This window comes from Lysinibacillus sp. NPDC097214, assembly GCF_050277945.1.
Taxonomy (GTDB): Bacteria; Bacillota; Bacilli; order Bacillales_A; family Planococcaceae; genus Lysinibacillus; species Lysinibacillus xylanilyticus_B.
In genome coordinates this window covers 434,753-550,095 of record NZ_JBNNSS010000003.1, presented here as the reverse complement: position 1 = coordinate 550,095, position 115,343 = coordinate 434,753, and the positions used below count along the sequence as shown (strand labels likewise).

The 115,343-nt window shown below is 37.5% G+C and carries 125 protein-coding genes and 3 riboswitches (1 of these 128 cut by a window edge); of the genes, 36 read left to right on the top strand and 89 right to left on the bottom strand.

Translation table 11 applies throughout. The features are described from left to right. Window positions 1–133: 133 nt before the first annotated feature. Entirely contained in the window at window positions 134–448 is a 315-nt protein-coding gene (locus tag ACQKMI_RS09895; RefSeq protein ID WP_427488389.1) for a DMT family transporter, read from the bottom strand. Continuing rightward, complete coding sequence (locus ACQKMI_RS09890; RefSeq protein WP_427488387.1) at window positions 448–789, bottom strand: DMT family transporter; 342 nt, start codon at window positions 787–789, stop codon at window positions 448–450. The genes ACQKMI_RS09895 and ACQKMI_RS09890 overlap by 1 nt, the downstream gene beginning before the upstream one ends. 232 nt (window positions 790–1,021) lie before the next feature. Continuing rightward, a riboswitch (guanidine-I (ykkC/yxkD leader) is annotated at window positions 1,022–1,119 on the bottom strand. 404 nt (window positions 1,120–1,523) lie between these two features. Between ACQKMI_RS09890 and ACQKMI_RS09885 the strand changes: the two genes are divergently transcribed. Then, on the top strand, window positions 1,524–1,997 hold the full coding sequence (locus tag ACQKMI_RS09885; protein WP_427488385.1) for a YbaK/EbsC family protein: 474 nt from the start codon (window positions 1,524–1,526) through the stop codon (window positions 1,995–1,997). A 112-nt stretch (window positions 1,998–2,109) separates the two neighbouring features. On the opposite strand, the gene ACQKMI_RS09880 is transcribed toward ACQKMI_RS09885, so the two are convergent. Next, a complete protein-coding gene (locus ACQKMI_RS09880) occupies window positions 2,110–2,382 on the bottom strand; it encodes a glutathionylspermidine synthase family protein (protein ID WP_427488383.1) in 273 nt (90 codons plus the stop codon). After that, on the bottom strand, window positions 2,354–3,400 hold the full coding sequence (locus tag ACQKMI_RS09875) for a DUF418 domain-containing protein (RefSeq protein WP_427488381.1): 1,047 nt from the start codon (window positions 3,398–3,400) through the stop codon (window positions 2,354–2,356). The genes ACQKMI_RS09880 and ACQKMI_RS09875 overlap by 29 nt, the downstream gene beginning before the upstream one ends. Before the next feature lie 222 nt (window positions 3,401–3,622). Between ACQKMI_RS09875 and ACQKMI_RS09870 the strand changes: the two genes are divergently transcribed. Then, complete coding sequence (locus ACQKMI_RS09870) at window positions 3,623–3,886, top strand: Parvovirus coat protein VP1-like protein (RefSeq protein ID WP_427488379.1); 264 nt, start codon at window positions 3,623–3,625, stop codon at window positions 3,884–3,886. 28 nt (window positions 3,887–3,914) lie between these two features. On the opposite strand, the gene ACQKMI_RS09865 is transcribed toward ACQKMI_RS09870, so the two are convergent. Further along, window positions 3,915–4,706, bottom strand: a complete 792-nt coding sequence (locus tag ACQKMI_RS09865; protein WP_427488375.1) for a GNAT family N-acetyltransferase — start codon at window positions 4,704–4,706, stop codon at window positions 3,915–3,917. 357 nt (window positions 4,707–5,063) lie between these two features. On the opposite strand from ACQKMI_RS09865, the gene ACQKMI_RS09860 reads away from it, so the two are divergent. After that, the gene (locus tag ACQKMI_RS09860) at window positions 5,064–5,588 is read left to right on the top strand and encodes a GNAT family N-acetyltransferase (RefSeq protein ID WP_427488373.1); all 525 of its coding nucleotides are present in this window, start codon (window positions 5,064–5,066) and stop codon (window positions 5,586–5,588) included. 64 nt (window positions 5,589–5,652) lie between these two features. Here the strand turns inward: ACQKMI_RS09860 and ACQKMI_RS09855 are convergent, their stop codons facing one another. Next, complete coding sequence (locus ACQKMI_RS09855; protein ID WP_427488371.1) at window positions 5,653–6,516, bottom strand: AraC family transcriptional regulator; 864 nt, start codon at window positions 6,514–6,516, stop codon at window positions 5,653–5,655. A gap of 626 nt (window positions 6,517–7,142) precedes the next feature. On the opposite strand from ACQKMI_RS09855, the gene ACQKMI_RS09850 reads away from it, so the two are divergent. Beyond that, a complete protein-coding gene (locus ACQKMI_RS09850) occupies window positions 7,143–7,472 on the top strand; it encodes an NUDIX hydrolase (RefSeq protein WP_427488439.1) in 330 nt (109 codons plus the stop codon). Window positions 7,473–7,612: 140 nt separating this feature from the next. On the opposite strand, the gene ACQKMI_RS09845 is transcribed toward ACQKMI_RS09850, so the two are convergent. Then, window positions 7,613–7,822 (bottom strand): hypothetical protein, encoded by a 210-nt coding sequence (locus tag ACQKMI_RS09845; protein ID WP_427488369.1) that lies wholly within the window; start codon window positions 7,820–7,822, stop codon window positions 7,613–7,615. A gap of 22 nt (window positions 7,823–7,844) precedes the next feature. Further along, window positions 7,845–8,021 (bottom strand): sporulation protein Cse60, encoded by a 177-nt coding sequence (locus ACQKMI_RS09840; RefSeq protein WP_268635783.1) that lies wholly within the window; start codon window positions 8,019–8,021, stop codon window positions 7,845–7,847. A 347-nt stretch (window positions 8,022–8,368) separates the two neighbouring features. On the opposite strand from ACQKMI_RS09840, the gene ACQKMI_RS09835 reads away from it, so the two are divergent. After that, the gene (locus tag ACQKMI_RS09835; protein ID WP_427488367.1) at window positions 8,369–9,187 is read left to right on the top strand and encodes an MBL fold metallo-hydrolase; all 819 of its coding nucleotides are present in this window, start codon (window positions 8,369–8,371) and stop codon (window positions 9,185–9,187) included. 47 nt (window positions 9,188–9,234) lie between these two features. On the opposite strand, the gene glnA (ACQKMI_RS09830) is transcribed toward ACQKMI_RS09835, so the two are convergent. After that, complete coding sequence (glnA, locus tag ACQKMI_RS09830) at window positions 9,235–10,569, bottom strand: type I glutamate--ammonia ligase (RefSeq protein WP_427488366.1); 1,335 nt, start codon at window positions 10,567–10,569, stop codon at window positions 9,235–9,237. Between the two features lie 414 nt (window positions 10,570–10,983). Between glnA (ACQKMI_RS09830) and ACQKMI_RS09825 the strand changes: the two genes are divergently transcribed. The 4 genes from ACQKMI_RS09825 to ACQKMI_RS09810 all read left to right on the top strand — a co-directional run bounded on the left by ACQKMI_RS09825 (window position 10,984) and on the right by ACQKMI_RS09810 (window position 13,235). After that, entirely contained in the window at window positions 10,984–11,373 is a 390-nt protein-coding gene (locus ACQKMI_RS09825) for a topoisomerase (protein ID WP_427488364.1), read from the top strand. Between the two features lie 370 nt (window positions 11,374–11,743). Then, on the top strand, window positions 11,744–12,073 hold the full coding sequence (locus tag ACQKMI_RS09820) for a hypothetical protein (protein ID WP_427488362.1): 330 nt from the start codon (window positions 11,744–11,746) through the stop codon (window positions 12,071–12,073). Between the two features lie 219 nt (window positions 12,074–12,292). Continuing rightward, window positions 12,293–12,718 (top strand): DUF4279 domain-containing protein, encoded by a 426-nt coding sequence (locus ACQKMI_RS09815; RefSeq protein WP_427488360.1) that lies wholly within the window; start codon window positions 12,293–12,295, stop codon window positions 12,716–12,718. 166 nt (window positions 12,719–12,884) lie between these two features. Beyond that, window positions 12,885–13,235 carry a 3-deoxy-8-phosphooctulonate synthase gene (locus ACQKMI_RS09810; protein WP_427488358.1) on the top strand — a complete coding sequence of 117 codons (351 nt, stop codon included), beginning with the start codon at window positions 12,885–12,887 and terminating at the stop codon, window positions 13,233–13,235. Between the two features lie 417 nt (window positions 13,236–13,652). Here ACQKMI_RS09810 and ACQKMI_RS09805 read toward each other — a convergent pair whose 3' ends face one another. From ACQKMI_RS09805 to ACQKMI_RS09740, 14 genes are all read right to left on the bottom strand, one after another. Further along, complete coding sequence (locus ACQKMI_RS09805) at window positions 13,653–14,999, bottom strand: sodium-dependent transporter (RefSeq protein WP_427488356.1); 1,347 nt, start codon at window positions 14,997–14,999, stop codon at window positions 13,653–13,655. A gap of 173 nt (window positions 15,000–15,172) precedes the next feature. Then, the gene (locus ACQKMI_RS09800; protein ID WP_323651239.1) at window positions 15,173–15,760 is read right to left on the bottom strand and encodes an ECF transporter S component; all 588 of its coding nucleotides are present in this window, start codon (window positions 15,758–15,760) and stop codon (window positions 15,173–15,175) included. A gap of 223 nt (window positions 15,761–15,983) precedes the next feature. Continuing rightward, a riboswitch (FMN riboswitch) is annotated at window positions 15,984–16,172 on the bottom strand. Between the two features lie 336 nt (window positions 16,173–16,508). Continuing rightward, entirely contained in the window at window positions 16,509–17,804 is a 1,296-nt protein-coding gene (locus tag ACQKMI_RS09795) for an RNA polymerase subunit sigma (RefSeq protein ID WP_427488354.1), read from the bottom strand. After that, window positions 17,801–18,334: an RNA polymerase sigma factor SigX gene (sigX, locus tag ACQKMI_RS09790; RefSeq protein ID WP_427488352.1), complete on the bottom strand. Its 534-nt coding sequence runs from the start codon at window positions 18,332–18,334 to the stop codon at window positions 17,801–17,803. Before sigX ends, ACQKMI_RS09795 begins: the two co-directional genes overlap by 4 nt. 113 nt (window positions 18,335–18,447) lie before the next feature. Continuing rightward, window positions 18,448–20,223 carry an ATP-binding protein gene (locus ACQKMI_RS09785; RefSeq protein WP_427488350.1) on the bottom strand — a complete coding sequence of 592 codons (1,776 nt, stop codon included), beginning with the start codon at window positions 20,221–20,223 and terminating at the stop codon, window positions 18,448–18,450. Next, entirely contained in the window at window positions 20,216–20,932 is a 717-nt protein-coding gene (locus ACQKMI_RS09780) for a response regulator transcription factor (protein WP_427416739.1), read from the bottom strand. The genes ACQKMI_RS09785 and ACQKMI_RS09780 overlap by 8 nt, the downstream gene beginning before the upstream one ends. A gap of 508 nt (window positions 20,933–21,440) precedes the next feature. Beyond that, window positions 21,441–22,628: a c-type cytochrome biogenesis protein CcsB gene (ccsB, locus tag ACQKMI_RS09775; protein ID WP_427488348.1), complete on the bottom strand. Its 1,188-nt coding sequence runs from the start codon at window positions 22,626–22,628 to the stop codon at window positions 21,441–21,443. Continuing rightward, a complete protein-coding gene (resB, locus tag ACQKMI_RS09770) occupies window positions 22,625–24,289 on the bottom strand; it encodes a cytochrome c biogenesis protein ResB (RefSeq protein WP_427488346.1) in 1,665 nt (554 codons plus the stop codon). The genes ccsB and resB overlap by 4 nt, the downstream gene beginning before the upstream one ends. Before the next feature lie 13 nt (window positions 24,290–24,302). Continuing rightward, a complete protein-coding gene (gene resA, locus ACQKMI_RS09765; RefSeq protein WP_427488344.1) occupies window positions 24,303–24,836 on the bottom strand; it encodes a thiol-disulfide oxidoreductase ResA in 534 nt (177 codons plus the stop codon). A gap of 342 nt (window positions 24,837–25,178) precedes the next feature. Beyond that, entirely contained in the window at window positions 25,179–25,910 is a 732-nt protein-coding gene (locus tag ACQKMI_RS09760) for a pseudouridine synthase (RefSeq protein ID WP_427416743.1), read from the bottom strand. Between the two features lie 607 nt (window positions 25,911–26,517). Next, a complete protein-coding gene (locus ACQKMI_RS09755; protein ID WP_427488342.1) occupies window positions 26,518–27,105 on the bottom strand; it encodes a hypothetical protein in 588 nt (195 codons plus the stop codon). Between the two features lie 188 nt (window positions 27,106–27,293). Further along, complete coding sequence (locus tag ACQKMI_RS09750; RefSeq protein WP_427488341.1) at window positions 27,294–28,364, bottom strand: D-alanyl-D-alanine carboxypeptidase family protein; 1,071 nt, start codon at window positions 28,362–28,364, stop codon at window positions 27,294–27,296. A 91-nt stretch (window positions 28,365–28,455) separates the two neighbouring features. After that, window positions 28,456–29,049: an SMC-Scp complex subunit ScpB gene (gene scpB, locus ACQKMI_RS09745; protein ID WP_427488339.1), complete on the bottom strand. Its 594-nt coding sequence runs from the start codon at window positions 29,047–29,049 to the stop codon at window positions 28,456–28,458. Beyond that, complete coding sequence (locus tag ACQKMI_RS09740; RefSeq protein ID WP_427488337.1) at window positions 29,021–29,800, bottom strand: segregation/condensation protein A; 780 nt, start codon at window positions 29,798–29,800, stop codon at window positions 29,021–29,023. Before ACQKMI_RS09740 ends, scpB begins: the two co-directional genes overlap by 29 nt. 55 nt (window positions 29,801–29,855) lie before the next feature. Here ACQKMI_RS09740 and ACQKMI_RS09735 point away from each other — a divergent pair, with 55 nt between their 5' ends. Then, complete coding sequence (locus ACQKMI_RS09735) at window positions 29,856–30,362, top strand: DUF309 domain-containing protein (RefSeq protein WP_427488335.1); 507 nt, start codon at window positions 29,856–29,858, stop codon at window positions 30,360–30,362. Here the strand turns inward: ACQKMI_RS09735 and ACQKMI_RS09730 are convergent. The 6 genes from ACQKMI_RS09730 to spoIIAA form a co-directional block, all read right to left on the bottom strand. Beyond that, window positions 30,356–30,730: a GNAT family N-acetyltransferase gene (locus tag ACQKMI_RS09730; RefSeq protein WP_427488333.1), complete on the bottom strand. Its 375-nt coding sequence runs from the start codon at window positions 30,728–30,730 to the stop codon at window positions 30,356–30,358. The genes ACQKMI_RS09735 and ACQKMI_RS09730 overlap by 7 nt on opposite strands. A gap of 199 nt (window positions 30,731–30,929) precedes the next feature. Then, window positions 30,930–32,249: a diaminopimelate decarboxylase gene (gene lysA / locus ACQKMI_RS09725; RefSeq protein WP_427488332.1), complete on the bottom strand. Its 1,320-nt coding sequence runs from the start codon at window positions 32,247–32,249 to the stop codon at window positions 30,930–30,932. 262 nt (window positions 32,250–32,511) lie between these two features. Then, window positions 32,512–33,960, bottom strand: a complete 1,449-nt coding sequence (locus tag ACQKMI_RS09720) for a spore germination protein (protein WP_427488331.1) — start codon at window positions 33,958–33,960, stop codon at window positions 32,512–32,514. Between the two features lie 16 nt (window positions 33,961–33,976). After that, the gene (gene sigF / locus ACQKMI_RS09715; protein WP_427488330.1) at window positions 33,977–34,768 is read right to left on the bottom strand and encodes an RNA polymerase sporulation sigma factor SigF; all 792 of its coding nucleotides are present in this window, start codon (window positions 34,766–34,768) and stop codon (window positions 33,977–33,979) included. Between the two features lie 10 nt (window positions 34,769–34,778). After that, window positions 34,779–35,219, bottom strand: a complete 441-nt coding sequence (gene spoIIAB, locus ACQKMI_RS09710; RefSeq protein WP_427488329.1) for an anti-sigma F factor — start codon at window positions 35,217–35,219, stop codon at window positions 34,779–34,781. Further along, on the bottom strand, window positions 35,212–35,565 hold the full coding sequence (gene spoIIAA, locus ACQKMI_RS09705) for an anti-sigma F factor antagonist (RefSeq protein ID WP_249075721.1): 354 nt from the start codon (window positions 35,563–35,565) through the stop codon (window positions 35,212–35,214). The genes spoIIAB and spoIIAA overlap by 8 nt, the downstream gene beginning before the upstream one ends. A 122-nt stretch (window positions 35,566–35,687) precedes the next feature. Between spoIIAA and ACQKMI_RS09700 the strand changes: the two genes are divergently transcribed. Beyond that, window positions 35,688–36,347, top strand: a complete 660-nt coding sequence (locus ACQKMI_RS09700) for a hypothetical protein (protein WP_427488328.1) — start codon at window positions 35,688–35,690, stop codon at window positions 36,345–36,347. A gap of 92 nt (window positions 36,348–36,439) precedes the next feature. Here ACQKMI_RS09700 and ACQKMI_RS09695 read toward each other — a convergent pair whose 3' ends face one another. From ACQKMI_RS09695 to xerD, 4 genes are all read right to left on the bottom strand, one after another. Beyond that, on the bottom strand, window positions 36,440–36,628 hold the full coding sequence (locus tag ACQKMI_RS09695; RefSeq protein WP_427488327.1) for a hypothetical protein: 189 nt from the start codon (window positions 36,626–36,628) through the stop codon (window positions 36,440–36,442). Window positions 36,629–36,769: 141 nt separating this feature from the next. Next, window positions 36,770–38,020 carry a thymidine phosphorylase gene (locus tag ACQKMI_RS09690; protein WP_427488326.1) on the bottom strand — a complete coding sequence of 417 codons (1,251 nt, stop codon included), beginning with the start codon at window positions 38,018–38,020 and terminating at the stop codon, window positions 36,770–36,772. A gap of 14 nt (window positions 38,021–38,034) precedes the next feature. Next, window positions 38,035–39,216, bottom strand: coding sequence for a phosphopentomutase (gene deoB / locus ACQKMI_RS09685; protein WP_427488325.1), 1,182 nt, complete (start codon window positions 39,214–39,216; stop codon window positions 38,035–38,037). An 83-nt stretch (window positions 39,217–39,299) separates the two neighbouring features. Beyond that, window positions 39,300–40,202: a site-specific tyrosine recombinase XerD gene (xerD, locus tag ACQKMI_RS09680; RefSeq protein WP_427488324.1), complete on the bottom strand. Its 903-nt coding sequence runs from the start codon at window positions 40,200–40,202 to the stop codon at window positions 39,300–39,302. A 263-nt stretch (window positions 40,203–40,465) separates the two neighbouring features. Here xerD and ACQKMI_RS09675 point away from each other — a divergent pair, with 263 nt between their 5' ends. After that, window positions 40,466–40,612, top strand: a complete 147-nt coding sequence (locus ACQKMI_RS09675) for a hypothetical protein (RefSeq protein WP_427488323.1) — start codon at window positions 40,466–40,468, stop codon at window positions 40,610–40,612. A gap of 75 nt (window positions 40,613–40,687) precedes the next feature. Here ACQKMI_RS09675 and ACQKMI_RS09670 read toward each other — a convergent pair whose 3' ends face one another. From ACQKMI_RS09670 to ACQKMI_RS09660, 3 genes are all read right to left on the bottom strand, one after another. After that, complete coding sequence (locus ACQKMI_RS09670; RefSeq protein ID WP_323651268.1) at window positions 40,688–41,152, bottom strand: Fur family transcriptional regulator; 465 nt, start codon at window positions 41,150–41,152, stop codon at window positions 40,688–40,690. Window positions 41,153–41,277: 125 nt separating this feature from the next. After that, the gene (locus tag ACQKMI_RS09665; protein WP_427488322.1) at window positions 41,278–41,790 is read right to left on the bottom strand and encodes a hypothetical protein; all 513 of its coding nucleotides are present in this window, start codon (window positions 41,788–41,790) and stop codon (window positions 41,278–41,280) included. Window positions 41,791–41,863: 73 nt separating this feature from the next. After that, window positions 41,864–42,400 carry an NUDIX domain-containing protein gene (locus ACQKMI_RS09660; protein ID WP_427488321.1) on the bottom strand — a complete coding sequence of 179 codons (537 nt, stop codon included), beginning with the start codon at window positions 42,398–42,400 and terminating at the stop codon, window positions 41,864–41,866. Window positions 42,401–42,476: 76 nt separating this feature from the next. Here ACQKMI_RS09660 and ACQKMI_RS09655 point away from each other — a divergent pair, with 76 nt between their 5' ends. The 3 genes from ACQKMI_RS09655 (at window position 42,477) to ACQKMI_RS09645 (ending at window position 44,936) form a co-directional block, all read left to right on the top strand. After that, window positions 42,477–43,376 (top strand): aldo/keto reductase, encoded by a 900-nt coding sequence (locus ACQKMI_RS09655; protein ID WP_427488320.1) that lies wholly within the window; start codon window positions 42,477–42,479, stop codon window positions 43,374–43,376. Beyond that, window positions 43,373–43,843: a VanZ family protein gene (locus ACQKMI_RS09650; protein ID WP_427488319.1), complete on the top strand. Its 471-nt coding sequence runs from the start codon at window positions 43,373–43,375 to the stop codon at window positions 43,841–43,843. Before ACQKMI_RS09655 ends, ACQKMI_RS09650 begins: the two co-directional genes overlap by 4 nt. A gap of 781 nt (window positions 43,844–44,624) precedes the next feature. Continuing rightward, window positions 44,625–44,936 (top strand): hypothetical protein, encoded by a 312-nt coding sequence (locus ACQKMI_RS09645; protein ID WP_427488318.1) that lies wholly within the window; start codon window positions 44,625–44,627, stop codon window positions 44,934–44,936. On the opposite strand, the gene ACQKMI_RS09640 is transcribed toward ACQKMI_RS09645, so the two are convergent. The 5 genes from ACQKMI_RS09640 to ACQKMI_RS09620 all read right to left on the bottom strand — a co-directional run bounded on the left by ACQKMI_RS09640 (window position 44,908) and on the right by ACQKMI_RS09620 (window position 49,054). Next, window positions 44,908–45,621, bottom strand: a complete 714-nt coding sequence (locus ACQKMI_RS09640; protein WP_427488317.1) for a hypothetical protein — start codon at window positions 45,619–45,621, stop codon at window positions 44,908–44,910. The genes ACQKMI_RS09645 and ACQKMI_RS09640 overlap by 29 nt on opposite strands. Window positions 45,622–45,733: 112 nt before the next feature. Next, window positions 45,734–46,207 carry a GNAT family N-acetyltransferase gene (locus ACQKMI_RS09635; protein ID WP_427488316.1) on the bottom strand — a complete coding sequence of 158 codons (474 nt, stop codon included), beginning with the start codon at window positions 46,205–46,207 and terminating at the stop codon, window positions 45,734–45,736. A gap of 266 nt (window positions 46,208–46,473) precedes the next feature. Further along, window positions 46,474–46,977, bottom strand: a complete 504-nt coding sequence (locus tag ACQKMI_RS09630; RefSeq protein WP_427488315.1) for a GNAT family N-acetyltransferase — start codon at window positions 46,975–46,977, stop codon at window positions 46,474–46,476. A gap of 603 nt (window positions 46,978–47,580) precedes the next feature. Continuing rightward, window positions 47,581–47,847: a YqkE family protein gene (locus tag ACQKMI_RS09625; RefSeq protein WP_427488314.1), complete on the bottom strand. Its 267-nt coding sequence runs from the start codon at window positions 47,845–47,847 to the stop codon at window positions 47,581–47,583. 22 nt (window positions 47,848–47,869) lie between these two features. After that, window positions 47,870–49,054 carry an acetyl-CoA C-acetyltransferase gene (locus tag ACQKMI_RS09620; RefSeq protein WP_427488313.1) on the bottom strand — a complete coding sequence of 395 codons (1,185 nt, stop codon included), beginning with the start codon at window positions 49,052–49,054 and terminating at the stop codon, window positions 47,870–47,872. 256 nt (window positions 49,055–49,310) lie between these two features. Between ACQKMI_RS09620 and ACQKMI_RS09615 the strand changes: the two genes are divergently transcribed. Further along, complete coding sequence (locus tag ACQKMI_RS09615) at window positions 49,311–50,282, top strand: alpha/beta hydrolase (protein ID WP_427488312.1); 972 nt, start codon at window positions 49,311–49,313, stop codon at window positions 50,280–50,282. Between the two features lie 383 nt (window positions 50,283–50,665). Here the strand turns inward: ACQKMI_RS09615 and ACQKMI_RS09610 are convergent, their stop codons facing one another. From ACQKMI_RS09610 to sirA, 4 genes are all read right to left on the bottom strand, one after another. Next, window positions 50,666–51,136, bottom strand: a complete 471-nt coding sequence (locus ACQKMI_RS09610) for an S-ribosylhomocysteine lyase (RefSeq protein WP_427488311.1) — start codon at window positions 51,134–51,136, stop codon at window positions 50,666–50,668. A 472-nt stretch (window positions 51,137–51,608) separates the two neighbouring features. Further along, window positions 51,609–51,983, bottom strand: a complete 375-nt coding sequence (locus tag ACQKMI_RS09605) for a DUF1761 domain-containing protein (RefSeq protein ID WP_427488310.1) — start codon at window positions 51,981–51,983, stop codon at window positions 51,609–51,611. A 243-nt stretch (window positions 51,984–52,226) separates the two neighbouring features. Next, window positions 52,227–52,445: a YneF family protein gene (locus ACQKMI_RS09600; protein WP_049668607.1), complete on the bottom strand. Its 219-nt coding sequence runs from the start codon at window positions 52,443–52,445 to the stop codon at window positions 52,227–52,229. Window positions 52,446–52,547: 102 nt separating this feature from the next. After that, window positions 52,548–52,973 (bottom strand): sporulation inhibitor of replication protein SirA, encoded by a 426-nt coding sequence (sirA, locus tag ACQKMI_RS09595; RefSeq protein ID WP_053483154.1) that lies wholly within the window; start codon window positions 52,971–52,973, stop codon window positions 52,548–52,550. A 283-nt stretch (window positions 52,974–53,256) separates the two neighbouring features. Between sirA and ACQKMI_RS09590 the strand changes: the two genes are divergently transcribed. Next, on the top strand, window positions 53,257–53,610 hold the full coding sequence (locus ACQKMI_RS09590; protein WP_323651285.1) for an ABC transporter permease: 354 nt from the start codon (window positions 53,257–53,259) through the stop codon (window positions 53,608–53,610). 15 nt (window positions 53,611–53,625) lie between these two features. Next, complete coding sequence (locus tag ACQKMI_RS09585) at window positions 53,626–54,264, top strand: PspA/IM30 family protein (protein WP_427488309.1); 639 nt, start codon at window positions 53,626–53,628, stop codon at window positions 54,262–54,264. 219 nt (window positions 54,265–54,483) lie between these two features. On the opposite strand, the gene ACQKMI_RS09580 is transcribed toward ACQKMI_RS09585, so the two are convergent. Next, window positions 54,484–54,804: a hypothetical protein gene (locus ACQKMI_RS09580; RefSeq protein ID WP_427488308.1), complete on the bottom strand. Its 321-nt coding sequence runs from the start codon at window positions 54,802–54,804 to the stop codon at window positions 54,484–54,486. A gap of 385 nt (window positions 54,805–55,189) precedes the next feature. Here ACQKMI_RS09580 and ACQKMI_RS09575 point away from each other — a divergent pair, with 385 nt between their 5' ends. From ACQKMI_RS09575 to ACQKMI_RS09555, 5 genes are all read left to right on the top strand, one after another. Further along, the gene (locus tag ACQKMI_RS09575) at window positions 55,190–55,543 is read left to right on the top strand and encodes an ABC transporter permease (protein ID WP_427488307.1); all 354 of its coding nucleotides are present in this window, start codon (window positions 55,190–55,192) and stop codon (window positions 55,541–55,543) included. A 15-nt stretch (window positions 55,544–55,558) separates the two neighbouring features. After that, a complete protein-coding gene (locus ACQKMI_RS09570; protein WP_427488306.1) occupies window positions 55,559–56,197 on the top strand; it encodes a PspA/IM30 family protein in 639 nt (212 codons plus the stop codon). A gap of 111 nt (window positions 56,198–56,308) precedes the next feature. Then, window positions 56,309–56,992, top strand: a complete 684-nt coding sequence (gene liaF, locus ACQKMI_RS09565; protein WP_427488305.1) for a cell wall-active antibiotics response protein LiaF — start codon at window positions 56,309–56,311, stop codon at window positions 56,990–56,992. Continuing rightward, complete coding sequence (locus ACQKMI_RS09560; protein WP_427488304.1) at window positions 56,989–58,026, top strand: sensor histidine kinase; 1,038 nt, start codon at window positions 56,989–56,991, stop codon at window positions 58,024–58,026. Before liaF ends, ACQKMI_RS09560 begins: the two co-directional genes overlap by 4 nt. Next, window positions 58,001–58,633: a response regulator gene (locus ACQKMI_RS09555; RefSeq protein WP_427488303.1), complete on the top strand. Its 633-nt coding sequence runs from the start codon at window positions 58,001–58,003 to the stop codon at window positions 58,631–58,633. The genes ACQKMI_RS09560 and ACQKMI_RS09555 overlap by 26 nt, the downstream gene beginning before the upstream one ends. Window positions 58,634–58,687: 54 nt before the next feature. Here ACQKMI_RS09555 and ACQKMI_RS09550 read toward each other — a convergent pair whose 3' ends face one another. The 4 genes from ACQKMI_RS09550 to ACQKMI_RS09535 all read right to left on the bottom strand — a co-directional run bounded on the left by ACQKMI_RS09550 (window position 58,688) and on the right by ACQKMI_RS09535 (window position 62,882). Next, complete coding sequence (locus ACQKMI_RS09550; protein WP_427488302.1) at window positions 58,688–59,347, bottom strand: HAD family hydrolase; 660 nt, start codon at window positions 59,345–59,347, stop codon at window positions 58,688–58,690. A gap of 13 nt (window positions 59,348–59,360) precedes the next feature. Further along, window positions 59,361–60,347: a serine hydrolase domain-containing protein gene (locus ACQKMI_RS09545; protein WP_427488301.1), complete on the bottom strand. Its 987-nt coding sequence runs from the start codon at window positions 60,345–60,347 to the stop codon at window positions 59,361–59,363. Between the two features lie 180 nt (window positions 60,348–60,527). Continuing rightward, a complete protein-coding gene (gene tkt, locus ACQKMI_RS09540; RefSeq protein WP_427488300.1) occupies window positions 60,528–62,522 on the bottom strand; it encodes a transketolase in 1,995 nt (664 codons plus the stop codon). A 126-nt stretch (window positions 62,523–62,648) separates the two neighbouring features. Beyond that, window positions 62,649–62,882, bottom strand: a complete 234-nt coding sequence (locus ACQKMI_RS09535; RefSeq protein WP_079560654.1) for a DUF896 domain-containing protein — start codon at window positions 62,880–62,882, stop codon at window positions 62,649–62,651. A gap of 209 nt (window positions 62,883–63,091) precedes the next feature. Here ACQKMI_RS09535 and ACQKMI_RS09530 point away from each other — a divergent pair, with 209 nt between their 5' ends. Together ACQKMI_RS09530 and ACQKMI_RS09525 are read left to right on the top strand one after the other, a co-directional pair. Continuing rightward, window positions 63,092–63,604, top strand: coding sequence for a GNAT family N-acetyltransferase (locus tag ACQKMI_RS09530; protein WP_427488299.1), 513 nt, complete (start codon window positions 63,092–63,094; stop codon window positions 63,602–63,604). Between the two features lie 52 nt (window positions 63,605–63,656). Next, a complete protein-coding gene (locus ACQKMI_RS09525) occupies window positions 63,657–64,196 on the top strand; it encodes a DJ-1/PfpI family protein (RefSeq protein ID WP_427488298.1) in 540 nt (179 codons plus the stop codon). Between the two features lie 64 nt (window positions 64,197–64,260). Here the strand turns inward: ACQKMI_RS09525 and ACQKMI_RS09520 are convergent, their stop codons facing one another. From ACQKMI_RS09520 to yneA, 3 genes are all read right to left on the bottom strand, one after another. Continuing rightward, window positions 64,261–64,821: a hypothetical protein gene (locus tag ACQKMI_RS09520; RefSeq protein ID WP_427488297.1), complete on the bottom strand. Its 561-nt coding sequence runs from the start codon at window positions 64,819–64,821 to the stop codon at window positions 64,261–64,263. A gap of 119 nt (window positions 64,822–64,940) precedes the next feature. Then, window positions 64,941–65,606, bottom strand: coding sequence for a YneB family resolvase-like protein (locus tag ACQKMI_RS09515; protein ID WP_427488296.1), 666 nt, complete (start codon window positions 65,604–65,606; stop codon window positions 64,941–64,943). Then, a complete protein-coding gene (gene yneA / locus ACQKMI_RS09510; protein ID WP_427488295.1) occupies window positions 65,603–65,920 on the bottom strand; it encodes a cell division suppressor protein YneA in 318 nt (105 codons plus the stop codon). Before yneA ends, ACQKMI_RS09515 begins: the two co-directional genes overlap by 4 nt. A 163-nt stretch (window positions 65,921–66,083) precedes the next feature. Here yneA and lexA point away from each other — a divergent pair, with 163 nt between their 5' ends. Beyond that, a complete protein-coding gene (gene lexA, locus ACQKMI_RS09505; protein ID WP_049668590.1) occupies window positions 66,084–66,701 on the top strand; it encodes a transcriptional repressor LexA in 618 nt (205 codons plus the stop codon). Between the two features lie 181 nt (window positions 66,702–66,882). On the opposite strand, the gene ACQKMI_RS09500 is transcribed toward lexA, so the two are convergent. From ACQKMI_RS09500 to ACQKMI_RS09455, 10 genes are all read right to left on the bottom strand, one after another. Beyond that, on the bottom strand, window positions 66,883–67,605 hold the full coding sequence (locus tag ACQKMI_RS09500; RefSeq protein ID WP_427488294.1) for a gamma-glutamyl-gamma-aminobutyrate hydrolase family protein: 723 nt from the start codon (window positions 67,603–67,605) through the stop codon (window positions 66,883–66,885). An 87-nt stretch (window positions 67,606–67,692) separates the two neighbouring features. Continuing rightward, a complete protein-coding gene (locus ACQKMI_RS09495) occupies window positions 67,693–68,445 on the bottom strand; it encodes a prepilin peptidase (protein ID WP_427488293.1) in 753 nt (250 codons plus the stop codon). Window positions 68,446–68,505: 60 nt separating this feature from the next. Then, the gene (locus tag ACQKMI_RS09490) at window positions 68,506–69,198 is read right to left on the bottom strand and encodes a hypothetical protein (RefSeq protein ID WP_427488292.1); all 693 of its coding nucleotides are present in this window, start codon (window positions 69,196–69,198) and stop codon (window positions 68,506–68,508) included. Further along, window positions 69,195–69,788 (bottom strand): PilN domain-containing protein, encoded by a 594-nt coding sequence (locus ACQKMI_RS09485; protein ID WP_427488291.1) that lies wholly within the window; start codon window positions 69,786–69,788, stop codon window positions 69,195–69,197. The genes ACQKMI_RS09490 and ACQKMI_RS09485 overlap by 4 nt, the downstream gene beginning before the upstream one ends. Continuing rightward, entirely contained in the window at window positions 69,788–70,762 is a 975-nt protein-coding gene (gene pilM, locus ACQKMI_RS09480; RefSeq protein ID WP_427488290.1) for a type IV pilus biogenesis protein PilM, read from the bottom strand. Before pilM ends, ACQKMI_RS09485 begins: the two co-directional genes overlap by 1 nt. Before the next feature lie 102 nt (window positions 70,763–70,864). After that, window positions 70,865–71,320 (bottom strand): prepilin-type N-terminal cleavage/methylation domain-containing protein, encoded by a 456-nt coding sequence (locus ACQKMI_RS09475; RefSeq protein WP_427488289.1) that lies wholly within the window; start codon window positions 71,318–71,320, stop codon window positions 70,865–70,867. Between the two features lie 88 nt (window positions 71,321–71,408). After that, window positions 71,409–72,614 (bottom strand): type II secretion system F family protein, encoded by a 1,206-nt coding sequence (locus tag ACQKMI_RS09470; protein ID WP_427488288.1) that lies wholly within the window; start codon window positions 72,612–72,614, stop codon window positions 71,409–71,411. Beyond that, entirely contained in the window at window positions 72,611–73,657 is a 1,047-nt protein-coding gene (locus tag ACQKMI_RS09465) for a type IV pilus twitching motility protein PilT (protein WP_427488287.1), read from the bottom strand. The genes ACQKMI_RS09470 and ACQKMI_RS09465 overlap by 4 nt, the downstream gene beginning before the upstream one ends. A gap of 12 nt (window positions 73,658–73,669) precedes the next feature. Next, a complete protein-coding gene (locus ACQKMI_RS09460; RefSeq protein WP_427488286.1) occupies window positions 73,670–75,340 on the bottom strand; it encodes a GspE/PulE family protein in 1,671 nt (556 codons plus the stop codon). Between the two features lie 18 nt (window positions 75,341–75,358). Next, window positions 75,359–76,684, bottom strand: coding sequence for a G5 domain-containing protein (locus ACQKMI_RS09455; protein WP_427488285.1), 1,326 nt, complete (start codon window positions 76,682–76,684; stop codon window positions 75,359–75,361). 414 nt (window positions 76,685–77,098) lie between these two features. On the opposite strand from ACQKMI_RS09455, the gene ACQKMI_RS09450 reads away from it, so the two are divergent. The 3 genes from ACQKMI_RS09450 to ACQKMI_RS09440 are packed head-to-tail and all read left to right on the top strand — an operon-like array spanning window position 77,099 to window position 79,936. Beyond that, window positions 77,099–77,569 carry a type IV pilus modification PilV family protein gene (locus tag ACQKMI_RS09450; RefSeq protein WP_427488284.1) on the top strand — a complete coding sequence of 157 codons (471 nt, stop codon included), beginning with the start codon at window positions 77,099–77,101 and terminating at the stop codon, window positions 77,567–77,569. Beyond that, entirely contained in the window at window positions 77,556–77,996 is a 441-nt protein-coding gene (locus ACQKMI_RS09445) for a PilW family protein (RefSeq protein ID WP_427488283.1), read from the top strand. Before ACQKMI_RS09450 ends, ACQKMI_RS09445 begins: the two co-directional genes overlap by 14 nt. Then, window positions 77,993–79,936 carry a hypothetical protein gene (locus ACQKMI_RS09440; RefSeq protein WP_427488282.1) on the top strand — a complete coding sequence of 648 codons (1,944 nt, stop codon included), beginning with the start codon at window positions 77,993–77,995 and terminating at the stop codon, window positions 79,934–79,936. Before ACQKMI_RS09445 ends, ACQKMI_RS09440 begins: the two co-directional genes overlap by 4 nt. 103 nt (window positions 79,937–80,039) lie before the next feature. Here ACQKMI_RS09440 and ACQKMI_RS09435 read toward each other — a convergent pair whose 3' ends face one another. The 4 genes from ACQKMI_RS09435 to queF all read right to left on the bottom strand — a co-directional run bounded on the left by ACQKMI_RS09435 (window position 80,040) and on the right by queF (window position 83,906). Continuing rightward, complete coding sequence (locus tag ACQKMI_RS09435; RefSeq protein WP_427488281.1) at window positions 80,040–82,145, bottom strand: DUF2339 domain-containing protein; 2,106 nt, start codon at window positions 82,143–82,145, stop codon at window positions 80,040–80,042. Window positions 82,146–82,239: 94 nt separating this feature from the next. Next, window positions 82,240–82,491 carry a phage holin gene (locus ACQKMI_RS09430; protein ID WP_427488280.1) on the bottom strand — a complete coding sequence of 84 codons (252 nt, stop codon included), beginning with the start codon at window positions 82,489–82,491 and terminating at the stop codon, window positions 82,240–82,242. Between the two features lie 279 nt (window positions 82,492–82,770). Then, window positions 82,771–83,406 carry a queuosine precursor transporter gene (locus ACQKMI_RS09425; RefSeq protein WP_427488279.1) on the bottom strand — a complete coding sequence of 212 codons (636 nt, stop codon included), beginning with the start codon at window positions 83,404–83,406 and terminating at the stop codon, window positions 82,771–82,773. Continuing rightward, window positions 83,406–83,906 (bottom strand): preQ(1) synthase, encoded by a 501-nt coding sequence (queF, locus tag ACQKMI_RS09420; RefSeq protein WP_427488278.1) that lies wholly within the window; start codon window positions 83,904–83,906, stop codon window positions 83,406–83,408. Before queF ends, ACQKMI_RS09425 begins: the two co-directional genes overlap by 1 nt. 276 nt (window positions 83,907–84,182) lie before the next feature. On the opposite strand from queF, the gene ACQKMI_RS09415 reads away from it, so the two are divergent. From ACQKMI_RS09415 to ACQKMI_RS09405, 3 genes are read left to right on the top strand one after another with little or no spacing between them, the layout of a single operon-like run. Further along, window positions 84,183–84,542: a GntR family transcriptional regulator gene (locus tag ACQKMI_RS09415; protein WP_427488277.1), complete on the top strand. Its 360-nt coding sequence runs from the start codon at window positions 84,183–84,185 to the stop codon at window positions 84,540–84,542. 3 nt (window positions 84,543–84,545) lie between these two features. After that, window positions 84,546–85,412: an ABC transporter ATP-binding protein gene (locus ACQKMI_RS09410; protein ID WP_427488276.1), complete on the top strand. Its 867-nt coding sequence runs from the start codon at window positions 84,546–84,548 to the stop codon at window positions 85,410–85,412. Continuing rightward, window positions 85,409–86,089, top strand: a complete 681-nt coding sequence (locus ACQKMI_RS09405; RefSeq protein WP_427488275.1) for a hypothetical protein — start codon at window positions 85,409–85,411, stop codon at window positions 86,087–86,089. Before ACQKMI_RS09410 ends, ACQKMI_RS09405 begins: the two co-directional genes overlap by 4 nt. 79 nt (window positions 86,090–86,168) lie before the next feature. On the opposite strand, the gene ACQKMI_RS09400 is transcribed toward ACQKMI_RS09405, so the two are convergent. Continuing rightward, a complete protein-coding gene (locus ACQKMI_RS09400; RefSeq protein WP_427488274.1) occupies window positions 86,169–86,726 on the bottom strand; it encodes a hypothetical protein in 558 nt (185 codons plus the stop codon). A 181-nt stretch (window positions 86,727–86,907) separates the two neighbouring features. After that, window positions 86,908–88,263, bottom strand: coding sequence for a YjiH family protein (locus ACQKMI_RS09395; protein ID WP_427488437.1), 1,356 nt, complete (start codon window positions 88,261–88,263; stop codon window positions 86,908–86,910). 597 nt (window positions 88,264–88,860) lie between these two features. Here ACQKMI_RS09395 and ACQKMI_RS09390 point away from each other — a divergent pair. After that, window positions 88,861–89,310 (top strand): CotD family spore coat protein, encoded by a 450-nt coding sequence (locus ACQKMI_RS09390; RefSeq protein WP_427488273.1) that lies wholly within the window; start codon window positions 88,861–88,863, stop codon window positions 89,308–89,310. A gap of 652 nt (window positions 89,311–89,962) precedes the next feature. Here ACQKMI_RS09390 and ACQKMI_RS09385 read toward each other — a convergent pair. From ACQKMI_RS09385 to ACQKMI_RS09370, 4 genes are all read right to left on the bottom strand, one after another. Next, window positions 89,963–91,084, bottom strand: a complete 1,122-nt coding sequence (locus tag ACQKMI_RS09385; protein ID WP_427488272.1) for an S-layer homology domain-containing protein — start codon at window positions 91,082–91,084, stop codon at window positions 89,963–89,965. 312 nt (window positions 91,085–91,396) lie between these two features. Continuing rightward, on the bottom strand, window positions 91,397–92,731 hold the full coding sequence (gene glnA, locus ACQKMI_RS09380) for a type I glutamate--ammonia ligase (protein ID WP_427488271.1): 1,335 nt from the start codon (window positions 92,729–92,731) through the stop codon (window positions 91,397–91,399). An 83-nt stretch (window positions 92,732–92,814) separates the two neighbouring features. After that, a complete protein-coding gene (locus tag ACQKMI_RS09375; RefSeq protein WP_079560583.1) occupies window positions 92,815–93,189 on the bottom strand; it encodes a MerR family transcriptional regulator in 375 nt (124 codons plus the stop codon). A 444-nt stretch (window positions 93,190–93,633) separates the two neighbouring features. Further along, a complete protein-coding gene (locus ACQKMI_RS09370) occupies window positions 93,634–94,884 on the bottom strand; it encodes an aminotransferase class I/II-fold pyridoxal phosphate-dependent enzyme (RefSeq protein ID WP_427488435.1) in 1,251 nt (416 codons plus the stop codon). 239 nt (window positions 94,885–95,123) lie between these two features. Between ACQKMI_RS09370 and ACQKMI_RS09365 the strand changes: the two genes are divergently transcribed. Then, on the top strand, window positions 95,124–95,729 hold the full coding sequence (locus tag ACQKMI_RS09365; protein WP_427488270.1) for a trimeric intracellular cation channel family protein: 606 nt from the start codon (window positions 95,124–95,126) through the stop codon (window positions 95,727–95,729). A 213-nt stretch (window positions 95,730–95,942) separates the two neighbouring features. On the opposite strand, the gene cobT is transcribed toward ACQKMI_RS09365, so the two are convergent. Together cobT and ACQKMI_RS09355 are read right to left on the bottom strand one after the other, a co-directional pair. Continuing rightward, the gene (gene cobT / locus ACQKMI_RS09360; RefSeq protein WP_427488269.1) at window positions 95,943–96,998 is read right to left on the bottom strand and encodes a nicotinate-nucleotide--dimethylbenzimidazole phosphoribosyltransferase; all 1,056 of its coding nucleotides are present in this window, start codon (window positions 96,996–96,998) and stop codon (window positions 95,943–95,945) included. A gap of 115 nt (window positions 96,999–97,113) precedes the next feature. Next, window positions 97,114–97,290, bottom strand: a riboswitch (cobalamin riboswitch). Window positions 97,291–97,450: 160 nt separating this feature from the next. Further along, a complete protein-coding gene (locus ACQKMI_RS09355; protein WP_427488268.1) occupies window positions 97,451–98,320 on the bottom strand; it encodes a DMT family transporter in 870 nt (289 codons plus the stop codon). Between the two features lie 328 nt (window positions 98,321–98,648). Between ACQKMI_RS09355 and ACQKMI_RS09350 the strand changes: the two genes are divergently transcribed. Continuing rightward, complete coding sequence (locus tag ACQKMI_RS09350) at window positions 98,649–99,044, top strand: hypothetical protein (RefSeq protein WP_427488267.1); 396 nt, start codon at window positions 98,649–98,651, stop codon at window positions 99,042–99,044. 58 nt (window positions 99,045–99,102) lie between these two features. On the opposite strand, the gene ACQKMI_RS09345 is transcribed toward ACQKMI_RS09350, so the two are convergent. The 11 genes from ACQKMI_RS09345 to ACQKMI_RS09295 all read right to left on the bottom strand — a co-directional run bounded on the left by ACQKMI_RS09345 (window position 99,103) and on the right by ACQKMI_RS09295 (window position 112,552). Continuing rightward, window positions 99,103–99,405: a rhodanese-like domain-containing protein gene (locus ACQKMI_RS09345; protein ID WP_427488266.1), complete on the bottom strand. Its 303-nt coding sequence runs from the start codon at window positions 99,403–99,405 to the stop codon at window positions 99,103–99,105. Between the two features lie 90 nt (window positions 99,406–99,495). Next, window positions 99,496–99,726 carry an RNA chaperone Hfq gene (gene hfq, locus ACQKMI_RS09340; protein WP_323651423.1) on the bottom strand — a complete coding sequence of 77 codons (231 nt, stop codon included), beginning with the start codon at window positions 99,724–99,726 and terminating at the stop codon, window positions 99,496–99,498. 91 nt (window positions 99,727–99,817) lie between these two features. Beyond that, window positions 99,818–100,720, bottom strand: a complete 903-nt coding sequence (gene miaA, locus ACQKMI_RS09335) for a tRNA (adenosine(37)-N6)-dimethylallyltransferase MiaA (RefSeq protein ID WP_427488265.1) — start codon at window positions 100,718–100,720, stop codon at window positions 99,818–99,820. Further along, window positions 100,707–101,624 (bottom strand): alpha/beta hydrolase, encoded by a 918-nt coding sequence (locus ACQKMI_RS09330; protein WP_427488264.1) that lies wholly within the window; start codon window positions 101,622–101,624, stop codon window positions 100,707–100,709. Before ACQKMI_RS09330 ends, miaA begins: the two co-directional genes overlap by 14 nt. Before the next feature lie 3 nt (window positions 101,625–101,627). Beyond that, window positions 101,628–103,274, bottom strand: a complete 1,647-nt coding sequence (locus ACQKMI_RS09325) for a glycerol-3-phosphate dehydrogenase/oxidase (RefSeq protein WP_427488263.1) — start codon at window positions 103,272–103,274, stop codon at window positions 101,628–101,630. 596 nt (window positions 103,275–103,870) lie between these two features. Further along, the gene (gene mutL, locus ACQKMI_RS09320) at window positions 103,871–105,742 is read right to left on the bottom strand and encodes a DNA mismatch repair endonuclease MutL (protein WP_427488262.1); all 1,872 of its coding nucleotides are present in this window, start codon (window positions 105,740–105,742) and stop codon (window positions 103,871–103,873) included. 14 nt (window positions 105,743–105,756) lie between these two features. Then, window positions 105,757–108,402, bottom strand: coding sequence for a DNA mismatch repair protein MutS (gene mutS, locus ACQKMI_RS09315; protein ID WP_427488261.1), 2,646 nt, complete (start codon window positions 108,400–108,402; stop codon window positions 105,757–105,759). A gap of 129 nt (window positions 108,403–108,531) precedes the next feature. Next, window positions 108,532–109,164, bottom strand: a complete 633-nt coding sequence (cotE, locus tag ACQKMI_RS09310; RefSeq protein WP_427488260.1) for an outer spore coat protein CotE — start codon at window positions 109,162–109,164, stop codon at window positions 108,532–108,534. A 751-nt stretch (window positions 109,165–109,915) separates the two neighbouring features. Further along, window positions 109,916–110,353: a RicAFT regulatory complex protein RicA family protein gene (locus ACQKMI_RS09305; protein WP_427488259.1), complete on the bottom strand. Its 438-nt coding sequence runs from the start codon at window positions 110,351–110,353 to the stop codon at window positions 109,916–109,918. Continuing rightward, window positions 110,354–111,898 carry a tRNA (N6-isopentenyl adenosine(37)-C2)-methylthiotransferase MiaB gene (gene miaB / locus ACQKMI_RS09300; protein WP_427488258.1) on the bottom strand — a complete coding sequence of 515 codons (1,545 nt, stop codon included), beginning with the start codon at window positions 111,896–111,898 and terminating at the stop codon, window positions 110,354–110,356. A 207-nt stretch (window positions 111,899–112,105) separates the two neighbouring features. Then, a complete protein-coding gene (locus ACQKMI_RS09295; RefSeq protein ID WP_427488257.1) occupies window positions 112,106–112,552 on the bottom strand; it encodes a hypothetical protein in 447 nt (148 codons plus the stop codon). A 1-nt stretch (window position 112,553) separates the two neighbouring features. On the opposite strand from ACQKMI_RS09295, the gene ACQKMI_RS09290 reads away from it, so the two are divergent. Continuing rightward, window positions 112,554–113,009, top strand: a complete 456-nt coding sequence (locus tag ACQKMI_RS09290) for a hypothetical protein (protein ID WP_427488256.1) — start codon at window positions 112,554–112,556, stop codon at window positions 113,007–113,009. On the opposite strand, the gene ACQKMI_RS09285 is transcribed toward ACQKMI_RS09290, so the two are convergent. The 3 genes in view from ACQKMI_RS09285 to ACQKMI_RS09275 are tightly spaced (each overlapping or abutting the next) and all read right to left on the bottom strand, a layout consistent with a single transcriptional unit that may run on beyond the window. Continuing rightward, window positions 112,979–113,986, bottom strand: a complete 1,008-nt coding sequence (locus ACQKMI_RS09285; RefSeq protein ID WP_427488255.1) for a histidinol phosphate phosphatase domain-containing protein — start codon at window positions 113,984–113,986, stop codon at window positions 112,979–112,981. The two genes, ACQKMI_RS09290 and ACQKMI_RS09285, sit on opposite strands and share 31 nt — an antisense overlap. Next, a complete protein-coding gene (locus ACQKMI_RS09280) occupies window positions 113,983–114,768 on the bottom strand; it encodes a DeoR/GlpR family DNA-binding transcription regulator (RefSeq protein WP_427488254.1) in 786 nt (261 codons plus the stop codon). Before ACQKMI_RS09280 ends, ACQKMI_RS09285 begins: the two co-directional genes overlap by 4 nt. Beyond that, window positions 114,765–115,343 carry the 3' portion of an ABC transporter ATP-binding protein gene (locus ACQKMI_RS09275; RefSeq protein WP_427488253.1) on the bottom strand. Its footprint extends 423 nt past the window's final position, so the window shows 579 of its 1,002 coding nt (coding positions 424–1,002); its start codon lies off the right edge, out of view; it ends in the stop codon at window positions 114,765–114,767. The genes ACQKMI_RS09280 and ACQKMI_RS09275 overlap by 4 nt, the downstream gene beginning before the upstream one ends.

Here is a 115,343-nt window from a genome sequence, read left to right as displayed (position 1 = left end):
ACCACAAAAAAATCAAATATTTGAATATATTAAACAGCTTTTTTTAAAGCAACAGCGAATTTTTGCCGTTGAGTAGGATAAAAAAACACCCGCAGCGATTAGACCGCTGCGGGGTGACTATTAATAGTATTAACTAAGATAATAATTTCAAAGATATCGCTGCACCTAAAACAAGAGTAATGCAAACAATACGTCTCCAATCCTTGGATTCATTGAAAAACACCATACCGAGTAATGCACCACCTGCCGCTCCAATTCCTGTCCAAATGGCATATGCTGTCCCCATTGGCAATGTTTCCATGGCATATGCAAGACCAGCAAAGCTCAAGGTAAATACGAAAATCAATAACATCAAATTTTTAATACTTTTAGTATCATTATATTTACTAATCATATAAACACCCATCATCTCACATAGCCCCGCAACTACTAATGCAACCCATGCCATTATTCATTCACCTCTTTCTCTTTAGGCTCCCCGGTCACAAGCTTTAATCCGACGACCCCTGCAAGTAAAACGACGATACATAAAATTTTAGCTAATTTCCATGGCTCTCCGAACAGTAAGCTATCCGCACACACTGTACCCGCTGTCCCCAAGCCTACGAACACTGCATAAACAGTGCCGACCGGTAAGCTTTCTCCAGCCTTAATTAGTAAATAAAAGCTAATAAAAATTGCAATAGCAGTACCAAGCCATTCAACTACACTTCCTGCATGCTTTAAACCTATAACCCAACCAACTTCAAAAAAAGCAGCAATTACGACACTTACCCATTGTTTGTTCATTGCGAATTCCTCCATTTTATTGTTAAACACGGATATTGAGCGGTTTTCTGACCTACCTGATCACTTCTCTGAGCTACCCGATCACTATCGCTGCATACCTGATCACTTCTTCGGCAAACCCAATCAGTTCTCTGACCTACCCGAGCACTTCACTCTGTCTACCCCTGAACTATGAAACTCCCTTCCCTCAGTAGCCAAATAAAAAAAGCCTAAGAAACACTGCGTAAACAGTATCTCCCAGGCTTTTATCCTTCCGTGTCACAAAATCAATTTTGTGGTTTTCTCTCGGACCAGACTAGCATTTGCTACGGAACCCTAGAAAACTATCCTATTTGTTTATGCTATTAGTATAGCAAATTATTCAGTCATTTTCTAGTCGTACGTAACCAACTTTTTCAACTAGCGCTTGCCCCTCATCTGATAGAATCCATTGTCAACCAATTAAAAATCAAACAAACAAATAGTATGAATAAACATATTGGAACGGTTAATAATAATCCCTTAAAATGTAGCCCTCCACTTAAAATTAAAGACAGCCCAACTACCCCTGTGAAAAATAGTAACCCTATGAGTATAAACAGTGACTGTAACACCTTCATAATCATTCGGCTCGACCTCCAAAAGTGGGATTTTACACCAGTATATTTATAATAGATTATTCTCAGAAGATAAACAATAATGTATTCAGAAAATTATGTTAAAATAAAACATAGTATTGTAAGGAGGTATTACATATGGCAATTGATAAAGTACGTAAGCATTTAGCGCAATGGAATGCGGAACACAAAATACAGGAGCTCAACGAAAGCTCGGCGACCGTGGAACTAGCAGCACAGGCACTCGGGTGCGAGCCTGAACGCATTGCGAAATCCTTATCATTTCTCGTAAACGATGGAGCGATATTAATTGTCGCAGCAGGCGATGCCAAAGTCGACAATGCAAAATATAAAACTGTCTTTGGTACAAAGGCCAAGATGCTTGGAAAAGATGAAGTACTCGAAAAGATCGGGCACGATGTAGGTGGTGTTTGTCCTTTTAGCGTGAATGAGGGCGTTGCTATTTATTTAGATGAATCACTCAAACGCTTCACAACAGTATTCCCTGCATGTGGTAGCAGTAACTCCGCCATTGAGCTTACTATTTCTGAACTAGAAACCTATACACCATATCAGGAATGGATTGATGTATGCAAAGGCTGGAACGAGTAACAGGGCAAAAAATCGGCGAAACTTGATAGAAAGTCTCGCCGATTTTTATCTTTAGTAATGGTTATTGTTGCTAACGAATCTTCAGCTATGATTACGCTCAGGCGGAATTGCTTTAGCTTTCTTCCCTATATCCAACGGCTAAACAGTGAGAATCCCATTCTGTAATTTGATTGCCTACTCTACAAGATAAACCACACGCACGATTATCAGCGATAAATGAGCCGATTAACCATTTCTTTGTTTGTAAACCTTCCTTTAGCTTTATCGGTATAGAGGGCATTTCTACATATTGCTGATAAATAAACAAATTATCATCATAATGGGTGTACGCAGAGGCATTCGTTTTCGTACCATCCTTATTTATTCGGCACTGCTTTTCTTCCATATGTCATAAAGCGCCATACCTTTTCAAATGGTCCCATTTTAAAGAATTTGAACCAGATGACACTAAAGATAATTTGAATGACAAAAGTGAGGGTTGCAATGATTACTACATCAGAAGGAGAAACAACTTCAAGCCCCATTGAAGAAATAATAGCTAAGCCAATAAAGCTTTGAGCTAAATAGTTTGTAAATGCCATTTGCCCAACTCGTCCAATTGGCTTAAGCAGCTTTGCAATTTTCTTATTCTCTAACAAAACAAATAGACAAGCTAAGTAAAAATACGTTGTCGGAATTACACCTAAACCAATAATTAATTGTAGATTTTGATCATCTCCTTTAGAGGCAAACCAAATCCAAAACGAAATACCTACAAAGAATGGCAAGGTCACAAATTGTATCCACTTTATTTGTTTAGAATATTCACTTACATGACTAATCCAATCAGCTTTTGCAACTAAAAAACCAGTTAAAAACATGATGAAAATAGTAATTGCATCATTTCCTAATAAACCAAAAACAGTAGAAAAGGCTTCTTGATTTGGCATCAATATTTGTCCAAGAATGCACAGGATATGAACAGTAATAATCGCAAATAGCCATTTACTAATCGTTGAAATCTTTGCATGATAAAAAGGTATTAGTAAAAAACCTATTACTGCATAAATAGCTAGGATTGATCCCCAGAAAACAAATATATGAACAATGCCAATTAATAATAAAGCTAGTAAGCGTCTTGCAAAACGCCATCTTGGCTTATCCCCACGCGCTTCAGCACGTGAAGCAAAAATATAAAAACCTACACCAAATAGGAATGAAAAAATCGAAAAGAATTTCTTCTCAATAAAAATATCTATGAGCGTATTAATAATGCCATTAACTCCACTATAGTCAGGCATCGGTCCTCCCTCCACTATTACCTGGTAGGCTGCCACATTTATAAACAAAATGCCAAATAACGCCAGCCCACGAATAATGTCTAAGGAAACGATTCTTTCTTTTTGAGGTACGGATGAATTCATTTTTTAAAACTCCTTATCTTTCAAACTTTACTGCGTTATGACTATCATAGCTTTCCATCCTTACAGTAGTTTTTTTAAAAGCTTACAGGAACCTTACATTTATAGATTTTTCTCATAAGTTAATGTCTTTTTTCACTTACATTAGTTTTTAATCCCCTTCTAAAAGCAAAAATTTCATATTTTATAGTAACAATTATTTCTTTTTAAAAAGGAGAATAGACGATGTACAGACAACGCAGATTTGGTTTTTGCTACCCTGGTTATAAATACTGCGGACCAGGATGCTCAGGACCAGGTAGACCTATCAATGCCGTAGATTCATGCTGCAAATTACACGACGAATGTTATGATCGATATGGTAGAACTAGATATTGCGATGAAATGTTCCAAAATTGCTTACGACCTCAAATGAATGCTAATAATAAAATGGCTAGAGATGCTAGATTATTTTACAATATCTTCGATATGCGCAATCGGTTCTTTTAAGCCATATAGAAAGCTCACGATGTCATTTCTACACCGTGAGCTTATCTATTGTGCTTTTATAAAAAACTGTATATTTTACTGGATTAGTAAAGCCTAACTTAACGCCTAAATGATACGATCCATTGTTATGAATATCACAATCCCAACAAGGCTGTAAATCATTTAGAAGGCAATAATCAACAAATTTTTCTGCAATGAAGCTCGCTAATCCTTTTCCTCTATAATTCGAATCAGTTATTATATCAATCTCTGCAAATTCATGTGATATAAAAATAGAGACGGCTTCACTAATAGTCTTGCCTCCATGCTGCAAGCAGAAACCAAAACCATTTTCAAGGAAATTACTAGTAGAACCCCAGTATTCCTCATAATATTGATCGTCAAATTCTAAACAATGATCAATTTGTTGTTGCTTGATTTTAATGCATTCGTAGTCTAGCGACTCGCGTTTCTCTCTATTGTTATAAGTACTTCTATCAAAGCTAAAAGTGTATCTTTCTAATTTATTCACATAATCGTTTAATCGTTGCTCAATTTTAACGCTCCATTCATCTGAATAAGAGAATAATGTGAAACGTTTACTTTCCTCAATAGATTCTTGTAGTAAAGCCGCGAGTTTACTTATAACTTGCTCGCTGGATGAATCACCATATACATAGTATATTCCTGATTTGGTTTGAAATAGTAGTGAGTGAAAGCTTTCATCGTCGGCATAGACAGCACCTTCTATTACTTGACCTAGAATACTGTAGACAAATGTTGGTGCCCTTTCTATTGTTTCTTTGATAATCGAATAATTCTCGGTCGTTACCTTGAACATTATCATTCCCCTATTCTTTTGTATCTCTTCATAAAGCATAACATTTTAGCAATTACTAGTTTTATTGTATAATAAATACACGAAATTTGAAGGGACTGAATTATGCGCAGATAGCAATATTTTTCATCCAATCTTAAATCAATTATGCCTCGGCATAATTGCGTCCGGAGGCTTTGGGCCAACATGATGTTGGTCACTCAGTCGTTGCCACAGGACGTGGCGATCTTAGACTGAGTTCCTCTATTTCAGCGGGTGTTTGGACACCCTCTGAAAAGTAGCTTTAATCCGCATACATCTCACACCTATAGAGGTGGGAGACTTCTGCTGAAAGAAGTTAAACAATTGGAGGTAAAAGTATTGATAGAACAAATTCACACAAAAAGATTATATTTACGAAAAATGAAGATGGCGGATACACATAGTTTATTTAAAATTTGGTCAGACCCAGAAGTTACAAAATTTATGAATATCACCAATTTTACTCACGAAGAACAGACGAAGGAAATGATTGAGCTTTTTGATCAATTGGCTGAGGAGCATAAAGCTATTCGCTTAACCATTATTGAGAAGGAATCAAATGAGATTATCGGCTCTTGTGGATTCAATTCATTTGACGTAGAAAGAGCTACTGCAGAAATAGGCTATGACCTTGCTAAAGCTTATTGGGGAAAGGGCTATGCACCAGAAAGCATTTCGGCCCTGATTGAATTTGCTTTCACCACTTTAAACATAAATAGAATTGAAGCAAAAGTAGAGCCTGGTAATAGTAATTCTATAAAAGTAGTAGAGAAATTGAATTTTACTTTTGAAGGAACATTTCAAGAATATGATGAATCAAAAGAATCTTTTTATGACGTAAATGTTTATTCTTTCTGTAAATAGATAAATGTAAAAAATAAAAGCCAAGAATGTTATCTATGAACATTCTTGGCTGCTTGCATTTCTGTTACTTAATCGGAATCCAAATTTCTGAATAAAGGTCAGGACTAAATGGATCTTCGTCCGAGTACACTTCCAGCTCAGCTGTGCCAGTAGGCTCATACGGATTAGATGGGAACCATTCAGAGTAAATTTGTTTCCACGTTTTTTGCATAGCATCCGGCATAGGACCATGTACTTCAAACACAACCCATTTTGATGCTGGTACTTCCATAGCCATCAGATTTTCTGGGACATTCCCGATATGATCCGTTGCAATCCAATAATCCATAAAACCATTTTTTTGTTCACTAGCATTTGGTACACAGACACCAAGTACCCCTTTAATATCTCCATTATTTAATGAAAATAATTGTTGATCCATCCCTTCACCGTTAATTTCATCCCAAAATTTAGGGATTTCTATCGTATTCTCACCATTTTGATGATTATACGTTCTTTTTACCCCTACCACTTGAAACTTTTCTTTTTCTACGATTTTATACTTCATTGGTTCTGCTCCCTTCAGGCTTACCTGGATAACCAGGCGATTGTATGATTGTAGTTGTCCTTGCTTCTTTCTTGCTTCACTAGGCGTTATGTGATGCTGCTTACGAAATGCCTTTGTGAAAGCTTCAGGAGAGTCGTAGCCATATTTGTAGGCGAGATCGATTACTTTTTGCTCTGTATTTATTAATTCCTGTGCAGCTAATGTTAACCTTCTCCGTCTTATATAATCTGCAATAGACATATCCGTTAAAATCGAGAATGTCCGTTGAAAATGAAAGACCGAAGAATTTACCTCTCGTGCGATTTGCTCCATTGTGATGTCATCTAATAAATGTTCCTCGATGTAATTAATTGCTTTTTGAATCGACTCAATCCAACTCATTGCTCTCACTCCTTGCTTATAGCTTAAAACATCAGAATTAGTTATTCCTGTCTTTTTATGCTAACTTTGGACTGGTAAAAATGAAAGCTTTATTTTTATTGGCTCATCTCCCAAAGTCAGGGATGACATTTGTTAATACGTATGCCATGCAAATAGGTTTATTGGAGTGTAGACTGGGCGACTCCTCGGGGATCAGCGATAGAGGAACGAAGGCTAAAACCATCACATCCTGTGATAACGCCTTCGTGACCAACATCGTGTTGGCCCGAGACCCTGCAGCGAAGCGGGAGGGGAACGAAGGCTAAAAGCATCACGTCCTGTGATAACGCCTTCGTGACCAACATCCTGTTGCCCCGACGCCCCCAGGAAGCTTTGCTCTGTGCGAAAGCGTAGTGCTAACGTAGCGACAGCAACAAATGTTTTCTGTAGCGAAAGCAAAGCGGCAGCTACAAAGCGCCCAGTCGGAACGGAAATCAACCCCACGTTATGATGAGCCATTTAATTTACAAAATCGGTATCATTTGATAAAAATAGAAGTAAAAGGTGGAATCGGATTGGAGGTTTTGATATTGGTTAAATGGCAAGGGGCTGCAGGAATATGCTTCAATGAGGACAATCAAATATTGATGGTTTTACAGGGGACTAAAGAAGAAGTAAAAACATGGGCAGTACCATCGGGAGGAAAAGAAACTGCTGAAAGTTTTGAGAGGTGTTGTATTCGTGAACTGTATGAAGAAACAGGATATGTAGTAGACATCATCCGAGAAGTGTTACATAAAAATAATGATGCAGTGGAAGTTCGATATTTTGAGACGATCATTACTGGTGGACAAATGATGATACATGATCCCGATGAATTAATTTATGAAATTGCATGGAAATCAAAAGATGAATTACTCGATTTAACATTATCCTTCCCTGAAGATAGGCAATTTCTTTTATCATTATTTCAATAATTGAATCGTCATGCATTATGATCAATAGTAGCAGGGAGATACCTATGGACAACAAAGATTAGAAAAGTATACTTAGTGTTTGGCATTACCTCTCAAGGGTATTTCCCTTTCACCCACGGGTAACCACTTACTTATATCGATTATTTAATTTTTACTTTTTCAACGACCGCTTCGTATATCGATCCATCATCGATTTTAATATATTGATTTTTCGCTTCCTTACAATAGCCTTCTTTTTCTAGAAAATCCTTTAGCTCAGATTTCTTAGCAAATATTTTTTCAATGACATTCTGCTTCACTTCAAATTCATCTGTTCTTTTAGCAATGGTTACCCAATATATTTTTGACAAGGTGTGTCCCCCTTTTAATCAATTATTTATAAATAATTAAAGCTGAATGTATAACTGTATGCTCCCCTATATATAACGTATTATATTTAATATCCACTATTAAATAATCGCTCAAATCCAGTAATGCGTTATTAATATCATGTTCAAATTGCACAATATCATTGTTTTGGATCGTTACAACTTGAGTAGCTTGCGTCATACATTTTCCCCCGTTTCTTCTAATCATAGGTCAAAAGGAAGTAATTGTCACAACAAAATGTTTTCGTTGTAAAACACCTTAGTCCCCTTTAAATTAAAGTAGTTCATCTCTTTCTCTAGTTAATAAGAAATCAAATAACCCTAGAGATAATAATTCACAAGGCTATATTCCCTCCCTTTTCCCATTGATAAGAAAAGCAAATAACCATTTATATGGTAAAATAGAATGTAAGAGTTTGGGATATTCCCTATTTAGAATACAAACATTAAATTAAAGAGTTACAACAATATACTAAATTAATATGTCTAGCATTCATGATTAATCTTCATTAGAAAGTAGGTTTTTTTTTGAAAATTACTGTTATCCTCGAAAATACGAAGTTCGATAAAAAATTAACAGCAAAGCATGGTTTATCATTGTATATAGAGACCGAACAACTGAACATTATTTTTGACTTAGGTCCCGATCACTCTTATATAAAAAATGCACAAGCATTAGGTATCGATTTAAACAAAGCGAATGCAGTAATTATTTCACACGGGCATTCTGATCATATTGGAGGATTAAGTTATTTGGATGAAGTAAATAAACATGCTCCCATTTATTTGTCTTCGAATGCATTAGAATCACATTGGTTAAAAATTGGACCTTATTATCATAATGTAGGTGCAAAGGATACAATAAAAAATTTCGATCATCGTTTGAAGTTTATTTACGATGATATAGAACTTACAAAGGGAATTCATATTATTCATTTAGAGCCCACAAATGAATATACGAACAATCTTTATAAAGGGGATAAGAAGGAATTAGATGATTTTAATCACGAAATCGTGTTAGTGATTGAAAACGAAAACGAGTTAGTATTATTTAGCGGTTGTAGTCATCATGGAATTGTAAACATAACTAAAACGATAACTAAAAAATTTCCAAATAAGAATATCAACGCTATTATTGGGGGATTCCATTTAATTGATCTCCCCATAGTTAACACTTTAGGAAAGTCAAGAGAAGAAGTAATCTCAATTGGTAATACATTAAACGAAATGGAGATTGACTGTATTTATTCTTGCCATTGTACTGGAACAAAAGGATTTAATATTCTCAAAACCGTTTTAAAAGAAAAATTACAATCCTTTAAAACAGGACAAGTTATTGAGCTTTAGGATCAAAAAAAGAAGTGTCGGAGCCCCAAAGCTCCAACACTCCTCGTCTAATACATTCTTAAATATTCTTCCCGCTCCCAGTTATGGACACGTGTGCGGTATTTATTCCATTCTATTTCTTTAGCAGCAGTGAATTTTTCAAAGATATGGTCTCCAAGTGCTTCACGTATGATATGATCCATTTCGAGTTCAAGGAGTGCGTATTCCAATGACGACGGGAGACTATCGATACCATCCAATTCACGTTCAGCTCGTGACATTTTATAAATATTTCGATTTACGGCATCCGGTGGTGTGAGATTTTTGCGAATTCCATCGAGCCCAGCTGCTAAAATAACAGCCATTGCTAAATAAGGATTTGCTGCCGGATCGACAGAACGAAGCTCGATACGTGTTGATAATCCTCGCGCAGCTGGAATTCGAATAAGTGGTGAACGGTTTTGTGCAGACCATGCTACATAGCAAGGAGCCTCATAGCCCGGCACTAATCGTTTATAGGAATTAACAAGTGGGTTTGTGACAGCTGTAAAACCATGTACATGTTCTAGTATTCCTGCCATAAAGCTACGCGCCGTTTCGCTTAATTGCAATTCTGCATTTTCATCATAAAATGCATTTTTATCCCCTTCAAATAACGATAAGTTGAAGTGCATTCCAGAACCGTTAACACCAAATAGCGGCTTTGGCATAAACGTTGCGTGCAGTCCATGCTGTGCAGCTATCGTTTTTACAACAAGCTTAAACGTTTGAATATTATCACATGCTTCGATAGCATTGGCATATTTAAAGTCGATTTCATGTTGACCAGGTGCAACCTCATGATGAGATGCCTCAATTTCAAAGCCCATTTCTTCTAGCTCTAATACAATATCACGTCGACAGTTCTCCCCTAAGTCAGTTGGGGCTAAGTCGAAGTATCCACCACTATCATTTAACTCGAGCGTTGGATGCCCTTTTTCATCTAGCTTAAATAAGAAAAACTCTGGCTCTGGCCCTAAATTAAATGAGCTAAAACCTAACTCCTCCATCTCCTCTAAAACCCTCTTCAGATTGGAACGGGGGTCGCCTTCAAACGGTGTACTATCTGGTCTAACAATATCACAAATAAAACGGGCCACTTTGCCTTTCTCCGCAGTCCATGGGAAAATGACGAATGTATCACGGTCAGGACACAAGTACATATCTGATTCTTCAATGCGTACAAATCCTTCAATCGATGAGCCATCAAACATAATTTTATTGTCCAACGCTTTGTCTAATTGACTAACTGGTACTTCAACGTTTTTTATTGTTCCTAATATATCAGTAAATTGTAGGCGAATGAATTTCACATTTTCTTCCTTAACACGACATTTAATATCTTCTTTTGTATAATGTTTCATTTCCCACCACTCCAATGTAATTTTAGTTTACACAATTCTTTTACAACTGCTTTTAAAATACATCACAAGGATGAAAAACACAATATCTATGTAAGGTTTTCTTACATACATTTTATCGAATATACTCATCTTTTTATCAGATAAATAGAGTTATCCTATCTTTCTGCATAAAGTCTTTAGACTCACCCTGATATTGCTTTGTAAAAAAGGTTGATTATTTATAATAAAGGTTGATAAAGATCACCTTTTCAGTATTTTTCGAAGTTTAGCTTGTAAAAAATTTTACTTAAGCTAACAGGACAGTATAGTCGAATAAGAAGAAGTATTATTTCGGACATTTGTTATTTTTTTACGCCAAACTTACGAATGGCGAATTGTTGCTGAATCTGCATTTTTTTGAAAGGGGAAGTAGAAGTGTTTAAAAAAGCTATAATTTCAGGAATTGTATTTAGTTCAATTTTGTTAGTTGGGTGTAATGGAGAGCCCGAAGTGAAAGTAATAGATGCTCCGAATGATGCAAATTTATTTCCAGAGTCAGAATCAAATTTATTATCAGAATTACATAATGAAATAATAGAATCTATTACAGAACAAACGGAATTTGATAGTGAGTCAATAGCAATAATGATAGGTGGTAATCCTGTTAAAGGAATTATTGATGTATCAGTAGGTTTCCCGAAGAATGTGAAAGTTGATGATACGTTGATTAAACAAATAGTTGAAGATTCTATAAAGAAAATTTCCGAAACAGAAAACGTAACAATTAGTGAAGAAAATATAACAATAAAAATTGAGAAATACTAACGGAGAAGTTCTTAAAGGATACAAACAACCTTTAAGATTGTGAAAAAATGTACTTAAAGTAACGGGTGCTTTCCTCGAAGATCAAAGAGCTGTTTTAGACAGCTCTTTTTTCTTATTATACTAACGGGGCAGTTTAGTGGAAAAAGTTACATATATGAAATAAGGCAATATATTGTTAAGATTTTATAGATCAAACATTCTATGTGAGAATTTCCATAACAAAGAGATTCTGTTTAAATATTTTATTTAGGAAGGATAAAAATGAAGTGTTATATTAAAAACTATACAAAATGCGAATTCATTATTTAAGTTAGCCTACACACACTTGACTTCGTGCATTATTATTTTTTTTGAAAAAGAGGTGAATTAAATGTCAATGGTCGTAACGTTTGCAGAAATATGTATACCAATTTTTTATCTTTATCAAATTATCTTTTTTCTCTTTTTCAGAAAAAAAGAACCTAAAGAATCTTCTTTAAAGCATTATAAATTTACTTGTGTAACCAATTTCTTGATTTTTTGTGCGACTTGTCCATTAGGGTTTTTTATCGGCGTTATGGCAACAGATAGCCCAGATTCGAATTTTGGATTTATTTTAGGGTTTTTATTCATTACTGGTTTACCATTACTATTCTTCACTTGGTCACTAATAGATGTTCTGATTTTACAAAAAGAAGCAACAAATAGATACATAAACTGATGAATTCTAAAAGCAAGTCGAAAAGATTTTGATTATTGGCGTTCAAACAAATTGTTAAAATCGTAAAACCTCTTATTTAACTATAGAGGGGCTTTACTTAAGATCATTGAGTTGCATATGCAGCTCTTTTTTCTTTATTGAACTAACGAAGCAGGTTAGTTGAAGAAGGAAGGATATTATAATTATTAAAAAGAGGCTTAATGGGAGGCGAAATTACACTTGAATAAGACACAAGTAAAGATTTATTTCAGTTTGTTTGGAGATGACTTTCCAATAGATGATGTAACAGAAAAGTTAGAAGTTACACCAACCGACACCTATAAAAAAGGCGATTTAATTCCAAACCGTTCGACTATTATTAGAAAAGAGACAAGTTGGGATTTAGGAACAGGCTACCAATTTTCACTTGATGTAAATGACCAACTAAAACAAATTATAGGTATGCTACAAAATAAGTCATCAATAATTAACGAAATAAAAGAGGCTTATTCCTTGGAGTGTAAATTCTTTATTGTAATTAAAATAGAAAAGGGAAATACCCCTGCTTTATATCTGGATAAAGACATCATAAAATTTGCTTCAAGTATTGAAGCTGAATTTGATGTAGATTTGTATGCTAATCCTTATGATGATTTTGGCGGATAAGAGTATTAACTTTATTGAACTAACGGGGCAGATTAGTTGAATAAGAACTTTGGTTTTCCTTCTTCTGTAAAGTATGTCTTTAATTAAAACCATTTTTATCCAATGAATTGATTATATGCTTTTTGTTAGTATTGTTTATGTAATTATTCATAGGAGTGATAAATATATGGAGCCACTTGTTTACAGAGGTTTTTCAGTTATTCCAGAAACGGAAGCTGATGGTTTTATTTATGGTGATATTACTGACCATTTTTATTTTGACACTGAGGAAGCCGATGGTTGCATATCAGGGGACGGGTTTGTTCAAGCTCCTGATGGGAGTAGAGCAGGAATTGTATGGGAGTTAAATAATGAGCCCTCTGTATCAGTTATTTTTGAACCAGAAGAAGATAGATGGGGAGTTTACAATGTAGGCTTTGTTAAACCAATAAAAACAATGGATGATTTAATATTCAATTTTGGAACAGTAATACCATTGTTAAAAGAGGCGTACTATGATGCTCAATTTAGAAAATAAATAGTAAGTTCTAAAATAAAGGGAACCCTGTATAGGTGTTTCCTTTTAATATAATCAAAAATCAACATTAAAATTTACACAGCCAATATTAAAATCTATGAGGTGAGTTATGGAAAAAATACTGTTGGGCAATTTAACGATTTTCTAGTTCAACTAACGGGGTGCTTTAGTTGAAGAAGGCTCATTTAATTGATCAAACTTTTTTATAAAAATCCCATACTTAGTTAGAAAGATTAACTACATGTTGAGCAATCTTTTTTCAAAATGGAGCTTTTGCATTCGCTGATAAATAAAGGTTGATGGGAATTTTTTAATCAATCTTTATTCTATAGCTACACCTGACAGCATCAAACGTTTACCTGTTGCCCCATAAAAAAAGTAGGTTGCATTCCTTAAATGGAACGCAACCTACTACCTTTAGTATTGCAATAGCATATTTACAAACACAACGATAATTACCGTGGGTACTACTATTAACATCAAAAGACGATACGTTGAATAGAACCCCTGCCCCATGTTACTTCCTATTAACAATTCCTTCTTCACAAATTCTTTATCAACTACATACGCAATAAAGATAGCAATCAATAAATTACCCAAGGGAAGCATTAAGTTAGACACTAAAAAGTCAGTTGCATCAAAAATTGTTTTTCCAAAGATTGATACGTCCGCTAATGTACTTGATGAAAGAGCTGCAGGAATAGCCGCAATAAAGACTACTACGCCTAGTAGCATTGTCAATGCAGAACGAGACATACGCCCTTTCTCAATAAATGCCGCTACGATAATTTCATATAAACTGAAGGAAGAAGTTAGCGTTGCGAATAAAAATAATAATAAAAACATCGCCAAGAATATTTCACCAAATGGCATTTGACTAAACGCTGTTGGCAGAACCATAAATAATAAGCCTGGTCCAGATGCTGGTTCCAAATCAAAAGCAAATACAACAGGGAAAATAGCTAATCCTGCTAAAAACGATACAAGCACAGTGAGAAGAACAACAGAGCCCGCAGAATTCGGTAAGCTTACATCCTTCTTTAAATATGAGCTGTACGTCACAAGACAAGAAAACCCTACCGCTAAGCCAAAGAAGGACTGCCCTAACGCTTCTAATATAGCCTTACCAGTTATATTGGAAAAGTCAGGAAACAAGAAGAATTTAACCCCCTCCATTGCTCCATCTAATGTTAAAGCCCGCACAACAAGCACAATAAACATAATAAATAATAGAGGCATCATCCACTTATTGGCCTTCTCAATACCATTTTGCACGCCAAGTGAAATGACTAGAACATTTACTAGCGTAAACAATCCTAAACCTAGTAATGTAATCCAAGGTGTCCCTACAATTTTACCAAATAGTTCACTAGGGTCATTGGCAGGATCAATAACAGCCCCAGTCACACCAAGGCCACTATATATAAAAATCCAACCTCCCACAACACTGTAAAAAGTTAATAATAAAAAACAGCCGAGCACACCCATACGACCAACCCAAGCCCAGCCTGTTTTCGTCGGTGCAATTTTTTTATATGCAGTCACAGCCTCGGACTGAGTACCACGACCTAAAATATATTCTGATAATAACATCGGTAAACCAATCAACAATGTAAATAGAACAAAAATTAGGAAGAACGCTCCCCCACCACTTTGTCCAGTAACATATGGCAGCTTCCATATTGCCCCTAGCCCGATTGCAGCTCCTGCCGATGCTAAAACAAAGCCTAGTTTACTAGACCACTGACTCTTTTTTTCGCTCATCTCTTCAAACTCCTCTAACATTCTAAACTCTTCCTTATTCTACATGAAAATAATAAACTAGACTAGATTAATTCTAGCTGTTACTTTTGCACAATAATATCCAATTTTCCCATCATTCAATGCATCTTATATAAAAAACCTCGAGCTTTTAACAGCTCGAGGTTTCATCTAAATTATTTTGTTATATACATCGAACGCTGATGATGAATCCATTTACGCATTGTTGTGAATAGTAATGCCATGATGATCGTTATTAAAATACCCTTCACAATGTTAAACGGCAAGATACCAGCTATGATCATTTTATATAGTGAGTCACCTACAACAGGTTCCATACCTAAAAAGTAAGTGTACATAGGTAAAAATACTGCATAGTTTAGAATGCTCATTCCTACTGCCATGATGATTGTTCCAGCAGCTAAACCTCCGACAAGACCTTTAACTGTTTTGACGCGATTAAAAACAAAGCTAACTGGTAAAATAAATAAAATACCTGTTACAAAGTTCGCGATATGTCCTACCGGTACTCCCGTTGGCGTACCTGAGAAAATCCAGTCCAACACATTTTTAAAGAATTCTACTAAAATACCGGCTACAGGTCCCATTGTGATCGCTGCAAGTAATGCTGGCATATCACTGAAGTCCACTTCCAAAAACGCCGGAAATGGCGGAATAGGGAAATTAAAAAGCATTAACAAAAACGAAATACTGCTCAGCATGCCAATCGTAATAAACGATTGAAGTTTAACATTTTTCTTCATAGAAAACTCTCTCCTCTTTGCTGATTCAATCCCGCAAGAAGAAAGGTTACGACCTCAACAATTATTATTATGAAAAAACCCTTATGCAAAAAGAGCATAAGGGAGAATAGGCATGATTAAAGAACGCCACTAATCAACTATTTTTCGAGCTTCCACTGTGGAAATCCACAACGAAAAAACGCTCGTACATAGCTAAATTCATAACAATAAATGACGATCGTACCTCCATCTTCTCCCATCCAGACTTTAACTGTCGGCCTTGGAATCGCACCAAGTCAGCCATGCAAAAAGTTATTTGCACAGGTCGCGGGCTGAAGAGTTTTTAGTAAATCATTCGAGCTAATGAAAGACATTAGCGATTTACAACTCTATTACCGCCGGTCGGGATTTTCACCCTGCCCCGAAGATGAATCAATATTTTTTTGTTTCATAGCCTTACTATAATGAATTATGAAGGAAAAGTAAATAGCTTTGCTTAAAAAAATCCGATTAAACTTGTATGTTTTACAGACACTCGCTAATAGCCTCATAAAGTAAAACTTTAATCGGCAAGGGTTTTCTTTCATCCTCTTTGATCAGCAATCTACACCAATTGAGCTTTTACCGGCCATTTATCTCCCACCTAACGTTGTCTTACTGCCCGTTAAAGTAAGATAAACTAACAAGAGCATTCACGCACATGCAGTGGCGAGAATGCTCCAAAAAATTAACTTATAAAATGACGTTCATTTATTTGTTGTTATGCTATTTATGGCATATATCGTTTATTGGCTCCTACAGGCTTTGGCAAGAAATTTTTCAAATCAAATCCTTCCCAACTCTCCTGCACAATATTGTCTAGCCGTACTTGTTGATCAAAGCTCGCAGCAGTAAGCATCATTGCTTCAATTAATTGGGTTGCACGAGTCACGTCCATTGTCGTTAAATCGAGCGGTTCGTCAAATGTAACAATAACACCTTCCGCTACCTCTTTCACAGTGTATGTTATATTTTCCGGTATGACTGGAACATATGCATCATCATTTTTAACTCGCATATCGGTAAGAGCTTCTGTTACAGTGGAAAAGGTTTTACGAGAATCAGGTGATAAATATTCAGCGCCATTTTCATCTTTATATAAATAATAATTAAAATGATTTGAGCTTGTTAATGCCATTTGCTTACTTGTCTCTTCTTCTTTGGAAAGCGCGTTTGCTGTACCGTCAGGTTTTTCAAATTCAATACTTTTATACTCTGAGTCTGAGAATGTATCTTGTAAAGTCCCTACATATTCTCCAGCATCTTTAGAAGCGACATCATATTCATTTTTCTCCGGCAATACATGAACCAGTTGATCGCCCTTCTCCTTCAATTCTCCTTTATATGGATGATAATCAGTAAAACCATTTGCTTCCTCATCAATTTGCGGCGCATACTTTTCATACATTTGTAATGTTGTAGGATCTTTTTTTCCAAAATCAGTAGCTACTCGTTCATTTGGAATAATATACGTCATCGGTACGCTTTCCTTATCACGATTTGCTAAACCAATATGGAATGCTACTGCATCAGTTAAATCATCTTCATAAACAGATGATCGTAGAGACAGGATCCGTGAATGTTCTGCTACTATGTTAGACTCCATAATATGGTCATGGATAGAGTTATTTGCCGCACGATTATCCTGCATTGTTGAATATTGAGAAGTTTCAGGAGCATTAGCCTGATCCATTTTTACATCATTATTATTCATAAACATTGAGCCTGTAAGTACTGTTAAAGCGAAGACAGCTGCAACACTCATAAAGATTGGCCATTTACGGCCTTCCTTCTTTATTGTCGCACCCTCAGCACCTTTTTGTTGCGTATGAATACCGTGTTGTTCTTGCGATGTTATTTCATCATCATTTGGTTGTTGTAAAGCTTGAAGATGGACATGATCCTGCAAACGAGCATCTGCCAATAATCGATTTAATATTTCTTCTTTCGAACGGCGGTCAGAAAGCTTAGGGGCATTATTCAATATATGTTCCAGTTGGTCATCATCGAATTGATTATGCGTCATTGCCATTTCGCCTCCTGTTCTCTAACCTGTTGTAGCTGTTGCCTTAAAAATTTAATGGCACGATGCTGAGTAGTTTTCACCTTCGCTTCTGTCCAATCTAGTATTTGTGCTGTTTCTGCAATCGATAAATCTTGAAAGTAACGCATAATAATGACCATTTTTTGGTCACCTGTACACTGTTCAAGCACTGATTGAACCTGCATAAATTCATCATTTGCCTGCAGCACGTCTTCGGGTAATGGTGTGGTTGAATGTAGCTGTTCCGTTTCCCAATCAAAATAATCAAGTGAATGTTTTTGGCGTACAGCCTGCTTTCTAAAATGATCAATAGCGACATTTTTAGCAATAGCAAAAAGCCATGTCTTTTCGCTGCTATTACCTGCGAATTTATCATATGAGCGCAATACGCGAACATAAACCTCATGCGCTAAATCCTCAGCAAGTATACGGTTTTTTACTAAATAAATAAGAAACTGGAACACGTCTTGATGATATGCATCGTATAATCGATGGAACACGGAGTCATTCAAAGCACTCCACCCCCGTTCTATTTATATTTGTCGTCTAAATGATCACAGAAGTTACATCCAATTAACACCACTTTATCCGCCGGAGGCTTTGGGCCAACGTGATGTTGGCACTTTTATTCGAATGGTAAATAAAACGTGAAGGTAGTTCCCTCTTTCAGCACACTATCCACCATAATATTGCCCGAATGTGCCTTGACAATATTTCTAGCAATAGCTAAACCTAGGCCAGTTCCGCCTTTAGAACGCGTACGTGCTTTATCTGCTTTATAGAAACGTTCAAAGACATATGGCAGGTCCTCTTGTGGAATACCATGTCCTGTATCCTGGACAGATATTTTGGCAAAGGTCGGCTCTTGCTCAACCTTCACTGTTACTGATCCTTCAGTAGTATGACGAAGAGCATTATCAACTAAATTCGTTAGTACTTGTTCAATCCGATCCTCATCTATACTAATCATAGCTTCATCATTAAACTCACTGTCAAATATCAAACGAACATGCTTCTCTTTTGCAACCTGTGCAAATTTTTGCGTAATACGTTCAAATGTTGAATTTATCGGAAGTTCATCCTTGTAAAGCGTCATATGCCCCGATTCCATACGGGCAAGGTCTAATAAATCTGTTACTAGGCGTCCCATACGCTTCGATTCATCATAAATAATTTTAGTAATCTCATTACGTTCTTCTTGATCTTGAATAAAATCATCATCCATTAATGCCTCTGAATAACCTTGGAGCATCGAAATCGGTGTCCGTAGCTCATGAGACACATTGGCAATAAAGTCTGAACGCAGTTTTTCTAAGCGATGCTGCTCAGTCATATCACGAATAACTGCAACCGCTCCACGGATTGATTCCTCACTATAAAGTGGGCTAATCGTAAACGTATAGTAATTTCCATCCATTTCAATTTCTTCTTCAAGCTTATCTTCAAACATCAGTACATGATCAAGCATATGATAAAGCTCTGGCGGAATTGGCTTCGCACTTTGTGAGCCTTTATTGACGAACCATTTTTGCATTAAACGGTCCGCTGGCGGATTACTTAATAATATTGTACGATCACGATTAAACGTAATAACTGCATCTGTCATCGATGTTAAAATATTGGAAAGCTGTTCATTTTCTTGATTGATCACTTCTAGATTGTGTTTCAATTGACGACCCATTTGATTAAAGGCAACTGCAAGCTGGCCGATTTCATCATTTTGTGTAGTCGGCATCTTCGCTTCAAAATTCCCTCTAGAAATTTCAAACGCCAACTCACGCATTTTACGTAATGGTGACGTAATACGTGACGAAAGGAAAAACGCAAAAAATGTCGTCAACACAAAGGCAATGAAAGCAGATAAAAAGACAATTTTCGTCGTCTCTCTCGATGTTTTATGCAATGCATCTGGACTTTGATAAATAAAGACCGCTCCGTGCACTGTATTTTCCACATTTAGCGGGAAACCTAGCACAACATACGATTCCATTTTTTCTGCATCTGTAGAAGACGGCATCATCATTTCCTTAATAATCGGTTTATCTGATTGAAAAACTTCTTGGAACGATTTATTGGCTAAAATCATATCCTGAATTTCTATTTTATTGACACCTTCCTGCATTGCAAAAGAGACTCTATCATGGTTTATAGCAATAAGTGCATTCGTACTTTCAGGTAAAATATCTTTTAATAATTCAGAAGTCGACTCCGCTGTTTCATTATCATCTACTATACTTGCAACCGTTGCAGCAGTTTGACGCAAGGAGCTTTCTGCTTGTTGCATATGGTAATTTTGAAGAAACTCAAGCATTAAAACCGTGAAAACAAATAATACAAATGAAACGAGAAGCAATATGGTTACCCATAGCTTCCCGACAACACTATTCCATATTCTATTCATTAACAACCTCAAATTTGTAGCCAACGCCCCATACAGTAACAATCATCTTTGCAGCGTTTTCAGAGACACGGTTAAGCTTTTCGCGTAAACGTTTTACATGTGTGTCAACTGTACGTAAGTCGCCAAAGAAATCATAATGCCAAACTTCTTTTAGTAATTGTTCACGGTCAAATACTTTGTCTGGTGATTTTGCTAAAAAATAAAGTAGTTCATATTCTTTAGGTGTTAAATTTACTTCAATTCCCTCTGCTGTTACGCGGTGTGCATCATGATCAATCATTAAGTGTTGAAACACAACTAAATCTTTTGAAGAAGAAGCACTTGTCGAAGGTGAGAATGCTTGTGAACGACGTAATATAGCCTTCACACGTAACACAACTTCACGAGGACTAAACGGTTTTACAATATAATCATCTGCTCCAAGCTCAAAGCCTTGTACACGGTTTGCTTCCTCGCCTTTTGCAGTTAATAAAATAATTGGTGTTGCTGCTCGTTCACGGATTTCCGCACAAACTTCAAGCCCGTCTTTTTCAGGCATCATAATATCAAGTAAAATACAGTGATACTCTTTTTCTAAAGATTTTTCGATCGCTTGTTCACCATTTTCTGCTTCGTCAACAAGGTATCCTTCTCGCTCTAAATACATTTTTAATAAGCGACGAATACGGTCCTCGTCATCTACTACTAATACTGAAATATTTTCTGACACTTTCACGATCCCTCTCTTCTAATCTTTCTCTACCTTCTATTGTACATGGTATAGCACTTATTGAAAAGAAAAGAAAGCCTTCTTGCCACAGCAAGAAGGCTCTTCTTTCTAATACTAGCGACGTAAGAAATCTCATATGTGCTCAAAATCAATTATGCCTCGGCATAATTGCGTCCGGTATCGGCTTTGTGCTTAGGCCTGCATGATGCAGGTCAGTTAGCCGTTATCGCACGGATGCGATGATTTTAGGCTAACATCCCCTAAGAATTCCTTTCCGATTCTGTGACATCCGCCGGAGGCTTTGGGCCAACACGACGTTGGTCACTCAGTCGTTGCCACAGGTCGTGGCGTTCTTAGACTGAGTTCCACTATTTCAGCGGGTGTTTGGATACCCACTGAAAAGTAACTTAAATTCGCATTCATCTCACCACCTATAGAGGTGGGAGACTTCTGTAGCTGACGTTGCGCTTTCGCTACAAAAGACATTTGCTGAAAGAAGTTAATCAGTTTAAGATGAAGCGTATGAGTGTAAACCTGCAAGAATCAAGTTAACAGCAATTAAGTTAAATAATATTATTCCAAAACCAATTAATGCTAACCATGCAGATTTTTCACCTTCCCAGCCTTTTGATAAACGTAAGTGTAGGAACGCTGCATAGAATAGCCACGTAATAAGTGCCCACACTTCCTTCGGATCCCATCCCCAGAAACGACTCCACGAAAGTTGTGCCCAAATCATTGCAAAGATTAAAGCACCTAACGTAAATACTGGGAAGCCAATTATTACTGAACGATAACCAATTTCATCAACTAATTGTAGATTTACTCGTTTGACAAAAGGTTGGAAAATCGCACTAATTCGACGTCGTGCAATTAATCGAATTAATAAGTATAAAACAGATCCTACTAATAATGACCACACAACTGATGTTAATTTCTTTGCATTAATGAGTGCTGGCATTTCTACCAATGGAGACATACCATGTTCTTCCACTACCTTATATTCATTCATACCAAATAGTGGTGGCATGTTGTAGGTAATATCACGTTCATTTCCTTCTTTATCTAAATAAGAATATGTTGAATCGTAGTCCATCATATTAAATACTGATGTAGCAACTACGAAACCAACGACTACCACAAGGAAGAACATTACCGCTTCTAACCAGAAACGTTGTTTAGAAGGCTTCGTTAAATCAACTACTTTTAATAAATAAATTAGTCCTGCTACCGCACTAATTGCTAAAATTGATTGACCTAAAGCCGCTGTAATAACATGAATTGTTAGCCAATAACTTTGTAAAGACGGCATTAAAGGAGTAACCTCGGTCGGGAACATCGCCGCATAGGCAATTATTAATAGCGCCACAGGTAATGCCACTAAGCCTAGAGCCGTCACACGATAAATAAAATAAATTAAAACGAATGCCCCAACAATGAACATTCCGAACGCAGTCGTAAATTCAAACATATTACTAACAGGTGCATGCCCTGCATAAATCCAACGAGTGACAAAATAACCAAGCTGCGAAAGTAGACCTATAATTGTTACAACAATTGCTACCTTGCCCCATTTCTCGGTATTTTTTCCTGTTGCATTCGATTGCTTTATTGAACCACCAAACAATAGAGTTGCAACTAGGTAGGAAATGAATGCTACAAATAATAGGTTTCCACTTATGTCAATCAAACTCATAAGGTGTTGTCACCTTCCTTTTCCTTTGCGGATTTCTTGACATCTTCTGACTTTTCTAACTGATCTTCATATGGCGGTAGACCAGCAAATGTAGTGACTGTATCTAAATCCTTTTTCATACTGAACATATTTTTATTCACATGGGCAGCCATCAACACTCGACCATCCGGCTCCACCTGTAACCATAAACGGCGGTGGTTCCAATACGAGCCAATTACGACACCAATCATAAAAATAATACCGCCGACAAATAAAATTGGTATTGTACTATCCTTACGAATTGTAAAGTTTGATGAATTACGCATCTCTGCTCCTGCGAATTTCATTCTATATTTGTTTTCACCAAGCGGTTCAAGTGGTGGCTTCCTGATTTCTACAAAGCTTACTTCACCTTTTGGAGTTTCTGGTGTTGTCATTCTAAATAAAAATGCTGGATTATTTGGTATTGATGTTTTTGTCTGTGGTTCACCATCTTTAAAACCATCAAAATCCGGTGTATAAATAAGAATTTGTACCGAAGAACCATTACCTAAATCATATTCTTTTTTAGGATTCGTTAAATCAATTTCAATTTGACCTAGTGAATCTTCTTCTGTTGCTTTATTCACTAAATTAAAATTCATCTGTCTTAATTCGTTTAGACGATAATTCATTTGATACAGTGCAAAACTGTTTTCTTTTAACGGATGATTGACACGAATAGAGTAATCTCTCAATTTTTCAAGATTGTCTATATCTCCTGGGAGAGCTCCGTCAGGTTGTTTGTATAATGTGATGTCTGTTTGATAGTTCTTTGCCATCGCATTTACACCTTGGTTCATTTGCTCGTCCTGCGGCTTATTACCATGGGTTTCCAAAATAAATTTATTATTTTTAATAAAATAGCCGTCCATACCTGGTATAGCTCGTGTCTCACCTTCGCGTATCCAAATCGTCTCATCCACATAAAAACCAGGTACTAAGCGCAACATAACACCTGCTAAAAAGATAATGAGACCGACATGATTTATGTATGGGCCATATCGAGCAAAACGGCCGCGCTCTGCTAGCAGTGCACTTCCATCACGACGAACATGATATTTTAATTCAGTCATTTTTTGCTCAACTTTATCTAGCGTTTCATCAGGGTTTGACGCTTGCCCTTCTGCAACGATACGTTGACGCTTCATGAAACTTTCATGACGTTTAACGCGTTGATTTTTTAGAGACTTATGCAACGGTAAACCACGGTCTAAACTCGCAACAATTATAGATATCGCAAGCATGCCCACCAAAATTTGGAACCACCAAGTGTTGTACAAATTTGAAAGTCCTAAATTATTATAAAGTTTGCCCAAAACACCATATACTTTCTCATAATACTCTGCTTTGCTAGGCTCTGGGGCATTAACATATATCGCTTGCGGTAGTATTGTTCCGATTGATGCTGCGACCAACGTAATAATAATGAGGGCAATCCCCACTTTTACATTCGAGAAAAAATTCCAAATTTTGTCTACAATTGTTGTGTTATACGTTTTGGAACGAATTGCCGTTCCATCGTAGCGCATATCAACAACTTTTGTCTGTTTACCTTCCTCAGTTAAAGGACGACCACATTTCTCACAAAGCTTCGTGCCATATGGGTTACTATGACCACAAGCACAAATGATGTTTTCCATAGTCATTTACTCCTTATTTAGGCTTCACTAATTCCATGTACGCAGCAATTTTTTCCTCCGTCATTTCACCAGTAATAATTTTGGCTACTTTGCCATCTGGATCAATAAGTAGAGTTGCAGGTAAATTACCTACATTGTAGGTAGTCTGAACGCTTTTCGTTTTGTCAATTACCACAGGGAACGTTAACTCATATCTATCAACAAAACTCTGTACTTCAAAATCTGTTTGCGCAATATTGACCGCCAATGTTTGTACACCCTGATCTTTAAAAACTTTATACTGACGATCCATTGCAGGCATTTCCTTTTCACAAGGCTTACACCAAGTTCCCCAGAAGTTCAAAAATACGCCCTGTCCCTTATAATCAGACAGCTTATGTTTCTCACCGTTTAAATCTACTAACGTGAAGTCTGGTGCTTTAGAGCCCACTGCTAATAACTCTACTTTATCCTTTGTTGCTGTTCCGTATACCGTGTAACCAATTGCTAAGACTAAAACTGCCAAAATAATGGTACGAATGACGAGACGTTTTTTCTTTTTCTCCAAGTTAATAAACCTCCTATCAATTACGGCTTAGAGCAAGACGCTAAGCTTTTCATACAAACATTCATATGTATAGATTTTACCGTCTAATTTACACCATTTATGTTTGTCAAATTTAATATTTGTCAATCACTTGTGCGTCAAACAACACCTGATTAATTTGTGGAACCGATTTCATCTGGATGAAAACTAATTAGGTGAACTATTCTCACCTATTATAGCAAAAGGAAACACAAACGCTTAGCTAATAATTATGAATGATTTATGAACGATTTCACTAATAAGAAAGTGAATACGTTACTATTACACATAGAAGTATTTCACTTTCTCTTAGTAATTACTCATTTATCCGATCTTTCCTGTCTCCGCTAACACTCGCAATTGCTTCACTTCATGCTTTGATAGTTCACGATATTCCCCTGGAGTTAGTCCGAATAAATCTAAAAACGCAAAGCGTTCACGTTTTAGTTTAACAACAGGAGTACCGATCGCCTCGAACATGCGACGTACTTGACGATTTCGCCCTTCGTGGATCGTAATTTCACAGATTGCTTTACCTGCATTCTCATCAAATGAAGTCATACTAACCATTGCTGGGGCTGTTTTACCATCTTCTAGCTTAATTCCTCGTTGAAGCTTTTTTAAACCTTCAATCGTCGGAACACCTTTAACACGAGCAATATATGTTTTGTCGATTTTAAACTTCGGATGTGTCAGCATATAAGAAAATTCACCATCATTTGTCAATAACAATAAGCCAGATGTATCATAATCGAGACGGCCAACTGGGAAAATTCGTTGTGGGATATGCTTAAATAAGTCTGTGACAGTTTTACGTCCTTTGTCGTCTGTTACAGCTGATATCGTTCCACGTGGTTTATATAGCAAGTAATAAACCTTATCCTCTTTCTCAAGCTTCACGCCTTCTACTTCTATCGTATCTGAGTTGGAAACCTTTGTACCTAACTCACGTACTACGACTCCGTTCACCTTTACTTTACCTTCTACAATTAATTGTTCTGCCTTGCGCCTAGACGCCACACCAGCATACGCAATAACCTTCTGTAATCTTTCCATTCTTTCACCTCTAATTTTCATTCACCTTGGTTTTAGACACCAAAATACAAACCTCATTCGACATTATGAATAAGGTTATTTTTCCCGCTAATCTGTGAAAATTATGTCATACTTTTATACATTATTAAAGAAAAACTAATTATGTGTAAGTAATCAGATTATTTGAAATAATTTTCATCAACTAGTTTCTGGATAATTTGCACTTTAATTTTAAGGGTCCTCACCATAACGTGGGTTGATTTCCGTTCCGACTGGGCGCTTACTGGGATACTTCCAGATTTCGAATTGTGCCCAGTCCTACATGACGTCCGACACGATGTCGGTCATTTTTGTAATACCACAGGACACGGTGTTCTTAGACTGAGTTCCTCTATTTCTGTAGATGTCTGAACACCCATTAAAAGGAAAACATATCCACTTACAGCTCACTACCTTCATAGGTGGAAGTATTCTACTGAATGAAATAAATGGCAATACGTTTTAACAAATGTCATTCCTAACTTTTGGCGTATTCTAATTTTTATCAAACGTTCTCATTCAATTTGCTATCGGTTTTGAAATTCTTTATAAAACATAAAAGCCACCCAATTTGGGCAGCTTTTCATCATTACTTTGTTTCACTATATTTATTTTCAATTTCAAGCCCATAGTTACTTAATTCTTGATTAATATATTGCTTCGCGCTTCCTAGCTTTCCTGATAAAGATTGTTCGATTGTTGAACCATCTTGTAATGTAAAAATCAATTGATCTGGTACACTCACACCATTCTTTTCTACAATAGTCTGTTCAACTTTCACGATTTCTTCCCAGCTTGTATACTCTTCTCGCAAACTAAAAAAATGATTCATATGAAGTCCTTTTGTATCAATATATTGATAGTTATTAATGCATAAAAATATCAATGCGAAAGCAATTACAAACGATGTTCCCACGAGGCCCCATTGAATATTCTTCCTTTTTTTTGTTTTAGGATTCACTAAAAAATTGACTAATAACGTAACTGCTAACATGATGAATACTAGCATCAATATTATATAGGCTGTAAAAAAAGGATCAAAAAAGTAGGAATCGTTAGGTCGATAGAGCAACTCTTGAACAGGATATAAGAAAATAATGGGTGCGATAAAGCTTGACAAGAATAAAATTATTATTATCCCTATTTGATATTGCTTACTCTTTGATTCAGTGGTCATAAATACTACCCCCTCTAAAAAATATTAGAAAATTCAATCAAATATCACTCTAATTAATTTTACCAAATTATACATCACTTGTTAACTAATTCTAAATTCATTTACACACTATCATAATATGCTCGAAAGGTACTGGCTTCACCCATCCTGAATGTGTGTCAAAAAAAAAAAAAATCAGCGTATCGCTTTTAACGATCCGCTGATTCAACTTTTACTGGCACTGCATAAATACGCTCTTCATCGATAAAGATGGATAGTACACCTTCCATACGCTTTCTAGAAACATGTAATACTTGCCTTACACTTTCTTTTTCTTCTTTATTTAACTGCAAACGAATTGGTTGCTCTAAGCGAATAGATAGGTTTTTATTGACTTTATATTTACCTTTTTTCACTACTGTCTCAAGGCTGTAATCTCCCCAAACCTTGTTGGCTAAACTCCGATGCACATTCCAGTCATCGGATTCGTTCAAAGTGACAACAATACACGTTCGCCCGTCCTTTTGGAAGGCGGTTGCAAGGGTCCGACCAGCTACTTTTGTAAAGCCTGTTTTTCCGGCAAATGCTGAACCTTTTGCTGTTTTTAATGCACTAACAGGCTGTTGTGTCTCATCGTCTATATCGATGGCAACCCCAGACCCTTCTCGTATTAAACGGTGCTTATTTTCCCATAACATCCCGTTTTCAGTATTGGCACGATATAGCACTGTGGAGGCAATTTTCTTGAAAGTTTTATTTTGAAGAGCAATTCTCAACATTTCAGCAGTATCTCTCGCTGACGATAAATGCTCATCATGGTGCAAGCCAGACGGGTTCATAAATACTGTATTTGAAAGGCCAGAAACAACAGCCCGTTCATTCATTAACTTTACAAACCCTTCTACCGATCCTCCAACATGCTCTGCTAAAGCTGTTGCAGCGTCATTTCCAGAACGTAGCATCAAACCATATAACAGCGTTTCTACCGTTACTTTTTCCCCAGCCTGCAAGTAAATGGACGAACCCTCAGCCATTGCAGCCCTCGGTGAAATAACCACTTCATCTTGTAGATTGCTATTTTCAATAGCAACGAGTGCTGTCCACATTTTTGTTAAGCTAGCAATTGGTAACCGTGCATCACTATTTGATTCAAATAAAACACGACCCGTATCGCCATCTAAAACAGCATATCCGCTACCACCTCGAGCCAAACTAGTTTGTGGGAGCATTAACATTACCACGACTATCATGAACAATATTAAACGTACTAACCGATGCAACGAGCCACTCCTTATTAAATGTAATAGGAAAATATAGATTATATTTATGTTTCTAGCAAAGCATTATACCTTTAACTCACTCCGTGTTTATTTACTTTACTCCACTAAAGGTTTCTTGGAATTTAGTCATAAATAAATCTGTTTCTTGCTCTGCTTCAACTAGCTCATCTTCAGGTAAAGACGGCATTTCTTCTATACTATTTAAACCAAAGTAGTTTAAAAATTCTTTAGTTGTACCATATAAGATTGCACGTCCTGTCCCTTCTGAGCGACCAACTTCTTTAATTAACCCTCTAGAAGCGAGAGTCTGTATAGGTCTTTCACATTTCACACCACGCAAATCTTCAATGGTAACACGTGTAATTGGCTGTTTGTATGCCACGATCGCCAATACCTCAAGTGAAGCTTGAGATAATGATTGGGCAGTTGGATTTTCTACTAATCTTTGTATCGTATCTGCTAGTTCAGGTTTTGTTATAAGCTGATAAACTCCAGCTATTTCTTTTACCGTAATGCCTCTAGCTAAATCTTCTTCATATGTCGTTTTCAACACTTCCATTGTCTCTACGACTAACTCTTCCGGTTCGCTTAAAAGTTGTGACAATTGTTTAATGGTTAAGCCATCGTCTCCAACAACAAATAATAAGGATTCTATTCTACTCTGTAGCATCATTGTTTTCTTCATCATCCCATTCCTCCTTCTGTAATGTAACCGTTAATTCTTCAAAGTTACCATTTTGCTCTACGATGATGACCTGACGTTTCATCAGTTCAAGAATGGATAAAAACGTCAAAATAAGCGTTGGCTTATCTTCATAAGGAAAAAGCTCAAAAAATGATGCACGTCCACCTGTAAATCGTAATGAATCGACAACCGAACGCATTTGATCTTTTACGGAGCGTTCCTGTCTCGCTACAGTTGTTTTTAAAGGTTTTTTTAATTTTTTTCGACGCATTAGTTTTTGAAAGGCTCCAAGCATGTCATAGATGTTGACGTTCAAATCAAATAACGCCATTTGCTCATCTGATGCTAACCCAGATAAATCTGCTGGTGGCCGTGTAAATACCTGTGCCCGATCTGTTTCAAGCTCTTGCAGGCTACCCGCCGCTTCTTTATATTTCTTATACTCTATTAAACGATGCACCAGTTCTTCACGAGGGTCCGGGCCGTCGACTTCTAATTCAGCTTCATCAAGCTCACCTTCATGGATTGGCAAAAGCATACGACTTTTAATAGCCAATAATGTTGCTGCCATCACTAAATATTCACTAGCCTCATTTAACTCCAGTACCTGCATAGCATGTATATGGTCAATATATTGTTGAGTAATTTCAGCCATTGGAATATCATAAATATCAATTTCCAATCTGTTAATTAAATGTAATAATAAATCAAGAGGCCCTGAAAAGGCTTCTAATTTCACTTCATAAGACATTGTTTTACCACCCTGAGATTATATGTTCTTTTAGTATAGTAGAAAGGAGTTCAAAATGCATCCACAGCACCATACTTTATTTATCGACTACTGTTCTTTTTTCAATGGTAATCACGATTTTTTTGAATGCCATGAAGTCCTTGAGGAATACTGGAAAGATATTGCTCCAGGTGATAAAAAGCACCCTCTCGTTGGATACGTACAGCTCGCAACAGGTTTATATCATTGGCGACGTGACAATTATATTGGCGCTGCGCGAATCTTAGAAAAAGCACTCAAAAATTTCCAATATAATATGGGACATCTATTTTTTGATGAAATCGACTACGAAATACTACTAACCCAACTAACAGATGCACTTTCTGCTATCCAGATGGGCAAGTCCTTTCAAGCATTTCAGCTTCCTCTTTCACCTACATTGGAGGAATTAGTATTTGCTCGCATTCAGCTTTTACCATCCAGTAGCTCTAACTATCTTCTTCATAAACATATGCTTCGAGATCGCTCACATATTCTTGCAGAGCGTCAAGAAAGCAAACAAAGAAAAAGCAGACGTCAATGATCGTCTGCTTCTTCATCGATACAATTTATACATTTTTGAACAAATTTACGTGTTTCCTCCGTTGCACGTACACTTTCGTACTGACCAAGTTCTGCCACTTCCTGTAGCATTTCCTTCGCAACACCTTCACCTCTGTAAGAAGGGACAACGGAAACATGTTGAATCGTAGCTATATGATCACTGTGTGTTACAAGTCCAACAATACCAACATACTCATCGTTCTTTTTCCATAAATATAAAACCCAATCATTATCATTTTCATAGGAGTGGATTGTCTCTTTGAGCTTTTTTATGTCTTTTTCGTTAGGCATAAACGAGAGAAGCCCCATTGCTATTTTCTCGAAAGCTTTCTTATATCGAATTAACATATTTGTCTATTCCCTCTTTTTCTAGCTGTACATAATCTTTGACTATCCTACACGATTTGTACTTTTACCGCAAGTCAATTTCTGTCTTACGAACCAGGTCCGAGAATACCTTTAGACGCCAATAGCCAATAGACAACGCCCCACAACAAAATAAAAGTTGAAATGGACGCTAGTAATACCCATTTGTTTTTTCTCATATTTACTCACCCTTTTTTAACGTTAGCGGGAGATCGTTTTGTACAATATCTTCATAACTTTCGCGTCGGATTGCTAATTGATGCTTACCATCTTCTACAAATACAACTGCTGGTCTGGGCACACGATTGTAGTTACTCGCCATAGAATATCCATACGCACCAGTACAGAAGATTGCAAGCACATCACCAGAAGCTGCTTCCTGAAGCTTAGCATCAATAATTAATTTATCACCTGATTCACAAAGTTTACCAGCCACTGTATAAGTTTCACTTTTCGATTCATCTGCTTTACTCGCAATGACCGCCTCGTACTTCGCATCATATAATGCCGGACGGATATTATCACTCATTCCACCATCGACAGCAATATATTTACGAACATTAGGTACTGTTTTTTGTGAACCAATTGTATAAAGAGATGTTCCTGCATCCCCTACAAGTGATCGCCCTGGTTCAATCCAAATTTCCGGCATCGTTAGACCAAGTACAGTCGCTTTAGTCTTTACAACTGTAATCATATCCTCTACATACACTTGTGGTTCAAGCGGTGCATCTTCCTCAGTATAACGAATTCCGAAGCCCCCTCCTAAGTTTAACACAGTACATGTAAAATCGTGAGTCTTGTTCCAATCCGAAATTTTATCAATTAGTTTTTCTCCCGCTAAGCCAAAGCCCGCTGTGTCAAAAATTTGAGAGCCGATATGGCAGTGTAATCCTAGAAGCTCTAGATATTCATGCTTAAAAGTTTGTTGGAAAGCTTCATCTGCTTGACCATTATTTAAGTCGAAGCCAAATTTAGAATCCGCTTGACCTGTCGTAATGAAATCATGCGTATGTGCCTCAACACCCGGTGTGACACGTAGTAAAATACGCATTTTTTGCTGACGGCGCTCTGATATTTCTTGCAAAAGTTGAATTTCATAGAAGTTATCCACGACAATACAACCGATTTTCGAGTCAAAGGCTAATTCTAGTTCAGCAATGCTTTTGTTATTACCGTGGAAATGAATGCGCTCTGCAGGGAATCCAGCTTTTAAAGCTGTAAATAATTCTCCACCAGAGACAACATCTAAAGATAGATTTTCTTCTGCCGCTAATTGGTACACAGCTACACATGCAAATGCTTTTGAAGCATAAGCCACTTCAGCTTTTACACCTAGTTTTTTAAACGTATCTATAAAGCCGCGTGCACGCTTACGAATAAGCGCTGTATCATACACAAATAAAGGTGTACTATACTCTTTTGCAAGCTCTAATGTATCTACCTGTCCAATCGTTAAATGACCATCTTCAGAAATCGCTTGTGTTCCATATAAATGCATGTGCATCTCTCCCTTTTCACATCGTTCCGTCTTGTGATAAATTGCCCCTCATTTTAGAAAGATTTCGGACAATTTAGCCTAAAATCCTAATTTAGAGGGAAATTATAGTGCTTCATTCAACAAGTTGGATAGTCCATAAAGATAAATATCACATGTATTTCAACATGTGGTAAACCATTTGGTGAATGAAGCTAATTTTCGCAAAAATCACAAAATACTATATGTGAACTTTATCACATGAAAAAAACGAGTGCAACGGCTTCTATGATCTTTTTCGCTGTTGGGAATCGACAACATATGGCCTCAATGCGTCTGCTGTCATCGGGAAACGAACAAGGACGCGAAGCATCGCATTTGGGAAGAACGGAATAAGTGGCCATAAATAAGGCGCTTGCATCGGACGTAATGAACATAAATACGTAAACAATATAAATATCCCAATAAATAAACCATTAACTCCCCAAATTCCAGTCATTATTAACAGCAATATTCTAAAGAGTTTAATGGAGATACCCAGCTCATAAGACGGAATAATAAATGTCAGAATAGCTGAAACCGCTGTATATAACACAACTTCCGGCGAGAATACCCCAACATCTATAGCAATTTGACCAATAGTTATACCCGCAACCAACCCCATCGCAGTGGATAATGGTGATGGGGTATGAATGGCGGCCATCCTCAAAAATTCTATCCCAATATCGCCAATAAGTACTTGTAGCAAAAGTGGGATATGTGATTTTTCCTTAGCACCTAAAAATGATAGCTCATCTGGTAAATGTATCCCGTGTGTTGCAAATAAATACCACACAGGCAATAATAAAAATCCCATAATCGCTCCGAAATAGCGCATAAAACGGACAAAGGTTCCGACTGATGGTGCTTGTCTATACTCCTCAGCATGCTGCAGTAAGTGAAAAACCGTTGCAGGCACAAGAATGACAGAAGGAGACGTATCGACAATAATGGCTATATGGCCTTCAAGTAAATGGGCTGCTGTAATATCTGGTCGTTCCGTATAACGTACAAAAGGAACTGGATGAAACTTCTGTTTAAACAGCCATTCTTCTAGTGATTTATCCGTCATAGTCAAACCATCATGATGAATTTGTGTAATGCGCTGTCGCAATTTATCGAGCGTTTCATCATTCGCAATACCTTTTATAAACGCTAGAGCGACATCGGTTTGACCGATTTCGGATATTTTATGTAGCTCGAAACGTAAATTACTATTGCGAATTCGTCGACGAATCAAAGCAGTATTTTGAGAAATACCTTCAACAAAGCCATCCCTAGATCCACGAATAACCTTTTCATTGTCAGGCTCCTCAGGGGAACGACCTGGATAGCTTCGTATCTCTGCAACATAGCCGTAACCACTTTTAGTTATAAAGACTACCTGTCCACTTAATATGGCTAATAAAATGGCTTCACGTTTGGTTTCCTCTGAACGACCTTGGTAATTGAAATAGGCTTCAAAATACTCCTTTTCATCCTCAATATCAACGTCCTCATCAGGTAACATATTAGAGAGTAGTTGTGTTAACACAACTCCATCCACAAGTCCAGTTACATATGCGCAAAGAACCGGCAAATCTTTGACAAATAGATGCTTTATACTAATGTCAAATGATTCGCCGTCTCCAAACTGTTCTTTAAGAAAATCTTCGGCTTCTTCTAAGCTGTTAAATAGTTTATCTTTATCTGTCATGCTGTCACCATTTTTCTTAAATGTCTTTTTTTACTTCGTCCTCTTCAACTGTGGCGCTTGTGGCCATCCAAGTTTTCAATTGGGCAAGAATTTTTTTCTCTAACCGTGATACTTGAACTTGCGATATGCCAAGCCTGTTGGCAATTTCAGTTTGGGTACAATCTGAGAAATATCGCAAATAAATAATTGATTGCTCTCTAGGCTCAAGCCTTGTGAGCACCTCTTTTAGTGGAATATAGTCAAATGGCTGCTCAGATTTTTCGTCCTTCATCTGATCCATTAATGTAATAGAATCCCCTTCACTCTCATACAATTGTTCATGCAAGGAAGCTGGATCTCTTAATGCATCTGAAGCTGTTACAATTTCCTCAGTTGTAACACCAAGAACCTGCGCTAATTCATGAATGGTTGGTGGATGCTCATTATTTTTAATGAATTCATCAGTTGCATGACGAATTTTAAAATTAAGCTCACGAATAGATCGGCTAACCTTCACCATTCCATCATCCCTTAGAAAGCGCTGAATTTCCCCAATGATCATTGGTACAGCATATGTCGAAAATTTAACATCATACGTTAGATCGAATTTATCTACAGACTTCATAAGCCCGATGCAGCCAATTTGAAATAAATCCTCGAGCTCCACGCCCCTGCTTGTAAAGCGTTGGACGATAGACCACACAAGCCTCGTATTCCCTTCAATCATTCGTTTACGAGCCTCATGATCGCCCTGTTGTGCACGTGCAATTAAATCTCGCATTTCTCCCTGTGACAATAGCTTATCGGACGACTGTTCTGGCGGCTTCACAGTGGCAGCCTCACATTACCGGTGTGCGAACCGAGTAAAATTTCTTCGTAAATGTAACAGTTGTACCTTCTTGCCACTTGGACATTACTGTCAACTGATCTGAAAAACTATCCATAATAGTAAAGCCCATACCTGAACGTTCCATCGCACTTTTCGTCGTAAATAACGGCTCCATTGCCCGACTTACATCCTCTATACCCAACCCTTTATCCATAACAGACACCGTTACAATATCATCCTCACGTTTCGCATGAACTGTAACAACGCCCTTACCATCCTCTTCATAACCGTGAATAATGGCATTAGAAACAGCCTCTGAAACAACCGTTTTAAATTCGGATAGCTCATCAATGGTTGGATCTAATTGTGCGATAAAGCCTGTCACAGCTACACGCGCTAAGGCTTCATTTTCACTAATTGCTAAAAAAGTTAATGTCATTTCGTTATCCATTTACAATCCCCCTAACTCGATCAATCGCTTCTTCTTCTGTTGCATCCATCATCCACGGCCCTAAACCTGAAAATTGAAATACTTTTCGCATTGTCGGCGATGGATTCAATAATATTGTCCGTCCAGCGACCGCCTCTAATTCACGCATCCGCCCAAGCACTAAACCTACACCTGAGCTATCCATAAAGGAGAGCCCCTCTAAATTCCAAATAATAGTCGTTACAGTACCTTGAAAAATTGCTGTAGAAATTTTAGCTCGAATTTGCTCTACTGCATGATGATCGAGCTCCCCAAATAAACGTATAACCACTGTCTCTCTTGTTACCATTTCTAACTGAAAATGCATGAACATCGCCTCCTCCTCGTGCAATTCCACATTCAATGTGGTGATTCCTTGCGGCTGACAGAACTAGTGCAAAGTCTTCCGAAATAGTGGCAAATCGACATACTTATAGCTTTTTAGGTTAATTGCAGTATGGGATAAATCAACATTTTCTAAACATAGCTGACACTTTTCATAAGAATTATTATTATGTTAGAGGTGAGCAGAGCTTTGGCGGGGCTATTTATGACTTTTGCGGGGGTATCCTTGGGTTTGGCGGAGCTATCGGTCATTTTGTCGGTTCTATCCATGACTTTGGTGGGGCTATCCACGACTTTGGCTGTTCTATCCACGATTTTGGCGGGGCTATCCATCACTTTGGCTGTTCTATCCACGACTTTGGCGGTTCTATCCATGACTTTGGCTATTCTATCCACGTCTTTAGCTATTCTATCCATCATTTTGTCGGTTCTTTCCACGATTTTGGTGGTTCTATCCATCATTTTGTCGGTTTTATCCACGACTTTATCTATTCTATCCATCATTTTGTCGCTTCGTCCTTTCTTTCCGTCACTCTGACTCTTCTTCCCATCGCTTCGGCCCTTCTATCCGTCACTTTGACTCTTCTTTCCGTCGCTCTGGCTTCATTCCGTCGCTTCGGCCTTTCTTTCCGTCACTCTGACACTTCTTTCCGTCGCTTTGACTCTTCTTTCCGTCGCTCTGGCTTCATTCCGTCGCTTCGGCCCTTCATTCCGTCGCTTCGGCCTTTCTTTCCGTCGCTTCGACACTTCTTTCCGTCGCTTTGACTCTTCTTTCCGTCGCTCTGGCTTCATTCCGTCGCTTCGGCCCTTCTTTCCGTCGCTTCGGCCTTTCTTTCCGTCGCTCTGGCTTAGTTCCGTCACCTTAGCTCTTCTTTCCGTCGCTCTACCCTTCTTTCTGTCGCACGGACTCTTCTTTCCGTCGCTTTGACGGTTCTATCCATCACTTTGGCTGTTCTATCCATCACTTTGGCCGTTCTATCCATCACTTTGGCTGTTCTATCCACGACTTTGGCTGTTCTATCCACGACTTTGGCTGTTCTATCCACGACTTTGGCTTGTCTTTCCGTCGCTCTGACTTCCTTCCGCCGCTCTGACTTTTCTCTCCGTCGCTCTATCTCTTCGCTTTTCAGAACAAAAAAAAAGCGAGAATCCCCTTTATTAAAAAGAGAATTCTCGCTACATATTAATTATGCAATTGTATAAGCTTTCTGTACTTTGTCGATTGTTTCTTCATCTATTTGACTATTTGAATATAAATAAGCAATCGTCTCGCCAGCACGAACTTGGTCGCCTTTTTTGGCAATCAATTGAATACCAGCATCATAATCAAGCGCTGATTCCTTCGTTAATCGACCTGCGCCAAGACCAACGCTAGCTTCTCCGATTAATAGTGCATTAATCGTCCCTACAGTACCTTCAGCAGATGCTTTAACAGCTACTTTATTTGCTGTGTCTTTTTGTACGATATCTGTTAAATCGCCGCCCTGTGCTACGATAAATTCCTCGAATTTCGCAGCGGCTGAACCATCCTCTAATACTCGTTTAACAGCTGCTGTTGCTTCAGCCTCAGTCACTCCAGCTGCAACTTGGTACATTAGCGAAGAGATAATAATACATTCATCCAGCAGATCCTCATGCGTTTCGTCCATACGTCCACTTAATAAAGCAACTGCTTCTACTACTTCAAGCTTATTGCCAATCATTTTACCTAGTGGATTATCCATATCACTAATATGCGCTACTACTTTACGTCCTAGCTTTTCACCGATTGCAGTCATCGTTTCAGCTAAAACTTGTGCTTCTTCTTCTGTTTTCATAAATGCACCTGAGCCACATTTAACATCTAGTACAATGCCGTCTGCACCACTTGCTATTTTCTTACTCATGATAGACGCGGCAATAAGTGGAGTGGAATCGACAGTACCTGTCACATCTCGCAACGCGTACAATTTTTTGTCAGCTGGTACAAGATTGCCCGTTTGACCAGCAACAGCAATTTTATGTTTATTGACATTGTCGATAAATTCTTGTGATGAAAGCTCTGTTTTTAAGCCACGAATCGATTCTAATTTATCAATTGTACCACCTGTGATGCCTAGACCCTTACCACTGAATTTCGCCACAGGAATATCTAATGCAGCAATGATCGGAGTGACAATTAGTGTCACTTTATCGCCTACACCGCCTGTTGAGTGTTTATCAATTTTAAAACCTTCAATAGATGATAAATCAATAACATCTCCAGATTCTATCATTGCCTTTGTTAAATAAAATGTTTCATCATATGTCATGCCCAATAAACGGATCGCCATTAGTAGGGAACTTGCTTGATAATCAGGAATTGCACCAGTAGTGTAACCCTCTACAAAATACTGAATTTCAGCCTGCGATAGCTCCTTGCCTTGCTTCTTCTTTTCAAACAGCTGTGCCATATTCATATCTATAATCCCCCTTACTTCAGATCAGTTAAGAAGCTTTTACCAAACTTTGGTGCTTCTACTTTGAAGTTTTCTGCAACTGTTGCTGCAATGTCTGCAAAAGTTTCTCGAAGTGCTAGCTCACTACCACCATTAAAGCGTGGTGAATAAACAATTAACGGTACATATTCACGTGTATGGTCTGTCCCAGGGAATGTTGGATCATTCCCGTGGTCCGCTGTAATGATTAGTAGATCATCTTCTGTCATTGCCTCAGTAATTTCTGGTAAACGTGCATCAAATTCTTGTAGTGCGTTACCATAGCCTATTGGGTCACGACGATGCCCAAAATTTGCATCAAAGTCCACTAAGTTTAAGAAGCTTATACCATGGAAATCACGACGTACTACCTCTGCAAACTTATCCATACCATCCGTATTATTTTTCGTACGTACTGCATCAGTGACGCCTTCACCGTTGAAAATATCAGAAATTTTACCGATTGCGATAACATCTAAACCTGCATCCTGTAAGACATTCATCGTTGTATGACCAAATGGCTTTAACGCATAGTCGTGACGATTAGAAGTACGTGCGAAGTCTCCAGGTGTGCCGATAAATGGACGCGCAATAACACGACCAACTAAGTATTCTGGTTGTAATGTTAGCTCACGAGCAATTTCACAGATTTTATATAATTCTTCTAATGGAATAATTTCCTCATGTGCAGCAATTTGCAAAACAGGGTCAGCAGATGTATAAACAATAATCGCTCCTGTTTCCATATGCTCCTTGCCAAAGTCCTCGATTACTTGTGTTCCGCTTGCAGGTTTATTGCAAAGAACTTTGCGGCCAGTACGTTTTTCAAGCTCTGCAATAAGCTCAGCAGGGAATCCCTCTGGATACACCTTAAACGGTTTATCGATATTTAACCCCATGATTTCCCAATGCCCTGTCATCGTATCTTTACCAACAGATGCTTCTTGCATTTTTCCGTAGAATGCTTTTGGTTTGTCAGTTGCTTGTATACCTTGTAATGGTTCAATATTTGCTAAGCCGAAAGACTCCATATGTGGCATTGTAAGCCCATTCATTTTTTCAGCGATATGTCCAAGAGTATGTGAACCTACATCTCCAAAATTCGCTGCGTCTGGAGCTTCACCAATTCCAACTGAGTCCAATACAACTACATGGATTTTTTTAAATGGTTTATTCATAATTTTGCCTCCTACTCTCATGTCTCTATTTTACCAAAAAACAGCGAAAAATAAAGGTCAGACCTCCGACTAACCAATAATTTTCATGCGCGTGGATGAAATTGCTTATAAACCTCTGATAGTCGGGATTTACTAATATGGGTATAAATTTGCGTTGTGGAAATATCCGCATGTCCTAACATCTCCTGGACTGCTCGTAAATCCGCACCGTTCTCCACTAAATGTGTTGCAAAAGAATGACGTAATGTATGTGGCGTTAATTCATGTTTGATGCCTGCTTTTAAGGCATGCTCCTTCATTAATTTCCAACAACCTTGCCTTGTTAAACGTTTTCCTCTTTGATTGATAAAAAAAGCATCTGTTTTTGGATATTTACCTTGTAATTGACTACGCGCGCCATCTAAATAGGTACTTAATGATGAAAGGGCGTTTTTCCCAAGAGGAATGATACGCTCCTTCCCTCCCTTACCAAAAACACGCACAAAGCCCATCGTTAGGTGAATATCAGTTAAATCCAATGCAATTAGCTCACTAATACGCATTCCTGACCCATATAATAGTTCTAGCATTGCCACATCCCGAATGCCCTGTGGCTTGCTGCGATTTGGTGCTGCTAATAAAGCTTCAATTTCTTCAATCGAGAGGACATTGGGTAGCTTTTGCTCAATGATTGGCATTTCTAAATGAACTGTCGGATCTGTTTCAGCTCGCTTTTCACGAAGTAAAAATTGGTGAAAACTACGAATGGAGGAGATATGGCGGGCAACAGTACGACTTGTCTTTCCTTGCATACGCAACTGCTCTAAATGACGCAAAATGGTTGTCCTTTCCACTCTACGAAAATCAGACATGCCCTCTACTTCTCGCAAAAAATTCACGTAATTTTCTAAGTCTCGGCGATAGGATGCTAATGTATTATCTGATAATTGTCGTTCTACTTGGATAAAATGGATATAATCCTCTATTGCATATTGAAATTCATTCATCACAGCGCCCCCTTACTGTCAATTATTCTCTATTTTATCACGGCAATTGGAAATGTGCTAAAACGTCCCCCTATTAGTTCAAGCTATAACAATTAATTATGCCTCGGCATAATTGCGTCCGTAATCGGCTTTATGCTTAGGCCTGCACGAAGGCCGACACGATGTCGGTCATTTCGGTAATGCCACAGGACGTGGCGTTTTTACCGATGCAGGTCAGTTAGCCGTTATCGCATGGATGCGGTGATTTTAAGCTAACATCCTATGTGAACTCTTTTCCGATTCCGTTACATCCACCGGAGGCTTTAGGCCAACGTGATGTTGGTCACTCAGTCGTTGCCACAGGAGGTGGCGTTCTTAGACTGAGTTCCTCTATTTCAGCGGGTGTTTGGACACCCGCTGAAATAAATTGAAATTCTAATTTCGAATAAAACAAAAAACTGCCCAATTTCAATCTATAACTTAAGATTAAAATAGACAGCTTCCCGTTATTTTTCTTCATTCGATTCGTCGTTTTTATCATGACAGCGCCAGCAAATGCCGTGGAAAGTTAGTCGGTGATCCTTTATAATAAAATTCCAACGTCTTTCAACAACGGCTTCCACATCTTCAAGTAAATCTTCCTGAATTTCATCAACCGCACCACATTCGATACAAACAAGATGATGGTGGAAATGCGCAGCTCCCTCTTGGCGTAGATCATAGCGCGAAACGCCATCGCCAAAGTTGATTTTGTCGACAATTTTGAGCTCAGTTAGTAATTCTAACGTTCTATAGACAGTTGCTAGACCAATTTCTGGTGCCTTTTCTTTTACTAAAAGGTAAACATCTTCTGCACTTAGGTGGTCTTCCTCGTGCTCAAGCAGAACAGCAACTGTTGCTTCTCGCTGCGGCGTCAGCTTATAACTAGCACTATGCAACTGTTTTTTTATACGATCAATTCGGCTCTCCATGTGACGCCCCCCTAAACTCTTCCCATTATACCAAAGGAGTAAATCCTATTACAAGATAGTGAATAGATTTCAAATACGCATTTGTATGTTTTTATCTGACATTAAATTTCCATGAATTGTTTCTATCAATTTAATACATAAGAAATAACAATAAACTCAGCCACTATTATGATGAAAAATGCGATAAAATTCAACAAAATTGTCCGACCATGTATCATTTTCCCGATTTTTCTCTTTGACCAAGCTGGTACAAGTAAATTACACAGGACTAGCAACAATATACAATAGATGAGCTGAAATGGAAACCACCAAATCGTATAAACCCAGAAAGCTTCAAGTTTTTGTAATAAAAAAACCGAGCTAAAGCCAAAAAAGGTAGCACGCATCGCCACTGTTACACGTACTAAAACCTTCAGAACACTATGTGTTGCAAGCAATAGTACAAGAGCGATTGAAACAGCAACAGGTAACACTAAACGAAATAGAGAATGCCTGTCCCCATTTATTAAACGAGGCTCTATAAATGAAATAAAAGGCTCTGCTTTCGGCCCACCAATAACATGAAATAAGATAACGCCACAAACGAAACTCATCGCAATAATGGATGCGTGATAAAATATAGACACCGTACGGGACATAAACATGCTCCTTTTCTATCAAGGTTTGTACAGCTTATGCTCGTCCGCTTCTATTATGCAAAAGATTATTATCTTATTGTGCAGCAAGCCAAAGTACTGCAAACGCCGTCTTAGCGTCGTATATACGCTCATCTGCAACCATTTGCCCCGCCTCTTCCAACGAAACTTCTACTAATTCGACAAATTCATCCTCATCTAAATCTGCTTTGTTTTCAATTGTATATAAACCTTTTGCCACAAATAGATGGATGATCTCATCCGCGAAGCCCGGGGATGTTGCAAACGCTTGTAAATAAGTTAAGCTTTCTGCACCGTAACCTGTTTCTTCCTCTAGTTCACGTCGCGCCGTCACAATCGGCTCCTCACCAGGTTCAAGCTTACCAGCTGGAATTTCAACAATTGAACGTTCTAAAGCTTTGCGATATTGCTCCACTAATACTAACTTTCCTTCATCGGTAACAGCAATCACTGCCACTGCACCAGGATGCTTAATAATTTCTCTTTTTGCAACATTACCATTCGGTAAAGTGACATCATCAACTTGTAGTTTCACAATTTTCCCGTCATAAATGGGTGTAGTCTTTGTCGTTTTTTCTTCAAACTTTTTCATTGACTATTACCTCGCTTGTTCTTCAGATATGTTCATTGTACCATTACAAGTAGAGAAATCGAAGGAGGGCATTGGCATGAAAAAAAGACAGCTTGGCTCAAGTGAATTGTTAATTTCAGAAATTAGTTTAGGGGGCATGTCTCTTTCGACAGATAAGAAAAAGGCTGCTGATATCGTCGATATGGCGCTAGATGCTGGCATTAATTACATCGATACCGCCGATTTATATGATTTTGGGGCAAATGAAGAAATTATCGGGGCTATTTTAGGAAAGCGTCGTCAAGATGTTATAGTCGCTACGAAAGTTGGTAATCGATGGACAGAAGGCGTAGAAGGTTGGCATTGGGATGCATCCCCTTCTTATTTAAAGGAGGCTCTACACGCTAGCTTGAAACGACTAGGTACGGACTATATTGATGTTTATCAGTTACACGGTGGTACTATAGAGGACGATTGGGATGGAATTATCGACACTTTTAAAGGGTTGAAAAAGGATGGCTTAATCCGAGAATATGGTATTTCCTCTATTCGACCAAATGTACTAAAGCGTTTTTTACCAGCAAGCTCTGCAAAAAGTGTCATGATGCAATATAGTGCTTTAGATCGCCGTCCAGAGGAATGGTTCGACTTTATAGCAAGTGAAGGGGCTTCCGTTGTAACACGGGGAACAGTTGCAAAAGGTTTACTAACAAATAGCTGGAAAGAACGTTTACAGCTTGTCAATGGCTTTAACACTTACACAACGGACGAATTAACTACAGTATTGACAGGCTTATCTTCACATTATGACGATTTACATGCACTAGCAATCGCCTTTAATCTGGCGGAATCTACTATCGCCTCTACAGTGATTGGTGCAAGCTCACAGGAACAGCTGGCGCAAACACTTACTGCCTATGAAAAAATTAATTCGATAACAGATTTTAAAGCAGTCAAAGAGCTTACGAAAGCCGAACAATATATGGATCACCGATGAAAAAATGGCTTATCTTAATAGTATTTTTAGTAGTACTTGCGATTTCCTCCAGTATGACCTATGAACAACAGTCTATTATTCCTGAATTGGAGCAAATATTAGCAAATAAGCCGTTTGAAAAGCAATTGTCTGTGTTAAAAATTCCTTATTGGGATACAGTTGTTTCCGTTGAGGAGCGTGGTTACTTTAAGTTTGTAGAATTTTTAATTCGCAAATTCACGCATTTTGCTGGATTCGGCTGCTTCGCACTTGGTATTTACTTCGTATGGGGAAAACGTCGATTCGCCGCAAGTGTCGCTATTGCCGGGACAGCTCTTATTGCAGTGCTGGATGAGTTACGTCAAAGCTTCACACCCGGACGGACGATGAGCGGACAGGATGTTATGTTGGATACAGCTGGAGCAATTGTTTTTGTTGGGATTGTAGTGTTGGTGAGGAAGATTTTCAAAAGACAAAGGGCGCTTTAAATTTTATTAAAGGTCAAGTTATAAGCTGCAACTATTTTTAGATAGTGAATTCTTATTGAATGTCACACATTATATTATAGAAATTAAAAGGATAGAAGAGCTTAAATAACTTGCTCTATCTATCCTCTTTTTTTCCACAACAAACTAACTGAGCAGTTTAGTTGAAGAAGCGATTGTAAACTTTATTGGTGTGAGTTAAAATTATAAAGCTTCAAAGCATAAAAAAGGTAGGTTTAATGATGGGCGTCTTATCCTACAGTATCAAGTTTGTTTTATTTAGGTCTGCTACTAATGCTGTATGGTTTAATAAGTATATCAAATTTAATTTGAGAATTTTTTAACAGAGTTAATTCTACATATTTTGTAGATTAATTCTATTTTTTTGTTTTAATAACAACGATCTATACGAAAACAGCCTATAGAAAAGATTGTTGCACTTCAACTAGGAAAAACGAGGTAAAAAATAATGTATCAATTCCAACACGAGGTACAAAGAAAAGAAAAGGTTTATAAGATATATGTTATTCTATTTATTTTATCTGCATTGATAAATGTAGTCTCATTCTTTGTAGATGGTAACATCCTTCGTGGGCTAGTCAGTCTCTTAGTTTTTTCTATCGTTCTTCACTATGGTTTACGAAAGAAAGTCTGGGCGTCATTTATCGTAAAATATATAGTATGGATACATATAGTTTTATTGTTAATTATATTTCTCACTATGATCATTAAATTTATACAGTAAATACCTTATTCAACTAAAAAATATATATGAGGGATTTAAATGCAGACGAATGAAGAAGCAATTTGGGGAATAAGTAAAAACATTTTTTCTTATGTTAGATACCTCACCCTTTCAAAAGAAGAAAAGACTAAAATTAATATAAGTTTAGTTAAAGAAAAATACTGGTTCCAAGAACTAATGATTACTGAACCTTCTGTACTTAAATTGATAGAAGGAGATGAAGAAATTAGGGGATATTTATCATCGAGAAAGATGGTTAGAAAATTGCTAAGGGACAAAGAGGAACGGCAGCGTTTTAAAGGGCTTTTAAACGATAGATTAATTAACCGGGGGCACAATCAATTGAATTAAATTCAATTGATTTTGCTTGATACATTTTATCCTTAAACATATACGTAATTTGAATATCCCCTATACTCCCACCTACTGGAGAAATTTGACCTCCGATTTTCGCAATAAGTTGATTATCAATTATTTCAAAGTTGATAAGATTGCCAAAGTATATATCAAGAAATAAATGTTCAGGTTCAATTTTTAAAGGTTTGATATTAATTGTAAATTTCTTTTTTCCAATACTAATAACGGCTTTGTTAGGTAATAACTCAGTCTTTACGTTTTTTAACACTATTGCAACTGGGTCATCAACAAGCACTTCAACTGGTACTTCAACAAGCTCCTTATTTATTCTTTGATTTTGGATATGGAAAACGTGAACTTCTCGTTCTAACATTCCGGTACCAGTACCCTTGGTCAAAATTATGATTAACTCATTTTTTCCATCTTTATTGATGTCCTCATAGATAATTTGAGGTGACCAAGTGGGACTTGTTGTATTTATCCAATAAGGTCTTGTAAGGACACTACCTTTAACAACAATTTTAAAATTTGTATATACTTCATTCACCTTTTTAGCATAAAGGGTAACATCCGCTTTATCAGATTTTGTAATTTCCTCATATTCATTTATCATTGCTTTAGTTTTTGATAAAACAGTAAAAAGTGAAATGGCAATAATTAATATAAGAACCTTTTTCATAAGAGGACACCTCATATTTAAGTGTTCTCTATAACTGACTGTTTATTCCACTAAACTTCTCCATTAGCACAACAAGAAAAAAGATGCTGCCTCTGCAACAGGGAACTAGAATTTAATCTAATTTTTTTACAAATAAAACTCTGTCTTGATTCGGTCCGTCATAGTCTGTTTTTATTGATAGACCATCAACAATTCTATCTCCATCTTCAATTTCAAAACCCATCTTGGTATGATAGGCAATCGAAACTTTATTGACAGGTGACGTTACACAACGAACAATATTTCGATCATTTTGCTTTACCACATTAAAAAATTTATTGTATAAATGTTTTCCAATATTATGCTTTCTGTATTCAGGATGAACTCCAACGAAATGAATATACGCTTCATTTGAATGAGTTTGAGAAAGGAATCCTATTAGAAAACCCACAAGTTTACCATCCTTTTCTGCAATGAAACTTGTTTGTGTAAAATGGTCGAAGTATAATTTTGGTAACATATCAGACATATTCCTGCCACCCCACCACTCATTGATTAGAGGTGAAATTACATAGTAGTCTGAACCTTTAACTAAACGAATTTCCATTTTAATCCCCCTTATTTATGTAAAAATATATTTAAACTAAAATTACCATTACAGCAAATTTTATATTATTCCTTATGCAACTAAACCGCTCCGTTCGTTGAATAGCAACAATCTTTTAGAAAACAACCTATTTCTTTTATTACTTAGAGGTTCAAGAAATAGGCTTTAATGTACATTTAATAATTGATATAAGCACCTTTTGAATTATGATGAACGAACTTGACTTTTAATAAATTTTAAAGCGCCCTTTGTCTTTTATTTTGATGTCAGATGAATCTCCAAAAATATAGTTCTTCAGATTCTGAATATAACGTTGCCCCTGCTTTTTGTAATACTTTATGGGAGGCAATATTATTTTTATCAGTATCGGCAATCACATACTTAACATTAGATTGACGTAGCAACCAATCTTTCAACATCCTAACAGTTTCCGTCATGTATCCTTTTCCCTGATATTGTGGAAATGTATAATATCCGATTACGACTTCACCTTGCTCATTCGGTAGACCTTTTAGCATAATGCCACCAACGATACAGTTTTGTTCTTTCGATACGATTACCCAATTCGTGTACCAAATATAATTTTCTTCATCTTCTAATACTTTTGATAGTCTAAACTTCAAAGCTTGTCTTAGTTCTTCATCAAGAAAAACTTTATTACCACTTACCGACAACTCTATTTCCAATGTCTTTTCTTCATTAATTAGTAATTCTAAATACTTTGCGTTTAATGGGATTATTCTTAATCTTTTAGTGCTTAATTCAATCATTTTTTTCTCTCCTATCATAGATTTAACTAAAACTATTAAGAGATATATGTATTGGCAGCGTCTCCCGTGTTTTATTTTTCAAATAAATTTTAATTTAATCACCATAAAGTGGGGTTGATTTCCGCTCCGGCTGGGCGCTTTCCTGGGGGCGTCCGATGAGCCGCTTCGCTTCGCTGCAGGGTCTCGGGCCAACAGATGTTCTCTGTGCGAAAGCGTAGTGCTAACGTAGCGGCAGCAGAGGGTTTTGTTTGTGCGAAAGCGCAGCGACAGCAACAGCACCGATGTTGGTCACGAAGGCGTTATCACAGGATGTGATGGTTTTAGCCTTCGTTCCTCTATCGCTGATCCCCAAGGAGTCGCCCAGCCTCCACTACAATCAACATATTACATGGCAATTTGCTTATAAAACGAAATATCCAACTTTTAGTGATTATTCTTAATTTTATCAGTAAAGCAATAATAGAGAAATTATAATTTATCTATTAAGAAGTAATAAATTTTCCTAATCGAGATCGTACAATATAATTGAGCAAGGAACATAATTGTTCCGATAAAACACAAAAACAGTGAACCCGCATACATTCGGATTCACTGTTTTAAATTTTAAAATTTTGAGCCTTTATCGCCGTATTCGTTTAGTAGTTCTTCAAACGATTTGTTTTTTTCGCGTTGCTTGCGCTCAAAGGCTAGCTTTGCTTGGCGCTCTTCTTCAGCGGCATGCTCTTTCGCTGTTAAATCTTGCTTTGCAGCTTTTAATTTGGCTAGCACGTCACCGCCTAGCTGATCGGCTAATGTCACTGCCTCCTGCTTTGGTAGACTAGCTGTCACGCTACTATCTACGCGTTGCTGCTGTTTTCGTTTTTTTCCCATTACTTTCACCTTCTTATTCACTTCAAGGGCGCTTGACAATTGTTGCTACGCCTTGCCCACCACCGATACATAGTGTTGCGAGACCTGTTTTTGCATCACGCTTTTCCATCTCGTATAAAAGCGTTACTAAAATACGTGCTCCACTTGCACCAATTGGATGACCAAGGGCAATTGCTCCCCCGTTCACATTTAGTTTATCATGATTAAAGCCTAGTTCGCGATCTACAGCAATAGATTGAGCTGCAAAAGCTTCATTCGCTTCAATTAAATCTATATTATCTAATGTCACATCAGCCTTTGCTAATGCTTTCTTTACTGCCGTTACTGGGCCTGTTCCCATGATAGCTGGGTCAACACCTGCGCTTGCATTCGCTGTAATTAATGCTATTGGTCGAATGCCTAGCTCTTCCGCTTTTTCTTTCGACATGACAACGACTGCCGCTGCACCATCGTTAATGCCTGATGCACTTGCAGCTGTCACAGAACCATCCTTTTTAAAGGCAGGACGTAATTTTGATAGAGATTCCGCTGTAACGCCTTGACGCGGGAATTCATCTTTATCAAAAATAATAGGATCACCCTTGCGCTGAGGAATTTCCACCGCTACGATTTCATTGTTAAACTTTCCTGCTGTAATGGCCGCTTCTGCACGCTGCTGTGAACGTGCTGCAAAGGCATCTTGTTCCTCACGAGAAATCTCATAGACATCACATAAATTTTCAGCTGTAACGCCCATATGATAGTCATTAAAGGCACACCATAATCCGTCATGAATCATCGTATCGACTACTTTTTGATCTCCCATGCGGAAGCCTTCTCGGGCATTTTTTAATACATATGGTGCTTGGCTCATATTTTCAAAGCCACCTGCAACGATAATATCCGCATCCCCTGCTAAAATGGCTTGTGTCGCTAAGTGAACAGCTTTTAGTCCTGAGCCACAAACTTTATTAATCGTTAATGCAGATACTTCATGTGGTAACCCTGCTGCAATTGCTGCTTGACGAGCTGGATTTTGTCCAAGCCCAGCTGATAAGACATTCCCCATAATGACCTCGTCAACTTTTTCGCCTGCTACACCAGCACGTGCCAATGCTTCTTTAATAACAATGCTCCCTAATTTTGTGGCTGGTACGTCCTTTAATGTTCCTTGGAATGAACCAATAGCTGTACGTACTGCACTTACTATTACTACCTCGTTTGTCATAAACATTCTCCCCTTTTCCCCGTTCAAAAATGAACACTGCATGCATATGCTACTAGCAGATATATCTATTTTAACAAATATTTTGACGATTTTCGATAATAGAAATAATCGCAGTTTTGCCAAAGATATTGTAAAATGTTGACGTGTTTTAAACAATCTCAGTTGGGAACATTACAATTAAGCAAAGTGCATACATACGAATGATGTCGCTTGTATGCCTAGACAACAAATGAAACAGGACGTGGAGGTGTTAATAATGAAAAAGAAAATGCTTTTATTTTCAGGTATAACGACGACGCTTGCCGCAGCAGCAACAGGTCTATTTGGCTTCGCGCTCTCCAATAAATTAATGTTCATAAAGCAAAAGGATCCTGAATTTGTTCGTGAACGTGAAACTACTGCTAAACGTTTTGATGAAGCTTGGTACAATAAAAATTTTAAATGTGAATTAAATATCGACTCTCCAAATGGCTATACGATTCGCGGTATAATGTTTCAGCCATTGGAAACAAATAATACCATCATTATTTGCCATGGCGTAACAGAAAATAAAATCAACTCCGTCAAATATGCTCGACTTTTTGAACGGCTTGGTTACAATTCCGTTATTTTTGACCATCGTAGGCACGGGGAAACAGGCGGGAAAACGACTAGCTACGGCTATTATGAGAAAAATGACCTTGACGCAGTTGTCAAAACTGTCAAGGCAATGATTGGAGAAAACGCTATTCTTGGTATTCATGGTGAATCGATGGGTGCTGCTACAATGCTCTTATACGCAGGAACTGTAGAGGACGGTGCGGATTTCTATATTTCTGATTGTGCGTTCTCTGATTTTTCAATGCTGTTGAAACAAATTGCGAAGACAGAATTTAAATACGGCTCGATTATTCCCATTCGTTTTGCTGATTTCTTCGTCCGTTTGCGTGATGGTTATTCTTTTAAAAGCGTGACACCTTCTGACGCTGTGACAAATATCGAAAAGCCAGTGCTCTTTATCCATAGTATTCCCGACACATTTATTCCAGCTTCCATGTCACTGGATTTATACAATAAAAAAAGTGATCCGAAAAAGTTAAAGCTATTTGATAAAGGTGCCCATGCACAATCCTTTAATGAAAATATGGCTGAATATGAGGATTTAATCCATGATTTTTTAGAAAACTTCATCTATCAAAAAATTAATCGTGATTCTTCTTCGTCCAATGTCATTCCATTTCATTTTTAGTTGTGTCAATAGGTGTCATTTTAAATAAAATATAGCTCTTCGGCAAAGCGAGGGGGTGATTTCCGTTCCGGCTGGGCGCTTTGTTGCTGCCGCTACGTTAGCACTACGCTTTCGCACAGAGCAAAGCTTCCTAGGGGCGTCCGATGAGCCGCTTCGCTTCGCTGCAGGGTCTCATCTGTGACGCTGATCCCTAAGGAGTCGCCCGGCCTCCACTTCAATCACCCAATTCGCATAGCATGTACCTTCTGACATGCTATTCTATTTTATAGCGATAAAGGAAAATAACAACAATATATCTGTACGAAAATATTTTCTTGACCATTTGTGTTTTTCGACACAATGAAAAACCTTGCTGGACGTCACGCAAGGTTTTTTAAATTATTTTATTCTGCAAAAACGTTATGCCATTCATCACGTTTTGCTAAAAATTCTTTAGCTAACGCTTGTGCACCCTTTAGACTATGGCTAGCTGCCCAGCCGCATTGCACTTCATTGCACGCAGGAACTGCAGTGGCCTTTGTTACATCTGTAAATGTTTTTTCTAAAATATTCAATAAGTCTTCGTAATCATTATGATTGATTAGCGATACATAGAAGCCCGTTTGGCAACCCATTGGACTGAAATCAACAATGTGATCAGAATAATTGCGGATAATATCTGCCGATAAATGTTCTAAGGAATGTAATGCAGGCATTTCCATATGTTCTTTATTAGGCTGTTTAAAACGAATATCATATTTGTACACTTCATCGCCATTTTTTCCTGTTTTAACACCTGCTAAACGTACATATGGCGCTTTTACTTTCGTATGGTCTAAATCAAAGCTTTCAACATTTGTTTTTTCTCTCTGCAATGCACACAACTCCCTTTATATAGAATATTTCCATTATAACGAGTTTTCCGATAGAATTATATGTTTTTTACAAATTATTTAAACTATTCGCAAAAATAGATCTCGTCCGAAGGTTTGACTTATGTGTCCACGTACAACTTAGTCGTGATGTAAAACGTTTGGAAATATTAAAATGATTAGTTTAGGTTTGTAATACAGTTGATTAAATTAGTGATATTAACTTTTATATGCGAACAAATCTAAAGAGCATGTTTTGAAAAAAAAATTGATCAAAACATGCTCTTATTTAATGTGGACAAGCTTGCCGTATTTGATATGTCTGTTTAAAGTAAGCTTCTACTCCTTCTTGTGTCTGCACACAACTCAGTTAACCCTGCACAACCGTAACACCTCTATATGAGGAATAAAAAAATGGATCTCCATATGTATGAGAGATCCTTCTTTTTACTCGTTTCCTATAAAATCGATATGATTAGACAAAAATACCATGGAGTGCTCCTAGTAAGGTAAAAATGATAAAATGGTCACCAATCGCAATTAAAAAATTTCTCTTATTTACGAGTCCAAATAATGTATTTTTCAAATAAACAATTGAAATAAGAAAGCCAATAATACCTCCTACAGCAGCACCTTCTAACAAACTATTTGAACTAGTCGCTTGAACGAGAATTGCAATAAAAATGGAACTAATAAAGGCAACGATTACTGAAATCACATATTTTAATGCACCTTTGCTTTGATTTTCCTTCCCTACTAATATGGAATAATAGATAGCCCCATAAATCATATACAAGATTCCACCAATAAGAATAGCAAGATAATTTAACGTACTTAAATCAATTGACATACATTTACCCCCGATTTATTTAGGCTCTATGGCTAAAGCGATTGCACTGATTCTGCAATTAAGATTGAGTTTATCACTAACCTGAGTCCCTATCAATATAGGGCTCAGGCTGCTTAACCCGTTTAAGTTGTGGTTAAAATAATTTGATTTTTAAAATCACATCACGATGTTTAGACATCCACTAAAATAAGTTAAAAAAGCAACTAGCCCTGGCTTGGACTAGTTGCTTTTTAAAAATTCCAATTATTTTTGGAATTTATTCATTTGTGACATCATTTGGCGTACTTGCTTTTCAGACGGCGTACGACCCATTTGCGCCATCATCATACGAATCATTTGCTCATTAATCGGTGGGTTTTCTTTTAAATATTTCATCATAGCTTGACGAGCTAAAAAGAACCCAAGTGCCGCGCCCGCTGCTAATGCGATAATTACAATAATAATCCAGCCCCATGTAGGCATACAACCAACCTCCTCCACTACAATATATACCGAGAAAAAAACTCTCCACGCTCCATTATACACCAAATATTAGCGTGTTACTATATATTGTAGTGAATTTTCCTAATGCATTGTATACTTCATTGGCTTTAGCCACCCACATTCATTATCTTGTTTATTAAATGCAATAAAGCGCTCGCTCATTTTCGCAAGCATTTGGAACAGATCCAAATCAAGCATCCGTGAACCCTCACAATAGACACAAATTTTGCGTTCTACTAAATAAATAGCCATTTTTCCTTTTATAGGATGTTCTAAAAATAATGCATTACGAGCTCTCTCTAAATGTGCATACTTGGAATCTAGTTGCGCCTCTAACATCGTAGCTATCTCATCGAAGCGAACTGTTTCACATATATATGCAAGTTCTTTTAAGGATTTCTCGTTAGCGTCTTCACAGCCTTGCATCATTTCTAATAACTTACGCTCTCTGCCGAAAATAAACGTTAAATGCTCTTCTTTTATTTTATATATGGAATAGGTTCTCACTAGAAATCCTCCTTCGCTCATTTCTTTTTCATAAGTATAGCTCATCCAAACTCTTTAATTTGTCAAACGAAGGAGGAATTCATCTTCTATTTTTGTCGAAAACTTTCTACTTTCAGTTCTATCAAATACTTTATGGCTAATTGTATTTTTACCAATTTAGCTTCTTTTATAGAGCTTAGAATACTCTCAGCCTCAAGACCTAGAGTAAAATCAATTCCCAGTCCGTTTTAGCAAAGCGCGTTAATAGGTAATATAAAAGTACAAACGAAAGGAGCTAAAACATATGAGAAAATTTCTTTTATTTACAGGAGGCTTCATCGCAGCATGTGTTGCACTTGCCTTAGTTGGACCACTAGCAGGCTTACTATTTTCTGGTTTATTTGTAGCGCTTGGCATGCACTTCTACATTGCAAGCAAGTCGACATTCGGCAAAATCATTTGGTTTACAGTTGGTCTGATGGGTGTTCTATCAGCAATATCTAATATCCCAGCTATGGTTGGTTTAGCAGCAATCGCTATCATCTATGTTATCTATAAAAAATGGAATAACGAAGATGTAAAAATTCCAACGATTGAAGCTAAAGAAGAAGATCCGTTTACAAACTTTGAAAAAGAATGGTCAAACTTAACAAAATAAAAGGAGCGAATTTACATGAACTTATTTCAACGTTTTAAATATACAATAGAGGCAGATTTACATCATGTATTTGATAAGAAGGAACAAAAAAATCCAATTGCGATGTTAAACCAATACATTCGTGAAGCTGAAAAACAAACAGAGCAAACTGGGAAATTATTAGAGCGCCAAGGTCAATTAAAAGAAAAACTAGAACAGGAATTCAAACAAAATGCAGATTTACTAGCTAAACGTGAGGCTCAACTTAAATTGGCTACTACTAGTGGGGAGCAAGATTTAATCGATTTTGCTACTGATGAAGTAGCTGCTTACACAGCACGTAACAATACATTACAAACTAGTATTGAAGCGAGCACACGTGAATACTTCGAGCTTGAGCGTAAATTCGAAACGATGAAACATAAAATTAAAGATATGAAAGTGCGTCAATTACAGCTTATGGGCAAAGAAAACGTCACACGCGCTCACCATCAAATGGACGGTATGATTGCTAAAAACAATAAAACCAACTTTGAAGATTTAGAAACATATATCGATAAGCTTGCTTACCAAATCGACAAAGATCATGAAGTAACATCTTTCGAGACTCGTCTTGCACAGTTAGAAAAAAATGTCGCAGAAGATAATGCGCCACTGCTAATTGAAAACAAATAAGAAATAAAGGATGCCTCAATTATTGAAGCATCCCTTTTCTTTGAAAAAAACTTTTGATAATTTTAATGAAAGGCTGTTTTCGTATAGATTATTGCTCCCTTGAAAATATCGATTATGATTGAATATAATGCAGTTTCAGGAAATGTGGAGATTTGTGTATGTATGGAGCAGTAAGTAAATTAAAGAAGCACAAAGTCTCTATCTAAAAGAAGGAAGTAATTAATATAGAAGAACAGATATAAAAGAAGCAACGGCATAAAATATTATACCAATAGGGAATATCATCGGCAGTTTATTGATCTCTCTCAAATCACCCGATTCTTTTTTCATCCCTTTGTAAAACTTTGTCGTCATTAACACGCCACCTATCAATAACACGCCGCAGCCGATAGACGAAACGATGTCCAATTCTACTGCTTTACCCATTTCGATGGACACTACCACTATAGAGTATATAAAGGCTGCAAACAAATAAAGAGCTTTTTCCTTCCTCTCTAATTTTCTGCTTTTCTTTTTCTCCACTTTATACCAATGTTTCAAATCTTCTTGCGACACGTACTGCGCAACAATGGCTTTTACTTGTTTCGGCTTGAGTGCTCGAACATTGCAGCCTGAAATAACCGAGAATTGCGTAGAAGTTTATTATGATCAAAAAGGTTCTGGAAAAAGTTTTAATAAGAAATTAACGATCGCTCATTTCTTTTTCTTAAGTATAGGTCATCTCAACTTATTGTTAAACGAAGGAAGCATCCATCTTCTATTTTTAGTTCTATCAAATACTTTATGGATAATTGCATTTTTGCTTTTTTTATAGTGCTTAGAATACTCTCAGCCTCAAGACCTAGAGTAAAATCAATTCCCAGTCCGTTTTAGCAACGCTTTCTAATAGGTAATATAAAGGTATCAACGAAAGGAGCTAAAACATATGAGAAAATTCTTTCTACTAATCGGAGGCTTTATCGCAGGATGTGTTGCACTTGCTTTAACCGGACCGCTTGTAGGTTTACTATTTTCTGGATTGTTTGTAGCACTCGGTATGCACTTCTACACTGCGAGTAAATCGACATTCGGCAAAATTTTATGGGTTACAGTGGGTCTGATTGGAGTTCTATCAGCAATATCTAATATACCAGCAATGGTTGGTTTAGCAGCAATCGCTGTCATATATGTTATCTATAAAAAATGGAATGGCGAAGATGTAAAAATCCCAACTATTGAAGCTAAAGAAGAAGATCCGTTTACAAACTTTGAGAAAGAATGGTCTAACTTAACAAAATAAAGGGAGCGAATTTAAATGAACTTATTTAAACGTTTTAAATATACAATTGAGGCTGATTTACATCATGCATTTGATAAGAAAGAACAAAAAAATCCAATTGCGATGTTAAATCAATACATTCGTGAGGCAGAAAAACAAACAGAGCAGACTGGTAAATTATTAGAGCGTCAAGGTCAATTAAAGGAAAAACTAGAGCAAGAATTTAAGCAAAATGCAGATTTACTAGCTAAACGTGAGGCTCAACTTAAATTAGCTACCACTAGTGGAGAGCAAGATTTAATCGATTTTGCCTCTGATGAAGTAGCTGCTTATACAGCACGTAACAATACATTGCAAGCTAGTATTGAGGCAAGTACACGTGAATACTTCGAGCTGGAACGCAAATTTGAAACGATGAAACACAAAATTAAAGATATGAAAGTGCGTCAATTACAGCTTATGGGCAAAGAAAACGTCACTCGCGCTCACCATCAAATGGACAGTATGATTGCTAAAAACAATAAAACCAACTTTGAGGATTTAGAATCATACATCGATAAGCTCGCTTACCAAATCGACAAAGATCATGAAGTGACATCTTTCGAGACTCGTCTTGCACAGTTAGAAAAAAATGTCGCAGAAGATAACGCACCACTGCTAATTGAAAATAAATAACATGTTATAATGAAAGAAATGCGCCATGTTTAGAGGCGCATTCTTTCACGTTTTGAAATTGAGGGACCTATTCCCTCTCTTATACTCTTAGTAGAAAGAAGGGTGACCCTCTTGCAAAATTTCACAACTAATAAGCTCACTTTTTGGGTAGTATGCTTCTTTTTACTCGTTTTTGTGGAGCTCACAATTTTTAATAACGGTGGCGCCTTTTGTCTATTGATTGGGGTAGGACTTCTTTATTTAAGTTTCTCGAAAAAAAATCGTTTCTTTAAATGGACAGGAATTTTCTTTATTTCGATTGCACTCTTTACGATGTGGAGTTTACGCTTATTTATCGTCATCATTCTTTTATATATGCTCTACCAATACTTACAAAGAGAAAACGTAGCCAAAGTTGTTGGTGTGGAACTTTTCGAAAAGCTTCCCACTACGAAAAGTGAATTATTCGGTACATTGCCGGCACCAGTAGAAGCTTATAAATGGCAAGATGTCCAAATACAGCGACTCGCAGGCGACATTACGATTGACACAACACAAACCATTTTACCTACCGGCACAAGTATTATTACGATTCGACAAGGGATTGGTAAAGTACAAATTTATATTCCTTATGAAATTCCATTCCGCTTACACTATACGACCTTATTTGGTGAATTAAAGTGCCTAAATGTTGGTCCACAACGTATACTTAATGAAAGTGTAAGTTTCTCAGATGGAAACCCTGAGGATGCAAAGCGTACCCTAGTTATACATGTTGCAACATGGCTTGGGGACTTGGAGGTGCTACGTAAATGATTGCCTTTATCTCAAGAACATTTACCTTACTTTTTATTTTGATGAGTGCAGCATTCGGTCTCCTTGTCGTTGTTTGGGGCGAGCCAAACGAGAAAACGTGGGAGCCATTATGGCAGCAGAATTATAATAATATCCCACTCGGTGGTTTTATTGTCGTCATTCTTTTTGCACTTAGTTTACTGATTGCAAGCTGGATTAGTATGACTGCCCGTGCAAGAGAGGCACAGGCAACCCGCATCGTGAAACAGTTAGTTGAACCGGATTTTGTATTACCTAAAAAACAGCCTTTACCAAAACCGTTGAAAAAAGCTTTAGTTCAAACTAGTGAATTAATCGATACCCAACGAAAAAGCTTACAGCGCTTATCCAATGAACGTGCAGAAGCTAATGATAAAATTATTCAAGAGCGAATTATTGCTGAACGTCAACGCCTTGCTCGTGAGCTTCATGATTCTGTATCACAGCAATTATTCGCAGCTTCGATGTTGCTTTCCGCATTAACCGAAACTGCTGAAAATCCTACAAGCTTAAAGCAGGTTGAAAAAGTTGTGCAACAGGCACAGCTTGAAATGCGCGCATTATTATTACATTTACGTCCAGTAGCTCTGCACAATAAAACGCTTGCACAAGGTCTTGAGGAGTTAATTATTGAGCTGCAACAAAAAGTCTTTTTTCATATTGAATATGAGCTTGAAGAAATGTCATTATCCAAAGCGGAGGAAGATCATTTATTCCGTATTGCACAGGAGGCGTTATCGAATACACTACGTCATGCCAAAGCGAGCGAAGTTGAATTATTGCTCGTTGCTCGCGATGATTTAGCGATATTACGCATTCAGGACAATGGCCTCGGCTTTGATGTCGAAGCCGATAAATCTACTTCTTATGGTCTACAAAACATTGCTGAACGCGCTGTGGAGATTGGCTGTATGTATAAAATTGTGTCAGTACCTGGGGAAGGAACAATTGTAGAGGTGAAAACCCCTTTACAAAAGGAGGTTGAAGTGAATGATTCAAGTATTAATAGTGGATGACCACGAAATGGTGCGTATCGGTGTTTCTGCCTATTTATCAGCACAACCAGATATCACCGTTGTAGGTGAAGCTGAAAATGGTAAAGTGGCAGTGGAACGTGCTCTCGCTTTGCGTCCAGACATTATTTTAATGGACAATGTGATGCCCGTCATGACAGGAGCTGAGGCGACAGCTGAAATTCTAGCTGCATGGCCAGAAGCAAAAATTATGATGGTGACAAGTTTTTTAGACGATGACAAAGTCTATCCAGCATTAGAGGCTGGTGCAGTCAGCTATATTTTAAAAACATCAAATGCGAAGCAAATAGCAGATGCCATTCGTAAAACAATGGGCGGCGAAACCGTTTTAGAGCCAGAAGTAACATCCAAAATGATGCATCGCATGCGCCACGGCTCTAGTACCCCACTGTATGAGCAGCTGACCGATCGTGAAATGGAAGTATTATTGCTCATAGCTCAAGGCAAAGCAAATCAGGAAATCGCCGATGACCTATATATTGCATTAAAAACTGTAAAAACACATGTCAGCAATATTTTAGCGAAACTCGATGTTCAAGATCGAACACAAGCAGTTGTCTACGCTTTTCAAAATGGGCTTGCAAAGTAAGTTATTCCAAAAAAATACGAAACTGCATTTCTACCAATGCAGTTTCGTATTTTTTTAATTTAATCTATTAAAAAGTTCTTGAAGTTCGCTTACACTGTTAACTATGTATGTTGCTTGTGCATCCGTTAATTCTTCAAGTGAGCCATAGCCATAAGTAACACCGATAGAATCCATGTGGTTTTCATGCGCCCCAACAATATCGTATTTGCGATCTCCTATCATAATAAATTGATCGATTTTCGCTTCATTAAAATGTTCACGTGCAAATGTGATGACTTCCCCTTTTGCTGAACGTGTACCATCTAAATTGCTACCTGCGACAAAGTCAAAATAATGTTCTAGGTTGAAATATTGTAAAATTTGTTCCGCAAATACAGTTGGCTTAGATGTCGCAATTGCTAATATGTATCCCTGTTGCTTTAAATTGGTTAACAAAGCTGGAATGTTTTCATACAGTTTATTCTCAAACATCCCTCTTTCAGTAAATCGTTCCCGGTAATCGTTAATAGCTTGATCAATTTGCATATCATCAAATCCGTAAATTTCCTGAAAAGATACTTGTAATGGTGGCCCTATAAAGCTTTCAAGCTCATCTAAATTATTTACTTCGATACCAGCCTTTTGTAATGCATGTTGAACTGATTTCGTTATGCCAATTTTAGGATCAGATAATGTGCCATCTAAATCAAATAAAACTACATGATACTTTTTCATAACTAGCTCTCCTTTAAACTATTGATTGATATACTGTTGAACCAAAATCGTGAATATCCTTGATGTAATCAAATCCTTCAGGTGAACCAAAGCTGTTAAATCCACGAACTGCCACAATATTTTCTTTTGGAATTACCAATAAAGCAACATTTGTGTAACCAAGTAGTTGAAAGCTTCCTTTTGGTACTATTGGGCTTAACTCAGTAATCCCTTCTCTCTGTTGTGGCTGAACAAACCAGAAAAAGCCGTTAGTTGGCAATTTCTTTGGTTTAGTATTCGGGGATTGCATTGTCGTTACTAACTGTATGATTTCTTCTGGTATCATTTGTTTTCCATGTAACCTCCCTTTATCAAGATGCACCTGCCCCCACTTAGCTAACTCTCTTAATGAGCTATACATATTCATTTTGCTGCCATCACATTTATCACTTTCATACCAAAATGGACTATCATTATGTATTACCTCTATATGTTGGTCGTTTTTTTCACTAAACCAATTTGTTTCAGTGAAAGACAATGTCTGAAATACTTGCTCATCCACAATTTCAGCAATCGTTTTTCCTGTGACTTTAAAAATGATTTTGGCAAGTAGTTCTACATTAATATCTCGATATGCCCAGTTATAGCCTGCTTTGAATTCCTTTATTACTTTTTCGTTTTGCCGACGTAAACCGTGAGTATGTGTGAGAAGATGTCTAATCGACACATCTGCATAGACTTTTTCATCTTCTAAATAATCACTTAGTCTATCATCTATTGAGGCAATATAGTTATGATAAATCGCATATGCTACAGCAAATCCTATATAGGTTTTGCGAACTGAAGCGAGATGAAAAAGAGTATGTGGATCTACCTTCTTCGCGTTTTGTTGTTGTCCTTGCACACCAAAATATTCTTCTAGTATGGTATGACCATGTTTATTAATAATAACTCCGCCACCTGTACAATCTAATTCTGAGAAAGTTTTCTTTACTTGTGTAAGTATAGTTTGTAGCTTCATCTAAATACCCCTTTTACGAACACCACTAAAATACTTTAAAACTCATACTATCATTGTATATCAAATGGGAAATAATACTATAAAAGTTTATGTCCCTTCATCGGAATCCTTTTAACACAAAAAAATACCGCAACACTCAGTGGAGACTTAACCCCACCTAGCATTGCGGTATTAAATAAATTATAGCGCTTTTACCTTCGCTACAACATTTTCTACTGTGAATCCGTATTTTTCCATTACTAATTCACCTGGTGCAGAAGCGCCGAACTTGTCAATTGCAAGAACGTCTCCTTCAAAGCCAGTGTATTTATGCCAGCCGAATGATGCGCCCATTTCGATTGCAAGACGTTTTGTTACAGCTTTTGGAAGAACAGATTCTTTGTAAGCTGCGTCTTGTTTTTCGAAGCGATCCATAGATGGCATTGAAACAACTGCCACATCCATGCCTTCAGCTTTTAGTGCTTTTTGTGCTTCAACTGCAAGTGAAACCTCAGAGCCTGTTGCAATTAAAATCGCATCTGCTACTTCTTTTGTAGCCGGAGATACTGTATAAGCACCTTTTGTAACACCTTCACGTACTGTATCAATAGATGCGTCGAGAACAGGTAAGTTTTGACGAGATAATACTAAAACAGTTGGTGTTTTTTCAGATGCTACTGCTAGCTCCCATGCAACTGCTGATTCATTTGCATCAGCTGGACGGACTACAGATAAGTTTGGCATTGCACGTAAAGATGAAAGGTGTTCGATTGGTTCATGCGTCGGACCATCTTCCCCTACAGCAATTGAGTCATGTGTAAATACATAAGTAACAGGAAGACCCATTAATGCAGAAAGACGTACAGCTGGACGAACATAATCAGAGAATACGAAGAATGTACCACCGAATACGTTAACACCACCGTGAAGTGCCATACCGTTCATAGCAGCACCCATAGCAAATTCACGTACGCCGAACCAAATATTACGGCCAGCATAATTGTCTGCAGAGAAATCTCCGGCGTCTTTCATCGTAGTTTTGTTTGAGCCAGCAAGGTCAGCTGAACCACCGAAGAATGATGGAGTTTTCTTCGCAATGGCATTGATTGCATCTCCAGAAGATGAACGAGTAGCTACTGATTTACCTGCTTCATAAACTGGTAATTCTGAAGCGAAATCCTCTGGTAATTGCCCATTCATTGCGTTTTCAAATTGTGCTGCTAATTCTGGGAACTCTTGCTTATATGCTTCAAACTTAGCATTCCAAGCTTCTTCAGGTTGTGCCCCTTGAACCTCAGCAGCTGCTGCGAATGCATCATATGCTTCAGCAGGAATTTGGAATGGCTCGTGTGCCCATTCATAAGCTGCTTTTGTTAAAACGACCTCATCTTGACCAAGTGGTGCACCGTGAGAAGCTGCTTTACCTGATTTGTTTGGTGAACCAAAACCGATAACAGTTTTCACTTCGATAAGTGTTGGCTTGCCAGTTGATTTTTTAGCTTCTTCGATAGCTGCGTTAATTGCTTCAACATCTGTACCATCAGCAACTTTTAAATAGTTCCAGCCATAAGATTCAAAACGCTTTTGGACATTTTCTGAGAATGATTTTTCTAAATCACCATCTAAAGAAATATCGTTTGAATCGTATAAAACGATTAATTTTTCAAGTTTTAAGTGACCTGCTAAAGAGATAGCTTCTGCTGCTACACCCTCCATTAAATCGCCATCGCCACAAAGTGCAAATGTATAGTGATCAACGATGTCATGTCCTGGTTTATTGTAAGTAGCTGCTAAATGACGTTCAGCCATTGCCATACCAACTGTCATAGCAATTCCTTGACCTAGAGGACCTGTTGTTGCCTCTACCCCAACTGTATGACCATATTCAGGATGTCCTGGAGTTAATGAATCCCATTGACGGAAGTTTTGAATTTCTTCCATTGGTAAGCCGTAGCCCCCAAGGTGAAGTAGGCTGTATAGAAGCATAGAGCCATGACCTGCAGAAAGTACAAAACGATCGCGGTTATACCATTTTGGATTAGCCGGATTATGGCGAAGTTGTTTTGTCCAAAGCGTATAAGCCATTGGCGCTGCCCCCATCGGTAAACCTGGGTGACCTGAGTTTGCTTTTTCAATTGCATCGATTGACAAAGTTCGGATAGCATTAATCGCTAGTTGATCCGCATGTTGAGTCATTATTTTGTGACATCCTTTCTCGTCCTATATATTGTTCTTATACAGTTTAGTCAACATTGCTTCAGAAAACAATATTTTTGTTATACTATTAACGTTTTATTACATACTTTATAGAAATGTGACACATTAATTTAGGAATTTATTTTTTTTCGCTTGTTTAACTTTTTCTGGTGTTACATCATTTCCTTCAGCATCTACCACTTTTACGTTTTCAATTGTATCACGCATCGTTGCTCTAAATGTATCTAGATATTCCTTACGAAGCGCTGTTCGTTCTTTAGCTTCTGCCTCTGTTAAAGTACCATTTTTAGACTTAGCAGAAAGTTCATTGATTCGGTTAATTTTTTCTTTTGATAACATAATTACACACCTTTCAGTACATATCTTAATGAATATGGTATGCAAAGTATAGCATGTATTCCCTTAAAATGCAGTAATACCAACCTTTCTAGCATTCTTATATTTTTGAAATAAATACCATTAATTGCATGACTTTGAGAAATTACAAGTGTATAACTAATTTAAAGGGTTCCAAAATAACATTTAATTTATGCTTGGGGGAAAATGAAATGTTTATCAAAACGAACAGACTATTAATAAGAGAATTTGAGGTTCGAGATTGGCAAGCTGTCTATGCATATACTTCAAGCCCAAATGTGATGAAGTATATTCCAGAGGGCGTTTTTAATGAGGAGCAAGCAAAAAAGTTTGTTTCAGAAAATAGCGGTGAAAATGCAAAATACTTCCCTGTTATTTTACTTAGAGAAAACATAGTTATTGGCCATATTGTTTTCCATCGATATTTCGGTGATCATACGTACGAAATTGGCTGGGTATTGAATCCGAGCTATTACAACAATGGATACGCATCTGAAGCAGCCAAAGCTGTACTGGACTATGGATTTAAAGAAATGAAACTTCATAGAATTATTGCTACATGCCAGCCAGAAAATATCCCTTCCTATAAAGTGATGGAGAAAATCGGCATGAGACGCGAGGGTTATTTTAAAAAATGTATACCACACAATGATGATTGGTGGGATGAATACTATTATTCTGTCTTAGATGAGGAATGGGTATAAGATACTTTCACTAGTCTGCAAACCTTCGTAGTTAAATAGATGGGAGAATTATATGAAAAAAACCGCTGTATTATTGTATCCCAAATTTAGTGAATATGAATTGAGTGTAGCATTATCTATATTAATGCAAGGAGATAAACCCATTATTACTGTTGGGTTAAACAATGAAAAAATTAAAGGGGAATCGGGGTTATCTTGTATAGCCGATACACAAATTAGTGAAGTTAATCTGGACGAAATCGATAGCTTGTTGCTACCAGGCTGTATGGATATAGCTTACCTAATAAATGAGCAAGAATTAATTGATTTTATTAGTAATGTGAATGCCACAGGAGCAATTATCGCAAGTATCTCTAGCTCTCCATCTCTTTTAGCGAAAGCTGGAGTATTAAAAAATAGAAAGTATACTGTTGGGTTGCCGCTAGAAGGCATAAGAAAATTAGACTTCTTCGATCTTAATCATTTCTCTGAAGACCTAGTTGTACAAGATGGTAACATCATAACTGCAAGAGGTAGAGGTTTTATACAATTTGGTATTACTGTCGGTAAAGCCCTACATCTCTCTTTTGATGAAAATTGGTACAGAGAATAACGAAATAGCTCTAATTGATAGGAAAGATTAGTACAGTAAAAGATGGCAAGTTCCTTTTCAAACATTATATAGAATATTGAGCAAGAGAAGTAGAAATGGCTACTTCTCTTATTTTAAAAAATTCTTTCCCTGTTCTATCCATAACTTTGGTGATTCTATCCACGTCTTTCGCTGTTCTATCCGTCACTTCAGCGATTCTATCCACGTTTTTCGCTGTCCTATCCGTCACTTCAGCGATTCTATCCACGTTTTTCTCTGTTCTATCCGTCACTTCAGCGATTCTATCCACGTTTTTCGCTGTTCTATCCATCACTTTGGCGATTCTATCCACGTCTTTCGCTGTCCTAACCGTCACTTCAGCGATTCTATCCACATTTTTCGCTGTTCTATCCATCACTTCGGCAATTCTATCCACGTTTTTCGCTGTCCTATCCGTCACTTCAGCGATTCTATCCACGTTTTTCGCTGTCCTATCCGTCACTTCAGCGATTCTATCCACGTTTTTCTCTGTTCTATCCGTCACCTCGGCGATTCTATCCACGTTTTTCTCTGTTCTATCCGTCACTTCAGCGATTCTATCCACGTTTTTCGCTGTTCTATCCATCACTTTGGCGATTCTATCCACGTCTTTCGCTGTCCTAACCGTCACTTCGCCATTCTATCGTGACTACTTGTCTCCTTCACCTTCATCTAGAGCCTTTAAAAAGAAAAAAATCAGTAGGAAAACTCCCACTGATTAAAACGTTATTTTATTTCGTTTCCCTCTAGATGTTCCCGATATCTCCTATGGACAGTAGCTTTGCTTACGTCAAAGTCTAGCCCCCTAAGAGTTACAGCGATTTCCTCAAATGTGAAGCCTCGATTACGTAACTTGACGATTTCTTCTATAGGGACATCTTTACGTTCTTGACCGTTTGGATTTCCTCGGTTAGATAAATTGTTTTCAGGGCGATAGCCATTTTCAACCGCACGACGCATACCTCGACGTATTTTTGCATTATGGATTCTACGCTGGTACTCCTCTACAATTGCTAAAATTTCTAGGAGCATCGTATCCATTTCATTTAATTGTACAGGTCCCGCATCTCGCATAGAGAAAACATTAGTTTCAGTTTTCTGCAATAAATGCAATACGGCCATTCGAGCATTTCCACGTCCTAAGCGTGTTTCATCCTGCACAAATAATGCTGTTACTTCTTTTTCTTTTATGAAATCGAGCATTTCTAGTAAACCTTCTCGTTCCACATCATAGCCACTATGCTTATCCTTAAAAACATGCTTCACTTCGTAGCCCTGTTCTTTAGCATAGCGTACTAACTCCTCCTCCTGACGCTCTAACGAGGAGCTTTGTGTCTCTTTTTCTGTACTCACACGGCAATAGACAACAGCCGATTGTTGTTTAGTTATCATTTTACATTTCTCGCAATTTCAATTGAATTTAAAGGATTGGGTTGGTCCTCACCCACTACTGGAATCACTAGAGATTTACCTGCAATAATTCGTACGTTCGATAATTCATTTTCTGTCTTAACAAGCTTAATCCATTCATCCGACTTCATTTTACCACGGTATTGTTCGGCTAACGACCATAAGCTATCACCATGTTCGATTTCAATTTCTGCGTATGTAACCTCGCCTGGGTCTGTTATAAAAAGATATGCTGTAAATAGTAGACAAGCTCCTAATAAAATTGTAATATGTGGATTTTTTTTAAACCAGTTCATGTTTATAACCCCTTTTCGAGAATGTTTGTTCGGAATATATGTTCTTATAATAATGCGAACAAACGTTTTTGTCAAACACTTTTCGAACCTATGTTTGCTTAAGTGTTCGCATTCTGCTATACTATTAATAAGTAGAATGATTAGAAAAAAGAGGTGAGCAATCATGAAAAAAGTATCGAAAAGACAAGAGGCCATATTAGAGTTCATTAAAGAAGAGGTACGCGCAAAGGGGTATCCACCATCTGTACGTGAGATTGGTGAAGCAGTTGGACTTGCTTCAAGCTCTACAGTTCATGGACATTTAGCTCGTTTAGAACAAAAAGGCTTGATTCGACGTGATCCAACTAAACCACGTGCCATTGAAATTCTAGAGCCAGAGGATTCTATTCAAAAGCAACATGTTATACATGTCCCACTTGTTGGGAAAGTTACTGCAGGTTCTCCGATAACTGCTGTTGAAAATATCGATGAATATTTCCCACTACCAGATATTTATGGGACAAGTGAAGATCAGTTATTTATGCTTGAAATTATGGGTGAATCCATGATTGAAGCTGGCATTTTAGACGGAGATTTAGTTATTGTTAAACAAAAATCAACAGCTGATAATGGTGATATTGTCGTAGCAATGACTGAAGAGAATGAAGCAACTGTAAAGCGTTTCTTTAAGGAAAAAAGTCATTTCCGTTTACAGCCTGAAAACGCAACAATGGAGCCAATTATCGTAGACCAAGTTTCTATTTTGGGGCATGTTGTAGGTCTTTATCGTCGTGTACATTAAAAGTATCTCAATAGTAAAGTATAAAAAGAGGATTTTATGTTCACTGATGGGCATATACCTCTTTTTCTTATTTTTCGAGTGCCATTTTTCACACAAAAAAGAACCCACTTTATATGGATTCTTCGCTCTAGCAATGTCTTTACTTAATTTCCGTCATAAGACATGTAATGCTTATCAAGTTTTATGCCTCTACCTTGAATTTCAAACTCGCCTTTACAAATGCAGTGAATAATTTTTTTGATGCTTCATCTCCTACAATGGCTAGCTCTTCAGGATGCCATTGTACTGCTAGACAAAATGGTAAATCTTCGTGTACTACCGCTTCAACGATACCATCACTTGATTTGGCTACCACTTTCAATTTTTCTGCTGCTACGTTTATTGCCTGATGATGAAATGAATTCACCGCAATTTTTTCTTCCTCGATAATCGTTGTTAATAATGTATCAGGTATTAGATGAACATGATGTGTAGCAACGCTCCGTGCCGCTTGTTGCGTATGCTTTATTAATTTCTTACTATGATATTCACTATCAATATCCTGATAGAGAGTGCCTCCAAACGCAACATTTAGCATTTGAATCCCTCGACAAATGCCGAAAATCGGCATTTTCCGAATAGAGGCCGCTTCAATCAAGGAAAGTTCTACTGAATCCCTTTCCGGATGAATCTTCCCTAACTTTGGTGTAGGTTCTGCACCAAAAAGAAATGGATGTACATCATGCCCGCCCGATAGTAATAATCCGTCCGTCAACGATAAAATTTGTGCTACATCCTCTTCCACTCCAAGCGGAATTATAAGTGGTACACCCCCAGCTTCAATTATACTTTTGCTATAAGCAACATTTAATCTTGAGGACAAATCATCCTCCGCAAAAGCTGTTATTCCGATAATTGGTTTCATGTTATCCCCTCCATGATCTTATCTAGCATTAACTACATATAAAAGCTTGAAGACTATTAATCATCGAAGGACTCCCCCACTGATTAATTACCAAAACCCAAGATACCAATTCATCAACACATCCCCATAAAAATAGATAATAATCGCCGCTAGAGCAATAGATGGTCCGAATGGTATAGGCGTTTTTCTTCCCTGTCCGCGTACTTTTAACACTACTATTCCAACAATCATACCAATGACAGCAGCTATAAATAGCGTAAGAATTGCATGTATTGTACCAAGTACGAGACCAAGTAAAAAGAATAATTTAATATCGCCTCCACCCATTCCACCTCTTGATAGGACAGCTATACAATATAATATTCCAAAACCTACCAAAGCACCAACTATACTGTCCCACCACGGAGACAAAGGAGAAATGACGCGTCCAAAAACTAGCAATGGTAAAAAGAATAATAGCACTTTATCGGGTATAAGCATATAAGCAAAATCCGACACGACAATAATGACTAATAATGAAATTATTAATAATGCTACGAAAAATTCTGCACTAAAGCCCAATTTCCAATAAGCAAAGGCAAAAAACACGCCTGTTATAAGTTCCATCAGTGGATAAATCCAAGAAATTTTTTGACCACAGCTACGGCATTTTCCCCCAAGAAATACATAGGACAAAACAGGTACCAAATCAAACGCCGTCAACTGTCTCTTACAAGAAGTGCAATGTGAGGGTGGACGCACAATGGACTCCTTCAAAGGCACACGTAAGCCAACTACATTAAAAAATGAGCCTAAAACGAGCCCAAATATGAAAACTGTAATTGTATAAGCAATCTCCATTTTTTATATCCTCCTATACTAATAGACGCCCATACATTTGAAGTATGCGCGCCATCTAAATTATTGTTGTCCTTCATAATAGAACGTCGTTACTTGTATGGTAGATTTTATCGTTAAATCAGCGTCCTTCTCCAACTGATCCTGTTCCCCTGGTATTGTAATATTAATGGCATCAGTTTTCATCACACGCTCTAGTTGTTCAATTTCCTTTAAAAAGCTTTCTTGAGATTTAAGATCTAAGGCAGCGACCTCTAAATTAAAGGTAATTAATTTTAAATTAGCAGGAAGAGATTCCTTAGCAATAGAAGAAATCGGCGGCTCCTCCTCTGCATTTTTTTCTTGTTCTCCATTTACTTCTGCATCCGCTTTTTCAACCATATTCGGCTCAGATACATCTGATTGTGCTACAGATGTATCATCATTATTAATTTCCATTGACTCAATACGTGCACCTGTTACTTCTTCAATCTCAGCTAAATCTAAAACTATCTTTTCAATCGCTCTAGATTCCGGAAGTTTTTGTCTCATCGCTAAAAGATTTGAGGTAGGTACACCTTGCTTTTCATCGAACTTAGCAAGTTGTCCTTGTAAACTAGTTATTTGTTGTTGAAGTTGATCCACATCGCTTTCTTTCGATTCAACCTCATTCATTTTAGGTAAAAGTAAATAGTAATATAATGCAAATAAAACAGCGGCTATTAAGGCTATTAATAGCATAATAGATGATTTTTTACTACTTGTTAGCTTATTCACGAGCTTCGACCTCCAGCTAAGTACATTTGATCAACGGTCGCTGTAATGGACACGGAGTAACGAGGAATTTCTTTAAATTTTTGTTCCGGTGTTAGCTCCTGTTCTGCACCAACTTGCACATAAAAGTTAGAAAGGGAGTTGATTTGTGCATCAGTAAAGTAAAGACTACCTAAAAGTCTCTCTACATATTTAGAAATGTCAGGCATTGATTCGAAGTCAACAGTAATGTTAATTGAATCTTGCCCAAATTCATAGCTACGTAATTTCGAATAGGCTGGTAATAATTTTTGTGCTTCATCCATTAATGGAGAAACTGGATACGAAACACTCTGCACAAAATGCATCGACTCTTCCAATGACCCTTGATTGACACTTTGTTTTGCGTCCAGCTCTTGCTGTAATTGTTCAACCTGTGTTGTTAGAGACTGTTCTTCCTCAAGTAGCATGGAGAGATCACTTTTCGCCGTAAAATATAAAAACACTAAATATGTAAGGACGATACCTACCACTAGTATTAGCAAACTATAGAACAGCTTTGGAGAGTCTGCTCTTTTTTCAAGCTGCGGTAAAAGGTTAATATCTGGTACCATCATTTAACCTCCTTTAAAGCTAAGCCGAGCAATGTCGAAAATTCCTTTTTAAAAGATGGAAAAAACTTCGCTATTTTTGCGCCATCAACAACTGTCAAAGGAGTCGCTAAATTAGAAGCTAATAAATTACTAATCGATGTTAACTGTGGATTATCTCCAAGAATAATGATTTCATCCACCGATTTTTCACCTTTATGTAAAGAGAATTTAAAGAAATTCATCATCCGATCTATTTCTAAAACTTGATCCATTACAACCATATGATAATCATCAGCTTTGTCGCTATATTCAAATTGATAACTAAATTCATCTTCTTGTTTGCCCTGCCATTGCGATAAATTAGTTTCAATTGATTGATAACGTAAAAATTCAATCTGACCTAGCGAAAATATACTGATGGAAAGTTCATTTATTGACCAGTCGGCAATTAAATATGTTTTGTTTTGAGCTAACAATGCCATATGTTCCAATAATCGAATATTACATAATGCCCGAATGTCTACAGCTTCAGGATCTAAAGAAACATCTAGAAGCATGCCAACCATTTTCGTAATTTCTTCTGACGGTGCAGCAAATAACATTGCCTTACCATCCTCAGAATCGGCATCATAAACATCAATAAGCGGTTCCTGGAAAGGTAAATGAATGGAATGCCCTAACTCCATCTCTGCATAACCACGCAGTTCAGCCACTTCAATATCTTTCGGGTGCTCAAAACTTTTTAAAAGCACCGTCGTATCAGGTACAAACATACGTACAGGCTGTTTTTTCCCCGTCCATTTCACTACCTGTTCTTTTATAATTTCAAAAAGTGCTACCTCATCAATAATTGTCGCATTTTCAACGATGCCCGCAGCTAGAGGATATTCATATCCCTCCCACTGACTAGGCTCTGGTCCTTTCGCCACAATCGCACGAAGCACATAATCCTTTAATTCTATTGAAACATGCGATTTTTTCTTTCTTCTGAACATGTGAAAAGACCTCCTTATCCTGATTCAATAATTTTTCTTAATTAGTCATCCAGTTCCCAGCCAGAAACGTTAAAGTTAACGTTTCTGAGTGGGTTGGGAGGACTAAGGTTTTTTTGGAACAACTAAAGTATTTTCTTTGCTACCTTTTTGCTCGTCTTTGTTAATTTCGTCTATTGATGCATCATTGAATTGCACAGACTTTGATTTAGTATAGTTAATCACAGACGTTGTTAGTACATTAGGGCTATCTTTAGTTACTTTAGTAGTTGTGTCATCAGGTATTTTACCAGCTGCATCAAGATATTTTTCATCTAATAAAGTTTTTACAGTTACATTATCTTGTTTCGGCTCCTCCGAAAAATAGATATTGGCAGCATTTAATACATTGATTGCATCTGCTTTTACAGCTTTATAACGTGAGTTATCAATAATATTACCAATCGCAGGAATAGCGATTGCCGCAATAATTGCAAGAATTACAATTACCGCTAAAAGCTCGATTAATGTTAAACCTTTCTCATTGTTAAGTCGTTTTTTGTTTACTAATTTTTTAAACATAGTAGGTTTCCCCCTTATATTTTTTATTTGAAGTGTAAATACACGAACTTCCTTAAAATTTTTCATCAATCTATAAATATTTTAAAATTTACATGTTTTCATATAATTGGAACATAGGTAAGAAAATAGCCGCTACGATAATACCGACAACTAAAGCGAGCACAAGTATCATAAGGGGCTCGATTAAAGATTTCAGTGTATCGACAGCACGATCTACTTCTTCCTCATAAAATTCAGCGATTTTTTCTAGCATATAATCTAGTGAACCTGTTTTTTCACCTATGGCGGTCATTTGAGTCACAAGTGGTGGAAAGAGCCAGCTTTTTTCGAGTGGCTCTGATAATGTGCCACCCTTTTCTAAATTATCACGTGCCTCTAGAACAATTTTCCCAATAACGGGATTACCAGCAACTTTTTCAGCGATGGTCAGTGCCTGTAAAATTGGCACCGAGCTACTAAAAAGTGTGGATAATGTTCGCGTCATTCTGGCTATCACATCTTTTTGTAAAAGTTTCCCAAATACAGGCATTCGCAGCAGAAACACATTCACTGTAAAATGAAACTCTTTATTATTTTTATAGAAAAAGTGAAACCCAACTACTAGCACAATAAGTGCTAATATAACAAAGTACCAAAATTCGATAAGCCAATCACTAATCCCTACGACGATAACAGTAATGAATGGCATTTCCAAATCCATATCTTTAAAAGCTTCCATAAATGTTGGAACAATGAAAACCATTAAAAACATGCCGACAACTACCGTTAAAAACGATAATATCGCTGGATACATCATAGTGGACTGTATTTTCTTCTTGATTTTGTACTGTTTTTCAATTGTGCCTGCTAAACGATCTAATGTATCATCAATACTTCCTGTCGCCTCACCCGCACGCATCATGTTCACAAATAGCACTGGGAAGACTTTCGGATGCTTACCTGCTGCATCTGAAAATGATGTACCGTTACGTATATCTTCTTCCACCTGCTTTAATGCCCGTTTTAATGGCTTACTTTTAGTTTGTTCACCTAAAATATGCGTCGCCTCTACAACGGATATGCCTGCACGAATTAAAGTCGCATATTGTCGACAGTAAATAACAAAATCTTGGTGTTTTACCTTTTGGCCTAAAGAGATATCCTTATGTAAAATACTTTTGGACTCCTGAAGTTCTCGTGCATTTATACCCTGTGTACGTAGTTTTTCAACGGCGACCTTTTTATTTGGTGCATCAATTATGCCCTTTTTAGGAGCCCCTGTTTTTGTACGACCGCTGTAACGAAAAACCGTCAACTATAATCACCAGCGTTCATATAAGGTCTTGCATCCTCTAGAGCAATTTTGCCTGTTGCGATTAAATGCTGCATCGATGACTCTAATGTGTGCATACCTAGCGCCTTACTTGTCTGCATAACACTTGGGATTTGATGTATTTTTTCGTTACGAATCAAGTTTGAAATAGAAGGGGCTTGTACTAAAATTTCTGTTGCAGCGATTCGCCCTTTGACATCTTTACGTACAAATAATCGCTGTGAAATAATCCCTTGAAGGACATTTGCAAGTTGCACACGAATTTGGCTTTGCTGATGTGGTGGAAACACATCAATAATACGATCTATCGTTGTGGCTGCACTGCTTGTATGCAGTGTCGCCATCACTAAATGTCCCGTTTCAGCAGCAGTTATAGCTGTTGAAATCGTTTCATAGTCTCGCATCTCACCGACTAAAATTATATCGGGATCCTGACGCAAAGAAGCACGGAGACCATTCGCAAAGCTCATAGTATCTACGCCCACTTCACGTTGGTTAATCATTGATTTTTTATGTGTATGCAAATATTCAATTGGATCTTCTAACGTAATAATATGCTTCGAACGTGTCTCATTTATATGATCAATCATTGCGGCTAACGTTGTCGATTTGCCGGAACCAGTAGGGCCTGTTACTAAGATCAAGCCTTGTGGTTTTTCTGCAAGCCTGTATAGAACCTCTGGCATATTGAGTGATTCTATTGACGGTATTTGGGCTTCAATTAAGCGAGCTGCAACCGTTACTTCATTGCGTTGATGATAGGCATTCACACGAAATCGACATTTTCCGGGCAATGAAAAGTTAAAATCAGTCTCACCTTTTTCTTCAAATTCTTGCTTTTTATAAGCTGGGAGAATATCTTTTACCATTTCTTTCAGGTCTTCTGTTTCTAATGGCATCAATCCATATTGTTCGAGCTTTCCATGAATACGATAGACAGGTGGAATGCCTTTTGTTAAATGCAAATCTGATGCTTTTTCTTCAAATGCTCTTGTTAGCAATTCTACAATTGAGTATGCTGTCATCTATATCACATCCTAGTCTGCGCTTGCCACGCGTAAAATTTCTGATGTGGTCGTTTGTCCAGCTACGACCTTTAAAAGACCATCTACTAATAATGTGTGATAACCCTTTTGCTTCATATAATCTTGTAAAACCATATCCCCCATACGGCTCAAAATCATGTCCTTTACTTGTCGATCGACTGGTAAAATTTCATGAATAGCCATACGTCCACGATAGCCTGTATGATTACAAGCGGGACATCCGCGCCCCTTCTTACCATGAGTTACACCCTCTATACCATTTTCCTCTAGTATTTCAAGTTCACGTGTAGTAAATACATAAAGTTCTGCACAATCTCGACAAACTCTACGTACTAATCGTTGTGCCATAATCCCGATAAGTGATGAGGATAGAAGAAACGGTTCAATCCCCATATCGTGTAAGCGGGAAATGGATTCTACTGCATTATTTGTATGTAAAGTACTTAATACCAAATGCCCAGTCAGTGAAGCACGAATGGCAATTTGCGCCGTTTCAAGATCACGAATTTCTCCAATCATCACTATGTCAGGGTCCTGTCGTAAAATTGAACGTAAACCGACTGCAAATGTTAAACCAACCTCTTCCTTTACTTGGATCTGGTTGATGCCATCTAATTGATACTCGACAGGGTCCTCTACCGTAATAATATTTACCCCCTCCTCATTTAAATGAGAAAGAGCCGCATATAAAGTGGATGACTTACCTGAGCCTGTTGGTCCAGTGATCAGCATAATGCCATTTGGATGAGCGATCATTTTGCGGAAAAGAGCCTCATTACCCTCACTAAAGCCTAGTTTTTCAATATCATTTGCCGCATTTGTTAAATCTAAAATTCGCATAACGACCTTTTCCCCATAAACGGTTGGCAATGTTGATAATCGAATATCTACAGGTCTGAAATTAACATTGGTCTTAATACGACCGTCCTGTGGAATACGGTTTTCAGTAATGTTTAAGTTACCCATAATTTTTATACGAGCTAGCACAACATTTTGCATATGCTTGGGTAATGATCGTTCCGTACGAAGAACACCATCTACTCGATAACGCACACGTAGTTCCGTTTCATGTGGATCAAAATGAATATCGCTTGCTCGCTGTGCTACCCCGTTCGCTATGACCTGATTCACTAATCGAACAATCGGAGAATCTTCATTTTCGATTTCTTCCTGCGTATCAGACACCGTCGCTCCAATGTCTAATAGCGCCGCATCCATAGATTCCTGTAAATCGTAGTATTTTGTAATTGTGCGATATAAATCATCTTTGGCTGCGATACTCGTCTCTATTTGACAGCCAGTTGTCATTCGTACTTCCTCTATTGCAAAATAATCCATAGGATCTTCCATTGCGATAAATAATTTATTTCTCTCTTTACGAATGGGCATAATATTTGTCCGCTTCGCAAGCTCCGCTGGAATTAATTGCAATAATTCAGGACTTATCGAAAATTGATTTAAATTAATATGTGGAATGCCTAGCTGAAATTCTAATACTTCAATAAGTTGCTGCTCCGTTAAGAAATTCTCTTTAATAAGAAAATCTCCTAACTTTTCATTTCTCAATTTTGTTTTTAATGCGTAATCCAATTGCTCTACTGTAATTACGCCTGATTCAACAAGTAAATCTCCTAAACGTTTACGCCCTGCCTTTGCTGCCATATGCAATCCCCCCAATCATTAAGGACTTGTTTGTACGAAATTACCACCTTTGTCATAGTAGCCAGAGACAATTTCAGGTCCATCTTTTTGTGTAGAATTGACTGCATCCGATTCCTCAGTATCCGGTAATCCATCGCCATTTAAATCCATTTGTAAATCTGGATCTGATGTCCCTTCATTTTGTATTGGAGCAGTTACAGAGACAGGTTCTTTCGATGAACGAGTCACTATCCAATTCTGTGGGGCATAGTAATCTTTGCTTACTAATTGTTCTTTCGTTGCACCATTTTCGACAATCGAACGGTAAACCTCAATACGAACACCTTCTTGACCTTCTTGCTCTACACGCTCTTGACCGGCCTTTAATTCATCCGTATAGCGATAAATAATACGTGGTTTAACAATTTTATCTTTGCTTACATGAACTTCAATCTCCTTGTCCTTTGTTGGCGCAAAGATTTCTATTTTCAATTTATTTCCTTCAAGCGTTGTTTTCAGTCTCCCAGTTTTTTTTGATTTATTAATAAACTGGAGATCTTTTTCTAAAAAAGGATTTACATCTGCTACCATGCCTTGTTGCAAGTATGAAGGTACGATTTGTAGAGAATGACGCTCTAAAATTTCATAGTCGGTCTGAAGTACCACACTATAAAGGACAGATGCAATAAAATTTAGGCTATCTTCATTTACCATTTCTGATTGTTTACCTAGAACAGCAAGTAATGACATCGGTTGATCTGGAACAATTAACACTTCATTTAATAATGGTGTAATTTCGGATATTCCTTGGACTGCCTCTGGTATCTCTGCAACTTGAAAAGCGATTCTTTCCTCAGCCTGCCTAAAATCCTCATTGACAGCCGCTTTCATTTTATGATCTTTTAAAAGGCCCGCCTGTGTAGTTATTTGTAGAACTGTTTTTTCTGTATCCCAAACACCAACTGCATCAATTTGTTGCATTACTGTTTCGTTGGCTGTTACTGGAATAGGAATATGTACTGCTTTTTCTTTTTGCCAAAATGCATACCAAGGTTTTCCTGTCAATGACTTGTACTGAGCAACTGCTGAGGATATATCGAACGACAAACTATTAGAAGGAAAAGTAATACTTACCTCTCCCGCACTTACAGTAATAGGTGTTTCGGACCACTCATGAACGGCGTCTTGAAGGAAAGTTTCTAACTCATTTTCCTCTAAATCACCTATATCAATATCGCCGATTGTCGACAAACTACTATCACCTTTTGCAAATACAATACTATTTTCTAGTACTAGAGATAGACTTACCCAAATTAATGTAAATAACAAAACGACTATTCCTACTATTTTTATTATTCTATTCATCGACACTCACCTTTCGCTCGAAAATCAACATGAGTAAATGTCCTCATTAATTATTGCTTTTGATATATAAAAAATACTATAATTTAGTTATAAAATCCATTACTTTTTCCATAACAAACTAGTAAAGTACTTATTACTTTTTATTTTAATTTAAAACAAAAGAAGAAATTGGGTTATCAGACCTATAAAACACAAATAGTTGTTAAGTTTCATCATTAAAATATTTAACAAACACTCATTTCCTTAGAGGATGGGATTTAGACTAATTAAACTAGTCCGAAGTATAATAGACCCTAAAAATTCCACCTGTACTGTAGATACATATTTTTTTGACTAAAATAATAGGAAATTTGAATTATTGAACACGATTGTTATGTAGAAGTTTATATTTTATTTAAGATTGGAAGTGATTTTATGTTTATAAAAAAAAAGCAACAAGGATTTACACTTGTTGAAGTTCTCGCTTCGCTCGTAATCATCACGATTATTTTACTAAGCTTTTTCTCATTTTTTATTAGTACCGCGAAAACAACGAAGACATCCAGCACCATCTTTGATGCTACTTACTATGCTCAGAAGGAAATGGAAGAGCTTTATAACATTACTCAAAGTACATTAATCAAAAAAAATGATACTAGTATTAAAAAAAGAAAAGATATTATTCTAGCCGTTACAAGTATTGGTTTTAAACAAGACTTGGAGTCCTTTACGAAAGAAGGCGATGTATTTAACTATAGACTTAAGATTAAATATGAGGATTTAGATAAAAATCTAACTCGCTTTACTATATATGCATGTGAAAAAGGTAAAGCATGCGAAAACGCTGCTATAAAAGCTCAAATGGAGAGCATATATGAATGGAGGCTAGATAATGAAGATACATAAAGAATCTGGCTTAACACTCGTCGAAGTTTTAGCCGTTATCGTCATTTCAAGCTTGATCGCCCTAATAATTTATTCCGCCCTTTCCCAAAGCTCGACTAATTATCACAAACAAGCCGATACAAATAAAAGCATTAATGATGCCGCCTATGCATTAAAGGTCATTACAAAAGAAATACGTAAAAATCCAAACACTGTTTCCTCAAATTACCCAACAGAATTAACTATTAACAGAGGAATTGAAGGAGAAATACAATTTGTTTTAGATAAAGAGAAACAAAGCATAAATAGAAATGGTGTTATTTTCTCTACAGATGTTCTGGATTTTAAAATTAGTCTTAATGGGCAAGCCATTACAATAATAATTACAAATGTACAAGGTAAAAAATTTTCTGCTGAATTATATTTAAGAAAGGCGGGAATAAAATGAGACACAAATATTTACTAAAAAATGAACATGGTTATACTTTTCTAATTGCCCTCTTCGTTATTGTTTTAATTTCAGTACTAGGGCTCGGATTAATGTTCATAACATCAAACACGTTAAATATTACGAAGCATGAACGAAATGACCAGTCTGTATTTTATATTGCCGAGGCTGATTTAAATGTAAAGAGAGCAGAAATTAGTAATGAACTTGAGTCTGTCTTAATTCCATTTTTAAACAAGTATAATAATGATGCGAATTTTGATATAGAAACAGATGGGGATAAAATTGAAAAAGAATACCTCGAGCTAGCAGATGAATATTTGACTCACAAAATAAATGGACTTGAAGATGGGAAATGGGCTGAAGTTACAAATTACGAAAAACAAAAAGGGCTTCAACCTTCATCTCAGGTAACATTAATAAAAGAAGATCAACCAAATACTTATACCTTAAAATCTGTAGCAAAAATTGATGGAACCTCTAGAACTCTATCGCAAGCCTTTACGATAAAAAAACCTGCGAAGGAAAAATCAGAAGATGAAGAAAATCCACCTTCCACTAACTATAATTTCTGCTATGGCATGTTAACAAACTCATTTACAACAACGAATACACTAAATACTGATGCTGACATTGTTTCATTAAATGATTTAACAATTAACAATACAGGTACTTTCGGAAAGAATATTTATGCAAAAGGAGCAATTACATTTACTAATACATCCACCATTAACGGTGATGTATTATCATTAAATAATATAACTATTAAAAATGGAGCAACATTTAATAAAGATATAATTTCTAGAGGCAATATAATAGCTTACGGTGGATCTCCACATATTTACGGTAATGTTTTTTCTATGGGTAACATTAACCTTAAGGTAGGCATTACTACGACAAAAGCAGATGGATTTGTATATGCTCATAAAAACTTTTTAAATGAACAAGGTTCCAAGATTAGCGGCGTGATATTTGGGAAAGAAAGTGTTAAAGATACGACAGACTGGGCTACGGGTTTAGGAAGAAAAAGATATTCGATGGGTGATATTGTTTATCATAAAGGCGATAATACTACTAATATTAAAGCTGAGAGCGAAGAAAAGTTTAATCAATATTTAGCTAGTGAAAATATAGATTTTAACTACTATTTAAACAAAGTAAGTGGTAGGCAAGAAACCCAGAATAATAATAAATGTGAAAGTCAGTCATTTGTAAATGCACAAATACCTGAGCTTCCTCCATTTCTAAATGTTGATAGTTCAAATTTTGAAACGATACCTGACTTATCACTTAGTGGAGGCAAAGCAAAAACAATTACTCTAACTAATAATAGTTATATAAAAAATGTCTCGATTAACAGCAATCTAACTTTAACGATTGATGTTGGTAATCAAAATAGGACTCTTGTTATCGATCACTTAAATGCAAGCAATGGACATATTCAAATTAAAGGTACTGGTAAATTAAATCTACTGGTGAAAAATGATCTATCTATTGTAAATCTTTATTCTAGTAAAGAAAGAAGACCTTTTGATACAACAGTTTACTATGAGGGACTTAGTGCTATAGATGTTTCTAAAAAATTTGAAAGTAACTTATATGTCAAAAATAGTGCTGTAAGTATATCTTCTGATGGTCATATTTCAGGAAATCTATTAATTGCTAGTAATAAAACTATGGAAGTCAGTGGAAATACCATGTTTGGCAATGAAGATCACCATAGTGTTATATTAGTTCCTAATGCTTCTTTAAATTTCAGTGGTAGTTCACAGATTTTTGGAACTGTCATAGGAAATAAGATTGATGCAGTTGGCTCAAACACACGCCATAAATTTGATAAATCTAAATTAAATTTAGATCTATTTCCTCCATCAGAAAAACAAAAATATTCTACAAATGGTGACTTTATTAACCCTGATGCACCAATAGAAACTCCGTAGACTTCTATGTGCAAAAAAGAATATAAGAAATCCGAAAGAGTTCTAGCCTATTTGTCTGAAGATTTTAAAAGAGATTCCAAAAAACTTTGGAATCTCTTTTCTTTCATTTCTTCAACAACCTACCGGACAACAACAACCCAATCCCACCTATCGAAATAAACAGGACAGCTCGTATTAATAAGTCTAAAGCTGACAAATCAAAGAATATAAGCTTAATAAACGCAATCACTAAAATAACAAAACCTGTTAGGCGTAATGTTGGTAAGTTACGCACTGTGCTAAGCCATAGTGAAATACTGGCTGTCAGGAATAATGTAATCGTTGAAAAGGCAATGCTTAGTTTCCAATCAAGCAAACTATTATAGGAAAGTTGGTATATGAGCCCCCAAACGGATATCATCGTAAGCACAACGCCTGCACTTACAATTGGGTCCAGAAGTTTCTCTATTTTCTCTTGATAAATTTGATAAATGCGCCCCTTCATCAGTAAATCAATCATAATTGCTACGATCACAGCAATATACACGATTCTTGTTACTATGTTTAGCCACTCGATACCCTGCATATAGTACGGAATAATTCCAAGCATTACGGTGAAGAGAATGAAAAATCCACTAAGGACTGGCGTTAATGCACGCCCTTTGTATTTTGTTGGTACTAAAAGTGATCCCGCGAAAAGTAAAGCGAGGATCATACTCGTTAGATGCGGGATATTACCAACACTTGCAAAGTACGTTCCATCCAGCTTTCCAACATAGGCTAAGAAATAACCAGCCGTAATAACGGCTACAATATCAACCATACACATTTCCTTCATAAACTTTTCAAAGGATGTCAGTGTCTCTTTTGGACGTCTCGCATATACATAAATAATTAGGAGATATATTCCCGGCATGATCAAGCTAACATGATCGATGCTGAATAATGGTGTCGGCTCATGAATAATAAAGCTTAAAGCGAGTGTAATTGTAAATACTAATGAGCCGACAACCTTCATCATGCTTGCTCGTAATCGTAAACTCATCATAACGCCTGCAAAGGTGATGAACGGGAACAGTAATTGATCTACATTCCCTGGTAAATTCATAACTAGTAGCGTATTACATAGTGTAATAAATGCGAGTGTTACGGCACTATCAAATGCCTCCTGCCATTTTTGCTTATAGCCATAACCCGCTAAAGCTGCAAACAAGCCGACTACTATGAGTAATGGTGCTTCGCTATATTCAATTGGTCTAATAATAAAGTTCAGGAGTACTAAACTAAAGATTCCTAGACTGAATTGGAGTCCGACATGAATATTTTTCAGTTTAGACTCTGCATTATATAATCGGCACCAACTCGTGTAAAAAATAGTTAGAACAACAAGGAAACCTATTGCAAAAACAACTCGATTGTCATGGTTCATAAACGCTATAATGCTGACAGCTAACACAGAGAAAAAGGTTGCTATATAGAGCGCCAATTTCTGCTTGTGTTGATGAATGACAAATTGCAGCATCATAAATAGTACAACCACATAGATTAAGATAATAACAGAACTAAAATCCATATATTCTAGTAAATACGGTAGTAACAATGAAGTAAACGCTACAAATATTGTTAGTACTTCGTTTTTCTTTATATAGCTAATAACAATACCGTAGCCGATATAAACAATGGCAATGACAAGCGCCATCGTTAAACCTATGATTTCATACAATATCGCACTTGCGGCAGTTGTTAATATACCAACAATAAACGCCCCACCGTATAAAGAAATTGTTATGGCTGATGATCCTAATTTTTTACGCTCCAACACATAAGCTATCGCTGCTAAGGCTACCGATAATGCGTAGGCGAGGATAATTTTAACCACGTCTGATAAATAGCCATACTCACTCACGAGCTTAAGACCCCAAAGCACCCCCATCACTAAAATGACCATAAATAATTTTGGCAGTGCCCACATAATACGCTCTTCCAATGTTCGCTGTGGCTGCACCTTTTTTTCTGGATTTGTCATTATTTCGGGCTTTGGTTCCAAGTTTGAATTTGGCTTTACGTTTTGCGCTGGTTTTGGTGCAAATTGATCAACCATGGTTTTCCGAGCACTCAAGGCACTTGATTTTTCAACAGGTTGTTGACGCTTTAAGCCTTCTAATTCATGCCGTAAATCCATCATTTCCTGCTCAAGCTTGGCAATCCTCTGCTCCATTTCAAGCGACATTCAATTGTCCTCCCTACTTTATCAATTTTTTATCATTATAACACATTTATCCAAAATGTAAAATTACACTTTTGATTTATTTTTACTCCTTTATTTATCTAGGTCTTCGATACATTAAGGCACGTTGACTATCACTGGTTCCCCGTGTTGTTGGATCTACGACAACTCCTAATAAAACAAAAATTGATAAAACGATATTTAAGATGTTCATTGTCTGCTCACTCATTGCACTCGTCAAATCATAGCCAAAAATAGCTGCTACTTGCTGTGCGAGTACTAAAATCAACGAAAATAGCGCAAGTAGAAATGGTTTATGCTGAAAGCGGATCTTCCAGTTAATTCTCATAAATGCTCACCTCCTCTTCTCATCCACAGTATATGCTCGGCCGTAACGTGACACATATGCAAAAATGGAGCTATAAACGTGTAGTAGGAGGTATTCTTTTAAAGATGATTCTTCGTTACACGAGTGCCATTAACTTTCGTAGTAAAATTATGTGCATCGCTCCTATTGAGTTATTAAAATTTTCAAACCTATCTATCATGGGGTGTTTGAGATAGTGTATGAGCGGAATGTTTTGAGGGCAATTTTCTGCTTTACTTATCTGATTAATAAAAAGCCATCTCAGTAATGAGATGGCTCGAAGCTTTTATGTTTATCAAATTTTCGCGCAGCATAAACTAGCACATAAACAAGTGGTGTTGCTACAATAGATGCCAAAAATTTAAACAAATACTGTGTGATAAATAATGTCAGTAACACCTTAAATGGCATTATTCCAAAAAAGGCTATCGTAATAAATAATGCAGTATCGATGAGTTGGCTTAGCATCGTAGACGCATTGTTTCGAAGCCAAAGCTTTTCGCTTCCATGCTTTTCTTTAAATTTGTTAAATATGACTACATCCAAATTAACACTGACCGAATAGGCTACAAGACTTGCAATAATGACACGCATACTGCCGCCGAGAATTGTCTCAAACTCCTGCTGATGAACAAAAGCTTGTGCAGGTGGTAGTTCAATGGCAATAGCTATGAAGCATACTGCAAACACTTGTGCCATAAGCCCTGTTCTGACCGTACGACCACCCGCTTCCTTACCATATACCTCGCAAATTACATCAATAAGGGGATACGTAAAAATGATTAAAATCGCAGCAGCTGGAAGCACCATCCATTCGCCTATACTAAACACTTTAACAGCTAAAACATTAGCTAAAATTAAAAAGCCAACAAACAATCCATTTAAATAGTAAAGCATCAACGATTATCCACCTTTTCAGGATACATATCGTGGTTCATCAAACGATGCTCCGCCATTTTTTCATATTTTGTGCCTGGGCGACCATAGTTACACCACGGATCAATGGACAAGCCACCACGCGGCGTAAACTTACCCCATACTTCAATATAGCGCGGCTCAATCAGCTTAATTAAATCATTCATGATGATGTTGACACAATCCTCATGAAAGTCCCCGTGATTACGGAAGCTAAATAAATAGAGCTTTAGAGATTTACTCTCCACTAGCTTTTTATCGGGAATAAAAGAAATATACATTGTCGCAAAGTCAGGCTGCCCTGTCATTGGACATAGACTCGTGAATTCTGGGCAATTAAATTTCACAAAAAAATCGTTTTTCGTATGCAAATTATCAACTGCTTCAAGTATTTCCGGTGAGTATTCAAATAAATACTTTGTATTTTGGTTGCCAAGGAGTGTTAACTCCTGTAAACCTTGTTCTTCATTTCTTCCTGCCATAAAAATGCCTCCTCAAATTGTGAGAAGTCCATTGCGTGAAACCAAATAAAAAAAAATCGCCATATCCGCATTTTTGGGATATGGCGTAGATGACGTCATCCATAGTTTTTTATAGAGGGTATGCGCTATGAACCTCTTTCTTATTCGCTAGTTATATTAACTTAATAAACGCATTCAGTCAACCAATTTTTTCACAATATGGCATTGACAAAAATATCCTAACGTTATACAGTTAGTTACACAAGTAATTAACCAATCAACACAAGGAGGTGGATTGTGATTCACTCTTTACACAATGAAAAGCCCATTTTCCAACAAATTCGCGAACGAATAGAGGATGGAATTTTAGATGGACACCTACAACCCGAAGATCGCATCCCATCCACAAATGAATTTGCAAAAGAATATCAAATTAATCCTGCAACAGCTGGAAAGGGCGTGAACGAGTTAGTGGATAAAGGCGTAATTTATAAAAAACGTGGCGTCGGCATGTTTGTTAGTACTGAGGCTCGTGAAATATTAATTGCGGAGCGTAAGGAAAAATTCTTTAATCAACATATAGAGCCATTAAAAAAAGAAGCAATTAGATTAGGTATTTCAGATGAAGAGTTAAAAAATATGTTACAAAGGGGTTAACGTATGAAAATCGAAGTGAAAAATGTAAGTAAATCATATAGACATAAAGAAGCTTTAAAAAATATCTCTTTTACAATTGAAGGACCTAAAATTATTGGATTTTTGGGCCATAATGGCGCTGGTAAAACAACATTCTTAAATTTATTATCAGGACTTATTGCTACAACTAAAGGAAACATATCTGTTAATGGAGAGAATGTTTTCAATGTACCTTTAACTCTACGTGATATTTGTTTTGTTGCAGAGAGCGGAAACTTTCAAGAGGAAATGACAATTGCACAAACGTTAAAGGCGAATAGCTTCTTTTATCCAAAATGGAATGGAAATCTTGCAATGGAGCTACTAGAAGTTTTTGCTCTAAATCCAAAGGATAAAATTCGCAATTTATCAAAAGGAATGGTGTCTGCATTAGGCATTATTACAGGCTTTGCGAGTAACACAGGAATTACAATCTTTGATGAACCTTATATCGGACTTGATGTAGCTGCTCGAAATACCTTTTATGACTTATTGATTGAACAACAGACCGAGAATCCAAGACTTTTTATTTTGTCTACACATTTAATTGATGAAGCAAGTGAGCTATTTGAGGAAATACTTATTTTACACGAAGGACAATTACTGCTTCAGAAAACTGCGGAGGAATGGCATGAGCATATTGTTGCAGTAAAAGGTATTCCTTCTGATGTTGAACAGGCAATTTATGGTCTAAAGAGTATTTATAAGCATACGTTTATGCAGGAGCTAACTGCAATTGTCTTCACTGATGGTCAATCCATTGAAGCACAGAATATTATGCTTGAACGTGTTTCATTACAGGATATGTTAGTGTATTTAAGTAAACAGCAGAAAGCGAGGACTATTAAATGAATACAATAAAGGGTAGTTTGTATGTATTATTTCAAAGCTATAAAAAACAAATTATAACTTTTTGGTGCATTTTATCTTCAATCGTTCTATTGTCGCTTTTCATAGATACTTTTTTTGAACTGCATATTTATTCTTTCTCCATTACGATTTCTATACCTGTTTATATCTTTTCCAGTATCATGGCAGCAAAGTTACTAAATAAAACCTTGTCCTATTTTTTAAGGCTTGGTTTATGTCGCTTGCAATTTATATTCAACGTGGGGCTCTTTTTCATCTGTTGGAGCTTAGTAGGTGCCTTCATAATTGGTTGTACACAAAAAATAATTACTTACGTTTCTAACATATTCATTATTCATCCTATTTTATTTTTTAATAACTCCCCATCATTTTTACAAACGATGGCATTGGATACTGTTTTACTGCTCTTCTTCCTTACAGCCGGCCTTTTGCTGAATGTTGTTTTTTATCGCTTAGGAACTATTGGTGGTTACAGTTTTGTAGGGTTACTCGGATTAATTCCGATTGTTACAATCATTTTCAAGTGGTATTCTCCTTTGTTTGACCTACTATCAAATATATCTACCTTTACGTTATTAAGTGGTTTATTAGTTTTTAGTCTATTCCTCTACTCGATCATAACAATGGCGATCCGAAATGCTTCTGTCAATCCAGCATAATTCTAGAAGCTATTCGGAATACTTTCAAAAAGAAAATGATGCCAAGACCAAACTATAGGTCTTGGCATTTCTAGCTGAATTAACCCCGTTCATCCTCTTGCGTTGTATAGTCAATGGAATTAGCAATATCAACCATTACTTCAGGTGTCACCTTATTTGAAACTCTTTTATCAATCCACAGCATATATTGCCATTCTTCTCTTTCAAAAGTAAGTACATTGAAACCTGAAATTTCCATATAGATTGATGTCGTACCGTTTTTCAACTTGAATGTATTTATTATATTTTCCTTTTTAGATGGTAACTTAAACTCAATAGGTCGAACCGTTATTTTATAATGGTGCTCAGGAAGTTGATTATTAATAAATGTCACTTCAAAAAAATCATTCATGTCACCATCAAGATCATTAAACCGACCAAAATGATGTGTATAACTAATAGGAGGTACTCGAAGTGGTAGCTTTAGTCCTTGATGAAAGTGCCGTTCAAAATCAGAGGCAGCTGCTTCAACCGATTTATAGCCCATTTCTGGATAGACTTCTTCATAAGAACTAGGCGAGTCTTTTATATAGGCATCACTAGGTTGAGAAAATAACAAATAACAAGAACTTAAGCAGAGAGAAAAAATTCTGTCCATTTAATCACCTCAGTATCATCACTTTAAACGTAGTTTTTCCCAACTCAATGAATTTATGTGCAAGTTATATTTTGTTCACTATTATTTATTTTTTTATAGCTATTCTCCTTTTTCGCGCGGACTTTACTATAGAAAAAAGCAATTGTTCGTGTTACTAAGAACGAACAATTGCCTTTTTAGTCTAAAAGAGTATATGTGCAACTAATGCTGCGATTGGTAGTGAAATAAGCGTACGGATTAAGAAAATAACAACTAGATCTAAAAATTTCAGTGGAATTTTTGTACCTAAAATAAGTCCACCGACTTCAGACATATAGATAAGCTGTGTCACAGAAACGACAGCAATTACAAATCGTGTCGTTTCAGCTTCAATTCCTGCTCCTAAAATTGAAGGTAGAAACATGTCAGCAAAGCCAACAACCATCGTTTGTGCCGCCTCAGCTGCTTCTGGTAAACCAAGCACTGTTAAAATAGGTTCAAATGGCTTTCCTAAAAATGCAAAAATATTAGTGAATTCAGCAAGCATTAAAGCAACTGTACCAAATGCCATAACGACCGGTGCTACACCAACCCATAAATCCAAGACATTTCTAGTCCCATCTTTCAAAAATTGGCGTGGGTCACGATTGGCATGCGCAACGGCTAAAGCATTTTCTAAGCCATGAGACACAGAATTATAGCCTTCAGGTAATTCCTCACGTGATAAATCTACTGGTGTACCGTCGATATAAGTATCTTCTTTGTTAGCAAGCGGGAAAATTCGTGGCATAACAACCGCTAACACAAGCCCACAAAGCACAACCGTTAAGTAATACGGAATAAAATAGCGTGACAAATGCACTGTATCTAATACTACGATACAGAATGTGATGGATACTACAGAAAAGCTCGTTGCAATAATGGCTGACTCTTTTTTCGTATAGTTCCCCATTTCATATTGCTTACTCGTCATCAGAACACCAATTGTGCCATCACCAACCCACGATGTAAGTGCATCAACCGATGATCGACCAGGGCTTTTAAAGAGAGGACGCATGATTTTTACCATCATCGTTCCGAAAAATTCAAGCAATCCGAAGTTTGTTAAAAATGGTAATAGTATTCCGGCAAATAAGAAAATCGTAAATAAAAATGTTACTAAACCACCGTCTGGATTCATTAATAATCCACCTGTATTTTCATTATTAATCGTTGATGGTCCAAAATCAAAGACAACCATTGAAGCAAATACTAAACCGATGACTCTTATAATTGTCCAAAACCAATTTACATTAAATAACGTATCTAAAATACTTGGCTCTTTTGTATGATTTCGCGGAATAAATTTGGCAATGAGTGAACCAATTGCCGAAATCGCAAACATAATTATAGTAAAGTAACTAATAACAGGTGCAATAAAACCTGCTAATAAACTTGCTAAAATAGCAATCGGAACTTTCCATCCATCTTCCGTTAAGACTGGTGTCATAAATAATAGGACTCCAATAATAGACGGAATTATGAAGAAAAAGTATGAAGAAGTAGGATATTTTTTCATCATTTAAAGCCTCATTTCTTTAGGTTTTTTCGAAGTTTTATACATCAAGCTTGTTAGGTACTGTAAACCATCAAGAAATGTATATCTGTATAAACTGTTTCATTCATCGATCTGGCATTTCCAATAGTTAATGAAGGATAAAATAAAAAAACATTCCTTTAAAAAGTAATAAAGGAATGCCCAAACACTACTTTTTATAATTAACATCTGCAATGCTAAATTTCTATGCATTAAATATTTCAGAATAATCACGATTATTCATTTTTATGAGCTAAAAAATATCGTAAACCTACAATACATCGGTTAATTCTACAACAAAATGCATTTTTATTCAATCTAAAATTTTAATATTATTATTATTCTCTGCTAATATTATCTGCATTTCTTCTTTGTATCATTACTTTTTAACAAAGCTCAATTTTACAGTAGCTGACGTCTAAAAGAAGTTGAAATTTGGTGAAACTCTCCATTAATCATACCTATTTTGATTGCCTAAGAGATTTAACCAGCCCTTAATAGGCATACAAATAGACCACACTGTCTTTCATCTCATATGTTAATTATGAACCACAACTTATCAAAACAGGAGGTTTTACCATGGATAGACGTATGCATCACATGCAGCATATGCATCATATGCATCACATGCAACATATGCATCACCATCATCATGCTCAAGGTCCACATTGCTGTCCACCACAGACATGTCCAACTCAATTTGAGCAACCACTTTGTTGTCCACAAGAGGAATATGTACGTACTAACTACATCCATACAGTTGTACCACATGTACAGCCAGCACATGTAACAACAGTTAATAAACATATAATTGATCATCAGTATCATTTCCCTTGCACTGAGTCTGTCGTGAATGAATGTTGTGAAACTCATACACTTTGCGAAATGCCACCTGAGCCTTGCCATATGCCACATCATCACCAGCACCACATGGGGCACCATCACCATCACATGGATCATGGTCATGGTCATCATCATCATCATCACCATCAGCAGCATATGCCGTACCATCATCATATGGGCTATTAAAATAGAAGCGATGAGGATACTCTGTAATATTAAAGACAAGTAATTGTTATATCATAACTTGTTTATAATGTTGCACTTATTATAAAAATGTACATTACTGAATTCAATTTTAGTAGTGTACATTTTTTATTATGCTTAACATTTCTACTAGGATTTATTAAAAGGTTGGTATTTAGGGAAAAACAACCGTTCCTTCCCTTGTCAGATTATTACGATGATTGTTTAGGGAAAATCGATAAGAGTTCCACAACGTCATTTTTGAAATGTTTACTTCCCTTTTTCGAGTAATTAGAGGAAGAAAGTAATTATTTAGGGCAACGAGTGGAATTGAATGATTCAGAGGAAAAGATACGAGTAGCTGTTGAAGATTATTTGAGGTTGGAAATGAAATATAAGGTTCGTGAAAAAGAATCGTTTCTTTTGGTGAGTTTAACAAATAAAAGCCCTAATACAATTAGCCGTTTTTATCAGCGTTAAAATCCTTTTATAAGTCTATGAAAGCTTTAAAATAATATACATCTTTAAGTATCGTTGAACCGCTTGAATACGTTGTTCAACACTTACTTTTGCCAAAAAAAAACCCCGTAAAAGTTAGATTGATGTCTAACTTTTATTTACGGGGCAGTTCAGAATCTCTTCCGCTTTTTTGTTCTTAGTTGATCTCAGTTTCTAATGTTTCTTTCCAATCTTGTTCAGAGTCATCTTCATCAAGAACAACGTTATAAATTTTCCATTTACCATCATCACTTTTCTTAAGATGAGCAGTTCCTGATAAGTCAATTTTCATGTTAAAAGACATATCTGGCGCTGTCAAAGATACTTTATATACTAAGTTATCCATGCGGACTTGAGCAAAATGATTATTTATAGAAACAGCATTGATCGCATATTCACCAATCTGTTCCTTCTTGAATATAGTATCTGATTCTTCAAACATACCTGCCATATCCAAACTATCAAGTGAATAAGCTAATTGGTAACCAATTGTCGTTTCACGATAAAGTGCTTCTAATGCTTTTAAATCTTGTTGTTCAGTGAATTTCATCTCATCTTTAATGTTACGATCAACTGTTTGAATGATCGCAAGTTGATCTCCATCTGTTTCGGGCTCTAGATGCAAGGCACGGTCAATCATCACGATAGCTTCAGCACGAGTTGCATTATTGTAAGGTTTGAAAACATCTCCGTACCCTTTGATAATTCCTACAGCTGCCGTTTTCATAACCGCTTCATAGGCGAAATTTCCCTGTGGTACATCCGGGAATACTTTTCCTGTTGCTGAAAAATCAAGCTTTGACTCGAATGCACGGTAAATCATGACTGCCATTTCGTTACGAGTAATCTTGTCATTCGGTCGGAAAGTACCGTCTGGTTTACCATTGATAATGCCTTGGCTACTAGCAACCTTAACATACTCGTAATACCAATTCGCCGATTTTACATCAGGGAACGATTTAACTGTTTCACCTGCACGTAAATTCATCGAATTCACTAAAATTTTAGTGAATTCGGCACGAGTAATCGAATTTTTTGGTTTTATAGAGACGGATGTGAATTCATATTCTTCTCCATCTTCCTCAAACGATTCTGTTTCCACATATCCGTCTATGATATCCGAATACAAGAAGCGTTCCAATTCATTGTATGCCCAATGGTCGTAATCAACATCCTCCAAAAAATACATATCGATGGATTTTTCTGCTGCTTCTGCTGGAGAAACAGAAATAAGTCCAAACAATACAAGGGAAGATAAAAAAACATATAGTGCTTTCATTGGTTTGCCCCTACTTTCTACTATTAAACTTCTACCAATAGACATAGTTTACATGACTGCTACAAATATATATAGAGTGAAAAATATGGAAATACAGAATGTTTTCGAGAAAGACGATACATATGTCGTATTCCTCATGAAAATCTGGTGGAGGTTTTATTAGTGTATCTTTTTCTACATTGCTCTATATCTGATAATGTAGTCCCAGCATCGCTTAGTGCTCTAAAGCGATGCTATGTTTTATTGGAGATATACGTCCATGCTAGGCGCACAAAAAAAAGCGTTGGAGCATCACAGCTCCAACGCTTTTAATTAATACATTTTTAAATATTGGTCGCGTTCCCATTGGTGTACTGTTGTACGGTACATGTCGAACTCGATTTCTTTTGCTTCTTTAAAGTTTGCATAGATATGCTGACCTAAAGCTGCTTGAGCTACTTCATCCTCAGCAAGTAATGCTAAAGCATCATCAAGCGCTGGTGGTAAGTTTGCGATACCATTCGCTTTACGCTCTTCATCAGACATCACGTAGATATTTCGATTAATAGCAGCTGGTGGTGTTAAGTTTCGACGGATCCCTTCAAGACCAGCTTCTAAAATAACAGCCATCGCTAAATATGGATTAGCAGATGGGTCCACAGAACGTACTTCTACACGAGTCGAAAGACCGCGCGCTGATGGAATACGGATAAGTGGTGAACGGTTTTGAGCTGACCATGCTACATAACATGGCGCTTCATAACCAGGTACAAGACGTTTATAAGAGTTAACTGTTGGATTTGTCACAGCTGTGAAGCCTTGAACGTGAGAAAGGACACCTGCCATAAATTGCATTGCTGTTTCAGAAAGACCTAGTTCAGTAGATTCATCGTAGAATGCATTTTCTTTACCTTTAAATAATGAAACATTAAAGTGCATACCAGAACCCGCTTCACCGAATAATGGTTTCGGCATAAATGTAGCATGTAGACCATGTTTACGTGCAATTGTTTTAACAACTAATTTGAACGTTTGAATATTGTCACAAGCTGTAATTGCGTTTGCATATTTGAAGTCGATTTCATGTTGTCCAGGAGCTACCTCATGGTGAGACGCTTCAATTTCGAAGCCCATTTCTTCTAGCTCTAATACAATATCACGACGGCAGTTTTCGCCTAGATCAGTTGGTGCTAAGTCGAAGTAACCACCGTGGTCGTTCACTTCTAATGTCGGTTCACCTTTTGCATCTAATTTAAATAAGAAGAATTCTGGCTCAGGTCCTAAATTGAAGCTTGAGAATCCCATATCTTCCATTTTCTTAAGGATACGTTTTAAGTTATTTCGTGGGTCACCAGCAAATGGCTCGCCTTTAGCAGTGTATACATCACAGATGAAACGTGCTACTTTCCCTTTTTCAGAAGTCCAAGGGAACACTACGAAAGAATCTAGATCAGGATATAAATACATATCTGATTCTTCGATTCGTACGAAGCCTTCAATGGAAGAGCCATCAAACATCATTTTGTTTTCTAGTGCTTTGTCTAATTGGCTTACAGGAATCTCAACGTTTTTGATTGTGCCAAGAATATCTGTAAATTGTAGACGTATAAAGCTTACGTTTTTTTCTTCGATTAGACGTTTAATGTCTTCTTTAGTGTATTTACCCACAGTTTTCCACACTCCTATAAATTGTCTAGCTTTTTATCATTACCCTACTCTATTAAAAAAGAAATGAATGATGTTGCCTCTTATTAATAGAATCGAGATAAATCCCCACGACGGATGGATGATTTTTGCATGCGCTGCGCTTGACGCACTTCTTCACGCATGATGTTACGTAATTCTGAGTCACTTAAATCACGTTCATCTGTTGAAACAGGTTCATTCTTTTTAGCGAACAGCTTTTTAATTTTAGCCATGTTCATACCCTGATCCAAATAATCTTTAATTTCCAGCAGCGTATCGACGTCATTTAACGAAAACATTCGACGATTGCCTTCTGTTCGGTGCGGCTCAATTAAATGGTGTTCTTCATAATAACGAATCTGGCGTGCCGAAAGCTCTGTCAATTGCATTACGATATTCATAGATAATAACGGCATAGTTCGTCTGATTTCACGACTCATTTAAGTCCCCTCCAATACCTGCTAATAATATAACGAAAAAATCACAGTGTCAACCATTCATGTAAGGTTTCCTAACATGGATTGAAATAATTTTTTTGAAATGATGAAAAATTGTAAAAAACTAAACTTAATATCCTAACGTGGGGTTGATTTCCGTTTCGGCTTTGCGCTTTGTCGCTGCCGCTTCGCTTTCGCGCAGAGCAAAGCTTCCTGGGGGCGTCCGATGAGCCGCTTGGGCCAACCCGATGTTGGTCACGAAGGCGTTATCATAGGATGTGATACTTGTAGCCTTCGTTCCTCTATTGCTAATCCCCAAGGAGTCGCCCAGTCGGAACGAAGATCTACTTATATAAATGGCATTCTTTTAAGAAATTTCATCTTCAACTGTTCGTCCATAAATAAAAAAACTATTCAAAATGGATGTTTTGAATAGTTTTTCGTTACTTATTTTTGGATTTTTTGAACTGCACTACAAATAGCAAATTTTACGTGTTCGTATGTTAACCCACCTTGAATAAATGCGGTATATGGCGGACGAATAGGACCGTCTGCTGTAAGCTCAATGCTTGAACCTTGAATGAAAGTTCCAGCTGCCATGATGACATCATCCTCATAGCCAGGCATATACGCTGGCTCAGGTGCATAATGCGCATTAATTGGTGAGTTCGCTTGAATTTCACGGCAAAAAGCAATCATTTGTTCCGCCGTTTGGAAAGAAACCGATTGAATTAAGTCCGTACGATTCGCATCATACCTTGGAGATGTATTCATGCCTATTTCCCCCAGCATAGCAGCTGTGAAAATGGCACCTTTTAATGCTTGAGATACAACATGTGGCGCAAGGAAAAATCCTTGATAGAAATCACCGAGCGTATTTAATGTTGCCCCTGCTTCAGCACCAATACCTGGCGATGTCATACGATAAGCACATTTTTCTACTAAATCTGCACGCCCCGCAATATAACCACCAATTTTTGCTAAGCCTCCACCAGGATTTTTAATGAGCGATCCTGCTATTAAATCAGCCCCAACCTCTGTCGGTTCCTGTGCCTCAACAAATTCTCCGTAGCAATTATCAACGAAAATAACTGCATCTGGTGCTAGTTCACGGATCTTTGCACACATTTCTGCAATTTGCGAAATGGTAAAGGATGGGCGTGTTGCATAGCCCTTCGAACGTTGGATAGCAATCATTTTGGTGTTTGGTGTAATTGCAGCTGCAACACCTTCCCAATCGATTTCTTGATTATTCAATAAATCCACATGGCTATAACCGATTTTATAATCTTTTAACGAACCAGTATCCTTATCGCCACCATCGACAATTGATTGCAATGTATCATACGGCTGCCCCGAAATATAAAGTAATTCATCACCAGGACGTAGTACTCCGAATAAGCTAAGTGTGATTGCATGTGTACCAGAAATAATTTGCGGACGTACAATAGCAGCCTCCGCTCCAAAGACCTCTGCATAAACACGTTCTAGATTGTCACGCCCCTCATCATCATAGCCATAACCGTTAGACGGGTGCAGATGATAATCACTTACTTGATGCTTACGGAACGCAGCAAGCACTTTTTGTTGATTGAAGAACGCCATCTCTTCTACCTTTGCATGAAAAGGGCGTACCTTTTCTTCTATTTTAGCAGCTAATGCTAGTGTTTCTTCTGATAAATTGGTTGTAAAAGTCATTCTGTTCTTCTCCATTTCACATATGTTCAAATCTTATCTTAACAATTTCTGAGCTTGCCTGCAAAATTTGCTTTTATTTCTACTTGCATTAGGCGCTAAGTTAAATTACAAACTACTTCTATTTAATTCTGCTATAATAAGATATTTGATATCTGATAATTCCAAATCGTAAGTCGATGCTTTCTAGTATGTAATCTACAACAACATGAAATGATTTATTCATATAAGGGGTGAAAGGGTTGGCTTGGGAGGTTTTTAGTATCATTGGAACAATTGCCTTCGCTATTTCCGGGGCAATAATTGCAATGGAGGAAGAATACGATTTATTCGGTGTCTATATACTCGGTATCGTAACTGCTTTTGGTGGTGGGGCTATACGAAATCTACTAATAGGTTTACCTGTAACTACACTGTGGGGTCAAGATATGATGTTCCAAATTGCCATTGCAGCGATTACGCTATTTTTCTTATTTCCACATCGACTCATTCAGCATTGGCATCGCTGGGGTAATTTCACCGATGCTATTGGATTATCAGCATTTGCGATTCAAGGTGCCCTTTATGCTGTGAAGCTCGACATGCCTATTAGCGCGGTTATTGTAGCTGCTGTCTTAACAGGTTCAGGTGGTGGAATTGTCCGCGATTTATTAGCTAGACGACAACCATTAGTCCTCCGTGATGAAATCTATGGTGTTTGGGCAGCACTAGCCGGGCTTATTATAGGACTTCAACTATTTTCAGGCGATATCTTTTTATATATATTATTTGGTGTGATTATCGTACTAAGAATACTTTCATATATGAAAAAATGGCGTTTACCGTTACGGAAGTTGAATCGAGCATAGCTTTCTTTCCTTACAGCGTTGTATAAAAACAAGCCCAAATAACTTGATTTGAGCTTGTTTTTAATTTTATACCTGTTGTTACTCTTCTATCCCTATATGTCTTATTCACTCATTATAAATAACCATTTTTTACCATAATTTTACTACTTTGCAGAGTGCATCCATGACAGCAATAATAGGCACCGAATGTAAACATTGAGCTGTATCTAAAAATTACTTTTTCAACAGCAGCATAGCTTCCTCTAATGTAGCCATGTTTTTCATCATAGAGCTTGCTGCATCCAAAATAGGAAAGGCTAAAGCTGCACCAGATCCCTCTCCTAATCGCATATTCATCTGTAGCATAGGTTCAATTCCAAGCATTTCAGCGGCGATTTTTGCGCCTGGTTCTTCAGAGGCATGAGAAGGAATGATATAGTCTTTTACGTTTGGCTCGAGTTCGTACGCAATAAGAGCAGCAATAGTAGAAATAAATCCATCAATAACAACAGGTTTGCGATGTGCAGCAGCAGCAAGTATCACCCCAGCCATAGCACCTATTTCTAACCCTCCGACTTTTGCAAGAATATCAATAGCATCATGACGATTTGGTTTGTTTAATGCAATAGCATTGTGAATGACCTCTACTTTATGTAATATCCCCCCTGGTCCAACACCTGCGCCGAAGCCTGTCACTTCATTCGGATGACAATCGCGAAGAACCGATAATATAGCAGCACTCGGTGTTGTATTACCAATCCCCATTTCACCTGTCCCGAGTACATTTATCCCATTTTTGATTTCTTCCGTAGCTACTTCAATTCCTACTTCAATGGATTGAATGGCTTCTTCCCTTGACATAGCAGGACCTTTTGCCATATTGTCCGTTCCGTATTTAATTTTTTTAATAATGACACCAGCATCATGTGGAATATCCTCTTTTACGCCAACGTCTACTGTGACAACTTTTGCATCTGTGATTTTTGCGATAGCACAGACACCCGTTCCTCCTCTAGGGAAATTTAACGTTTGAAAGACCGTCACATTTTGTGGATTTGATGTTACCCCTTCCTCACAAACACCATGATCTGCTGCACAGACAATAATTGCTTTCTTATCTATCGTAGGAAATAGTTCACCTGTAATACCGGATAGTTGCACAGCTAGAGCCTCCAACTTCCCTAAGCTACTAGGTGGCTTGCAAAGTGCATCTATGCGTTCCCTTGCCTGCTCCATCATTTTGTGGTCAGCGCTTTGAATGTTTTGAATCGTTTGTTGTAATAATTGCATGAAAATTTCCCCTTTCTGTTTTGCCCTTGTTACTCGAAGAATGATTTAGAGAAAAAAATAAAAAGCCTGTAGTTTATTCCATAACAAATAAACTACAGACTTTTCCATCGTCTATATAATACGAAGCAGATAGGCAGGTCTCCTGGCTCAATTTCAACATTTCATAGAACCTTCCCAGAACGATGCTAGTGGCATTCTCTATGAAACTCCCTTTTACAGTGGTGGGACCGCTAAAGCTTTTCACTTTATTCCCTATTCTCCCGCAATGGGCACCTAATGCTTTTATGCAATTATTTTAAATTTACGACAAAGTGATTTTTGTGTCAATATTTTGTTTTTTTAGAAAGCATTAAAATAAAGTTAATACACTCGGAGTGTGTCCGACATTATAATCTAGAAAAGCTCCCTAATAGCCAAATAAAAAAGACTTTTGGGAGCATCTTGTTCGTTTATTACTGAGATACTGGTTTTGTTTTATCGATTTCACTCAGACATGTTGCACCGAGCAAAAGAATAGCGCCGATTATTTGTAGAGGCGTCATTTTTTCTCCTAAAATCATCGTTGAAATCACTAATGATGTCAGTGGATCAATATAGCTTAAAATAGCTATGCTTTGGCCTTTTAGATGACGCATTCCGAAAAAGAATAGATAGAAGCCGATCCCAGCATGGACAATGCCCAATGCAATAAGTAAACTAATTGATTTTATATCGATTTGCATGACTTGAAACCCATTGGTCCCCAAAAGATAAAGTGCAAGGAATAACGCTGCTAAAGCAAGCTGAATAATCGTATTATCTGGCTCTTTTAATCCATGAATATACTTATTCGTAAATGTTACTACTGTATAGAAACAAGCTGCAATAAGCCCATATACAATACCTATATAATGTAAGCTCGTTTCGGTAGTTTGACTTTGGACGATAAAATACAGTCCTACTAGAGCCACACAAACATAAAAAATTTTCCTTGCAACTATTTTCTCTTTCAAAACGATAGGTGATAAACAAATGACTAGTACTGGTGCCAAATAGTAACTTAGCGCTGCATTTGCGATGGTTGTTTCCTTGTACGCTTGGAAAAGAAAAATCCAATTCCCGCATAAGGCAAAACTCGAAAGTAGCAATGGCCATTTATTTTGCAAAATAGTTGTTTTCGTAAACCTTTCTTTTTTACAAAGGAAAATCAACAGTAAAAAACAAGAGCCAATTAGACTCATCCAAAAGGCAATTTCACTTGAAGGCAACTTAATGTATTTTGCAAAAACACCGACAGCTCCAAAAATAATCATTGATACAATAAAAGATAGTTTTCCGCTCATTTCTAATTCCTACTTTCTACATGTATATAGTTTCCGATATACAGTAGAATCTATTGAGAATTAGCAAGCTTTTAATGAATGCCTAAACAGTAGATTCTACTGTAAAGACATTGTTGGGGGTGCAATCGTTCGATACATACTTATCCCTCCTTAACGGATTTAATTGTAACATATTTCTGAATATTCATGCGTAAGAATATTAATGCTAGATGCTATCTTTTGATAAGTGCCGAAACGATAAAAATTATCGAAAACTGGCATGCTAGATAAGTTTGGGAATTAATAAAATCTAAGGTAGGACAAAATTAAAAAGGTAGGCGAAGAGACGATGGATACAAAAGAACTAAGAACCGCAATTGCTGAAACATGTAAAAAATATGATAGCCTATATGCTCAACTAGTAAAACCGATAAACCAAATATTAATTAATGTAGACGCTTCAATAAGTGAAGATACAGCGAATAAAATCATTGAAAACCTAAAGTTATTTCACAGTGGAGATAAAAACATTACTGAATGTCACTTCGATGAGAGCGAAAACTTCTTAAAGAAAGGTATAGAACTTCTTCAGAAAGGTGATCTTGCGAATGGCGCATTACAAGTTTACGGTGCCGGTTTAAACTTTGCCAGTTATAATCTAAAGATCCGTGAGCTAAAAAATGAAAATCCATACAGTAATTTCGAAAAAAATTTTAGCCTTATCATGGACTCACTAAAACAATAAGCACAAGAAAAAAAGAAAGAGCGAATATTGAAAGGCTCTTTCTTTTTTAAGTATGTCATTATTTAAATTCTAACTCTCCATCATAAGCAAGCATGCCGCCTTCAAGGTTTGTTACGTCAAAGCCTTGAGCTTCTAGGTATGCACAAGCATTTGCTGAACGACCGCCTGCCTTACAAACAATAATGTATGGCTTAGAAGCATCCAAATCACCTAAGCGCTCAGGGATTGTCCCAAGGGCAATGTGCTGAGCACCAGGAATCATCCCATGTGCTACTTCATCCTCTTCACGAACATCAATAATGTACAGGTCTTCGTTAGTATCTAATAGTTCTACTATTTCTGTTGTATCCATAGATTTCATATGTGTAATCCTCCAATATGTCAATTTCCTCTTACATTATAGCCTGAAGGCAAAAAAACAGCTAGTGTCAAGAACACTAACTGTTTTACTCTATTCATCTGTTTCTAAAAAATCCACTTGCTTTACTGGAACAAATGTAGAAATAGCGTGTTTGTAAATAAGGTGTTGTTTGCTATCAGCATCAAGTAACAATACTGTAAAGTTATCATAGGATTTCACAGTACCTTTTAGCTGAAATCCGTTTAACAAAAACACAGTTACAAAAACATTATTTTTACGTAAATGGTTTAAGAATGTATCTTGCAAGTTAATTGATTTCATCAAATATGCCTCCCTATACTCTCTCCCTACCTCTTCATTCCTATAGTAGCATGTTCTACCAATTTATCAATTAGTAATTTTTAGAAATTAATTAAAATTTTTCGTCAGTATTAACAAAATATACATCCATTTTGTTTCGGAAGTATGTTAGCTGTCTCTTCGCATAGCGGCGGGAATTTTGCTTTAAGCTGTCAATGGCTTCTTCTAAAGAGCATTTTCCATCTAGGTAATCGTATAATTCTTTGTAGCCGATTGCTTGGATTGACTGCACACCACGAATATTTTGCTGCCATAAGCCCTTTACTTCTTCTAAAAGCCCTTTTTCCATCATTATATCAACACGACGGTTAATACGATCATAGAGCACTTCACGTGACATATTTTGCCCAAGCCCTAATATCACATGATTGTACAGTGGAACCTCTCCACGATTGTGTGCTTCGGATGCCTTTGAAACGCCACTAAGCTCAATCATCTCTAACGCACGTATGACACGGCGAGTATTATTTGGATGAATTGTCTCCGCTGTTTGTGGATCAAGTTTTTTCAGCTTAGCATGCATCGCCTCTGGACCTAATTTTTCCAGCTCTTCATAATAGGCTTTCCGTGCCTCCTCATCTACCTGCTCCTCAGTAAATTGGAAATCAAAGAGTACTGCCTGCACATATAAACCTGAGCCCCCTACAATAATCGGTAGCTTGCCACGCGTTTGAATTTCCGCAATTTTAGCTCGCACTAATTTTTGATAGTCTGCTACTGAAAAGGACTCAGTTGGCTCTTTGAAGCTCAGTAAATGATGGGGTACACCTTCCATCTCTTCCTCTGTAATTTTCGCTGTACCAATATCTAAGTCTCGATAGATTTGCATGGAGTCACCGTTGATGATTTCGCCATTATATTTTTTTGCTAACTCAATGCTTAGTGCTGTTTTCCCAGATGCAGTAGGCCCTACGATTGCTACGACCTCTGCCTGTTGTATGTTATCTTGTATCATATTTTTCTAACCACCGTAATAAAACTTGATAGACTGCTTCTCGATTATCCTCGTTTAGGATTTCATGGCGCTTATCCTCAAATAGGTAAACCGTCACGTCCTGTATGCCCGCTTTTGTAAATTGTTCTGCAACAGCGTATACACCTTGCCCTTGTTCTCCGACTGGATCCTTGCTACCACTTATCAATAATATAGGTAAGTCTTTCTTTACTTTTGCTATCTCACTTTTTCGATTTAACGACATAAAACCTGTTGTTAAATCGACAAAAAATTGATTTGTTGGGATAAAGCCGCAATACGGATCATCTATATATTTACCCACTTCGTCCTCTACTGAACAAATCCAATCATAAGCAGTCTTCGAATTCGGGAACTGTTTATTAAAGCTACCAAAGCTTAGCTTATTTAGCAACTTACTCTCCGTCTCTTTACCAAGCTGTTTGGCTAATACTTTTGCAACTAAATTCCCCATCGTATGCAATGCTGTAACATTCCCTGTTCCACAAAGAATCACATGATCCACTTGATCGCTGTACAATTGTATATATCTTCTAGTAATGAACGATCCCATACTATGACCAAATATAATTAATGGTACATCTGAAAATTGTTCATGCAATAATGTGACTACTTCATGCGCATCCTCTACGACACGATCAAACCCATTTTGTTCAGCAAAAAAACCTAATGTGCCATTATAGGCTGCTGTTTCTCCATGCCCTCGGTGATCATGCATTGTCACCGCATAACCCGCTTCGTTTAGGCTATTTGCAAATTTAACATAACGTCCACTATGCTCCGCCATACCGTGCAATATATGAATATGACCAATACATGGCTTCGCTGGCTTTAATGTTCGAGTAAACAAAAAATGGCCATCTGACATCTCAATATAACGCGCCATTGCTTACACTCCTTCCTCTGCAAAATTTGTTGCATCTAAAATTGCTTGCTCTAGTTGAGCTACATACGTATTTCTTTGTGAGTCTGTATAGTGAAAATGTTGTTGCATAACTTGAATAACCTGCTGTTTATAACGTTTTACTGCATCAATATCAAAGTATAACAGGCCTGTTCGACGAATAAAGAAATCACTTGGTGTGTACACCATTTCCGCTTCTATGCCATAAAGTAGCATGGCATGTAAAACCAAAGGCATCGTACTTCCATGCTCATGTAAATATTTCACCTGGTTATATAATGCGTCAACATTTGTCCCATATTTTTGTACAAGCTGTTTTGCTTCATCATAATTAAGGCCATACTGAACACCCTCTTTAGCTTTATAAGAACTATAATCAGGGAAATTGATGGCATTAATGCCCTTTGCACCAGAAAGGGATAACTCACGTGTCACACATGGACTTGCGTGCTTATATTTATGGATCTTCACAATTTTATCAACGATTGTTTCTGCCATTTGACGGTAGCCTGTTAGTTTACCTCCGGCAATTGTTATTAGCCCACTTGGAGCCGTCCATATTTCATCTTTGCGTGAAATTTCGGATGGATCTTTGCCTTTTTCAAAAATAAGTGGACGCACACCCGCCCACGACGATTCAATCGTATCTCTTGAAATATTTGCAGTTGGAAAGACTGTTTTTGCAGCTACAATTAAATAATCGACGTCCTCTTGGGTAGCGACCGGATGTACAGGGTCTCCCTCGTAAACTGTATCTGTTGTCCCTACATACGTTTTACCATCACGTGGAATTGCAAAGGCCATACGCCCATCCATAATATCAAAGTACACGGCTTGCTGTAATGGAAAATCCTTTTGATCAAGGACAATATGGACCCCTTTTGTGAGACGTAATTGCTTTTTGTCTACTACTTTATCCTTTTGGCGGACCTCATCTACCCAAGGTCCAGTCGCATTGACGATTTGGGCAGCATGCACTTCGATTGTTTTCCCTGTAACATGATCCGTCACTTGTGCCCCAACAAGCTTTTTCTTCTCATATATAAATCCTGTCATTTCCGCATAATTTAAACAAAGTGCCCCATATTCCACAGCTTTTTTTAACACTTCAATTGTTAGACGGGCATCATCTGTACGATATTCAACGTAATAGCCACCGCCAATAAGCTCATCTTGATTGAGTAAAGGCTCTAGTGCTGCCGTTTCTTGAGCATTTAACATAGTTCTTCGTTCATGCTTTTTAACACCTGCTAATCGATCATAGACCTTCAATGCCAATGATGTTGACAATGGTCCAAGTGAGCCCTTTTTATATAATGGTAGTAGCATTTTTTCAGGCGTAGTAACGTGAACAGCATTGTCATAAACAATTTCACGCTCACGCCCAACCTCCGCTACTACACCTACATCAAGTTGCTTTAAATAACGAAGTCCTCCATGAATAAGCTTTGTTGAACGGCTTGATGTACCAGCAGAAAAATCCTGCTTCTCAATCAAAGCGACTGATAACCCCCTCGATGCTGCATCAAGTGCTATGCCAGCACCGGTAATGCCACCACCAATGACTAAAACGTCAAAGCTATATTGCTCTAAAAAATGCATAATTTTAGGACGATGCTCAAATGAAAACATACCTTTCTCCCCCATTTGCTATAAATTGAAAATACATGTAACCTTTGCCGTATATGTCTGCTTGTATAACTAGTTATAACTTTAAGCATAGAAATTTCAATGTCATTCGTACAGCTCATCACCATAACGTGTAGTTGATTTCCGTTCCGACTGGGCGCTTTGCCGCTGACGCTTCGCTTTCGCGCAGAGCAGAGCTTCCTGGGGGCGTCGGGGCAACAGGATGTTGGTCACGAAGGCGTTATCACAGGACGTGATGCTTTTAGCCTTCGTTCCCCTCCCGCTTCGCTGCAGGGTCTCGGGCCAACAGATGTTTTCTGCGCGAAAGCGTAGTGCAAACGTAGCGGCAGCAGCACCGACGTTGGTCACGAAGGCGTTATCACAGGATGTGATGCTCTTAGCCTTCGTTCCCCTATCGCTAATCCCCAAGGAGTCACCCAGTCTCCACTTCAATCAACTTAATATCTGACATACATTCTAGCAAAATGCCATCCACTACTTTTGATGATGAGTCATTTGTATATGCTTTACCTACAAAATTCCTTTTATGCACATTTACTGTTAATGTTACTCTTGAACCTTTGTTCTAGGCGTTATAATTACATTACCCGTTTAAACATTTTTTCCACTTCATAAGATGTAAAATGAATAAGCACTGGACGTCCGTGCGGGCATGTAAATGGATTGTCGGCATTGCGTAAATCTCGCAATAACACTTCCATTTGCTCTTTCGTTAAATAATAATTGGCCTTTATCGACTTTTTACAGCTCATCATAATCGCTGCAGCCTCACGTAATTTTTTGACGTCTGCCTTTTTAGTTGTCAGCACTTGTTCAATTAAGTCCTCAATAACTTCCTGTTCTTCCCCTTTAGGGAACCAGCTTGGATGCTCTCTCACGACAAATGATGCCTGTCCAAATTCCTCTAAAAATACGCCTACAGCTTCTAACTCCTGTCGATTTTCTCTTAATATAAGAGCCTCATCAGCAGCATAATGGAAAGTCAATGGAAGCAATAAAGCCTGACGCTCATTTGGGTTCACCTGACCGACCTTTTCTCGGAAAAATTCATATTTAATACGCTCCTGAGCTGCGTGCTGATCAATTAAATAAAAGCCATCCTCCATTTGTGCAACAATATACGTGCCGTGAATTTGCCCTACCACTTCAAGTGCAGGGAATGGTTCTTTCGTAGGCTCATCCTTTAAAACTTCCATTGGCTCTTCTAGCGTCACTTCTTCTTCAGGACGATTCACTTCCATCACTGGTGTCGGTTGCCAACTATCTTCAATGGCAGTAGGAACGGATTCAGATTGTGGCACTATAGGATCTAATGTGTTGGATTCCTGAACAGTTTGTACATCATACAGTTTCTCTACAATAGCATTCATTTTCTCCACATTAAGCTTCGGTGCTGGTTTCCAAATATTTAACTGCTCCGTCTCAGACTTTACCACTTTCTCTTTCTTTTCCATTTGCGGTACTCGAATAACATGGCGGATTGTCTCTCGTATCGTTTCCTCAATTAGCTTAAGAAGCTCAGGCTCCTTACTTAAACGAATTTGATGCTTGGCAGGATGAACATTGACATCTGTTAAATAAGGATCCCCCTCTATAAAGAGTGCTACAATCGGAAAACGTTCAATGGGCAAATACGTATGATAAGCATCTACAATCGCTTTTTGTATTAAATAATGCTTCACCCAGCGACCATTCACAAACAACGACATATAATTTTTCGAGGCGCGGGTCACCTCGGGTAGTGATACAAATCCAGAAATTTTATAATCCTGTGACTCTCCACTGAATGCCACCATTTTCTTAGCATTATGCACACCGTAAATGGCCGCTAATACTTGCTGAACGTCACCTCGTCCATTTGTTTGTAACAATTGCTGGCCGTTATGCAGTAATCTAAACGCAATTTGTGGATTTCCAAGGGCAAGGCGGTTCATTAAATCTATTGTATGCCCAAGCTCCGTCTGTATTGTTTTCATATATTTTAATCGAGCAGGTGTATTAAAAAATAGCTGTGCTATTGTAAGATCTGTTCCCTTGCGCAAAGGGCCAGGTTTATGTGTGGCGATATGCCCACCTTCAAGCTCTAAATACGTACCTGATTCACCATTCGATGTAATAAGTGTCATTTTTGACACTGATGCAATGGAAGCTAATGCCTCACCACGGAAGCCAAGTGTACGAATTCGAAATAAATCATGCTCCTGATGAATTTTACTTGTCGCATGGCGAGAGAATGATATTAATGCATCCTCTTCATCCATACCACTACCATTATCAATGACCTGAATTGAAGTGAGGCCCGCTTCTAGTAAAAAAACATCAATGGACGTACTTCCTGCATCAATGGCATTTTCAACAAGCTCTTTAACTACAGAGGCTGGTCTTTCAACTACTTCCCCTGCCGCGATTTTATTGGACAGCCACTCGTCCATAATTTGTATTTTACCCATAGCGCATCACTCCTTTACTTTTTTGCGTTTACTAGTTGCTGCTGTAATTCATATAAAATATTCATCGCTTGCATTGGTGAAGTGCCTAGAATATTTACTTTTTCTAGGTTTTTAAGTACCTCAGATTCTGCTGAAGAGATTGGTTCTTCCTCCGTAAACAGGGACATTTGCATTGGCTTTTCATCAATCTCCTGTGACAGCGACATTTGCACTGGCTTTTCATCAATCTCCTGTGACAAGGACATTTGCACTGGCTTTTCATCAATCTCCTGTGACACGGTCACTTCATTTCCAGACTCGAAGTTTTCAAGAAGTACTTGTGCTCTTGTTAAAATTTCCTCTGGCAATTGTGCAAGTTGTGCTACATGAATCCCGTAAGATTTATCGGCAGCCCCCTTTTTCACCTTATGCAAAAAGACAACTGTGCCATTTTTTTCAGTAGCAGATACATGTACATTTTGCAGTCGAGGAAGCTCCTTTTCAAGTGCCGTTAACTCATGATAGTGAGTTGAAAACAGTGTGTTGGCTCCAATTTTATCATGGATGTACTCCATCATGGATTGAGCAAGACTCATGCCATCATAAGTCGATGTCCCACGACCAATTTCATCAAACAGCATTAAACTATTTTTTGTAGCATGCGTAATGGCGTGCTGAGATTCTAACATTTCCACCATAAAGGTTGATTGTCCCGCAGCTAAATCATCCGCTGCACCGATGCGTGTAAAAATCTGATCTGTAATTGGTAATCTAGCTTTTTCAGCAGGCACATAACAGCCCATCTGTGCCATCACAACAATTAGTGCAACTTGACGCATATACGTACTTTTACCGGACATATTCGGACCTGTAATTAGCATCATATTGTTATTTTCCTCAAGAACACAATCGTTTGGTACATACATTTGCTTATTGAGCATTTTCTCAACAACTGGATGGCGCCCTTCAATAATTTCTAGTGAACGTCCTTCATGAAACTCAGGCTTCGTAAAACGATACTTCTCTGACACACTCGCAAAACTTACTAGCACATCTAACTCACTAATACTTGCTGCTAATGCTTGTACACGTGGAATAAACACCTTTAATTCATCACGTATTTCCACAAATAAGTTATATTCTAACGTTAAACTTTCTTCCTCAGCATTTAAAATTAATGCTTCTTTTTCCTTAAGCTCTTGCGTAATATAACGTTCAGCATTTGCCAAAGTTTGCTTACGTTCATAGCGTGTTAAATCAGCTAAATGGATATTAGATTTCGTAATTTCAATATAATAGCCGAAAATTCGATTGTAACCGATTTTTAAGTTTTTAATGCCTGTTTTCGCCCGCTCCTCTTGCTCCAGCTGCGCAATCCAGTCTTTCCCATTTCGTGAGGCATAGCGTAGCTCGTCTAATCGCTCATTATAGCCATCGCGAATGACGTCACCCTCTTTAATCGTAATTGGTGGATTGTCTGTAATAGCACGAGCTAAAAGTGCCTCTACATCCGCACACGTATCAAGTGCTGCGCTTAGCTTCTGCAATGTTTCTTTAGTAGCACCACGTAATTGTTGCTGAATTACAGGTACTTGACGTAATGAATCACGTAGCTGCGCTAAATCACGTCCACCTACATTACCAAAAGCTACACGCCCAGCTAAACGCTCTAAATCGTATACTTGTTTTAAAGAGGCTTGGAGCTCCGTTCTTACAAAATACTCTTCTAACAAATCAGTGACGTTTGCTAGTCTCGCTTCAATGGCAGAACGTGAAGCAAGAGGTTGGTGTAACCATTGCTTTAATTTTCGTCCCCCCATTGCAGTCACGGTGTCATCCAACAACCACAAAAGTGTGCCCTTTTGATCGCCTCCGCGAATAGATTGAATAAGCTCTAAATTACGCTTAGAGCTAGAGTCAATACGTAAATAATTTTTCATTTCATTGTACGTAAATACTTGAATATGTGATAATGAACGCATTTGTGTTTTATCGATATAATGAAGCAAACGCAGGCAAGCAATTTGTAAATCATTCGGCACCGCTTCTACATAATGTGCAGCTTTATCCAACGTCATTTCATCTGTTTCAATAGAAAGGACGATACCGACATTGACTGCATGCTCTGCTAATAGCAGTTGCAAATTTTCCGTTACAATTAATTCACGAATACCGTATGCCTGCATTTGCATTAAAAGTGCTTTACCGTCGCCCTCAATCGAGGAGGCTACCGCTTCACCTGTAGATAAGTCTAAATAAGCGTAGCCAAATGTCGTATCATCAAATTGCTCCGCAGCACCAATAAAATGATTAGTTTTACCATCAAGCGACTTACCTTCCATGATCGTACCCGGTGTAATAAGCTGTACGACTTCACGCTTCACTACACCCTTTGCTTGCTTCGGATCTTCTGTTTGCTCACAAACTGCAACCTTATAGCCCTTTTGCACAAGTGTTTCAATATAATTTTTTGCCGAATGATGTGGAACACCACACATTGGAATTCGCTCTTTAGCACCAGCATCCCGGCTCGTTAACGTAATTTCTAAAAGTTGTGAGGCATTAATAGCGTCCTCAAAAAACATCTCGTAAAAGTCGCCTAATCTAAAAAATAAAAAGGCATCCTTGTAATCTTCCTTTACCTGCAAATACTGTTGCATCATTGGTGTATATGTTGTCATTTTAAAAATTCCCTCGCTCTAACCATATAGATATTTTTATTATAACAAAAGATACATGCGAAACGCTTCAATCACCTTTTTTTAAGATGCTAGCGCTTCGCATGTATAAAAGAAATATGATCTTTACTATTATCTTTGTCTTTCATCAGGAAACGATGAAGACTCTAAAACATACCTGCTTTCTCCACTAGAGCTAGACGAAGAGCTTGAACTTGAACTTGAGCTTGAACTTGAACTAGATGAAGACGAGGATGAGCTCTCATCAAAGTTCCATTCCTCTTCGAAATCTAGTGGATGTACACTAATACAAATTGTCGTTTCTCCCATTACCTCTACAACGACTTCGCGTTCGACTAAGATTTCAAATTTCGTACCGCATGGAGAGATGATTGCCTCTATGCAGTTCGGCTCTTGAATGACACGAACACGAACATCATCACCAACACTCACTTCGCCATCTCTAAAAGAAAGCTTCACTTTGTCTTTATAGTGCACCGTTTCAGAAAACACTGCTGTTTTCGAATGACTACTATAGGCATACCATACATTGACATCAAATTTCCCTGATACTTCTACAAATTTACCGACTTTTTTCGCGGAGCAAGTATGATTGATAACCCAGCAACCGAGAATACTTGTCGGTTTATTTGATGGACATAATGATACACGTTCTTCTGTTCTCTTCTTCCCTTTGGCAACTACTGCTCTCGTCACGATTTGTCGTAAACGTTTCAGCGCAATTCCTCCTTCGACTCTTTTCACTCCATCATATGCAGGTAGCGCCTATTGGGTGAACATATATTTTTATAGAATCGAATTGCTACTGATCAATTTCACCTTGGCGTAATTGCGTCCGGATTTTGAATTGTGTCCGCACAATTCATTCCTTTCAAAATCCGTGACATCCGCCGGAGGCTTTATCTTCATTCAGTGGTGTTTGGACAACCACTGAATGAAGATAAAATTCATTTTTCATATTATGTTGTCTGAAACACGCTAATTTCCATGAATATTGAAGCCTTGGCGTAATTGTTGCTGTCGCTACGCTTTCGCACAGAAAACATTTGTTGCTGTCGCTACGCTTTCGCACAGAAAACATTTGTTGCTGTCGCTACGCTTTCGCACAGAAAACATTTGTTGCTGTCGCTACGCTTTCGCACAGAAAACATTTGCCGCTGCCGATTTGCTTTCGCACAGATTGCTGAAGTTTCGCTTTATAATTATAAATTACAGTGACATGCCAGAAGAACATACAATGTGAAATGGTTGATTGGAGTGGAGGCTAGGCGACTCCTTGGGGATTAGCGTCACAGATGAGACCCTGCAGCGAAGCGAAGCGGCTCATCGGACGCCCCCAGGAAAGCGCCCAGCTGGAACGGAAATCAACCCCTCATTTTGCCGAAGAGCCATACTATATTTAATAGGGCATTTTAATTTCATTGACACAATAGTTTTTCATCAATAGTAAAAGCCCGAATGAAATCATTCATTCGAGCTATTACTTCTATTATTTTTATGAGCAGCTGCCCGGTGTTGTATTTGCTACGTATGAGCCAGTTTCTCCACGAAGTAAATCCCCACCCGTTGAACGAACAATCTCATTTGTAACATTGTTTGCAATTGTGTTTGATACTAATTGCAATAAATCATTTACATCCCCTTGAGATTCTTTAAATTGTTGGACCACTGGGATTGCGTTGATTTCTTCTTCGATTTTTTCGATTTTGTCTTCAATTAATTTAAGCGCTTTTTCTTTTCCTAAGTGTTGGAAGTTAACAGCTTGCTTTTGTAGGCTTTTTAGACTTGCAATACGCTCACGTACATGTTGGTTTTCATTAATTTGTGCTTCTGCCTTTTTGAAGAATTCAACTTCTGGCGTATTGGCAATCATATGCGCAATTTCGTGTGACTTCTTGATTAAATCATCTTTTGTATATAATACTTGTGACATTTACGCTTCCACCTTTTCATTTTTTACTACTTCTACGAATTCACCACTCAGTGAATATGAAGTAGCTTCAACTATTTTTACATTCACTAATTGACCAATTAGATCTGCTGGGGCTTTAAAGTTTACAAGACGGTTTTTACGAGTATAGCCAGCTAACACATCATCGCGTTTTTTACTTGTACCTTCGACTAATACTTCCACTATTTCACCCTTCAAGCCTTCTAATGCTTTGCGAGAGTATTCCCCTACAACCTCATTTAATCGGTGAAGACGTTCTTTTTTCACTTCTTCAGGTACATTATCCACCATTTTGGCAGCAGGAGTACCTTCACGAGGAGAATAAATATAAGTAAAGGCCATTTCAAAGCCTACTTCACGGTACAAGGATAAGGTCTCCTCAAATTGTTCTTCTGTTTCGTTAGGATAACCTACGATAATATCTGTCGTTAGTGTTACTTCCGGAATAGCCGCTTTAATTTTCGCTACTAATCCAAGGAAATGCTCACGTGTATACTTACGCGCCATAATTTTTAGCACATCATTTGAACCAGATTGTACTGGTAAGTGAATATGCTCCACTAAGTTACCACGTTTTGCAAGAACTTCGATTAACTGATCATCGAAGTCACGTGGATGACTCGTAGTAAAACGAATACGTGGGATATCAATTTTTCGTAATTCATTCATCAAATCACCAAGTCGATATTCAATATCCTCAAAATCCTTGCCGTAAGCGTTGACATTTTGTCCTAAAAGCATAATTTCTTTATAACCCGCAGCCGCTAGTTCACGAACTTCAGCAATGATTTCCTCTGGACGGCGACTACGCTCCTTACCACGCGTATAAGGTACAATACAATACGTACAGAATTTATCACAGCCGTACATAATATTTACCCAAGCTTTGATGGAGCCAAGACGTTTTTTCGGCAGATTCTCAATTACATCGCCTTCTTTAGACCAAACCTCAATGACCATTTCCTTAGACATATATGCTTCTTTTAAAATGTTCGGTAAACGGTGAATATTATGTGTACCAAACACCATATCGACATGCGGATAACTTCTTAAAATTTTATTGACCACAGATTCTTCCTGTGACATACAGCCACAAACCCCGATCAGCATTTCTGGATTTTTACGTTTATATTTTAACAGGAAGCCAAGTTCTCCAAATACTTTATTCTCCGCATTTTCACGAATAGCACACGTATTCAATAGCACGACGTCAGCTTCATCAATTATATCTGTAGACGTATAACCTAGCTGCATAAAAATCCCAGCCATAACTTCTGTATCGTGCTCATTCATTTGACAGCCATACGTACGAATATAAAAAGTACGCCCTGTTCCCATACCTGCAAACTCTTCTGCAATATTAAAGTCCTTGTGGTACTTAACATCTTCTTTCCCACGTTTTTTAGCATCTTTTAATGAAGGTGCCGTAAAGACCGTTTCAAAATATTTACTATAATCCTTTTCAGGCTTGTCTTCTTTTTTTGGTTGATTGACTTGTTGATTAGCTAAGCGTTGTTCTTCATTCATCGCAATCAGGTAACTCCTTTCAAACGAATTCCATACATTTGAAATCCCATTTTACTATTATACTGAATAATTGCAACATCCTACAAGACTTGCGTACTAAATGTCGCGGTTTAGACTTAATTAAGCTTCGTAAGTTGAATATTTTTGTAAGGTTGAGGGGGGCCGCCAGTTTTTGCGGGGGCTATCCTTCGCTTCGGCGGGGCTATCCTAGACTTTTGTTGTTCTATCCGTCACTTCGGCGTTTCTATCCACGACTTTGGCTGCTCTATCCATCACTTTAACGGTTCTATCCACTACTTTCGCGGTTCTATCCACGACTTTGACGGTTCTATCCACGACTTTCGCTGTTCTATCCGTCACTTTGGCGTTTCTTTCCGTCACTTTGACTGTTCTATCCGTCGCTTCGGCGATTCTTTCCCTCACTTTGACTGTTTTATCCGTCGCTTTGGCGATTCTTTCCGCCACTTTGACGTTTCTATCCACGACTTTGGCTGCTCTATCCATCACTTTAACGGTTCTATCCACGACTTTGACGGTTCTATCCACGACTTTCGCGGTTCTATCCACGACTTTGACGGTTCTATCCACGACTTTGACGGTTCTATCCACGACTTTCGCTGTTCTATCCGTCACTTTGGCGTTTCTTTCCGTCACTTTGACTGTTCTATCCGTCGCTTCGGCGATTCTTTCCGTCGCTTTGACTGTTCTATCCGTCGCTTCGCGTTCTTTCCGTCGCTTTGGCGATTCTATCCACGACTTTGGCGGTTCTATCCACGACTTTGATGGTTCTATCCGCCACTTTGACGGTTCTATCCACGGCTTTGGCGGTTCTATCCACGGCTTTGGCGGTTCTATCCACGACTTTGACGGTTCTATCCACGACTTTCGCTGTTCTATCCACGACTTTGGCGGTTCTATCCACGACTTTGACGGTTCTATCCACGACTTTCGCTGTTCTATCCACGACTTTGGCGGTTCTATCCATCATTTCAATGGTTCTATCCGTCGCTTCGGCGTTTCTTTCCGCCACTCTTTCAAAAATAAAAAATCACCGGTGATATTCATCAACGGCGACATTTATTATAGTTCTATATATTGTTTTTTGCGTTGATCAAACCCAATAATGGATCGAACGCCATTGCTTTTTAGTATGTCTGCATTAGCAAATGTGTATTTGCCTAAATCGTCTGGGAAATGCGCATCTGAGGAAACTGTAAAGGCTACTCCCTGTTCCATTAATATTTGAAAGAAGCGAGGGCCAGGGCATATCTCTTTTACTGGATAACGATAATACAGGCCAGCATTCAATTCAGTGGCAGTATTTGTTGTAACGAGCGCTTTAGCAATACGTTCATACCAAGAATCGAGAAAAACAGTGTCCTCTACTTGATAATTAAACACTTTAAAATTATCCAAGTGTGCTACAAAATCAAATATGTTTGAGTGAATCATTTTTTCAACTGTAGCAAAAAATCGCTCATAGTTCTGCTGTAATGTAGCAGCATCCATGTCCTCAAATATGTATTGTGTTTGAGGATTATCAAAGCCCCAACCATCCACAAAATGGACTGATCCGATGACGTAATCCCACGGATATCCTTCCAGTAATGATGCTAATTCTTCCTCACCGCCGACAAAATAATCTGCCTCTATGCCTAGCTTTAAGGAAATACCATGCCGACTCCACTTTTCCTTTGCTCGATTAATTGCTGACACAAAATCATCCATGCTTACTGTCATCACACGGTCAAGCCAGTACCGCTGTATTTTTCCAACTTCATTGTCATCTAACTGCATATAACGCTCAAAATATGCTTGCGTCTCCTTGAAACGATATAGATGGTCGACAATGCCTACCTCGCGCAAACCGAGCTGCTTTGCCTGCTGTAAATATAAATCTAACCATTCCTCACTATAACAGCCTTTTTGTAATCGCTGTGATAACTGCTGCATTTGCAACTCTATAAATGCTTTAGAACCTTTTGCTGCCGCTTCATCTTCATTAAAAAAACTAATCGCCTGAGAAGTACGCTCTAACCAACGAAATGAATATGGGCCTTCCTCTAAATGTACATGATAATCAATCATTCGCTATTCCCTCCATTACATACCGTCCACTTTTCCTCATATATTTGCCACTCCACTGGGCAAGCTATATCACAAAAAATTTCGGAGCTCTCCTCTATGTGACAAATTTGATAAAAGGACTTCCCATTTATTTTTGTTGCATCCGCTAGTAAAAAGTTCATTTTACTCTGCTCAATCATTTTTTTAGAAATTAACGATTCATCCAAATCGTAATCGTAAACAATACTTTCGCTAATACCACCACATGATATAAATGCTTTATCAAAATTCATATTACCTAACATTTCCAAAGTCGCAGCTCCTGCTACTGAGGATTGCCTTGGATTTGTCGTTCCTCCGAGTAATATGACCTTCCCCGTCATTCGTCGCTCTTCAATAGCCAAATTAAATTGTACAGCAGCAGCTATGGAATTGGTTACGACCGTTATATCATCGACAGCCAGTAAAAAATCTGCGATATGCACCGTTGTTGTACCGGTATCAACGGCAATTGTATCCCCATCACAGATACGTCTAGCTGCTAATCGAGCGATATTGCGTTTTGCCTCTTTTTGCATTTGAAGCTTTCGCAAAAATATCGGTTCATTTCTAACGTGTGTATACTTCACAGCTCCTCCGTGTACTCTCGTTAATAAACGCTGTTGCTCTAGCTCATCAAAATCTCTACGAATCGTTTCAGGTGCCACTTGTAATTCTTCCGCAATATTGGCAACAATAATTTTCTCATCAACCTCTAATTGCTGTAAAATAAACTCAAATCGTTCTATTTTTGCATATGTCATGATAATGCAATCACATCTTCTCTCGCCACATAGCACACATATTTCTTCCCCAGTTCAAACGACTGCCCTCGTTGGTGTAGATGCTCCATCGTAAAGGGACATTCTCCCTCGAATGTTGTCCGAATAACATTGCCACTCATTAATGATTGCTTCGCCTCCCCAGTCATACAAACATCTCCCTGTCTCTGATCGAGATGAATGGCTTCCGGCCGAATCGCAAATTTCAAGTATTCTTTTGGCAATGTCTCACCAATCATTGTCTCAAGCGCTTGGCGTGAAAAGACATTATAATGTCCGATAAAATTAGCGATAAACTCACTTTCAGGGCTTGTATAAATCGCAGTAGGTGTTCCGCTTTGTGCAATCATCCCATTATTCATAACAAATATTCTGTCAGAAACAGCCATTGCTTCCTCTTGGTCATGCGTAACTAAAATCATCGTTATGCCAAGCTTTTGCTGGATAGCTCGTAAGTCTGCTTGAAGCTTCTGACGAATTTGGGCATCTAGCGCACTGAGCGGCTCATCTAACAACAATACCTTTGGACGTACAATTAAAGCTCGAGCAAGGGCAAC

Excerpts from the sequence above, each read along its gene's own strand:
- ACQKMI_RS09645 (WP_427488318.1), top strand. The coding sequence starts at position 44,625 with ATGCAGACGAATGAAGAAGCAATTTGGGGAATAAGTAAAAACATTTTT.
- glnA (WP_427488366.1), bottom strand. The coding sequence starts at position 10,569 with ATGAAACATTATACAAAAGAAGATATTAAATGTCGTGTTAAGGAAGAA.
- ACQKMI_RS09535 (WP_079560654.1), bottom strand. The coding sequence starts at position 62,882 with ATGTTATCAAAAGAAAAAATTAACCGAATCAATGAACTTTCTGCTAAG.
- ACQKMI_RS09430 (WP_427488280.1), bottom strand. The coding sequence starts at position 82,491 with ATGAGAATTAACTGGAAGATCCGCTTTCAGCATAAACCATTTCTACTT.
- ACQKMI_RS09655 (WP_427488320.1), top strand. The coding sequence starts at position 42,477 with ATGAAAAAAAGACAGCTTGGCTCAAGTGAATTGTTAATTTCAGAAATT.
- ACQKMI_RS09350 (WP_427488267.1), top strand. The coding sequence starts at position 98,649 with ATGGATACAAAAGAACTAAGAACCGCAATTGCTGAAACATGTAAAAAA.
- xerD (WP_427488324.1), bottom strand. The coding sequence starts at position 40,202 with ATGAATGAATTTCAATATGCAATAGAGGATTATATCCATTTTATCCAA.
- ACQKMI_RS09720 (WP_427488331.1), bottom strand. The coding sequence starts at position 33,960 with ATGACAGATAAAGATAAACTATTTAACAGCTTAGAAGAAGCCGAAGAT.
- resB (WP_427488346.1), bottom strand. The coding sequence starts at position 24,289 with ATGGAAAACATCATTTGTGCTTGTGGTCATAGTAACCCATATGGCACG.
- cobT (WP_427488269.1), bottom strand. The coding sequence starts at position 96,998 with ATGCAATTATTACAACAAACGATTCAAAACATTCAAAGCGCTGACCAC.
- ACQKMI_RS09890 (WP_427488387.1), bottom strand. The coding sequence starts at position 789 with ATGAACAAACAATGGGTAAGTGTCGTAATTGCTGCTTTTTTTGAAGTT.
- ACQKMI_RS09735 (WP_427488335.1), top strand. The coding sequence starts at position 29,856 with ATGCATCCACAGCACCATACTTTATTTATCGACTACTGTTCTTTTTTC.
- ACQKMI_RS09640 (WP_427488317.1), bottom strand. The coding sequence starts at position 45,621 with ATGAAAAAGGTTCTTATATTAATTATTGCCATTTCACTTTTTACTGTT.
- ACQKMI_RS09805 (WP_427488356.1), bottom strand. The coding sequence starts at position 14,999 with ATGAGCGAAAAAAAGAGTCAGTGGTCTAGTAAACTAGGCTTTGTTTTA.
- ACQKMI_RS09550 (WP_427488302.1), bottom strand. The coding sequence starts at position 59,347 with ATGAAAAAGTATCATGTAGTTTTATTTGATTTAGATGGCACATTATCT.
- ACQKMI_RS09465 (WP_427488287.1), bottom strand. The coding sequence starts at position 73,657 with ATGACAGCATACTCAATTGTAGAATTGCTAACAAGAGCATTTGAAGAA.
- ACQKMI_RS09885 (WP_427488385.1), top strand. The coding sequence starts at position 1,524 with ATGGCAATTGATAAAGTACGTAAGCATTTAGCGCAATGGAATGCGGAA.
- ACQKMI_RS09525 (WP_427488298.1), top strand. The coding sequence starts at position 63,657 with ATGAAAAAAACCGCTGTATTATTGTATCCCAAATTTAGTGAATATGAA.
- ACQKMI_RS09500 (WP_427488294.1), bottom strand. The coding sequence starts at position 67,605 with ATGAAACCAATTATCGGAATAACAGCTTTTGCGGAGGATGATTTGTCC.
- ACQKMI_RS09755 (WP_427488342.1), bottom strand. The coding sequence starts at position 27,105 with ATGACCACTGAATCAAAGAGTAAGCAATATCAAATAGGGATAATAATA.
- ACQKMI_RS09875 (WP_427488381.1), bottom strand. The coding sequence starts at position 3,400 with ATGAATTCATCCGTACCTCAAAAAGAAAGAATCGTTTCCTTAGACATT.
- ACQKMI_RS09425 (WP_427488279.1), bottom strand. The coding sequence starts at position 83,406 with ATGCTTTACTATTTAAATGGATTGTTTGTTGGCTTTTTAATTTTAGCT.
- ACQKMI_RS09330 (WP_427488264.1), bottom strand. The coding sequence starts at position 101,624 with ATGGCGCGTTATATTGAGATGTCAGATGGCCATTTTTTGTTTACTCGA.
- ACQKMI_RS09670 (WP_323651268.1), bottom strand. The coding sequence starts at position 41,152 with ATGGAGAGCCGAATTGATCGTATAAAAAAACAGTTGCATAGTGCTAGT.
- ACQKMI_RS09620 (WP_427488313.1), bottom strand. The coding sequence starts at position 49,054 with ATGACAAACGAGGTAGTAATAGTAAGTGCAGTACGTACAGCTATTGGT.
- spoIIAB (WP_427488329.1), bottom strand. The coding sequence starts at position 35,219 with ATGGATAACGAAATGACATTAACTTTTTTAGCAATTAGTGAAAATGAA.
- ACQKMI_RS09435 (WP_427488281.1), bottom strand. The coding sequence starts at position 82,145 with ATGTCGCTTGAAATGGAGCAGAGGATTGCCAAGCTTGAGCAGGAAATG.
- ACQKMI_RS09545 (WP_427488301.1), bottom strand. The coding sequence starts at position 60,347 with ATGAAGCTACAAACTATACTTACACAAGTAAAGAAAACTTTCTCAGAA.
- miaA (WP_427488265.1), bottom strand. The coding sequence starts at position 100,720 with ATGATACAAGATAACATACAACAGGCAGAGGTCGTAGCAATCGTAGGG.
- ACQKMI_RS09370 (WP_427488435.1), bottom strand. The coding sequence starts at position 94,884 with ATGACTTTTACAACCAATTTATCAGAAGAAACACTAGCATTAGCTGCT.
- ACQKMI_RS09840 (WP_268635783.1), bottom strand. The coding sequence starts at position 8,021 with ATGACGCAAGCTACTCAAGTTGTAACGATCCAAAACAATGATATTGTG.
- ACQKMI_RS09455 (WP_427488285.1), bottom strand. The coding sequence starts at position 76,684 with ATGAATAGAATAATAAAAATAGTAGGAATAGTCGTTTTGTTATTTACA.
- ACQKMI_RS09690 (WP_427488326.1), bottom strand. The coding sequence starts at position 38,020 with ATGAATATGGCACAGCTGTTTGAAAAGAAGAAGCAAGGCAAGGAGCTA.
- ACQKMI_RS09855 (WP_427488371.1), bottom strand. The coding sequence starts at position 6,516 with ATGAGTTGGATTGAGTCGATTCAAAAAGCAATTAATTACATCGAGGAA.
- ACQKMI_RS09345 (WP_427488266.1), bottom strand. The coding sequence starts at position 99,405 with ATGAAATCTATGGATACAACAGAAATAGTAGAACTATTAGATACTAAC.
- ACQKMI_RS09555 (WP_427488303.1), top strand. The coding sequence starts at position 58,001 with ATGATTCAAGTATTAATAGTGGATGACCACGAAATGGTGCGTATCGGT.
- lysA (WP_427488332.1), bottom strand. The coding sequence starts at position 32,249 with ATGCATTTATATGGAACACAAGCGATTTCTGAAGATGGTCATTTAACG.
- ccsB (WP_427488348.1), bottom strand. The coding sequence starts at position 22,628 with ATGAGTTTGATTGACATAAGTGGAAACCTATTATTTGTAGCATTCATT.
- ACQKMI_RS09285 (WP_427488255.1), bottom strand. The coding sequence starts at position 113,986 with ATGATTGATTATCATGTACATTTAGAGGAAGGCCCATATTCATTTCGT.
- lexA (WP_049668590.1), top strand. The coding sequence starts at position 66,084 with ATGAAAAAAGTATCGAAAAGACAAGAGGCCATATTAGAGTTCATTAAA.
- ACQKMI_RS09605 (WP_427488310.1), bottom strand. The coding sequence starts at position 51,983 with ATGTCAATTGATTTAAGTACGTTAAATTATCTTGCTATTCTTATTGGT.
- ACQKMI_RS09585 (WP_427488309.1), top strand. The coding sequence starts at position 53,626 with ATGAACTTATTTCAACGTTTTAAATATACAATAGAGGCAGATTTACAT.
- ACQKMI_RS09785 (WP_427488350.1), bottom strand. The coding sequence starts at position 20,223 with ATGAATAGAATATGGAATAGTGTTGTCGGGAAGCTATGGGTAACCATA.
- pilM (WP_427488290.1), bottom strand. The coding sequence starts at position 70,762 with ATGTTCAGAAGAAAGAAAAAATCGCATGTTTCAATAGAATTAAAGGAT.
- ACQKMI_RS09800 (WP_323651239.1), bottom strand. The coding sequence starts at position 15,760 with ATGAAGAAAAATGTTAAACTTCAATCGTTTATTACGATTGGCATGCTG.
- ACQKMI_RS09560 (WP_427488304.1), top strand. The coding sequence starts at position 56,989 with ATGATTGCCTTTATCTCAAGAACATTTACCTTACTTTTTATTTTGATG.
- hfq (WP_323651423.1), bottom strand. The coding sequence starts at position 99,726 with ATGAAATCAATTAACTTGCAAGATACATTCTTAAACCATTTACGTAAA.
- ACQKMI_RS09650 (WP_427488319.1), top strand. The coding sequence starts at position 43,373 with ATGAAAAAATGGCTTATCTTAATAGTATTTTTAGTAGTACTTGCGATT.
- queF (WP_427488278.1), bottom strand. The coding sequence starts at position 83,906 with ATGGCAGGAAGAAATGAAGAACAAGGTTTACAGGAGTTAACACTCCTT.
- ACQKMI_RS09865 (WP_427488375.1), bottom strand. The coding sequence starts at position 4,706 with ATGTTCAAGGTAACGACCGAGAATTATTCGATTATCAAAGAAACAATA.
- ACQKMI_RS09355 (WP_427488268.1), bottom strand. The coding sequence starts at position 98,320 with ATGAGCGGAAAACTATCTTTTATTGTATCAATGATTATTTTTGGAGCT.
- ACQKMI_RS09445 (WP_427488283.1), top strand. The coding sequence starts at position 77,556 with ATGAAGATACATAAAGAATCTGGCTTAACACTCGTCGAAGTTTTAGCC.
- scpB (WP_427488339.1), bottom strand. The coding sequence starts at position 29,049 with ATGAAGAAAACAATGATGCTACAGAGTAGAATAGAATCCTTATTATTT.
- ACQKMI_RS09760 (WP_427416743.1), bottom strand. The coding sequence starts at position 25,910 with ATGGAAAGATTACAGAAGGTTATTGCGTATGCTGGTGTGGCGTCTAGG.
- ACQKMI_RS09515 (WP_427488296.1), bottom strand. The coding sequence starts at position 65,606 with ATGATAACTAAACAACAATCGGCTGTTGTCTATTGCCGTGTGAGTACA.
- ACQKMI_RS09390 (WP_427488273.1), top strand. The coding sequence starts at position 88,861 with ATGGATAGACGTATGCATCACATGCAGCATATGCATCATATGCATCAC.
- ACQKMI_RS09405 (WP_427488275.1), top strand. The coding sequence starts at position 85,409 with ATGAATACAATAAAGGGTAGTTTGTATGTATTATTTCAAAGCTATAAA.
- ACQKMI_RS09740 (WP_427488337.1), bottom strand. The coding sequence starts at position 29,800 with ATGTCTTATGAAGTGAAATTAGAAGCCTTTTCAGGGCCTCTTGATTTA.
- ACQKMI_RS09325 (WP_427488263.1), bottom strand. The coding sequence starts at position 103,274 with ATGTTTTCATTTGAGCATCGTCCTAAAATTATGCATTTTTTAGAGCAA.
- ACQKMI_RS09870 (WP_427488379.1), top strand. The coding sequence starts at position 3,623 with ATGTACAGACAACGCAGATTTGGTTTTTGCTACCCTGGTTATAAATAC.
- miaB (WP_427488258.1), bottom strand. The coding sequence starts at position 111,898 with ATGAATGAAGAACAACGCTTAGCTAATCAACAAGTCAATCAACCAAAA.
- ACQKMI_RS09450 (WP_427488284.1), top strand. The coding sequence starts at position 77,099 with ATGTTTATAAAAAAAAAGCAACAAGGATTTACACTTGTTGAAGTTCTC.
- ACQKMI_RS09570 (WP_427488306.1), top strand. The coding sequence starts at position 55,559 with ATGAACTTATTTAAACGTTTTAAATATACAATTGAGGCTGATTTACAT.
- tkt (WP_427488300.1), bottom strand. The coding sequence starts at position 62,522 with ATGACTCAACATGCGGATCAACTAGCGATTAATGCTATCCGAACTTTG.
- ACQKMI_RS09660 (WP_427488321.1), bottom strand. The coding sequence starts at position 42,400 with ATGAAAAAGTTTGAAGAAAAAACGACAAAGACTACACCCATTTATGAC.
- ACQKMI_RS09485 (WP_427488291.1), bottom strand. The coding sequence starts at position 69,788 with ATGGTACCAGATATTAACCTTTTACCGCAGCTTGAAAAAAGAGCAGAC.
- ACQKMI_RS09850 (WP_427488439.1), top strand. The coding sequence starts at position 7,143 with ATGGTTTTACAGGGGACTAAAGAAGAAGTAAAAACATGGGCAGTACCA.
- ACQKMI_RS09495 (WP_427488293.1), bottom strand. The coding sequence starts at position 68,445 with ATGGAGATTGCTTATACAATTACAGTTTTCATATTTGGGCTCGTTTTA.
- ACQKMI_RS09820 (WP_427488362.1), top strand. The coding sequence starts at position 11,744 with ATGTCAATGGTCGTAACGTTTGCAGAAATATGTATACCAATTTTTTAT.
- ACQKMI_RS09375 (WP_079560583.1), bottom strand. The coding sequence starts at position 93,189 with ATGAGTCGTGAAATCAGACGAACTATGCCGTTATTATCTATGAATATC.
- ACQKMI_RS09410 (WP_427488276.1), top strand. The coding sequence starts at position 84,546 with ATGAAAATCGAAGTGAAAAATGTAAGTAAATCATATAGACATAAAGAA.
- ACQKMI_RS09440 (WP_427488282.1), top strand. The coding sequence starts at position 77,993 with ATGAGACACAAATATTTACTAAAAAATGAACATGGTTATACTTTTCTA.
- ACQKMI_RS09630 (WP_427488315.1), bottom strand. The coding sequence starts at position 46,977 with ATGATTGAATTAAGCACTAAAAGATTAAGAATAATCCCATTAAACGCA.
- ACQKMI_RS09665 (WP_427488322.1), bottom strand. The coding sequence starts at position 41,790 with ATGTCCCGTACGGTGTCTATATTTTATCACGCATCCATTATTGCGATG.
- yneA (WP_427488295.1), bottom strand. The coding sequence starts at position 65,920 with ATGAACTGGTTTAAAAAAAATCCACATATTACAATTTTATTAGGAGCT.
- ACQKMI_RS09730 (WP_427488333.1), bottom strand. The coding sequence starts at position 30,730 with ATGTTAATTCGATATAAGAAAGCTTTCGAGAAAATAGCAATGGGGCTT.
- ACQKMI_RS09385 (WP_427488272.1), bottom strand. The coding sequence starts at position 91,084 with ATGAAAGCACTATATGTTTTTTTATCTTCCCTTGTATTGTTTGGACTT.
- ACQKMI_RS09460 (WP_427488286.1), bottom strand. The coding sequence starts at position 75,340 with ATGGCAGCAAAGGCAGGGCGTAAACGTTTAGGAGATTTACTTGTTGAA.
- spoIIAA (WP_249075721.1), bottom strand. The coding sequence starts at position 35,565 with ATGCATTTTCAGTTAGAAATGGTAACAAGAGAGACAGTGGTTATACGT.
- ACQKMI_RS09530 (WP_427488299.1), top strand. The coding sequence starts at position 63,092 with ATGTTTATCAAAACGAACAGACTATTAATAAGAGAATTTGAGGTTCGA.
- ACQKMI_RS09625 (WP_427488314.1), bottom strand. The coding sequence starts at position 47,847 with ATGGGAAAAAAACGAAAACAGCAGCAACGCGTAGATAGTAGCGTGACA.
- ACQKMI_RS09635 (WP_427488316.1), bottom strand. The coding sequence starts at position 46,207 with ATGGAAATTCGTTTAGTTAAAGGTTCAGACTACTATGTAATTTCACCT.
- ACQKMI_RS09395 (WP_427488437.1), bottom strand. The coding sequence starts at position 88,263 with ATGAAAAAATATCCTACTTCTTCATACTTTTTCTTCATAATTCCGTCT.
- ACQKMI_RS09880 (WP_427488383.1), bottom strand. The coding sequence starts at position 2,382 with ATGGAAGAAAAGCAGTGCCGAATAAATAAGGATGGTACGAAAACGAAT.
- ACQKMI_RS09895 (WP_427488389.1), bottom strand. The coding sequence starts at position 448 with ATGGCATGGGTTGCATTAGTAGTTGCGGGGCTATGTGAGATGATGGGT.
- ACQKMI_RS09475 (WP_427488289.1), bottom strand. The coding sequence starts at position 71,320 with ATGTTTAAAAAATTAGTAAACAAAAAACGACTTAACAATGAGAAAGGT.
- ACQKMI_RS09280 (WP_427488254.1), bottom strand. The coding sequence starts at position 114,768 with ATGACATATGCAAAAATAGAACGATTTGAGTTTATTTTACAGCAATTA.
- deoB (WP_427488325.1), bottom strand. The coding sequence starts at position 39,216 with ATGAATAAACCATTTAAAAAAATCCATGTAGTTGTATTGGACTCAGTT.
- ACQKMI_RS09810 (WP_427488358.1), top strand. The coding sequence starts at position 12,885 with ATGGAGCCACTTGTTTACAGAGGTTTTTCAGTTATTCCAGAAACGGAA.
- ACQKMI_RS09590 (WP_323651285.1), top strand. The coding sequence starts at position 53,257 with ATGAGAAAATTTCTTTTATTTACAGGAGGCTTCATCGCAGCATGTGTT.
- ACQKMI_RS09575 (WP_427488307.1), top strand. The coding sequence starts at position 55,190 with ATGAGAAAATTCTTTCTACTAATCGGAGGCTTTATCGCAGGATGTGTT.
- ACQKMI_RS09600 (WP_049668607.1), bottom strand. The coding sequence starts at position 52,445 with ATGCCTACATGGGGCTGGATTATTATTGTAATTATCGCATTAGCAGCG.
- ACQKMI_RS09615 (WP_427488312.1), top strand. The coding sequence starts at position 49,311 with ATGAAAAAGAAAATGCTTTTATTTTCAGGTATAACGACGACGCTTGCC.
- ACQKMI_RS09795 (WP_427488354.1), bottom strand. The coding sequence starts at position 17,804 with ATGACGCATAATCAATTCGATGATGACCAACTGGAACATATATTGAAT.
- ACQKMI_RS09400 (WP_427488274.1), bottom strand. The coding sequence starts at position 86,726 with ATGGACAGAATTTTTTCTCTCTGCTTAAGTTCTTGTTATTTGTTATTT.
- ACQKMI_RS09305 (WP_427488259.1), bottom strand. The coding sequence starts at position 110,353 with ATGTCACAAGTATTATATACAAAAGATGATTTAATCAAGAAGTCACAC.
- mutL (WP_427488262.1), bottom strand. The coding sequence starts at position 105,742 with ATGGGTAAAATACAAATTATGGACGAGTGGCTGTCCAATAAAATCGCG.
- mutS (WP_427488261.1), bottom strand. The coding sequence starts at position 108,402 with ATGACAACATATACACCAATGATGCAACAGTATTTGCAGGTAAAGGAA.